We start from the raw sequence: 113,625 nt of genomic DNA on the forward strand, positions 1-113,625 counted from the left end.
GCTCGCTTCGCATCGCGCTTGGGTGTTTCCCGCCCCTTCGGGCGGGAAACACGGCTACCACAGTTGGTTGATCTTGCCGCTGGTTGGCTCCCCTCTCCCACTTGTGGGAGAGGGGCCGGGGGAGAGGGCGGGCATACCTTGTGGCGCCGGCCCTCGATCTCCTACTTGTTCACCATCCGCGCCGGCACCGACAGTGTCAACGCCGCACCCACCACCAGACACGCCGCCAGCAGGTACATCCCGGAGTCCGTGCTCTGCGTCAGGTCCTTCAGCCAGCCTACGGCGTAGGGGCTGATGAACCCAGCAAGATTCCCCAGCGAATTGATCAGCGCGATCCCCGCGGCCGCGCCCGTGCCAGCCAGGAAGGCCGTCGGCAGGCTCCAGAAGAGCGGTAGGGTGGTCAGGATGCCGATGGTGGCCAGCGTGAGGCCGAGCAGCGCCAGCACGGTGTTGTTGTGCCATTGCACTGACAGCACCAGGCCGACTGCGCCCAGCAGCGCGGGAACGGCGATATGCCAGCGGCGTTCGCGGGTGCGGTCGGCGCTGTAGGCCACCAGCACCATGCCGACCACCGCGCAGCCGTAGGGGATGGCGGTGAGCAGACCGATGTCCAGCGGGCTCTTCACGCCGGTCTGCTTGATGATGGTGGGCAGCCAGAAGCTCACGCCGTACAGGCCCATCACGAAGCTAAAGTAGATCGCGCTCATCAGCCACACGCGCGGGCTGGACAGCACCTTGCCGATCGGCGCATCTTCCTTGTACATGTCCTCGGCGGCGATATTGCGCTGGAGCAGGGCCTTCTCTTCGTGGCTCAGCCACTTGGCGTGGACGATGCGGTCGTCCAGGTAGGCCAGCACCACCAGCCCTACCAGCACCGACGGGATGCCTTCGAGCAGGAACATCCATTGCCAGCCGGACCAGCCGTTGCGGCCGTCGAACGATTGCATCATCCAGCCTGACAGCGGCCCACCGATCACGCCGGAGAGCGCGATTGCGGTCATGAAGAAGGTGGTGGTGCGCCCGCGCCGGTGCGACGGGTACCAGTAGGTCAGGTAGAGGATGATGCCGGGGAAGAAGCCGGCCTCGGCGATCCCCAGCAGGAAGCGCAGCACGTAGAACATGGTCGGCGTGGTGACGAACATCATCGCCGCCGAGATCACGCCCCAGGTGATCATGATCCGCGCGATCCAGATGCGCGCGCCGACCTTGTGCAGGATCACGTTGCTGGGCACTTCGAACAGGAAGTAGCCGATGAAGAAGATGCCCGCGCCGAGGCCATAGATGGTCTCGCTGAACTTCAGGTCGCCGAGCATCTGCAGCTTGGCGAAGCCGACGTTGACGCGGTCCAGGTATGCCACCACGTAGCAAAGCAAAAGGAACGGCACCAGGCGCAAGGTCACCTTGCGGTAGGTGGCGTCCTCGAACGCGGGGTCGGCGGCGCCGGAGTGTACTGCGGTTGTTGTCATGCTGTCTCCTCTTGGATCTGTAGATCTACATGGATCTATTTTTCTGGTTGCACGATACCGCTGGGTCGGCGCCGCTTGCCGCATGCGGCGCCGGAAAAAACGTCTGCTATGTCTGCGCCAATGCTTTAGTGCGAGAACGGGCCGCGGCCGCGCAGCGCGTTGGCGACCATCATCAGCGCGAGCAGGAATGGCAGCGCCACGTAGAGGCACCAGTGCACGCGGTCCCCCACGGTGTCGCCCCATTTGCGCTTGAAGACCTGCAGGCGCGGCATGGCCGAGGGGTTGGTGGCGCGTTTGTTTCTGACGTGCCACGCCATCCAGAAGAAGAAAATGGCGAAGGCGACGGACAGGAAGTTGATATTACCCATGTTGAATGGCGATGGTTTTCAGTGTGGTGAATCCGTACAGGGCTTCGAAGCCCTTCTCGCGGCCGTAGCCTGACTGCCCGCTGCCGCCAAAAGGTAGCTCTACCCCGCCGCCGGCACCGTAGTTGTTGATAAAGACCTGGCCCGCGCGCAGCTTGTGCGCCAGGCGCAGCTGGCGCGCGCCATCGCGGGTCCAGATGCCGGCGACCAGGCCATAGGGCGTGCCGTTGGCGAGCGCGATGGCTTCTGCCTCGGTGTCGAACGGCGTGGCGGCCAGCAGCGGGCCAAACACTTCCTCCTGCGCCAGCCGGTGCGTGGGCGGCACGTCGCGGAACAGCATCGGCACCTGGTAATAGCCGGACTCCGGCGCTTGCGCCACGATCTGGCCTTGCGCCATGGCGGCAATGCCGGCGTGCTGCGCATCGGAGACGAAATCCCAGACGCGCTGCTGCTGCTTGCGGTTGATCAGCGGGCCGCATTCCAGGTCCAGCTCCGACGGCCCTACGCGCAAGGACTCGAACACCGTGGCCAGGCGGTCGAGCACGGCGTTGTAAAGCGGGCGCTCCACCAGCACGCGGCTGCCGGCCGAGCAGGTCTGGCCCGCGTTTTGCACGATGCCGTTGACGATGACCGGCACCAGCGCGTCGATGTCGGCATCGGCAAAGACGATCTGGGGCGACTTGCCGCCGAGCTCCAGCGTGACCGGCACGTGGTTTTCGGCCGCCATCTGCGCGATCAGCTTGCCGGTCTGCGGCGAGCCGGTGAAGGAGATGTGGTTGACGCCGGCGTGGCGCGCCAGCGCGGCGCCGGCTTCATGGCCGTAGCCGGTGACGATGTTCAGCGCGCCCTCGGGCAGGCCGGCCTCGGCCGCCAGCTCCGCCACGCGCAGCAGCGACAGGCAGGCGTCTTCGGCGGGCTTGACCACGCAGGCATTGCCCGTGGCCAGCGCCGCGCCCACGCTGCGCCCGAAGATCTGCAGCGGGTAGTTCCACGGGATGATGTGGCCGGTCACGCCATGCGGCTCGCGCACGGTCAGCACGGTAAAGCCGGGCTGGTAGGGGATGGTCTGGCCGTGCAGCTTGTCGACCGCGCCGGCGTAGAACTCGAAGTAGCGCGCCACGGCGCGCGCGTCGGCGGTGGCCTGGCGCAGGGGCTTGCCGGTATCGCGCGCTTCCAGCGCGGCGAGCTCGGCCTCGTGCTCGATCAGCGTCAGCGCCACGCGGTTGAGCAGGCGGGAGCGCTCGGCGGGCGCCATCGCGCCCCAGGCGCCGTCGGCGGCCTGGCGCGCGGCGTGCACGGCCACGTTGATGTCGACCGCGTTGCCGCGGGCGATTTCGGCGAAAGGCTCGCCGCTGGATGGGTCGAATACCTTGATGCGCAAGCCGGAGTCCGGCGCGATCAGGCGGTTGGCAACGAAGTGCTGGGCGTGCATTGGATGGCTCCGGCTGGATGCGACTGCCAGGTTGTGGCTGGCAGTGCGCCTGTCGATGCGGCTTGCGGACAATCCGCCATTATCACTCACGGCGCGAGACGCGCAAGGCACGCGCGCGTCAGGCCTGGGTCAGCTTCGAAACGCTATAATGCCCGCCATCCTCAAACACAGGCATCTGGAGAGCAAGCATGAGCTTCAACCTCGTTTCCCCCGGCAAGGACATCCCGAACGATTTCAACGTCATCATCGAAATCTCCGCCCAGAGCGATCCGGTGAAGTACGAAGCCGACAAGGAAACCGGCCTGCTCTTCGTCGACCGTTTCATCGGCACGGGCATGCGCTACCCGGCCAACTACGGCTTCATTCCCCAGACCCTGTCGGGCGACGGCGACCCCGTCGACGTGCTGGTGCTCTCGCCGTTCCCGATCCTGGCCGGCGCAGTGGTGCGCTGCCGCGCGCTGGGCATGCTCAAGATGACCGATGAGTCCGGCGTGGATGCCAAGCTGGTCGCCGTGCCGCTGGACAAGCTGTCGCCCGCCACCGCCTTCATGAAGGGCCTGTCGGACGTGCCGCAGAACCTGCTGGACCAGATCAAGCACTTCTTTGAGAACTACAAGGCACTCGAGGCAGGCAAGTGGGTCAAGGTGGAAGGCTGGGCCGGCATTGAAGAAGCCCACAAGGAAATCACCGACGGCGTGGCGAACTACACCAAGTAAGCACCGGCATCCATGGTCAGTCATGCCTGAATCCGGCGCGTGGCTGAACCGATGCTGAATAAACCCCGCTGCGGCGGGGTTTTTTGTTGCGCCAGGCTTGATGGAAACCAAAGACGCCATGAAGCCAGTGGGTTAAGCTTCAATCACAGAACAACTCGGCAGGCAAACTGCCAATTCCCCATGTCCGCTACCTTTTCGACGCCGTCCACCATGGCACGGTATTCCGGCCCGGCGGTGTTCTTCCACTGGGCAGTGTTCCTGCTGATTGCCACCGCGTACGCCGCGATCGAGCTCAAAGGCTTTCTGCCCAAGGGCAGCGCATCCCGGGCATTGTCGATGTCGGTGCACACTTGGGCTGGCGCGCTGGTGCTCATCCTGGCGGTGCCGCGCCTGCTGTGGCGCCTGGTGCGCGGCGCGCCGGCGCCCGAGCCCGGTCCGCGCTGGATGCAGCTGCTCGGCAGTGCCATGCACCTTGTGCTCTATCTGTTCATTTTCGTGCAGCCCGTGCTGGGCCTGTTGGCCCTCAACGCCGGCGGCCACCTGCTGACGGTGCCAGGCCTTGGCATCGAGCTGCCCTCGCTGGTGGCGCAAAGCAAGGACCTGAAAGAGACCCTCGAGGACGTCCACGGCACGCTGGGCACCGCCTTCTACACGGTGATCGGGCTGCACGCCATCGCGGCGCTGTTCCACCACTACATGCTGGGCGATAACACGCTGCGGCGCATGTGGCGCTAAACGCGCGCCGGGCAAGCCGGCCCTAGCTGCGCGCAAACGGCGTGCGGTCGTTCAGCTCGTCCAGGTAGGCGTCGATGCCCTGGCGCTCGCGCACCAGGAAACGCTCCACGGCATCGGCAAAGGACGGGTGCGCCAGCCAGTGGGCAGAGCGGGTCGCCACGGGCAGAAAGCCTCGCGCCATCTTGTGCTCGCCCTGGGCGCCACCTTCGAAGGTGCGGATGCCCTGGGCTATGCAAAACTCCAGCGGCTGGTAGTAAGCCGTCTCGAAATGCAGGCAGGGGTGGTGCTCAAGCGCGCCCCAGTAGCGCCCGAACAGGGTGCTGCGCGCCGGGTCGTCGTCATAGACCACCAGGGACGCGGCAATCGGCTGGCCGGCACGCTCGGCGACCACCAGCAGCAGGTTCTCCGGCATGGCGGCGCCGATGCGCTGGAAGAAATCCAGGTTCAGGTAGGGCGTGGAATGATGCTCGCGGTACGTTTGCCGGTAGCAGCGGTTGAAAAAGCGCCATTGCGCCTCGTCGATCTCGGGCCCGCGCAACTGGCGGAAGGTGATGCCGGCGTCGGCCACGCGGCGCCGTTCGGCGCGGATGTTCTTGCGTTTCTTTTGCGAGAGCGTGGCCAGGAACGCTTCGAAGCTCTCATAGCCCGGGTTGGTCCAGTGGAACTGCACGCCGTGGCGCATCAGCATGCCGGCGTCTTCCATCAGCGCGGCCTCGTGCTCGTCGGGAAACAGCACGTGCAGGGAGGACAACTGGCTTTGTTCCGCCACCGCCAGCGCACATTGCAGCAGGCAGCGGCGCGCGTCTTCGTCCTCGGCCAGCAGCCGCGCACCCTGCACGGGCGTGAAGGGAACCGCGGACAGCAGCTTGGGGTAGTAGGGCAGGCGATGCTGCGCGTAGGCGTCGGCCCAGGCCCAGTCGAACACGTATTCCCCATAAGAGTGCGACTTCGCGTACAGCGGCATGGCCGCCGCCAGGCGCTCGCCACCCTCGGCGCGCCGCGCCCATAGCGTCAGGTAGCGCGGACTCCAGCCGGTCTCGTCGCAGGCGCTGCCACTGGCATGCATGGCGTGCAGGAAGGCGTGGCGCAGGAACGGCGTGGCCCCGGGCTGGGCCGCCACCAGGGCGTCCCACTCGGCCTCGGGCAGCTCGGACAGATCGAAAACGATCTGCGTGCGATAATTCTCCACCCGCTCGTGTTCCTGCCGGCCTTGTGCCGCAGCCGCCCCCGGGGTGGCCGCGTCAGGCTGGTCGGAGCCGGGCTTGAAAGATTCAGACTGCATTGCGCTAGATTTGCTCATCATCGGCGCTGCCCTCGGGCGGCGCCCTTGTTCCGGCATGGCTGCTTTGGCTGCTATGGCTGATCACGCCGCGCCCGCGCAGATGCGGGCGCGGCGACGGTTGAGTCTACCGGAAATGGCGCGGTGCGGCAGGCCACATCCCGCGGCTGGCAGGCAGGCTAAAATCTCTCACTAACCAACGACTATATAAGGGGCCAATATGAAGCAGATTACCGCCATCATCAAACCGTTCAAGCTGGACGAAGTGCGCGAGGCGCTGGCTGACGTCGGCGTGACCGGCCTGACGGTAACCGAGGTGAAGGGCTTTGGCCGCCAGAAGGGGCATACCGAGCTGTATCGCGGCGCTGAGTACGTGGTCGACTTCCTGCCCAAGATCAAGATCGAGGTCGTGGTTGCCGAGAACCAGCTCGACACCGTGCTGGACGCCATCGTCAAGGCAGCGCACACCGGCAAGATCGGCGACGGCAAGATCTTCGTGACCGAGATCGAGCGCGTGATCCGCATCCGCACCGGCGAGCAGGACGAAGCCGCCGTTTAAGCATTCGGGCGCTCAGGCTTTTTTAGCGTTCAAGCGCCGGCGGGCAATCCTGGCGATCCCACGGGAGGGGGCGCCTGGATTGCCGCTGTTGTTGTCGCCTAGCTCGGCAACTTCCAGCCGAAACGCACGCACAGCAGGCGCGCCGCCGTGATGGTGATGGCGCCCGCCAGCAGGGCCAGTTCCTGCTCGGCCTGCAGCCAGGTCAGGCCAACATAGACACAGCAGCCGACGAAGGCACAGGTGGCATAGGGCGAGCGGTCACGCAGGATCATCGGCACCTCGTTGCACAACACGTCGCGTACCACGCCACCGAACACCGAAGAGATGATGCCCATCATGACCGCCACGGTCGGGGTCATCTGCGCCACCAGCGCGAGCGATGTACCGGTGACCGAAAACAGCCCCAGGCCGATCGCATCGGCCGTGATCATGGTGCGCTCGGATGCCACCCGGCTGACCACCCGCAGCACGAACGACGCGCCGAGCGACATCACGAAGATCAAGATCACATAGCCTTCGTGGTCGACCCAGTAGAAGGGGCGGCGGTCCAGCAATACGTCGCGCACCGTGCCGCCGCCGAAGGCGGTGGCGAACGCTACCACGAAGGTGCCCACGGCATCGAAGCGCTGCTTGCGCGCATCGACCACGCCGGACACGGCAAAGGCGAGCACGCCCACCACTTCCATGACATGCAGGATCAGGGGCAACCGCCCCATCAGGAGATCGAGCGGCAAATGCATCGTGCGCGCCGTCTCAGGCGTGCGGCTGGCGCAGCAGCACCATCAGCGCGCCGGCACCGCCCTCGGCGCCGCGTGCCTGCACGAAGGCCAGCACTTCTTCCTTCTGTACCAGCCAGCTGCGCACCTTGCCCTTGAGCACGGGCGTCTTGTCCGGCGAGCCGTTGCCCTTGCCGTGGATCACGCGCACGCAACGCACGCCACGCTTGACCGAGCGCCGCACGAACTCGGCCAATGCCTCGCGCGCTTCTTCGCTGCGCAGGCCGTGCAGGTCGATCTTGTCCTGGGGCACCCATTCGCCGCGGCGCAGCTTCTTGACCACGTCCATGCCGATGCCGGGGCGGCGGAACGACAGGGTTTCGTCGGTATCGAGCAGGTTCTCGACGTCGAACTCGTCGGAAAGCGACGCGGCCAGCACGGCTTTGTCGTCCAGCTGGGTTTGCACCGGCACGGGCGCCGGATGGCGAGGCGCGGGAGTGACGCGGTTGCGGTCGCGCAGGGTGTTGACGTTGCCAACGCTGCTGCGGAATACGTCGGCTTCTTCGCGGGCGCGCTGCGCGGCTTCGTCCGCCGCGCGGCGCTCGGCTTCGCGCCGCTCCGTGTTGGCCTTGAGGGAGTCGCGCAAGCCGGACAGGTCGGTCAGGCCGAAACGCTTGGGCGGGTTGGCGGCGGGGGTGGCAGGTTTGGTGGGCTTTCTGGCGCCGTGCGTCATGGCGAGTCTCCGGGGTGCTCGGCGTGATTATAGGGTGGCAGGGCGGGGCGCGGCTGGTGCGGGCGGCGGCATCACCGGCTTGAAAAAGACAAAGGCCGGGCAAGCCCGGCCTGAGCCTTCAGTCTTTATCTCTTTACTGCAGGGCTTCCACGTAGCGCTGTGCATCCAGGGCTGCCATGCAGCCCGTGCCGGCGCTGGTGATCGCCTGGCGATAGATGTGGTCCTGCACATCGCCGGCTGCGAACACGCCCGGGATGCTGGTGGCCGTGGCATCGCCGGCCAGGCCGCTCTTGGTGACGATATAGCCGTTGTGCATCTCGAGCTGGCCTTCGAACAGTTCGGTGTTCGGCTTGTGCCCGATGGCCACGAACACGCCCGCCAGCTTGAGGTCTTCGACCGTGCCGGTGTTCACGTTGCGCACCTTCAGGCCCGTCACGCCGGAGTCGTCGCCGGTCACTTCTTCCAGCACGGAGTTCCAGCGGATTTCCACGCGGCCTTCCTTCTCGCGCTGCAGCAGGCGGTCGACCAGGATCGGCTCGGCGCGGAACTTGTCGCGGCGATGCAGCACGGTCACCTTGCTGGCGATCTGGGACAGGTAGAGGGCTTCTTCCACCGCGGTGTTGCCGCCGCCGACCACGGCCACTTCCTGGTTCTTGTAGAAGAAACCGTCGCAGGTGGCGCAGGCCGACACGCCGCGGCCCATGAACAGCTCTTCCGACGGCAGGCCAAGGTACTGGGCCGAGGCGCCGGTGGCGATGATCAGCGAATCGCAGGTGTATTCACCGGCATCGCCCACCAGGCGGATCGGGCGTTCGGTCAGCTTGGCGGTATGGATGTGATCGAAGATGATTTCGGTGTTGAAGCGTTCGGCATGCTCCAGGAAGCGCTGCATCAGTTCCGGGCCTTGCACGCCGTTGGCGTCGGCGGGCCAGTTTTCCACGTCGGTGGTGGTCATCAGCTGGCCACCCTGGGCCAGGCCGGTGATCAGCACCGGCTGCAGGTTGGCGCGGGCCGCATAGACGGCGGCGGTATAGCCGGCGGGGCCGGAACCGAGAATCAGCACTTTTGCGTGTTTGGCCATGATGCTTTCCTATGGCTGGTGCGCCTTGATGCGCACTAGCATGAATCGAAACCAGCATTATAAGTGGACCGGCGTTTGCTCACTGTTGCAAATTCCAATGGGAACGATAGCCCTGGCCAAGGTTAAAATGGCCGGCACACCCTCTTCAGTTGGCAACCCAGATCCAGGCATGGCCCGAGCTACTACCACAACACGTACTGATCCTTCCGCGCTGCCCTCGCGCATCGGCAAGCTGCTGGGCGAAGTGCGCTGGTTCCTGTTGCTGGCGGTCACACTGGCCTTCGTCTGCATCCTGGCCAGCTACAGCAAGGCGGATCCGGGCTGGTCGCACGCCAACCAGGTGGCCGACATCCACAACCTCGGCGGCCGCGTGGGCGCCTGGATGGCCGATGTGCTGTTCTTTATCTTCGGCTTCTCCGCCTACTGGTGGGCGGTGTTGCTGGTGCGCCGCTGCTGGCGCGGCTGGCGTGCGCTGACCGCCGAGCTGCCCGAGCGCAACGGCGAGGCACGGCAGGGTCTGGTGGTGAGCTGGATCGGCTTTGGCCTGTCGCTGACCGCCAGCATGGGCCTGGAGGCCATCCGCATGTATCCGCTGCGCGCCGCGCTGCCACGCGCCCCGGGTGGCGTGCTGGGCGACCTGCTCGGTAGCTGGATGCAGATGGCGCTGGGCTTCACCGGCGCCACGCTGCTGCTCTTGCTGACGCTGGCCATCGGCCTGTCGCTGTTCTTCCATTTCTCGTGGCTGTCGGTGGCCGAGCACGTGGGCGGCTTCGTCGAGACGCTCTTCCTCGGCTTCAAGGCGCGCCGCGAAAGCAAGCAGGATCGCATCATCGGCGAGGCGGCCAAGGTCGTGCGCACCGAAACCGTGGAAGTGCAGCGGGTCAAGATCGAGGAGGCCACGCCGGTGCAGATCGTGCGGCCCCAGGCGGTGCCCAAGCACGAACGCGTGGAGCGCGAGAAGCAGCAGCCGCTGTTCGCCGATATCCAGGACTCCGACCTGCCGCCGCTGGCGCTGCTGGACCCCATCCCCACGCACCAGGAAACCGTCAGCGCCGAAACGCTGGAATTCACCTCGCGCCTGATCGAGAAGAAGCTCAAGGATTTCGGTGTCGAGGTCAAGGTGGTGGCGGCCTACCCGGGCCCGGTCATCACCCGCTACGAAATCGAGCCGGCCACCGGCGTCAAGGGCAGCCAGGTGGTCAACCTGGCGCGTGACCTGGCGCGTTCGCTGTCGCTGGTTTCCATTCGCGTGGTGGAAACTATCCCCGGCAAGATCTACATGGGGCTGGAACTGCCCAACCCCAAGCGCCAGACGGTGCGGCTGTCCGAGATCCTCGGCTCGCAGGTCTACAACGAGAGCGCGTCCAACCTCACGATGGCGCTGGGCAAGGACATCGCCGGCAAGCCCATGGTGGCGGATCTGGCCAAGATGCCGCACTGCATGGTGGCGGGTACCACCGGCTCCGGCAAGTCGGTTGGCATCAACGCCATGATCCTGTCGCTGCTCTACAAGGCCAAGGCCGAGCAGGTGCGGCTGATCCTGATCGACCCCAAGATGCTGGAGATGAGTGTCTACGAAGGCATCCCGCATCTGCTGTGCCCAGTGGTGACCGACATGCGCCAGGCCGGCAACGCCCTGAACTGGGCGGTCGGCGAGATGGAGCGGCGCTACAAGCTGATGAGCAAGCTGGGCGTGCGCAACCTGGCCGGCTACAACAAGAAGATCGACGAAGCCGCCTCGCGCGAGGAGAAGCTTCCCAACCCGTTCAGCCTGACCCCGGACGCGCCCGAGCCGCTCGAGAAGCTGCCGATGATCGTGATTGTGATCGACGAGCTGGCCGACCTGATGATGGTGGTGGGCAAGAAGGTGGAAGAGCTGATCGCGCGCATCGCGCAGAAGGCCCGCGCCGCCGGCATCCACCTGGTGCTGGCCACGCAGCGTCCGTCGGTCGACGTGATCACTGGCCTGATCAAGGCCAACGTGCCGACCCGCATCGCCTTCCAGGTCAGCAGCAAGATCGATTCGCGCACCATCCTCGACCAGCAGGGCGCGGAGGCGTTGCTCGGCATGGGCGATATGCTCTACCTGGCGCCGGGCACCGGCGTGCCGATCCGCGTCCACGGCGCCTTTGTCTCCGACGATGAAGTGCACCGCGTGGTCGAAAAGCTCAAGGAAGGCGGCGAGACCAACTACATCGAGGGCATCCTCGAAGGCGGCGTGGCCGAGGGCGACCTGGGCAGCGATGGCATGGGCGGTGGCGCTGGCATTGGCGGCGGCGGCGAGGCCGATCCGCTCTACGACCAGGCTGTCGACGTGGTGCTGAAGAACCGCCGCGCCTCGATCTCCCTGGTGCAGCGCCACCTGCGCATCGGCTATAACCGTGCCGCGCGGCTGCTGGAGGACATGGAAAAGGCTGGTCTGGTTTCCGCCATGTCGGGCAACGGCAATCGCGACATCCTGGCCCCGGCAGGCACCGCCCGCGAGGAAGAATAAGCTGCCGCGCGTAACATGCCGTTACGTGCGAAGCACATCGTTGCGGAATCCGGCGCCCGCGCGCCGCTCTAACCGGACAGGCAGTGCAGCCGCCCCGGCGGTGCGCACCCTCCAACCCAGCAAGGACAACACCATGCGAATCCGCATTCTCGCGTCGGCATGCGCCGCGGCGGCCATGCTGTCGCTGACAGCGACGGCGGCCATGGCGGCCGGCACCGACCAGCTCCAGGCCTTTGTGGCGGGCGTGAAGAGCGCCAAGGGCGAATTTACCCAGCGCCAGGTCAAGGGGCAGGGCGATAGCCTCAAGGTGGCCGGCACCTCCAGCGGCACCTTCGCTTTTTCGCGCCCTGGCAAGTTCACCTGGCGCTACGTCAAGCCGTACGACCAGTTGCTGCAGGCCGACGGCCAGACGCTCTACATCTACGACAAGGACCTCAACCAGGTCACCGAGCGCAAGCTCGATGGCGCCCTGGGGTCCAGCCCCGCCGCGATCCTGTTCGGCAGCAATGACTTGGAAAAGAACTTTGTCGTGAAGAACGGCCCCACGCGCGACGGCGTGGAGTGGCTTGAGCTCACGCCGAGAGCCAAGGACACGCAGTTCGAGCGCATCGGCATCGGCTTCAAGAGCGGCAACCTGGAAGCGATGGAGTTGCGCGATGCCTTCGGCAACACGACGCTCCTGACCTTCAGCGCGATGCAGAAGAATCCCGTGCTGCCGGCCGACACCTTCCGGTTTGCGGTGCCCAAGGGCGCCGACGTGCTCAAGCAATGAGGCGCGCCATGATTCCCGCATTCCTGACCCGGCCGGCCTGGCGCCGTTGCGGTGCCATTGCCGGCATTGCCGCCGCTGCGTTGCTGGCCGCCTGCGCCAGCCCCGGCGCTAGCAAGCAGTTCGACGTGGATGCCTTCCTGCGCGCCTCCGATACGGCGCTGCCGGAAGTGCTTGCCAATCCGGATTTTCTCTCCGCCACGCAGGCCAGTGCCAACGATTGCGCTGTGCTGCTGCAGTCGGTCAACAGCGGCGTGCTGGAAGGGCTGCCGCCCACCGGCAGTGGACATGGGCCAGCCTGGCTGCTGCATCCGGCCGGCGCCCCGGCCAAGGTGTGGCTGGTGGTCAGCAAGACCGGCGGCGAGCGGACCTGCCATGGGCCGCTGCCTGCCGATGCCATGAAGGCATTGGTGGAACGCGCCAGTACCTGAATGTGATGCACGGATAACGCCGGGCGCAATCGAAGACCCGGCGGTATCTGTTATCCCGGTCGGCGTTTCAGCGTCTCAATCCGCACTTTACCTCTCCAGGCTTACCACGAGAAAAATGACAGCGTTGTAACTTGACTGCTGAAACGGGAATGATTATTGTTTCCAGATTGTCTTGTCGAGGATGCATGCGTCGCATCGTCTGGACGGCATACAACAATCATCGAAGAGGAGAGTCATGACCGTATTCCGCCGCTTGCTGCCGCGCACCTCAGCGCTCGCCGCGCTCGCTGTTCTGGCACTGCCGCTCGCCGCGTCCGCCCAGGAAAAGGTGCTGAACCTCTACACCGCACGCCACTACCAGACCGACGAAGCGCTCTACGCCAACTTCACCAAGCAGACCGGCATCAAGATCAACCGCATCGAGGGCCAGGAAGACCCGCTGCTGGAGCGCATCAGGAGCGAGGGCGCCAATAGCCCGGCAGATGTATTTATCACCGTCGACATCGGCCGGCTGTGGCGGGCCCAGCAGGCGGGCGTGTTCGCGCCGCTCAAGTCGAGCGTGCTGGAGTCGCGCATTCCCGCCAACTACCGCGACCCGAACGGCGACTGGTTCGGCTTCTCGGCGCGGGCTCGCGTAATTGCCTACAACAAGGCCGCGGTCAAGCCCGGCGACATCAAGACCTACGAAGATCTCGCCGATCCCAAATGGAAGGGCAAGCTGTGCATCCGCTCCAGCGGCCACGTGTACAACCTGTCGCTGATGTCCAGCCTGATCGCCCATGACGGCGAGGCCAAGACCGAGCAATGGACGCGCGGCGTGGTGGCCAACCTGGCGCGCGCGCCCAAGGGCGGCGATACCGACCAGCTCAAGGCCGTGGCGGCAGGCGAGTGCGATATCGCGGTGGCCAACACCTACTACATCGCGCGCATCCTCAAGTCGACCAAGCCCGAGGACAAGGCCGTGGCGGAGAAGCTCGGCGTGCTGTGGCCCAACCAGGCCAGCCAGGGCGTGCACATGAACATCTCCGGCGGCGGCATGCTCAAGCATGCGCCCAACAAGGCGTCCGCGCGCGCGTTCCTGGAGTACCTGGCCAGCGATGACGCGCAGCGCTATTTTGCCGATGGCAACAATGAGTGGCCGGTGGTGGAGAGCGTGAAGATCAGCAATCCGGCGCTGGAAGCGCTGGGCAGCTTCAAGGCGGACAAGATCAACGTGGCCGAACTAGGCAAGCACCAGCCGCAAGCGCAGAAGCTGGCGGACAAGGCTGGCTACAAGTAAGAAAGCAAGTAAGAAAGCAAGAAGGCGCCAGCGCGGCCTGGCTGGCGGGACGGGGATGGCGGCGCGAGCCGCCATTTCCTATTTCTATGGCTTGGGCACGGGCCTGGCTTTGGGCCCTGGCCCCTTGGCGGCGTTGCTCTCGCTGCCTTCGCCAGGTTCAAGGCGCCGGAACTTCAGCTTTGCGCCGCGCTCCCTGTGCTTCTCGAAGGTCACCTTCAACTGCTCGCGCCGCTTTTTGTGCGAGTGGCCCAGCGTGCCAGCCGCGTATGGCAGCTTGGCCACCACCTTGCCCGCGGTCTGGCGCGCCAGCAGTACGTCCAGCGCTTGCCGCGCGCGTACCTGGGCGTGTAGCAGCGCGTCCGAAGGATTGGCCTTGGCGCGGTTCAAGTCGTAAGGCAACATGACCGGCCCGGCAAGCTGGCGCAGCGCCGCGCGGATGTGCGGGCTGTCCAGCCCGGCCTCATGGAGCACCCATGCTGCGTCATGGCGCAGCCATGGCTCCGGGTCGCCGAGCTTGCGCAGCAGGGCAAGCGAGATATCGGCCTGCCGGTAGCCGTGCGCGCGCCTTACCGCGTTGAGCGCAATGCGCCTCACATGGAAATTCTCGTGATCGAACAGGTCCGCCACCAGGCGCTCGACCATGCCAGGCTTTTCCAGCTGCTCAGCCAGTTGGCCCGCCAGGGCGATTTCCTCGACGGCGCTGATCCGGTCTTGCAGGGTCAGCCGGTTCAGCTTGAACACGAGCATGCGGTAACGAAGCTGCATAACACTCTCTGAAGACGCTGCGAACAAGTGCCGGGCAAGGATTGCCACCGGCACAGTCATGATCGGCGCGAAGCACGCCAGCGGCGGGGGCAGGCCGCCTGGCACGCGCGAGAACGGGGCGGCGAGCCGGGGAACAGCTTCGGATTAGTGAGATATCGGCAATACGTTGAAGAACTTTAGTTGAAGAACTTTAGGAAACCTCGCGGCCTGTTTCCGCGGGCGACCCGAGTGTGCTATTCCCGCGCATCCCGCCGTATCGAACGTGACAGCAGGATCACCGGCAGCAGGCCCACCGCCACGATCACCAGCGATGCCGTGGCGGCTTCGGCCAGGCGCTCGTCCGAGGCCAGGTTGTAGGCCTGCACGGCCAGTGTGTCGAAGTTGAACGGCCGCATCACAAAGGTGGCGGGCAGCTCTTTCATGACGTCGACGAAGACGATCAACGCTGCGGTCAGCAGGCTGCCGCGCAACATTGGCAGGTGCACGCGCCGCAACGTGGCGCCGGGGCCGTGGCCCAGGCTGCGCGCCGCCGCGTCCATGCCCGGCGTGATCTTGACCAGGCCGGCGTTGACGGTTTGCAGCGCCACGCCCAGAAAGCGCACCAGGTAGGCATAGACCAGTGCGGCAATGCCGCCGGTCAGCAGGAGTCCGGTCGACCATCCCAGATGCTGCTGCAGCCATGCCGACATGGCATTGTCCAGCCGCGCCACCGGCACCAGCACGCCGACCGCCACCACCGAGCCGGGCAGGGCATAGCCCATGCCGCACACCCGCGTCAGCGCGCGCAGCAGCCAGCCCCGGCCCGCGGCCATGCTGCGCCCGGCATAGCCGATCACCAGCGCGGCCAGCACCGCGATCAGCGCGGTCACGCTGGCCAGCAGGAAGCTGTTGCGCACCAGGCCGATAAAGCGCGGGCCGAACTGCGCGTCGCCTTCGGCCAGCGCCATCTTGCACAGCATCAGCGCCGGGATGGCAAAGCCCAGCAGCACCGGCACCACGCATACCAGCAGCGCCAGCGCGGCGCGCCAGCCATGCAGCCGGTAAGCCGGCGCGCGGCGCTGGCCACCATGCACGCGGGCACGGCCCCGGCTGGCGCGCTCGACCAGCAGGATGCCGATCACGAATACCAGCATGCAGGCCGACAACTGCGCGGCCGCGTTCTTGTCGCCCAGCGAGAACCACGCGCGGTAGATGCCCGTGGAAAACGTCGGGATGCCGAAGTAGGCCATCGTGCCGAAATCGGCCAGCGTCTCCATCAGCGCCAGCGCCGTGCCAGCCACGATGCCGGGGCGCGCCAGCGGTAGCATCACGCGCCAGACGCTGCCCCAGGTGCCATAGCCAAGCAGCCTTGCCGCTTCCAGCGTGTTCAGGGTTTGCTGCAGGAAGGCCGCGCGCGCGGTCAGGTAGACGTAGGGATAGAGCACCAGCGTGAACAACACGATGGCGCCGCCCAGCGAGCGGATATCCGGGAACCAGTACTCCCGCGCGCGCCAGCCGGTCAGCTCGCGCAGCCAGCTTTGCACCGGGCCGGCGAACTGCAGGGCATCGGTATAGGCGTAGGCGATGACATAGGCCGGCATCGCCAGCGGCAGCACCAGCGCCCATTCCAGCCAGGCCCGCCCGGCGAACCGGTAGGTGCTGACAAGCCACGCGGCGGGCACGCCCACCAGCAGCACGCCGGCGCAGACGCCGGCCAGCAGCCACAGCGTATTGCCAACGTACTCGGCCAGGACTGTGTCGGCCAGATGCCGCCAGGTGTCGCCGCTGGGCTCGAGCAGGCTGCCAGCCACCTGCGCGATCGGCAGCGCGATCAGCAGCGCGGCCAGGGCGGCAACCAAGGCTAACGGGTGCAGGCGGCGGGTACGGCTAGGGCGAAGCAGGCTCATGCGGCAGCGGCGTGGGTGTCGGTATTGGTGCGGGACAGGGTGAGGCCCGGCGGCGGGGCGCGGTCGGCAGGCCTTGGGGCAAGCCCTGCATTCTAGCAATGCGGATACGCCGGGCGACGCATACGCATGTGACAGACATACAGGGCCTGCGTCCATATAATGCTCGGCATGCCAGGCCACCCGCATTCCAATTCATCCATGCCAGCACGATCCGATGTTGTGATCGAGGTCGATCGCATCCACCATGGCTTCGGCAGCCAGCGCGTTGTCAACGACCTGTCCTTCACCCTCGCGCGCGGCAGCATCGCCTGCCTGCTCGGCCCCAGCGGCTGCGGCAAGACCACGGTGCTGCGCGCCATCGCCGGATTCGAGCCGCTGCGCGAAGGCCGCATCCTGCTGCAAGGGCAGGTGATGTCGTCGCCGGGGTTTGCCGTGGCGCCCGAGCACCGGCGCATCGGCATGGTGTTCCAGGATTACGCCTTGTTCCCGCACCTGAGCGTGGCGGACAACGTCGCCTTCGGGCTGCATGCCGTGCGCCGCGGCGAACGCGCGGCGCGGGTCGAGGAAATGCTCACGCTGGTGGGCCTGGCCGGTTCCGGCGGCAAGTTCCCGCACGAGCTCTCGGGCGGCCAGCAGCAGCGCGTGGCGCTGGCGCGCGCACTGGCGCCGAAGCCGGAGCTGCTGCTGCTCGACGAGCCGTTCTCCAATCTCGACATCGACCTGCGCGAGCGCCTGAGCCTGGAGGTGCGTGACATCCTTAAAGCTCAGGGCGCCACCGCCATTCTGGTCACCCACGACCAGTACGAAGCCTTTGCCATGGCAGATGAGATCGGCGTGATGCACGCCGGCGCCATCGAGCAGTGGGACAGCGCGCACAACCTCTATCACCGGCCGGCCACACGCGTGGTCGCGGACTTCATCGGGCAGGGCGTGCTGATGCCGGGGCAGCTTGCCAGCCCGCACTCGGTCGTGCTGGAACTCGGCACGCTGCATAGCAGCGAGCCGTTGGGCGTACCACCCGCAACGGCAGAGGTCGATGTGCTGATCCGCCCCGACGATATCGTGCACGACGATGACAGCCCGCTGCGCGCGAAGATCCTGCACAAGGCCTTTCGCGGTGCCGAGATCCTGTACACGCTACGCTTGGCCGGCGGCGGCCAGGTGTTGTCGCTGGTGCCTTCGCATCACGACCATGCGCTCGGCGAGCACATCGGCATTCGCGTGGAGGTGGACGACGTGGTGGCGTTCCGGCGCGGCTGAGCGCACCGCCAGGGCCCTGGCGGCTTACTTGCTTACTTGTTCGACGCCACCGCCTTACAGCTTCATAGCTTCACGGCTTCATTACCTCAAGATTCCAGGACTCTCATCATGTTTGCTTCCCCGAAGTGCGCATCCCAACTGCTGCGCCGCCAATGCCTGCGCCGCGGCCTGCTGCTAGCCTTGCTGGCCTGTGGCGCAAACCTGGCCTGGGCGCAGCCGGCTGCTGCGGCCACCTGGCGGATGGCCACCGAATACCCGGCCAGCGCCATGCCTGGTGAAGGGCTGGCTACCTTCGCCGACGAGGTCAAGGCGCGCACCGCAGGCGCGATCGACGTCAAGCCCAGCTTTGACGCCAGCGCGGGCGTCAAGTCCGCGCAGATGCCGGCGGCGGTGAAAGAAGGGCGGCTGGAGGGCGGCGATGCCTTCGGCGGCGCGCTGGGTGCGGTCGATCCGCTGTTCCTGCTGTCGTCGCTGCCGTTCGTCGCCACCTCGGTGGATTCGGCCAGGCGCCTGGCCGAACTGGCCCGCGCCGACTACGCGCGCGCCTTCGAGGCACAGGGGCAACACTTGCTCTACGTTACGCCCTGGCCGCCCACCGGCTTGTGGTCGCGCAACGCGGTTGCCACGCTGACGGACCTGCGCGCACTTTCGGTGCGCACCTATGACGAGACGTCCACCGAAGTCATGCGTGCTGCCGGCGCGCAGCCGACCAACCTGTCGTTTGCCGACGCGATGCCGCGCCTGAAGGACGGCTCGGTCAACGCGGTGCTGTCTTCCGGCGACGGCGGCGCGGGCCGCAAGCTGTGGGACTACCTGCCCAACTTCACGGCCATCGGCTATGCGATGCCGTTGTCGTTCACCACGGTCAATGCGGCCGCGTACGCGGCCTTGCCGCCCGCTTTGCGCGCCTCGGTAGACGCAGCCGCGCAGGCGACCGAGCAAAAGCAGTGGGCGCGCCTGGGCACACGGCTGGAAGAAAATACCACGCGCATGCGGGCCAACGGCGTGACCATCCAGGACAATCCCGCCCCGGCGGTGCAGCAGGCGCTACGCGATGCCGGCGCGGGCGCGGTGGCGGCCTGGCGCACGCGCGTGGGCAGCGAGCGCGCTGGCGTGCTCGATGTCTTCACGCGCAGTGAGCGCGCCGCGCGCTGATTCGCTAGCCGTAGCGGGCTGCGCGGCCGGCCGCGCGCGATGGTCTACACTGTCAGGTTCCTAGGCGCAGCGGGCACGCACCGTGCGCGCCTGACCTGACTTAAAGGCCTGAATACCGTGGCGGACACGCTGTTTTCCGAAGCTCCCGATCGTTCCCAACAACCCCTGGCCGAGCGCCTGCGCCCGCGCAATATTGATGAGGTGATCGGCCAGCAACACCTGCTTGGCGCTGGCAAGCCGCTGCGGGTGGCGTTCGCGTCCGGCGAGCCGCACTCCATGATCCTGTGGGGCCCGCCCGGCGTGGGCAAGACCACGCTGGCGAGGCTGATGGCCACAGCCTTCGACGCCGAGTTCATCGCGCTGTCGGCGGTGCTGTCCGGCGTCAAGGACATCCGCGAGGCGGTCGAGCGCGCCGAGCAATACCGTGCCCACGGACGGCGCACGCTGGTGTTCGTGGACGAGGTGCACCGCTTCAACAAGAGTCAGCAGGATGCCTTCCTGCCGCACGTGGAAAGCGGGCTGTTCACCTTTATCGGCGCCACCACCGAGAACCCGTCATTCGAGGTCAACGGCGCCTTGCTGTCGCGCGCCGCGGTCTACGTGCTCAAGAGCCTGGACGACGCCGAGCTGACGCAGCTGGCGCGGCGCGCCAGCGAAGAGCTGGGCGGCCTGCAGTGGGAGGACGAGGCGCTGCAGCTGATCGTGGCCTCGGCCGATGGCGATGGCCGCAAGCTGCTCAACAATATCGAGATCGTGGCGCGCGCCGCGCGCAGTGCCGGCGCGCCGGTCATCGACAACGCGCTGCTCGGCAGCGCCTTGTCGGAGAACCTGCGCCGCTTCGACAAGGGCGGCGACGCGTTCTACGATCAGATCAGCGCGCTGCATAAATCCGTGCGCGGCTCCGATCCCGATGCCACGTTGTACTGGTTCTGCCGCATGATCGACGGCGGTGCCGATCCGCGCTACCTGGCGCGCCGCATCGTGCGCATGGCGTGGGAGGACATCGGCCTGGCCGATCCGCGTGCCGCCCGCATCACGCTGGATGCCGCCGAGACCTACGAGCGCCTAGGCTCGCCGGAGGGCGAGCTCGCGCTGGCGCAAGCCCTGATCTACCTGGCCGTGGCCCCCAAGTCCAATGCCGGCTACAACGCCTACAACACCGCGCGCGCCTTCGTGGCCAAGGACAAGTCGCGCGGCGTGCCGGTGCACCTGCGCAACGCGCCGACCAAGCTGATGAAGGAGCTGGGCTACGGCCACGCCTACCGCTACGCGCACGATGAGCCCGAAGCCTATGCCGCCGGTGAGCATTACTTCCCCGACGACCTCAAGCGCCCCGGCTGGTACAAGCCCACGCCGCGCGGGCTGGAAGGCAAGATCGGCGACAAGCTGCGCCACCTGCGCGATCTTGACGCGCAGTGGCTGCGGCAGCAGGGCAAAGGCAAGGGCCGGGACGAAGGCGGCGGCGAGGGCGGCGGAGCGCAATAACGCGCATAGCCCCTGGCCGGCGGCGCGTCCCCGCGAACAACGGGCGATCCGCCAGCTTGTTCTCCAGCCAGCGGATCGGCGTGGGCCCGGGCCAGTACAGTAAAATGCCAGATCCGCCAGCATGTCGCTGGCCAATGCACCTGCCCTCACACGCAACATGCTAGACATCCAGCTGTTCCGCAAAGACATCGACGCCGTGGCGCAACGCCTTGCCACGCGCGGATTCCAACTCGACGTAGCGGCCTTCCAGGCACTCGAAGCCGAGCGCAAGCAACTGCAGACCCAGACCGAGGAGTTGCAGGCGCGCCGCAACAGCCTCTCCAAGCAGATCGGCATGCTCAAGGGCAAGGGCGAAGACGCCTCGGCGGTGATGGCTGAAGTCGGCGGCATCGGCGACGCCCTCAAGGCCTCGGCCGCGCGCCTGGAAGAAATCCAGGCCCAGCTCGCCGAGATCATGGAAGCCATCCCCAACCTGCCGCACGAAAGCGTGCCGGTGGGCCGGGATGAGACCGGCAACGTGGAAGTGCGCCGCGTCGGCACGCCGCGCAGCTTTGACTTCGAGGTCAAGGACCACGTCGACGTGGGCGAGCGCCTCGGGCTGGATTTCGATACCGCGAGCAAGGTCACGGGCTCGCGCTTCGCCATGCTGCGCGGTGGCATCGCACGCATGCATCGCGCGCTGGTGCAGTTGATGCTGGACACCCACACGCTCGAGCACGGCTACACCGAGATGTACGTGCCTTACATCGTCAATGCCGCCTCGATGCGCGGCACCGGCCAATTGCCCAAGTTCGAGGAAGACCTGTTCAAGGTGCCGCGCAAGGTCGGTGGCGAGAACAGCGAGGGTGGCGAGCGCACCGAGAACTTCTACCTGATCCCCACGGCCGAAGTGCCGCTGACCAACATCGTGCGCGACGCCATCGTGGCCGGCGACAAGCTGCCGCTGCGCTTCGTTGCCCACACGCCTTGCTTCCGCTCGGAAGCCGGCTCCTACGGCCGCGACACGCGCGGCATGATCCGCCAGCATCAGTTCGACAAGGTCGAACTCGTCCAGGTGGTGCAGCCCGAGCATTCGTTCGACGCGCTCGAGCAGCTCACCGGCCACGCCGAAGCCATCCTGAAGAAGCTGGACCTGCCGTTCCGCACCATGGTGCTATGCACCGGCGACATGGGCTTTGGCAGCACCAAGACCTATGACCTCGAAGTGTGGATCCCCGCGCAGGGCACCTACCGCGAGATCAGCTCCTGCTCGAACATGGGCGACTTCCAGGCCCGCCGCATGCAGGCCCGCTTCCGCGCAGGCCAGGGCAAGCCGGAACTGCTGCACACGCTCAACGGCTCCGGCCTGGCGGTTGGCCGCACGCTGGTGGCGATCCTGGAGAACTACCAGAACGCCGACGGCTCGCTGACGGTGCCGGCCGCATTGCAGCCGTATCTGGGCGGCCTGACGCGCCTGGAGCCCGAGGCGTAAATTTTCACGCGAGGGGCTTGCGGTGGAAATGTAGTTTCCTCTATAATCTTGTTCTTCGCGACAAGCGACCCAGTTACCGGAGAGGTGGCAGAGTGGTCGAATGTACCTGACTCGAAATCAGGCGTAGGTGCGAGCCTACCGTGGGTTCGAATCCCACCCTCTCCGCCAGCAGTACGCAAAGCCCCACGATTCCTCACAGAGTCGTGGGGCTTTTGCTTTGGGGGTACGGTTTCGCGCGTTGTCGGCACGATGGCAGCAGGCATCGTTGCACAGGTCAACGAGCCTGCCAGCTCACGCGATATACTCTGCGCATCGCTGCAACCACAGCGATCGGGATTGGCGTCCCGAACGAAAAGGCGGACAGTCGCCGCCAGGCGATTTTTTAGGTCCGTTATGCCTCTGCGCGCCTTCATTGGGCGGGCCTGGGCAGGGGAGCCTTCGGGCTCGCCGGATCCTTTTCGCCGGTACGCCAACCTTGCCTTGCGCCCGCCCACCCCGATTGGCGTCGGGGTGCGGGATCGAAACCGCACGAAAAGGAGGCAGCACCATGCCCCGGAATTACCTCGCCCATCAAGGGCAATCGACACTCCCGACGTTCTCCTCTGTCTCCCGCCGCGCGCAGGTCAGTCTCAAGGAGGCGTGCCATGGGTAAGCACTGCCGCTACGGCATCACAGCCGAACACGCCGACTCAGCAATGCTTGTCACTACGCGCACCTCGCTCGAGGATCCATTGAGTCTTGCCGCCGAGCGTGCCGCGCAGCTCTATGGCTTGCTGTTCATGATCAGCGAATATGCAGCCTCTGGCGATAGCTTCAGCGCACTAAAACAGGAAATCCAGAACGGCGTCCTTTCCTTGGCGGCGGGGTTGGCTCGCGAGACGCTGGTATTGAGTGAGCTGGCCGCCCAGCGTGGCGAGGGGGACGTGACGTAATCGATCGCCGTAGCGGGCCAGCGAAGCCAGCCGGGCATGGCAACCCTGCCGCCAGACCTCTATATTGGTTAAGTGGCAACCGCCACGTCGACCAGAATGGAGGTAAGGCATGAGCCGGAACGCTCACTCCAATTCGAAGCGGCCATCCCCGAACATCCGGTTTGAGAAACGGCACAGCAAGGAGAGCGAGGTGCAGGAGATGTCTCTCAAGGACCCGAAGATGGCTGAACCTGGCGCAATGCGTCAGCGCACGCATCGCAAGTAATGTAGCCAACGCGTAGCCAACCACGCAGTCAACCCTGCGCACCCGCGCGGAGCCCGCAAGCGGCCCCGCGTGGCCAATGCACTATCATGACGCTGCTCCGATTTGAACAGCCGCTCATGACACAGTCTTCTTGCCCGCCTTCCCCGCACGCCTTGCCCGGCGCAGATGGGTCCTCCGACTATCTCCACGGCATGCCCTACCGCCACTACAAGGGCGGCGCCTATGCCATGGTTGGCCTCGGCGTGATTGAGTCTGACCTGTCGCAGGTGGTGGTGTACGAGTCGATGCGGGACCGCTCCCGCTTGTGGGTGCGGCCGCTGGATGTGTTCGGTGAAAACGTGGACACGCCGCAGGGCACGCAAGCGCGTTTCGCGCCGGACTGGCCGGCTGCGCTGGCTTGCCTGGACTTCTTGCCGCGCGCGACGGTGTTGCAGGTGCTGGCCTGCTACGACGCGCCTTACCGCCACTACCACGATCGCCGCCATGTGCTGGAGATGTTCGCGCTGGCGCAGGCGCGCGGCATTGCGCTCGCGCCCGCGCAGGCGCTTGCCGTGCTGTTCCACGACGCGGTCTACGTGCCGGGCTGCGAGCACAACGAAGCGGCGTCGGCCGCGTTGATCGAGACCATGGTGAGCGGGGTCGATGCGGCGGTGACAGCGCTGGCCGCGCGCATCGTGATGGATACCTGCGGGCATCGTGCATCGGTGCCGGAGTCCGAGGCGGTGCTGGATCTGGACCTGTCCCGGCTGGCTGCGCCCGACGCGGAATTCGATGCGTGGACTGTCGCTGTGTTCGAGGAAAACAAGGCGCTGCTGGCCAATCGCACTGGCCTGTCTGGCGATGCCCTGTACGCGGCATTCATGCAGCGGCGGATCGCGTTCCTGCAGGCGATGGCGCAGCGGCCACACTTGTTCCTCACGCCAGCCTTTGCCGATTGCGAAGCGCCGGCACGCGCCAATATCGCGCGTATGGCGGCAGGGGGCTGAGCCGATGGTGGCTGCTCCCGTTCAAGCGCTCGCGGCCGTCCAGCCGGCTGGCGCGTCCTGGCTCACGCCGGCAACCGCGCTGGGCGTGGTGGGCCTTCTCGCTTTGTTCGCGTTGTTGCTGCTCTGTGTGGTGCGCGGCTTGCTGCTGGTGATCCGCCCGCTGGTGCGCAGGCTCGATGCCGCGCGCTTGCGTGCCCGCGATGCGCTGCGGACGCGGGACACGCAGCCGTGGCCGCGCGTGGCCGGCATGCTGGAGCGCGATATCGTCGAGCTGCTCCTGCTGGCGGCAGGCGGTGTGTTGTTGCTGGCTTGCGCAGCCGCGTTGCTGTGGCTGGGCGAATCCATCGCCGAAGGCGCGCCGCTGGTGCAGGTGGACCAGGCGGTGTTCGCGCAGCTTCGCGCGTGGCAGCAGGGCTGGCTGGATACGGCCATGGTGGCGCTGACCGAGCTGGGTGGCGCGCGGGTGTCCGTGGCGGTGGGCGTGGCGGTCTTTGGCTGGCTGGCATGGCGCCGTGCCTGGGTGGCGGCAGCTTACTGGGTGGGGGCGCTGGTTGGCGCGCGCGCCTGCGTGATGGTGCTCAAGCTTGCCCTTGAGCGCAGCCGGCCGGCCAGCATCTACGGCGGCCTGGAGTCGTTCTCGTTTCCTAGCGGCCACGCCACCAGCAGCATGGTGACCTATGGCTTCCTGGCCTTCCTGCTGTGCCTGCGCCAGCCGTGGCGGGTACGGATGCCGGTGGTGGCGCTGACCGCGGTGGTGGTGACGCTGATCTGCCTGTCGCGGCTCTACCTTGGCATGCACTGGCTGTCCGACGTGCTGGCGGGCTGCGCGCTCGGCTTTGCCTGGATCGTGCTGCTGGGCACCGCCTATGCCACCCTGCATGCACCGGAACGCCTGGCGCCGCTGCGCCTGGGCGCGGTCGCCGCCGCGGCGGTGGTGGTGGTTGGCACGTGGATCGTGGTGTTCCAGCTGCCCGGCACGGTCGAGCGGTATCGCCGCGCGCTTACGGCTGGAACGGCGCCGCCAGCGGCAGCCGCGAAACCAGCAACTGATCGATCTTGTGATGGTCGATGTCCAGCACTTCAAAGCGGAATCCCGCAGCCTCGATCGCTTCCGACTTCTTCGGGATCCGCTTGAGCGTGTAGATGACGAGCCCGGCGGCCGTGTCGACGTAATCCTCGCCGGGCAGCTCGTCGAGCTCCAGCGCCTTCTTCAGGTCCACCAGCGGCGTGACGCCGTCGACCAGCCATGAGCTTTCGTCGCGCCGCACGATCTGTTCATCCTCGGTGGAGTAGATGATGTTGCCCATCAGCGCGCCGACGATATCGTCCAGCGTGACGATGCCCACCACCAGCCCGTATTCGTTCATGACCACCGCAAAGTTCTGGTGCATCTCGCGAAAGCGCGTGAGCGATTCGGTGAGCGTCAGCGTGTCCGGGATCACCAGCACGTTCTTGTCGTGGTGTTTGCCGATATTGCCGATGTTGCCGATCACGCCGGTGGAATCGTCGGCAAGGAACAGCTGCAGGATGTCCTTCGAATCGATGTAGCCCAGCACGTCGTCGAGGTTGTGCCCGCACACCGGATATTGCGCGTGCGGATAGTTGACCAGCTTGCGCCGCAGGCTGTCGGGGGATTCGTCCAGGCCGATGTAGACCACATCGTCGCGCGGGGTCATCACCGCGGTGACGCTTTTCGCGTCCAGCTCGAACACGTTCTCGATCAGGTGGATCTCGTGCTTGTGGAGCACGCCGGCCTCCGCCCCGGCATCGACCATGGCGGCGATGTCCTCCGAGGTGATCTGGTCGATGTGCTTGGTGGGCACGCCGAACAGATGCAGCGTGGCATTGGCGGCACCGTTGAAGACGTAGACCAGTGGCTTGAAGATCTTGATGAGCGTGAGCATCGGCCCGATCACCGCCAGCGCGCAGGCTTCGGGAAACGTCATGGCGATGCGCTTGGGGATCAGGTCGGCGAACTGGATAAAGAGCAGGGTGACGATCAGGAAGGAGCCGACATTGGCGATGCGCTGGGTGGTGACCACGTCCAGGTAGGGCAGCAGCGCCGTCTGCAACAGGTCGGAGACATGCTTCTCGCCGACGATACCGGCCAGGATGGCCACGCTGTTGACGCCGATCTGCACGATGGTGAAGAAGTTGCCCGGCTCCTCCTTGAGCAGCATGATCTTGGTGGCGCGGCGGTCGCCACGCTCGGACAGCGTCTGCAGCTTGGTGCGGCGCGATGCGGTCAGCGCGATCTCGGAAATCGAGAAGAAGGCGCTGATCAGGATGAGGAGAAGCAGGGTCAGGGCGAACATAGGTTTGGGAAAGCACCGTTCAGGCACTTTGATGATGGTGCACGGCGCACGGTACTGTCAAATTCCGCAAGGGCGGCGGGACGTTTCATCTAGGCGCATGCTCAAAACTGACCGCCGGCGCTTCCAGTCGCTGCGGCAGCGCAGCAGCCAGTTCCCGTGCGGCGGCGGCAAACTGTTCGCGCATCGCGTCGGCCAGGCTGGAACTGCCGCGGTGGCTGGCGCGCAGCAACTGGATCTCGAAAGGCAACGCGGGCTTGACCTCGTGCAGCGAAACTCGCTGCGGGTTTGCGCCCAGCGCAGTGTACTGGTCGAGCAAGGTAAGGCCCAGGCCGGCATCGACCAGTGCCAGCGCCAGCGAATAGGTCTGGACTTCCAGCGTGGAGCGCGGCTCAAGCGCATTGCGCGCCAGCGTCTGGCGCACCAGCAGCCCAAGCGAGCTGTTGTCGTCGTAGGCAATGAAGGGACGCTCAACCAGCTTGTGCATCGGCACGTCGGCCCGCCGGCCACGGGCCGCCAGCGGCTCGCCGCGCGGCACCGCCAGCAGCATCTGGCCACCAGCTACCGGTTCGCTGGTGATGGCTTCGTGGCGCGGTGGCGAGAAGGCGAAACCCAGGTCGATCTGGTTAGCCAGCAGCCCTTGCACGATCTCGTCGGTGTGGTGGGTCAGTACCTGCACCTGGGTGTCGGGATGGCGCGCGCAAAAGCGGCGTACGGCTGGCACCAGCAGCGGATTGGCCAGGCTGGGCGTGGCCGCCACGCGCAGGCGGCCGGCGCCTTTGTGGCGCAGGCTTTCGGAGATGCGGCGCACCCGCTCGATCTCGCCATATAGCCGCTCGACATCGCCATACAGCGCGCCGGCCTCCGGCGTGGCCTGCAGCCTGCCTTTCACCCGGTCGAACAAACGGAAGCCGAGCGTGGCCTCGGCATGCTGCAGCACGCGCGTGACCACCGGCTGGGAGACGTGCAGCAGGCGCGCGGCCTCACTGACGGTGCCGGTCAGCATGACCGCGCGAAAGACTTCGATCTGACGCAATCGCATGTGGCAGGGGAGGGCGCTGCAGCAAAGCGGCACCCATAGCCTAAAGACATATTCTTGCACGTATTCGCATTGGGCAAGGCGGGCCGCGTGGTCTACCCTGTGTCGGGTCGAGAAGGACCGGATCAAAGAGGCGGGTAATGAAGGTTGTGATCGTAGGGGCGGGCGTGATTGGGATGAGCGCGGCGTGGCGGCTGGCGGGCGACGGGCACGAGGTGACCGTGCTGGAGCGGCACGACGGCCCGGGCGAGGAAACCAGCTTCGCCAACGGCGGGCAGCTCAGCTATAGCTATGTGGCGCCGCTCGCCGGGCCGGGCGTGCTGGCCAAGGTACCCGGGTGGCTGCTGCGCCCTGATTCGCCGATGCGCTTCCGGCCATCGGGCGACCCGGCGCAGTGGCGCTGGCTGGCGGCGTTTGCACGCGCTTGCAATGCCTCGGCCAGCGAGGCCACCACGCGCAAGCTGCTGCGGTTGGCCTTCTACTCCCGCGACCTGATGCAGGCCTTTGTCGACAGCCAGCCGGTGGACTTCGGCTTTGCCCGGCGCGGCAAGCTGATTGTGCACCGCGACGCGGCCGGCTTCGATGCCGCCTGCCGCCTGCTCGATTACCAGGCCAGCCTGGGCTGCGAGCAGCAGGCGCTGGACGGCGACGCGTGCGTGGCGCTGGAACCGGCGTTGGCCGGCATCCGCGGCGAGATTGCCGGGGCGATTCACACGCCGAGCGAGGAAGTGGCCGATTGCCATCGTTTCTGCCTGGCGTTGGCACAGTTGCTGCGTGACCGTCCTGGCGTGTCGCTGCGCTTTGGCACCGGCGTGCTGGGCATCGAGCGCGAAGGCGATCGCGTGACCGGCGTGCGTACCGATGCCGGCATCGAGCGGGCGGATGCCGTGGTGGTGGCAGGCGGCATCGGCAGCGTGGCGTTGCTCAAGCCCCTGGGCGTGCGGGCACCGCTGTGGCCGCTCAAGGGCTACAGCATCACGGTGCCGATTCGCGATGGCGAGCGCGCGCCGCACATCAGCATCACCGATGCTGCGCGCAAGATTGTCTATGCCCGAATCGGCAACACCTTGCGCGTGGCGGGCATGGCCGACCTGGTGCGCGCGGATACCGTCATCGACCGTGCCCGCATCGCCACGCTGGCCTTTGAGACCCGCGCGCTGTTTGGCGACATGGCGCCGGGCATGGAGCCGGAGCAGTTGCAGCCCTGGGCGGGCCTGCGCCCGGCCACGCCGACCGGCCTGCCGATGGTGGGCCGGTCGGGCGTGCGCGGCCTGTGGCTCAACATCGGCCACGGCGCGCTTGGCTTCACGCTGGCCATGGGCAGCGCGGGTTTGCTGGCTGATGGCCTGGCCGGGCGCAAGCCGGCCATCGATGACACGGATTTCGCCGCGATGCTGGCTTGATGGGCAGCGTTCCGGGGCAGTTTTTACGTTTGCATTACCGCTGAGAAACACCGCTTCACGACCAGGCAGTACCTCGAGCCATTCCCACCCAAGGAGAAAACGATATGAAATCGCAGGTCCACTCCAACCGATTCTCCCGCTGCCTGCTGGCGGTTGCCATGCTGGCTGGCACCGCAGGCGCTGTCAGCAATGCGCACGCCGCCGACGGCGATACGCTGCGCAAGATCAAGGAAACCGGCGTGATCTCGCTGGGCTATCGCGAGTCCTCCATCCCGTTCTCCTATACCAACGGACGCGATGTGATGGGCTACTCGCACGAGATCCTGCTGCAGATCGTCGACAAGGTGAAGGCGCAACTGCAAAGCCCCAAGCTCGAGATCAAGCTGGTGCCGATCACGTCGCAGAATCGCATTTCGCTGATGCAGAACGGCACCATCGACATCGAGTGCGGCACCACCACCAACAACCTGGAGCGGCAGAAGCAGGTAGCGTTTTCCAACAGCCTGTTTGTCTACGGGCTGCGCATGCTGACCAAGAAGGATTCGGGTGTGAAAGACTTCCCGGATCTCAAGGACCGCAACGTGGTGACCACCGCTGGCACCACGGATGAGCGCCTGCTGGTCAAGATGAATGGCGAGAAGGCCATGAACATGAGCCTGATCAGCGCCAAGGACCACGGGCAGTCCTTCCTGATCCTGGAGACGGGGCGCGCGGTGGCCTTCGTGATGGACGAGCCGCTGCTCTACGGCGAGCTGACCAAGGCCAAGAGCGCCAATGACTGGACCGTGGTGGGCACGCCGCTGCAGACCGAGAACTACGCCTGCATGTTCCGCAAGGACGATCCGTCGTTCAAGGCGCTGGCCGACGGCGTGATCGCCGACCTGATGACCAGCGGCCGTGCCGAGCAGTTGTACAAGAAGTGGTTCCAGTCGCCGATTCCGCCGCGCAACATCAACCTGAACTATCCGCTGTCAGCCGATATGAAGGATCTCTACGCCCATCCTAACGACAAGGCGTTCCAGTAAGCAGGGCGGGGCAGGGCGAATCGTTATTGCTGTTCGACGCGAAATTGCGCTAGGCTAAAAGCCGGCTTGCGCGCTTGGCGGACCAACGCCGGGTTGGCGCTTGCCGGACCGTTGCGGACGCCGTCCGCGTCGGCTGTGCTGACTGGAGAACATATGCGATCGCTTCGTACCGGCTGTCTCAACGCCCTGTTCGCCGTTTCGCTGCTGGCGGCCGGCGCCGCCGCGCAGGCCGCCGACCTGCTCGATACCGTAAAGCAGGCCGGCGTGCTAAAGATTGGGCTGGAAGGCACCTATCCGCCATTCAACTACCGCGGCAGCAACAACCAGCTGGAAGGCTTCGACGTGGATGTGGCGAAGGGCGTGGCGGCCAAGCTGGGCGTCAAGCCGGAGTTTGTCACCACCGAGTGGAGCGGCATCATTGCCGGGCTGCAGGCCGGCAAGTTCGACGTGATCGTCAACCAGGTCGCGGTTACGCCGCAACGCAAGCAGGTGCTGGAATTCTCCACACCTTACGTGTATTCGGCGGCGCAACTGATCCAGCGCAAGGATGACAACCGGCAGTTCAAGTCCCTCGAGGACCTGAAAGGCAAGAAGCTCGGCGTGAGCCTGGGCAGCAACTACAACGAACTGGCCAAGTCGGTCGCCGGCATCGACGTCAAGACCTATCCGGGCGCGCCCGAGTACCTGCGCGACCTGGCCGCGCAGCGCGTGGATGCCGCGCTGAACGACCGCCTGATGATCGGTTACCTGATCAAGACGTCAAACCTGCCGCTGCGGCCCGGCGCGATTGTGGAAGGTGGCAATTCCGAGGTGGCGATCCCCTTTCGCAAGGACAATCCGAAGTTTGCGCAGGCCATCGACCGCGCGCTCGACGAGATGCGCAAGGACGGCAGCCTCGGCAAGCTCTCGGCGAAGTGGTTCGGCAGTGACGTGACCAAGCCGGCCAGATAAGCGCGGGCAGGCCTCCCGCCAGGGCTTTCCATGTCCGCTCTCCAGCTCGTTGCCGCATCGCTGCCCGTGTTGCTGCAGGGCATGCTGCTGACCATCAAGTTCGCGCTGCTGTCGATGATCTTCGGGCTGGTGATCGGCACCGTGGTGGCGTTGATGGGCATCAGCCACCAGCCCGTGCCGAAGGCCGTCGCGCGGGCCTACGTCAGCATCATGCGCGGCACGCCGCTGCTGGTGCAGATCTTCGTGGTGTATTACGGCTTGCCGGGCATCGGCATCGCGCTGGAACCCACCCCGGCGGGCGTGTTGACGCTGAGCCTGAACGTGGGGGCGTATCTCTCGGAGAGCATGCGCGGCGCCATCCTCGGCATCCCGCGCGGGCAGTGGCTGGCGGCTTACAGCCTGGGCCTGACGCAAGGCCAGACCTTGCGCTACGTGGTCGGCCCTCAGGCGCTGCGGCTGGCGGTGCCGAGCCTGTCGAACAGCCTGATCAGCCTGATCAAGGACACCTCGCTGGTGTCTGTGATCACGGTGACGGAGCTGCTGCGCACGGCGCAGGAGGTGATTGCCGCGACCTACCAGCCGTTGCCGCTTTATCTTGCCGTGGCTGCTATTTATTGGATGCTTAGTACGGCGCTGGCGCATGTGCAGCGGTTGTTGGAGAGGCGGCTGTCGTTGCCGGGGAGGCATTAGGGGTGAGGGGGGGATAGGGGGGATAGGGGGGGATTTGGGCGGCGTTGGTTTTTGGACCCAAGGGCCATACGACATCCCCCTGCGGGGGCTGCCGGTCACTCTTCTTTGCGTCGGCAAAGAAGACTAACGAGAAGAAAGCCGACCCTGCCGGGAGCAGAGCAATCAGGCTTATGTGGGGCTGTGGTTGCGTCGTACGGCCCGGAGTGCCGGCGGGCATCTGCCGGTCCGGATTGAAGGGCCACGACCCTGCCAGCTTCCGGGATTCGTGGCGGGGCCCCCGGTAGCAGACACCACCTGCTTCAAGCCGTCTGTCGCTCGCGCAGTGGCCGGCCACGAAGTTGCAAGCGCACCGGTTCCGTCGTGGGCGCGGTGGCACCGGGTTGATATGCTCGGGGCCTTCACCACCGCGCCCGCCCCACCACGAAACCACTGACGGGCGATGTGTCGTGATGGCGCGCGCTGGTAACGGCAGATTGGCGAATGGGCAAGGATTCCGCTACCGGGGGCCGTACTGCGAATCCCGGAAATCGGCAGCGTCGTGGCCCTTCAAACCGGTACCGGCAGATGCCCGCAGAACTGTGGCCGTACGACGCAACCAGCGCCCCTAGCACCCGCGATTGCTCTGCTCCCGGCAGGGTCGGCTTTCTTCTCGTTAGTCTTCTTTGCCGACGCAAAGAAGAGTGACCGGCAGCCCCCGCAGGGGGATGTCGTATGGCTGTTGGGCCCAAAAGCCATCGCCGCCAACAAAAAAACCAAAGCCCCCGCAGATCAACGTCATACGGCTGTTGGGTACAAGACACCAACCAACGCCAATCAAAATCAGAATGCAAGAAAGCCAGCCGATGAGGCTGGCTTTCTTGTTTACCGCGAGGCTATCCAACTCACCCCTGAGCAATCCTCCGCTCAATATGCGCCAGCGCCTCCTCCACCTGATCCACCAAAATCAAGCAAAGATCCCCCGACTGCAAATGCGACAACGCCGTATCGATAGCAAGGAACTCCCCACGGATCTCCTCGACTGTGCTGGCGCGCTTCGCGCCCTCCAGGCCGTCGCGCAGCAAGGCCAGCACTTCGCCGTCCTCGCGTCCGCGCTGGCACTGGTCCTGGTACAGGATCACTTCGTCGAACACATCGCCAAGGATCTCCGTCTGGCGGCGGATATCGACGTCGCGGCGGTCGCCGGCGCCGCTGATCACCACCGAGCGGCGCTCGGCGGGCATGCCTTCGATGGCGTTGCACAGCGCCTGGATCGCATCCGGGTTGTGGCCGTAGTCGGCGATCAGCGTCGCGCCCTTGTAGTCGAACACGTTGAAGCGGCCAGGGGCGGTGGCTGCATCGTTGACGAAGGTCGCCAGGCTGCGGCGGATCACTTCCCAGTCGATGCCCAGCGCCCACGCCGCCGCGGTGGCGGACATGGCGTTCTCGACCTGGAAGCCGATCGAGCCGCCGCGCGTCAGCGGAATGCTCGACAGCGCGATGCGCACCTGGTTCTCGCCTTCGGCGGCCACGATATGGCCATCCTCGACGTACACCACGCGCTTGCCCTGCGCGCAGTGCGTAGCCATCACGGGGTTGTTGAGGTCGGCCGCGAAGAACGTCACGGCGCCCGGGCAGGCGTCGGCCATGCGCACCACCATGGGGTCCGCGGCATTGAGCACGGCCATGCCGTGCGGTGCCACGTTTTGCACGATGACGCTTTTCAGCACGGCGAGGTCTTCCACGGTGCTGATAAAGGACAGCCCGAGGTGATCGCCTTCGCCCACATTGGTGACCACCGCCACGTCGCAGCGGTCGAAGGCCAGGCCTTCGCGCAGCAGGCCGCCGCGCGCGGTCTCGAACACGGCGGCGTCCACGTCGGGGTGCATCAGCACATTGCGGGCGCTGCGCGGGCCGCTGCAGTCGCCGGTGTCGATGCGCTCGCCCTTGACGTAGACACCGTCGGTGCCGGTCATGCCGATGCGCAGGCCGCTGCCGGCCAGCAGGTGGGCAATCAGGCGGACCGTAGTGGTCTTGCCGTTGGTGCCGGAGACCGCCACCACGGGGATGCGGCCATCGTCGCCGTCGCCGAACATCGTGGAGATGATGGCTTCGCCCACCGCACGGCCCTTGCCGTAGGAGGGCTGCAGGTGCATGCGCAGGCCCGGCGCCGCATTGACTTCGACGATGCCGCCGGCTTGTTCCTCGAACGGCTTGAGCACGGTCTCGCAGACCGCGTCGACGCCGCAGATGTCCAGGCCAACCATGCGCGCGGCCGCCACGGCGCGGGCTGCCATGTCCGGGTGCACATCGTCGGTGACGTCCGTCGCGCTGCCGCCGGTGGACAGGTTGGCGTTATTGCGCAGCACCACGCGGGTGCCCTTGGGCGGCACCGCATCCGCGGTGAGATGCTGCTTGGCCAGCGTGGCCAGCGCGATATCGTCAAAGCGGATCTTGGTCAGCGAGGTGGCGTGTCCCTCGCCGCGGCGCGGGTCGCGATTCACTTCCTCGACCAGTTGGCGCACGGTGTGCTTGCCATCGCCGGTGACCTGCGGCGGATCGCGGCGGGCCGCGGCGACCAGGTGGTTGCCCACCACCAGCAGGCGGAAATCGTGGCCGGGAATATAGCGCTCGACGATCACGTCGGAGCTGATCTCGGCGGCGACTTCATAGGCGGCGATGACTTCCTCGCGGGTGCGGATGCGCACCGCCACGCCCTTGCCCTGGTTGCCGTCGCGCGGCTTGACCACCACCGGCGCATCGATTTCCTGCGCGGCGGCCCAGGCTTCGTCGGGGTCCGAGACGGAGCGGCCCATCGGCACCGGCACGCCGGCGGCGTGCAGCAGCTTCTTGGTGAGTTCTTTGTCTTGCGCGATCGATTCCGAGACCGCGCTGGTCATGTCGGTTTCGGCGGCCTGGATGCGGCGTTGCTTGCTGCCCCAGCCAAACTGGACCATGCTGCCTTGCGTCAGGCGGCGATAAGGAATGCCGCGTGCCACGCCCGCATAGACGATGGAGCCGGTGCTCGGCCCCAGGCGCACGTCTTCGTCGAGCTCGCGCAGGCGATGCAGCGCATCGGCCAGGTCGAACGGCATGTCATCGCGCGCGGCGCGGCACAGCGTGGCGGCGAGTTCCAGCGCCAGCCGGCCGACTTCTTCCTCGCTGTACTGCACCACCACCTGATAGGTGCCGGGTTCGACAGTGGGCGCGGTGCGGCTGAAGCTGACCGGGCAGCCGGCCTCTGCTTGCAGGCGCATGGCCGCGCATTCGAGCGCGTGCGCCAGCGACACCACGCCTTCGTTGTCATCGGGCCGCAGCGGGCCTACCTCGGGAAAGCGCGCGCGCAAGCGCTCTTCAAAACCGGGCAGCTGTGCCAGCGTGTGGGCCTCGTCAGAGCAAGAAACGATGGCTTCGATGGCGGTGTGGCGGCACCACAGGTTAGGGCCGCGCAGGGCCCGGATACGTGAGACTTCCATGAAATCAGTTTCCTTGCGGATCAGGCGCGGCGGCCCGGTTGGCCCATCCACTGGTGCACCAGGTCGATCGTCGGCAGGGTCGTCGCCTCATCGCATTGCAGGACCAGCAGGTCGCCGGCCACTACTTGCGCGAGCGCGGCCTCGATCGCCTGGCGGCGCGAGCCCTCGTCGATGATCTTGGTCACGCGCCGTCCTTCATACAGGCCCTGCTTGAGCAGCGCGCGTGCCTCGGCGTCCGGCAGCGCGCGCTTGACCGAAGTGTCTTCGCACAGGAAGACGCGGTCGAACGCGGCGCCCAGCACCTTGCCTTGCTTGACCATGTCTTCGTCGCGGCGCGGCGCGCCGGCGCCGTACACCACCACGCGGCGCTCGCTCGGGAAGCGTTCCAGCGATGCCACCAGCGCTTCCAGCGCGGGTGCATTGTGGGCGTCGTCGATCACCACGATGGCACCGTTGCGCTCGAACAGCGTGAAGCGTCCGGGCACATCCACCTGGCCCACATCGAATGTCACCACGCCAGCACGAATCAGGTCGTTGGAGATGCCCAGCGCCCAGCCGGTGGCCACAGCCGCCAGCACGTTCTCGACCTGGAAGGCCACGCGGCCCGCATAGGTGAGGGGGATCGCGGCCACATCGGCCAGCGGCACCTCGCGGCTGCCGGTGGCGAGCACCACTTTGCCGTCGCGCACGTAGACCGCACGGCGGCCCGCCGCGCGATGCGCGGCAATGGCGGGCAGGTCAGCCGTCATGCCGAAGAAGATCACGTCGCCATCGCACAGCTCGGCCATCTCCACGACCAGCGGGTCGCGCGCGTTGAGCACCGCCACGCCGCCGTCCAGTACCACGTCGACTTGGGTGCGCAGCACGTTGTACATCTTCTCGACTTCCTCGACGTAATACTGGCCAAGGTGGTCGGGCACATCGATATTGGTCACCACGCCGACCTGGCAACGGTCGTAGGCGAGGCCTTCGGACAGGATGGCGCCGCTGTCGTTCTCGAGCACGGCGGCATCCACCGCGCGGTTCATCAAGATGCGGCGGGCCGCGTCCCAGTTGGCGCGGTCGCCGCCTTGCACCTGGCGGCGGTCCAGGTAGAGGCCGTCGCTGCAAGCCAGGCCGGTGTGCTTGCCCGAGAGCTGCAGCAGGCGTGCGACCAGCTTGGCCACCACGGTCTTGCCGTTGGTGCCGGTGATGCCGACCACGGGAATGCGGCCGTTATCGTCGCCTTCGCCAGCCGGGAACAGGTGATCCACCACGGCACGGCCCACCGGGCGGGCTTCGCCGTTGGAGGGCTTCAGGTGCATCAACAGGCCGGGGCCGGCATTGACCTCGACAATGGCGCCGCGCTGCTCGGCGAGCGGCCGCGAAATGTCCTGCGCCACCAGGTCGACGCCGGCGATGTCCAGGCCCACGATGCGGGCGGCCAGCGAGGCATGCGCGGCCACGCTCGGGTGCACGCGGTCGGTCACATCGAAGGCCACGTTGCCGTTGCGCTGGATCAGCACATGCTTGCCCTCGGGCGGTACGGACGTGGCGTCAAAGCCCTGGCGCTTGAGTTCCAGGCGCGCGGCCGAATCCAGCCGTACCTTGTTGAGCGGGTGGTCTTCGGTGCTGCCGCGGCGCGGGTCGGAATTGATCTGCGACTCGATCAGCTCGTCGATGGTCGACTTGCCGTCGCCGGTCACGCTGGCGGTCTCGCCCATGGCGGCGGCCACCAGGCGGCCGCCCACCACCAGCAGGCGGTGTTCGTTGCCCAGCACAAAGCGCTCGACGATGACGCCACTGCCCTCATCGATGGCGACGCCGTAGGCGGTCTCGACTTCTTCGCGCGTGGTCAGGTTGGTGAACACACCGCGGCCGTGGTTGCCGTCATAGGGCTTGACCACCACCGGCAGGCCGATGTCCTCGGCGGCGTCCCAGGCGTCGGCGGCACTTTCCACCAGCCGGCCTTCGGGCACGGGCACGCCGCAGGATTCCAGCAGGCTCTTGGTCAGGTCCTTGTCACGCGAGATGCTCTCGGCAATGGCGGCGGTGCGGTCGGTCTCGGCGGTCCAGATGCGGCGCTGGCGGCTGCCATAGCCGAGTTGCACCAGGTTGCCCTCGGACAGGCGCAGCGCCGGGATGTCGCGGTCGTCGGCTGCGTCGACGATGCAGGCAGTGCTCGGACCCAGGCAGTGCTTGTCCACCAGGCGTCGCAGGTGATCCACCGTCTCCTGAACGTCATAGGGACGGTCCTCGATGGCGGCCATCACCAGGTCGCGGGCGGCGAACAGGGCGGCACGGGTGACATCCTCGTGCCAGGCCCGCACGATCACCTTGTAGACACCCCGGATCGGGGTCTCGCGCGCCTTGCCGAAGCCGCCGGGCATGCCGGCGAGGTTCTGCAGCTCAAGCGTGACGTGTTCCAGGATGTGGCCAGGCCACGTGCCGTCCTTGAGCCGCTGCAGGAAGCCGCCGCGCTCGCCGATACTGCAGCGATGCTCGACCAGCGAGGGCAGCCATGCCGACAGGCGCTCGTAGAACCCCGGAATCTTGTTGGAGGGAAAATCCTCCAGTTCCCCGATATCGACCCACGCCTCCAGCACAGGCCGATATGTCCACATATTCGGGCCGCGCAGCGACATGACATCGAAAATCTCAATGTCCTTCTTTTTCATTGATTTAGCTTGAGGCAGTGGGCGAGTGCCCGAGAAATAGAAGCCTAACCTTTCAGTAACGTTACAACGGTCAGCCGGTTGACTTTCTTGATTAAAAAGCGATTGTGCAGTGCATCAGGGGCGCCCGTGTGTTTGGCCTTATGTATACTGCGGGCAAATCGGCGGGCCGCCAGGGCGCGCCCGCGCTAAATTGTTTCAAGTTATGTCCATAGCCCAAGGACGCAGCATGCCGTACCAACGATGACCCAACCTTCCTTGCCCGTGATTGACAGCGACGCCCACAACGAGCCGTGGCGTAACGAACTCGGCACCCGCCTGCAAGCTGGCGAAGCCGTGCTTGCCTGGCTCGAAGTCGACCTTGACGCAAAGCTGCATTTTACCCAAGGCTGGGTACTTGTGACGGATCGTCGCTTGCTGGCGCGCATGCCGGGGCAAAAAGACTGGCAGGAATGGGCGATCCAGCCCGGATTATCGCTGCATCACGCCGATCATGCGGGGGTTGGCACGCTGGAGTTGCAAGACAACGGGCGATTGCTGGCCAGTTGGCGCTACACGCTGGGCCACAACCCGGCTGCGTTGCGCCTGATCGACCAGTTCCACGCGCAGCGCGACCTGTCGGCCTCAGGCCGGGCAGGGCGGCTGGATCTGGATGCCGAAGCGGTCTGCCCGACCTGCAAGGCTCCGCTGCCACCGGACGACGACCAATGCCCGCAATGCAGCCGTGACCTGGAAATGCCGCCGTCGACCTGGGCCCTATTGCGCCTGTGGCGGTTTGCCCGGCCGTACCGCTTCCAGTTGCTGGCCGGCTTCCTGCTGACGCTGCTGTCCACCGCCGCGACGCTGGTGCCGCCGTACCTGACCATGCCGTTGATGGACAACGTGCTGATTCCCTACCAAAACGGGCTGCCCATCGACTACGACCGGGTCAAGCTGTACCTGGCCGGCCTGCTGGGTGCGGCGCTGGTTGCATGGAGCCTTGGCTGGGCTCGCACCTATCTGCTGGCGCGGGTGTCCGAGCGCATCGGCGCGGACCTGCGCACCACCACCTACGAGCACCTGCTGCGTCTGTCGCTGGAGTACTTCGGCGGCAAGCGCACGGGCGACCTGATGGCCCGCATCGGCTCGGAAAGTGATCGCATCTGCGTATTTCTGTCGCTACATCTGCTGGATTTCGCCACCGACGTGCTGATGATCGTCATGACGGCGGCCATCCTGATTTCGATCAACCCGTGGCTGGCGCTGGTGACCCTGGTGCCGCTGCCGTTCATCGCGTGGATGATCCACCTGGTGCGCGACCGGCTGCGCCACGGCTTCGAGAAGATCGACCGGATCTGGTCGGAGATCACCAACGTGCTGGCCGATACCATCCCGGGCATCCGCGTGGTCAAGGCCTTTGCGCAGGAAAAGCGCGAAGTGGAGCGCTTCCGCGAAGCCAACCGGCACAACCTGGCCATCAATGACCGGGTCAACGCGGTGTGGTCGCTGTTCACCCCGACCGTCACGCTGCTGACCGAGATCGGCTTGCTGGTGGTGTGGATCTTCGGCATCTGGCAGGTCTCGCACAACGCGATCACGGTCGGCGTGCTGGTGGCCTTCCTCACCTATATCAGCCGCTTCTACACACGCCTGGATTCGATGAGCCGCATCGTCTCGGTCACGCAGAAGGCCGCCGCCGGCGCCAAGCGCATCTTCGATATCCTCGATCACGTCTCCAGCGTGCCGGAACCCACGCGGCCGGTGCACCTGGAGCGTGTGGAGGGCGCCATCGAGCTGCGCGAGCTGGGCTTCCGCTACGGCAACCGTGCCGTAATCCGCGGGCTCAACCTGTCGATCGCACCGGGCGAGATGATTGGCCTGGTGGGACACAGCGGGTCGGGCAAGAGCACGCTGGTCAACCTGATCTGCCGCTTCTACGATGTCTCCGAGGGCGCGATCCGGCTGGACGGCGTCGATATCCGCTCGCTGCCGGTCTCGGAGTTCCGCAGCCATATCGGGCTGGTGCTGCAGGAGCCGTTCCTGTTCTTTGGCACGATTGCCGAGAACATTGCCTACGGCAAGCCGGGCGCTTCGCGCGAAGAGATCATCGCCGCGGCGCGCGCCGCTCATGCGCACGAGTTCATCCTGCGCCTGCCGCACGGCTATGACTCTCTCGTGGGCGAGCGCGGGCAGGCGCTGTCCGGCGGCGAACGCCAGCGTATCTCCATCGCTCGCGCGCTGCTGATCAATCCGCGCATCCTGATCATGGACGAGGCCACCTCGTCGGTGGATACGACGACGGAGAAGGAAATCCAGAAGGCGCTGGACAACCTGGTGCAAGGCCGCACCACCATCGCCATCGCCCACCGCCTGTCCACGCTGCGCAAGGCGGACCGACTGGTGGTAATGGATCGCGGACAGATCGTGGAAGTTGGCAACCACGATGAATTGCTGGCGCGCGAAGGCGCCTACTACAAGCTCTACCAGGCGCAGGCCCGCAATGTCGATGCCGACGCGGATCTCACCTCCGCCGATGCGGTCAACGTGCAATAAGGATGGGAGCTCACATGCAGCAAGTCGATTTCAAGCTCTCCCGCAATGCCCTTGGCCGCCTGGTGATGACCACGGCAGATGGCGTTGTGCATGATGGTGTCGTTCCCGTGCGCGCCTTCCCCATCGCCGCGCCCGACGACGGCGTCGGCCTCGTCAGTGCCGATGGCCGCGAGCTGGCCTGGCTGCCTCGCCTGGATACCTTGCCTGCCCCGGTGCGCGAGATGATCGAGGCCGAGCTGGCCAGCCGTGAATTCATGCCGGAGATCCGCCGCATCCGCTCGGTGTCGACCTACGCTACCCCCAGCACCTGGGAGGTAGAGACGGATCGCGGCCTCACGTCGCTGGTGCTGCGTGGCGAGGAAGACATCCGCCGCCTCGCCGGCTCCACGCTGCTGATCTCCGACAGCCATGGCATCCATTACCTGGTGCGCAACCTGGCCAGCCTGGACAAGGGCAGCCGCAAGATCCTCGACCGCTTTCTCTAGGCTGCGCTTCAGAGCTTGCCAGTGAAGATCACCCCGACCTGGCGGTCGGGGCGCATCGCAAACAGGTAGATCTGGCCGGGCGTGGGCAAGCTATGCGTGGTGGTGGGGTCGTAGTAAGCGATGCCGCTCATGGGTGTGTTCGCGTAAGGGCAACTCGGCCCAGTCAGCTGCAGGGCAACGTTGTAGACCTTGCCCTGGCGCCGCGGCGTGGCGGTCCCGGTAAAGCTGCAGCCCGAGCCGCTGCCGTCTAGCGTGAGGTTGCCGCTGGCGTCGATGGAAAGCCTTACCGCACCCGCCTCGATTCCGGTCGTGTCGATGATGTTCGACGTGCCGTAGTAAGTCCCCTTCAGGCCGTCGGTGGTCGCGATGAAGTTGTAGTCGGTGCTGTAGGTGGCATTGACGACCGCGCTCTTGCCGTTGCGGTAGGTGACCTGCGCCTGGATCGACTTGCCCGGCACGTAGGCCGCCATCAGGTTCGCTGCGGTCAGGCTGTAGCCAGCCGCCTCCTGATTGAAGTCCAGCCCGTTGTTATTGGTGGTGAGCGCACCGCTGCCCGAGCTGTAGTTGCCGGTCAGGACCCCGGTCGATACGTCCGGTATGCCCGCCATCGCGTAGAAGGCGTAGTAGACGTTCTCGTCCAACACCAGGATGTTGAACCGCTCGCTGGCGGCAGAGGTACCGATGTAGAAGCCTGAGCCAAGCGCGATGGTGTCGGGTGCCGCCGGGGTCACTGGGGTCGTCGGGGCCGTGGGTGTCGTAGGTGTGGTGGGTGTGGTGGGTGTGGTGGCGGGAGGAGTGCGCACGATCGCCAGTCCGTCACTGTTGTCGCCCGATCCGCCACAGCCTGCGAGGGTCAGCGCAATGCTTGCAGCCCCAATCAGTTTCTTCATTTGTACTTGCCTGTTCCGATGCGCATGGGCGCCTCTGGCGCCGCTTTTCGGTTGCCGAAAAAATCTCGACTGTAACAGATGATTACAATTTGCTAATGACCTTGCGCCTGGCGACCGCGCTGAGCTTGTTCGAGCGCCCAAAAAAAGACGCCCACACAGGATTGGGCGGGCGCTGGAGGGCAACTCCGGACGTGAAGCTACGAAGGCCCGCGTCGGGAAGTCTGCCTCTGCAGAGGCAGCTTGGGTAGATGATGCAGGCTTGGGGGCGTTATGTGAATCGGACAAATCTTAATTCGGCGGAAATTGCCCGCCTTTGCAGCAATTTTTTTGGGGTAGTGGGGGCTTTGCGCCACCCTCATTATCAAAGCCGGAAAAAAGAAAACCCCGAGGATGCCTATCCTCGGGGTTTCGGTAGTCCTGGAAATAACCGGGACTGAATATTGGTGGAGCCGGCGGGAATCGAACCCGCGTCCGCAAGCCCTCCACAGAGAGTTCTACATACTTAGTCCTGCCATTTGATTTAACCGGTGCATCGCGGACGGACACGCTCTACAACGGCGAGTCACTAAATTTTCGTCCCTAGGTCCGTGACAAACTCAGGGCTTATCTGGCGTTAATGACCTCGCGTAGTCTTGCGACTCTAGCCCGCCAGCGAGCCAGTGCGAGGACGGCCGCAATTAAGCGGCCAGTGCGTAACGTTCGTCGTTAGCAGTTATTGCATTCCCATTGATTAACGAGGTGACGGGTCCTCGGTATGCCCTCCACTGCTTTGTAACCCACGTCGAAACCAGGTCGGCCCCTGCGTGAACTGTGTGAACAGTGTCAAGAAGACAGATTGTACCCCGTCGGCGGCTTCAGGTGTAAATGCCTGCCGTGCCGCCTCGCGCGTCAGCGCTGTGCGCCAGGGGCCAGCAGCGCGATCAGCTCGCTGGGATGGCGCACCAGGTAGTCGGCGCCCCATGCCTCGGGCGGTTCGCCATCGCCGCAGTAGCCGTAGGCCGCGGTGATGGTGATCATGCCGGCGGCCTTGCCTGCCTGGATGTCGCGCACGTCATCGCCAACGTACACGCAGCGCCCGGGCGCCACGCCGCTGACTTCGGCGGCATGCAGCAGCGGTGCGGGGTGGGGCTTGGCATGCGCCGTGGTGTCGCCGCTGACCACGGCTGAGGCGCGCGGCGCCAGTCCGATGGCGGCGACCAGCGGCGCTGTGAAGCGCGTGATCTTGTTGGTGACGATACCCCACCGGATGCCGGCGGTTTCGAGCGCGTCCAGCACCTCGGCCATGCCATCGAACAGGCGCGTATGCACCGCGATGTCGGCCTCGTAGTAATCGAGGAAGGTGTCGCGCAGGGCGGGGAACTCTGGGTCGGCCGGGCTCTTGCCGAAGGCGGCGCCAATCAGGCCGCGTGCGCCGTGCGAGGCCACGGGGCGGAGTTTCTCGTAGTCCACGGGCGGGCGGCCATGCTCGGTGACGAGCCGGTTCGCGGCCGCGGCCAGGTCGGGGGCGGTGTCGGCGAGCGTGCCGTCGAGATCAAAGAAGACTGCGTCGTAGGTGCGCATGTTCAGGCGGGCCGGCGAAATGCCATCATATAGTTCACATCGGTGTCCCGGCCCAGCGAGTAGACCTGGGTCAGCGGGTTGTAGGTCATGCCGCGCATCTCGACCAGTTCGAGCCCGGTGTTGCGGGCGTAGCGGGCGAGTTCGGACGGCGTGATGAACTTGTCGTAGTCATGCGTGCCGCGCGGCAGCATCTTGAGCACGTATTCGGCGCCGACCACGGCCAGCAGATAGGCCTTGAGGTTGCGGTTGATCGTGGAGCAGAACACGTAGCCGCCCGGGCGTACCAGCGTGGCGCAGGCGCGCAGGATCGATTGCGGGTCGGGCACGTGCTCCAGCATTTCCATGCAGGTCACCACATCGACGCTGGCGGGCATGCGCGCCGCCAGCGCTTCGGCAGCGATCTCTTCGTAGGTCACTGTCACGCCGGACTCCAGGCTGTGCAGGTCGGCGACCTTCAGTGCCTTGGTGGACAGGTCGATGCCGCGCACCGTGGCGCCGGTGCGCGCCATGCTCTCCGCCAGGATGCCACCACCGCAGCCGATGTCGACCACGTCCTTGCCCTTGAGGCTGGCGATGCCGTCGATCCAGCCGAGCCGCAGGGGGTTGAGTTCGTGCAGCGGCTTGAACTCGCTTTCCGGATCCCACCAGCGATGGGCCAGCTCGCTGAATTTGTCGATTTCGCGTGCGTCGGCGTTCTTACCGATCAAGGTAGTTTCAACGGTCGGATGGAGCGGGGAGGATATCTGCGTCATGGAGTTTGGCGCGCCACCAGGGCGGCAGCGTGAAAGCGGAGGGTATGCTGCGACTGTATCAAAAAAAAAGCCCAGCTTGCGCTGGGCTTTCTTTCATCGGAAAGGTTCCGATTAACGTGCGCTGCGGGTGCCGACCACTTCGACTTCCACGCGACGATTCGGCTGCTGGCAGGCGATTTGTGCCTTGCGATTGCCCTTGCACGACTTCGGGTCAACCTTCAGCTGACGCTTGCCCTTGCCTTCCGTGTAGACACGGTTGGCTTCCACGCCCTTGCTGACCAGATAGGCCTTGACGGCTTCAGCACGACGGATCGACAGGCGATCGTTGTACTTGTCCGAGCCGAACGAGTCGGTGTGGCCAACTGCGATAATCACTTCCAGGGTGATGCCCGACAGCTTGGAGGTCAGGTCGTCCAGCTTAGCCTTGCCTTCCGGCTTCAGCACAGCCTTGTCGAAATCGAACAGGGTGTCAGCAGCGAAAGTGACCTTTTCGCTGGAAACAACCGGAGGAGCAACCGGTGCCACCGAGGGGGCAGCCGGAGCGACCGCCGGAGCCAGGGCGCCATCGCACAGGGCGTTGGCGGTGGCCGGGGTCCACGAGCTGTCGCGCCAGCAGAGCTCGTTCGTGCCGTTCTTCCACACGTACTCGCTCGTACCGTTGCCCCAGTTATCGTTCACAGCCTTCTTTTCGTAGGGGACGGACTGGGCTTGAGCGGATGCAGCCATTACTGCGGTAGCTGCAACGAGCGCGAGCTTGGCAAATTTTTTCATATTTCTCCTCTCAGGATGAGATCACCGCAGGGTTACTGCGAGCAAATGGACGGAAACAAGTCATACATTCTTCGGAGTATAACATTCTCGATGCGGTGTATGCTCCACTTCGAACAATGTCTGGCTCTTCGCTGGGGAATTGTGCCACAAGGGTCGTTTCCTAAGAAGTAAATATATTCGATTCCATCAATGGGTTTTAGGCCTGTGGTGTTTGTGCAACATGGCCCTTGCGATGCCCGCAAACCCTTGTCAGGCCGTGCTTGCAGGATTTTCGACTCGGCCTTGCGCGTGCTTTCCGGGCGCTGCCGAAGCCCCTGCCAAGGGGGGCGCCGCGGCTGCGGGAGAGGGCAGCCGCGCATGTTAGAATGTCACGTTGCCCACCTGTCAGACGCCGCTTTGGCGAATGGCGATTCACCTGGGTGCCTTCTGTTTAAATTCGCCGGATAACCCACGCCGCAATGGATCAATTCGCCAAAGAAACCCTTCCGGTCTCCCTCGAAGAGGAAATGCGCCGTTCCTATCTCGATTACGCCATGAGCGTGATCGTCGGGCGCGCGCTTCCCGATGTGCGGGATGGCTTGAAGCCGGTACACCGGCGTGTGCTCTATGCGATGCATGAGCTTAACAACGACTGGAACCGGCCGTACAAGAAATCGGCCCGTATCGTCGGGGACGTGATTGGTAAGTATCACCCCCACGGCGACACTGCTGTATACGATACGATCGTGCGGATGGCGCAGAATTTCTCGCTGCGCTACATGCTGGTCGATGGCCAGGGTAACTTCGGTTCGGTGGACGGGGATAACGCGGCAGCCATGCGTTATACCGAAATCCGCCTGTCCAAGATTGCCCACGAGATGCTGCTCGATATCGATAAGGAAACTGTCGATTTCGGGCCGAATTATGACGGCTCCGAACATGAGCCGCTGATTCTGCCGGCACGCATCCCGAATCTGCTGATTAATGGTTCGTCGGGTATCGCGGTGGGTATGGCCACCAATATCCCGCCGCATAACCTTAACGAAGTGGTCGATGGCTGCCTGCATCTGCTGCGTAATCCGCAAGCTACGATTGACGAACTGATCGAGCTGATTCCGGCGCCGGACTTCCCGACCGCCGGCATTATCTATGGCATCCAGGGCGTGCGCGAAGGCTACCGCACCGGCCGCGGCCGCGTCGTCATGCGCGCCAAGACGCACTTCGAGGATATCGACCGTGGCCAGCGCCAGGCGATTATCGTCGACGAGCTGCCTTACCAGGTCAACAAGCGCACCCTGCTCGAGCGCATCGCCGAGCTGGTGACGGACAAGAAGGTCGAGGGCATCTCCGATATCCGCGACGAGTCCGACAAATCCGGCATGCGCGTGGTGATCGAGCTCAAGCGCAACGAAGTGCCGGAAGTGGTGCTGAACAATCTATATAAGCACACCCAGCTGCAGGACACCTTCGGCATGAACATGGTGGCGCTGGTCGATGGCCAGCCGCGCCTGCTGAACCTGCGCCAGATGCTGGATTGCTTCCTGTCGCACCGGCGCGAGGTCGTCACCCGCCGCACCGTGTTCGAGCTGCGCAAGGCGCGCGAGCGCGGCCATGTGCTGGAGGGCCTGGCGGTGGCTCTCGCCAACATCGATGAGTTCATCGCGATCATCAAGGCGGCGCCCACGCCCCCCATCGCCAAGCAAGGGCTGATGGCCAAGGCCTGGGATTCCAGCCTGGTGCGCGAAATGCTGGCACGCGCTGAAGGCGACACCGCCGGCGGCCGGGCGTCCTACCGCCCGGACGGTCTGCCGGCCATCTTCGGCATGCAAGCCGACGGGCTGTACCGCCTGTCCGACTCGCAAGCCCAGGAAATCCTGCAGATGCGCCTGCAGCGCCTCACGGGCCTGGAGCAGGACAAGATCGTCCAGGAATACCGCGATGTCATGGCGGTCATCTCCGACCTGCTCGACATCCTGTCGCGCCCGGAGCGCATCAGCACCATCATCACCGACGAGCTGACCGCCATCCGTGCCGAGTTCGGCGACCTGCGCCGTTCGCACATCGAGCTCAACGCCACCGAGCTCGATACCGAGGACCTGATCACCCCGCAGGACATGGTGGTGACCTTGTCGCACAGTGGCTATATGAAGAGCCAGCCGATTTCCGAGTACCGCGCGCAAAAGCGCGGCGGCCGCGGCAAGCTGGCGACCACCACCAAGGAAGACGACTGGATCGACACGCTGTTCGTCGCCAACACGCATGACTACATCCTGTGCTTCTCGAACCGCGGCCGGCTGTACTGGCTGAAGGTATACGAGGTGCCACAGGGGTCGCGCAACTCGCGCGGCAGGCCGATCGTCAATATGTTCCCGCTGTCCGATGGCGAGAAGATCAACGTCATCCTGCCGGTGCGCCAGTTCGATGCCGAGCACTTCATCTTCATGAGCACCGCGCGCGGCACTGTCAAGAAGACGGCGCTGACCGAGTTCTCGAACCCGCGCAAGGCCGGCATCATCGCAGTCGACCTCGATGAGGGCGACTACCTGATCGGCGCTGCCGTCACCGACGGCCAGCACGACGTGATGCTGTTCTCGGATTCCGGCAAGGCCGTGCGCTTCGACGAAAACGACGTGCGTCCGATGGGCCGCCAGGCCCGCGGCGTGCGCGGCATGAACCTGGAAGAAAGCCAGACCGTGATCGCCATGCTGGTGGCCCCGGCCGAGACCAGCGAGCAGGCCGTCGCAGTGGGCAGTGTGCTGACCGCCACCGAAAACGGTTACGGCAAGCGCACCCCGATCGCCGAGTACACTCGACATGGCCGTGGCACCAAGGGCATGATTGCGATCCAGACGAGCGAGCGCAACGGCCGGGTAGTGGCTGCCGCGCTGGTGTCGCCGGAGGACGAGATCATGCTGATCACGACCGGCGGCGTGCTGATCCGCACACGTGTGTCTGAAATCCGCGAGATGGGACGTGCCACGCAAGGCGTGACCCTGATCAATGTGGACGAGGGCACCAAGCTGTCCGGCCTGCAGCGAATCGTCGAAAGCGATGCCGACAACGGTGTGGCGGGCGACGAACTCGAAGAAGGGACTGACGCGGTGGATGCGGCGGCTCCGGCTGCCGACGGTGAGCAGGCAGGTGCGCAGGACGGCACCGACGCCGGCACACCTGACACAGGATCAAATTCGTAAGTTGTTGCAACATTGACCCGTTATCCGGAACTCGATTGCCGGCTGCGGGACTAAAACGGACATATTTACAAGGGAGTCACAATGCTCAAAACCTATCGACGTATCGCTGTTCTGGCTGCCTTCGTACCGGCCATGATGCTGGCCAACGCGGCGCATGCCCAGGACGCCGACAAGACCGCTGCCATCAAGGAACTGCTGACCGTGATGCAAGCCGACCAGGCCGTCAAGGGCCAGGCCGAGAACTGGCAGCAAGGCGCCAAGCAGGAAGCGCCCATGGTCCTGGAGCAGGTACTGGTCGAGAACAAGACGCTCAACGACAAGCAAAAGCAGGCTGCCGTCGAGAAGCTCAAGAAGAACGGCGCGGTGCAGCGCATGGTCGATGGTGCCGGCACGGCGTTCACCACCGATGGCTTCAAGACCGATGCCATGAAGGCCCACTACGACGCCTTCGGCAAGTACTACAGCGCCCAGGAAATCAAGGACCTGACCACGTTCCTGAAGTCGCCGACCGGCCAGAAGTTCATGGCTAACCAGGGCAAGGCGACCCAGGAAATCTGGGGCTCGATGATGCAAAAGTACGGCCCGCAAGTCGGCAAGTCGATGCGCGACGCCGCCGAGAAGGAAATCGCCGCCGCGGCGAAGTAATTCGCCGGCGGGCAGGCTGGGCGGGCGGGGCGCTGTCCTCGCCTCCCCAATCTGGCGCGGGTTTGATGGATAATGGCTGCTTGGGTAATACCGGCAGCCATTTTTCATTTCCATCTCGATCCATGAACGAACCCCAGAATCCAGCACTTGCCGCCATGATGCAGCGCGCCGTGGCCGAGCGTGTCTATAACTTCTCGCCCGGTCCGGCGGCCCTGCCGACCGAAGTGCTGCTGCAGGCAGCCGACGAGATGCTGTCGTGGCACGGATCCGGCGTGTCGGTGATGGAAATGAGCCACCGCAGCCGCGAGTTCGAGAGCATCCAGGCCGAGGCGCTGGCCAACCTGCGCGAACTGCTGCAGGTGCCGAAGAACTTCCGTATCCTGTTCCTGCAGGGCGGTGCCATCGGCGAAAACGGCATCGTGCCGCTGAACCTGATGCGCCGCGTGAACGCGGATCGTCCCAAGGCGGATTTCGTCGTCACCGGCACCTGGTCGGTCAAGTCCGAACAGGAAGCGCGCCGCTACGGCGAGGTGAATATCGCAGCCACCAGCATCGCGCAAAAGTTCGCCCGCATCCCGGATGTGGCTGACTGGAAGCTGTCGGACGATGCTGCCTACGTGCACCTGTGCACCAACGAAACCATCGTTGGCGTGGAGTTCCAGGACGTGCCCGACATCGGCCAGCACCGCGACGGCGGACCGGTCGTGGTCGCCGACGTTTCCAGCCACATCCTGTCGCGCCCGGTCGACTGGTCGCGCGTGCAGGTAGCCTACGGCGGCGCGCAAAAGAACATCGGGCCGGCCGGCCTGACTATCGTGATCGTGCGCGAAGACCTGCTGGGCCATGCGCATCCCCTGTGCCCGTCCGCCTTCAACTGGCGCCTGGTGGCCGAGCATGACTCGATGTACAACACGCCGCCGACCTATTCCATCTATATCGCCGGGCTGGTTTTCAAGTGGCTCAAGGCGCAAGGCGGCGTAGGCGCCATCGAGCAACGCAATATCGCCAAATCGCACGCGCTGTATGAGTTCCTCGACCAGAGCGCGTTCTACCGCAACGAGATCGATCCTGGCAGCCGCTCGCGCATGAACGTGCCGTTCTTCCTGGCCGACGAATCCCGCAACGACGCCTTCCTGGCAGGCGCGCGCGCCAACGGCTTGGTGCAGTTGAAGGGCCATAAGTCGGTCGGCGGCATGCGCGCCAGCCTCTACAACGCCATGCCGATCGAGGGCGTTGCCGCCCTGATCGAGTACATGCGCGAGTTCGAGCGGACCGCGGCCTGATCCTTTGTTCGCTGCGGCATCGCTTGGCGATGCCGCAGCGGTGCCGATTCGGTTTTTCCCAAGGCCATTTCACTGCCATTGGCACTGCGCAATGGCGTGGCGTAGCGGATTCATACAATGACAAATCAAGACAAGCAAGGCGTGCAGGGGGAGGCGCAGCAGGACAATGGCGCGGCCGAAAAGGCGCTGGGCGTCGAGCTGACGCCGCTGCGTGAGCAGATCGACACGCTCGACCGCGAACTGCTGGCGATGCTGAACCGCCGCGCGCAACTCGCCCTCGATGTGGGCGAGGTCAAGAAGAAATACGGCGCGCCGGTGTTCCGTCCCGAGCGCGAGCTGCAGGTGATCCGCAAGGTGCAGGGGGCCAACCCCGGCCCCCTGCTAGACGACAGCGTGGCGGCAATCTGGCGTGAAGTGATGTCGGCTTGCCGCGGGCTGGAGAAGCCGCTCGAGGTGGCCTTCCTCGGCCCGGCAGGCACGTTCTCGGAGCAGGCGCTGTACGCGCACTTTGGCCACGAGGTCAGCGGCGTACCCTGCCCCAGCATTGACGAGGTGTTCCGCGCGGTGGAAGCCGGCACCGTTGAGTACGGCGTGGTGCCGGTGGAGAATTCCACCGAGGGCGCGGTCTCGCGCACGCTGGACCTGTTCCTGCAGACCTCGCTGAAGATCAGTGGCGAGATCGCGCTGAAGGTGCACCACAACCTGATGGCGTCGTCGCCCGATATGAAGGGCGTGACCGTGGTGCGCGCGCATGCGCAGGCGCTGGCGCAGTGCCAGCACTGGCTCACGGCCAACTACCCGCACCTGGAGCGCCAGGCGGTGTCGAGCAATGCGGAAGCGGCACGCATGGCCAGCGAGGATCCCACCGTGGCGGCCATCGCCGGCGAGTCGGCGGCCAATCGCTACCACCTGCATCTGGTGCGCACGCACATCCAGGATGATCCGCATAACCGCACGCGCTTCGCCGTGATCGGCCGCTACGAGACCGAGCCCTCCGGCAGCGACCAGACCTCGATGATCCTCTCGGTGCCCAACAAGGCCGGTGCGGTCTACCAGCTGCTTGCGCCGCTGGCCGACAACGGCGTGTCGATGTGCCGGTTCGAGTCGCGGCCCGCGCGCAGCGGCGCGTGGGAGTACTACTTCTACGTCGACGTCGAAGGCCACCAGCACGATGCTTCAGTGGCGCGCGCGCTGGAAGAGCTGCGCCGCAACGCGGCTTACTTCAAGGTGCTGGGCTCGTATCCGTCCAGCCGGTAACAGGATCGGCGATCCGCGAACAACGTTTCAGAGAAGGAATGAACATGGCAGAGCAGGGCAAGCAGTTCGGTCCCGAGTATGTGCGGGCGATTTCCCCGTACGTGGCGGGCAAGCCGATTTCCGAAGTGGCGCGCGAGTTTGGCCTGGTCGAGTCCACCATCGTCAAGCTGGCCTCGAACGAGAATCCGCTCGGCATGCCCGAATCGGCCCGGACCGCTATCGCTGCCGCCGTGGCCGACCTGGGCCGTTACCCGGACGCGAACGGCTTCGCCTTGAAGGGCGCGCTGTCGGCCCGCTTCGACGTGCCGGCCGACTGGCTCACGCTAGGCAACGGCAGCAACGATATCCTGGAAATCGCGGCGCATGCGCTGGTCAAGCCGGGCGAGTCGATCGTCTATGCCGAGCATTCTTTCGCGGTGTACGCGCTGGCCACGCAGGAAGTCGGCGCGCGCGCCATTGAGGTCAAGGCGCGCGACTACGGCCACGATCTCGACGCCATGGCCGAGGCCATCGCCCCGGACACGCGCCTGGTCTTTATCGCCAATCCTAACAACCCGACCGGCACCTTCCTGCCGGCCGCCGAGATCGAGGCCTTCCTGGCCAAGGTGCCGGCCGATGTGGTGGTGGTGCTGGACGAGGCCTACAACGAATACCTGGACGACGCGCAGCAGTACGATTCGATCGCGTGGGTCCGCAAGTATCCCAACCTGCTGGTATCGCGCACCTTCTCCAAGGCCTATGGCCTGGCCGGGCTGCGCATTGGCTACGCCGTGGCGCAGCCCGCGCTGACCGATCTGCTCAACCGCATCCGCCAACCCTTCAATGTCAACAGCCTGGCCCAGGCAGCGGCGGTGGCGGCGCTGGGCGATGCGGCCTTCCTGCAGCGCAGCGCCGAGCTGAACCGTGCCGGCAAGGCGCAACTGGTGGCGGCGTTCGACCGGCTTGGCCTGCAATACGTGCCGTCCTCGGGCAATTTCGTGCTGGTGCGCGTGGGGCGGGACGATGGCGCCGGCGCGCGCGTCAACCTGGCGCTGCTCAAGCAGGGCGTGATCGTACGGCCGGTGGGCAACTACAACCTGCCGCAATGGCTGCGTATCACCATCGGCCTGCCCGAGGAAAACGCGGCGTTTATCGCGGCGCTGGAAAAGGCCCTCAAGTAAGCACTGTTGCAAGCAATGCCCCGGCCCTCTGCGGGCCGGTGGCATGCAAGCTCGCGCAAAGGCGCAATGGCGGCGCCGCCCTCCGGCGGAGAAGTTACAATATCGGATTCCCGAACTTCCTTGCCTGGCAGCGTATCCCCGTGACCGTTCCTGCGTCCGCTCCATTTTTTTCCCGTGTCGTCATTGTCGGCGTCGGCCTGATCGGCGGCTCGCTGGCACTCGCGCTCAAGCGCGCAGGTGCGGTCGGCACGGTGGTCGGCGTCGGCCGCTCGCAAGCTTCGCTCGAGCGAGCGCTCAAGCTGGGCGTGATTGACGAGGCGGCCACGCTGGAAGACGCCGCCAAGGGCGCCAGCATGATCGTGCTGTGCGCGCCGGTGGCGCAGACCTTTGCGCTGCTCCATGCACTTGAGCCGCATCTGGAGCCAGCTACGATCATCACGGATGCCGGCAGCACCAAGTCCGACGTCATCATGGCGGCCAAGACCGCGTTGGGCGACAAGGCGGCCCAGTTCGTGCCGGCGCATCCGATTGCCGGGCGCGAGCTGCATGGCGTGGAAGCGGCGCTGGACGATCTCTATGTTGGCAAGAAAGTCGTGCTGTGCCCGCTGCAGGAAAATAGCCGCATTGACGTTGCGGCCGTGCGCGCCATGTGGGAGACCGCGGGCGCCCAGTGCAGCGTGATGTCGGCCGTGCAGCACGATGCCGTGTTTGCCGCCGTCAGCCATTTGCCGCACCTGCTGTCCTATGCGCTGGTGGCCCAGGTGGCCAATGCCGAAGACGCGGCGCTCAAGCTCGATTTCGCGGGCGGCGGCTTCCGGGATTTCACTCGGATCGCGGCGTCGTCGCCGGAGATGTGGCGCGATATCTGCGTTGGCAACCGCGAGGCGATGTTGAGCGAGCTCAGCACCTACCAGGCCATGCTGGCGCATCTGAAGACCCTGATCGAAAACAGCAACGGCGAGGGCCTGGAGCGTATTTTCCAGCGCGCCAGCCAAGTGCGGCAGCAATGGGGCGCGCAGCGCGCGCCGGCTGTCAACGCCGAGCCCTGATCGCCACGCAATCCGGCGCTACACGAACGCCACGTCACCAACGAAAGCGGCGCGCCTTTCATCGAAAGCCGCCCGCCAACTAGCATGGAAACCATGGAACATCTCACGCTCGGTCCCTTCACTCGCGCTTCGGGCACGGTTCGCCTGCCGGGTTCCAAGAGCATCTCGAACCGGGTCCTGTTGCTGGCGGCGCTGGCCGAGGGCGAGACCCGCGTGTGCGACCTGCTCGACTCGGATGACACGCGCGTGATGCTGCAGGCGCTGCGCACGCTGGGCGTGGAATGGCGCCAGGAGGAAGGTGCTTGCGTGGTGCGCGGCGTGGGCGGCAAATTTCCCAACAAGGCAGCCGAGCTGTTCATGGGCAATGCGGGGACGGCCATTCGCCCGCTGACCGCGGCGCTGGCGCTGCAGGGCGGGAGCTACAAGCTGTCCGGCGTGCCGCGCATGCATGAGCGGCCGATCGGCGATCTGGTCGATGGTCTGCGCCAGATTGGCGCGAGCGTCGCCTACCTTGGCACCGAGGGCTATCCGCCCTTGCAGATTTCTCCCGCACGAATTCGCATCGATGCGCCGATCCGCGTGCGTGGCGACGTGTCCAGCCAGTTCCTGACGGCGTTGCTGATGGCCTTGCCGCTGGCCGATGCGCCTGGCGACACCATCGAGATCGAAGTGGTGGGCGAGCTGATTTCCAAGCCCTATGTGGAGATCACGCTCAACCTGCTGGCGCGCTTTGGCATCGAGATCCGGCGCGAGGGCTGGTCACGCTTCATCCTGCCGGCTCGCGCGGCATACCGCTCGCCGGGCGAGATTTTTGTCGAGGGCGACGCGTCCTCGGCCTCATACTTCCTGGCGGCGGGCGCCATCGGCGGCGGCCCGCTGCGGGTGGAGGGCGTGGGCATGGCCAGCATCCAGGGCGACGTCAAGTTTGCCGAGGCGCTTAACCGCATGGGCGCCAACGTGATGGCCGGCGCCAACTGGATCGAGGTCCGCGGCACCGAGCGCGACGATGGCCGCTTGAACGGCATCGAGCTGGACTGCAACCATATTCCGGACGCTGCCATGACCCTGGCGGTGGCGGCGCTGTTCGCCGAGGGGCCTACTACGCTAACCAATATCGCCAGCTGGCGAGTCAAGGAAACCGACCGCATCAGCGCCATGGCCACCGAGTTGCGCAAGCTAGGCGTCGAAGTGGAGGAGGGTGCGGATTACCTGAAGGTGACGCCACCGGCCCAATCCGCCTGGCAGACCCCGGCCGCCGGCATCGATACTTATGATGACCACCGCATGGCGATGTGCTTTTCGCTGGCCGCGTTCGGTCCGCTGCCGGTGCGCATCAACGAGCCTGGCTGCGTTGCAAAGACGTTCCCGGATTACTTCGAGGTGTTTGGCGCGGTGGCGCGCTGATCACGCGGCCAGTGGCAGGTCATCGCCGCCGCGTCCGGTTTGGGGCGGGGTCTTGTGCTTCGCCCCGGGTTCGCGCCGTTCCCAGTAGCGGTCGAAGAAGTAATGCGCCACAGTGTTGACTGCCGGTTCGATGAAGGTCACGGCGCCGCTGACAGCCAGATTGCCGGTCAGGGCATAAGTGACGCCAAAGGCAATGACAACGTGCATGATGCCGAACGACAGGGTCTTAGCCATGGTAGATTGCCTCGCGAAGATGTCGGTTGTTTGCTGCTTGGGCCCGCGATTTTGTCCGGTGCCTGTCATGAACTACATGCTAATGATTCTCAATTGATTTAAGAAATCAATATTTTGTTCTGTCTTAATAAACAATGACTATCGTCGACGTCATCACCATCGACGGGCCCACCGCATCGGGAAAGGGCACCGTAGCGCACAAGGTGGCCGACGCGCTCAGCTTCCATTTGCTGGACAGCGGTGCGTTGTACCGCCTGGTGGCGCTCGCCAGCGAGCGTGCGGGCATCGACATGCAGGATGTGGAGGGGCTGGCCAGCCTGGCTACCCGCCTCGATGTGAAGTTCGGGCCTGACCGTGTCTGGCTGCGCGGCGAAGAGGTCAGCCTGGCCATCCGCGCGGAAGCCACCGGCAACCGGGCCTCTGCGATCGCCGTGCACCAGCCGGTGCGCGACGCCCTGACGGCGCTGCAGCGCGGTTTTCGCAAGCTGCCCGGCCTGGTTGCCGACGGCCGCGACATGGGCACCGTGATTTTCCCGGATGCCCGGCTTAAGGTGTTCCTGACGGCAAGTGTCGAGGCGCGCGCTCGCAGGCGCTATAAACAATTGATTGATAAGGGAATTTCTGCTAATATCGAAGACCTTTTGCGAGACCTTGAGTCGCGCGACCAGCGGGATCGCTCCCGCACGGCCGCGCCGCTGCGTCCCGCAGAGGATGCGCACTTGCTCGATACCTCCGACATGACGGTGGATCAGGCGGTGGCGCAGGTGCTGCAATGGTATGGCGCGCCGGGTTCCTGACCCGCGCTAGTCCAGCCGCTGCAACACCGAAGTGCCGGCAGAGCCTGCAAGCGCAGATCCGCCGGTGTTGTTCAACCTGACCCCGCTGCCCGGTGCAGACTGAGCGCGATCCACGCGCCGGCCCGAGTACTGCGGATTGATACTCAAGTTTATGTCCGACCTGCAAACTAACGAATCCTTTGCCGCACTGTTCGAGGAATCCGTCGCCCGCTCCAATATGAAGGCTGGCGAAGTGATTTCCGCTGAAGTCGTGCGCATCGACCACAATTTCGTGGTCGTCAACGCCGGCCTCAAATCGGAAGCCTTTGTGCCGGTGGAGGAGTTCCTGAACGACCAGGGCGAACTCGAAGTGCAGGCCGGCGACTACGTCTCCGTGGCCATCGACGCGCTCGAGAACGGCTATGGCGACACGATTCTCTCCCGCGACAAGGCCAAGCGCCTGGCATCGTGGCTGAACCTCGAGAAGGCGCTGGAAGACGGCGAAATCATCTCGGGCACGGTCACTGGCAAGGTCAAGGGCGGCCTGACCGTCATGGTCAACGGCATCCGCGCGTTCCTGCCGGGCTCGCTGGTCGACGTGCGTCCGATCAAGGACACCACGCCGTACGAAGGCAAGACCCTGGAATTCAAGGTCATCAAGCTGGACCGCAAGCGCAACAACGTGGTGCTGTCGCGCCGCGCCGTTGTGGAAGCGACCCTGGGCGAAGAGCGCCAGAAGCTGATGGAAACCCTGAAGGAAGGCGCTATCGTCAACGGTATCGTCAAGAACATCACGGACTACGGCGCATTCGTGGACCTGGGTGGCATCGACGGCCTGCTGCACATCACCGACCTGGCATGGCGTCGTGTGCGTCACCCGAGCGAAGTGCTGTCGGTTGGCCAGGAAATCACCGCCAAGATCCTCAAGTTCGACCAAGAGAAGAACCGCGTCTCGCTGGGCGTGAAGCAACTGGGCGAAGATCCGTGGGTCGGCATCTCGCGTCGTTACCCGCAAAGCACCCGCCTGTTCGGCAAGGTGACCAACCTGACCGACTACGGCGCATTCGTTGAAATCGAAGCCGGCATCGAAGGCCTGGTCCACGTTTCCGAAATGGACTGGACCAACAAGAACGTCGCTCCGTCGAAGGTTGTCCAGCTGGGCGACGAAGTCGAAGTCATGGTTCTGGATATCGACGAAGACAAGCGTCGTATCAGCCTGGGCATGAAGCAATGCAAGGCCAATCCGTGGGACGATTTCAGCCGTAACCACAAGAAGGGCGACAAGCTGGGCGGCCAGATCAAGTCGATCACCGACTTTGGCGTGTTCATTGGCCTGCCCGGTGGCATCGACGGCCTGGTGCACCTGTCCGACCTGTCCTGGCAAGAAACCGGCGAAGAAGCCGTGCGCAAGTACAAGAAGGGCGACGAAGTGGAAGCCGTGGTTCTGGGCATCGACGTCGACAAGGAGCGCATCTCGCTGGGTATCAAGCAGCTGTCGGGCGACCCGTTCAACAACTTCATCTCGGCTAACGACAAGGGTTCCCTGGTCAACGGCACGATCAAGACTGTTGATGCCAAGGGCGCTGTCGTGCAACTGGCTGATGACGTCGAAGGCTACCTGCGCGCATCCGAAATCTCGGCTGACCGCGTGGAAGATGCTCGCAACGTGCTGAAGGAAGGCGAACAAATCACCGCCCTGGTGGTGAACGTCGACCGCAAGTCGCGCAACATCAACCTGTCGATCAAGGCCAAGGACAACGTCGAGCAGCAAGAAGCCATGCAAAAGTTCGCTGCCGACACCGGCACGGCTGGCACGACCAACCTGGGCGCGCTGCTGAAGGCCAAGCTCGGCCAGGACAACCAGTAAGCATTGGTTCTTACGCCTGCTAGCGGATGCCCATGACCAAGTCCGAGCTTGTCGAAAAACTGGCTGCCCGGTTCCCGCAGCTGTTGCTGCGGGATGCGGACATCTCGGTGAAGACGATCCTCGACGCGATGTCCGAAGCGCTGGCTGATGGCCACCGCATCGAGATTCGCGGATTCGGCAGTTTTGGTCTGAACCGGCGTCCGCCGCGCGTGGGACGCAACCCCAAGTCCGGCGAACGTGTGCTGGTGCCCGAGAAACGGGTGCCGCACTTCAAGGCGGGCAAGGAGTTGCGTGAACGAGTCGATCGCAGCCCGGCGCTGCCGCAGGCAGGTAGCGGCGGCACTGGCGCCAATGCCAACGGAAGTCTCGTTGGCAACGGCAATGCGAATGGCGGCACCCATGGCGGCAGCAATGGCCATGGCGCTACGGCTGGTGCGGGTCATGTGACCGCGCCTGGCCAGGCGAAGCCGGCAGCCGCTGCCGGCAACGCCTTGCATGATGATGGCGGGCTGAAGCTGGCCCAGTCCTGAATCCGCTGCGTTTGGCTTGTGATGTGCCTGGATAGTCAAAAAAGCGCCCCTTATCGGGGCGCTTTTTCATTGTGCGAGCATACAAGACGTTACCGTTGGCGCGAGGCGATTCCGCTACAATGCCGGGAATCCACCGAGGGGGCACCGCCCGCCGACGTCCGCATCACCGGAGTCCGATTCATCCCATCTGCCGCATGAAGCCCGCATGAAACTTGTCGCCTGGATCATCCGCATCGTCCTGTTCGCGCTGCTGTTCGTGCTGGCGCTGCGCAATACCGCCGACGTCTCGCTGCAACTCTTTTTTGATGCCGTCTGGCGCGCGCCGCTGATCCTGATCTTGCTGGCCGCGTTCGGGCTGGGCATCCTCGCCGCGCTCGCTGCGCTGGCGCCCGTGCTGATGCGCCAGCGTATGGAGGCGGGCCGGCTGCGGCGTGCGCTGGGCGAGGCGCGCAGCCAGTCGGCGGAAGGTGCGCGCGACCCACAGGCCGCGGCAGGTTCCGGTATTCCTTACAACGTAGTTGGCCCGAAAGTCTGACCCATGATTTTTGAAACCTGGTGGCTGCTGGCGCTGCCGCTCATTTTCGGCCTCGGCTGGATGGCTGCCCGCTTCGATGCGCGCCAGCTGATGAGCGAGCAGGGCGCGCTGCCGCGCTCCTATTTCAAGGGGCTGAATTTCCTGCTCAACGAGCAGCCCGACCAAGCCATCGACGCGTTCATCGAGGTGGTGCGCCTGGACCCCGAGACCACCGAGCTGCACTTTGCGCTTGGCGCGTTGTTCCGCCGGCGTGGTGAAACCGAACGCGCCATCCGCGTGCACCAGAACCTGGCTAGCCGCCAGGATCTTCCCGATGCCGAGCGCGAGCACGCACTCTATGAGCTGGGCCAGGATTTCCTGCGCGCCGGCCTGCTTGACCGCGCGGAGGAATCGCTGCGCCGGCTGATGTCAGGGCCGTACGCGGCCCCGGCCAAGCATGTGCTTCTGGAGCTCTACGAAGTCGAGAAAGAGTGGAAGAAAGCCATCGACGCGGCACGCGAGCTGCAGCCGCTGGAGCAGAAGGACTACAGTGTGCAGATCGCGCAGTTCTGCTGCGAACTGGCACAGGACGCGCTGCAGCGCAAGCAGCCCGATGACGCCATCGGCTGGCTGCAGCAGGCTGCCAAGGAAAACCCCGCCAATGTGCGTGCGCCGATGCTGCTGGGCGATGTGGCCATGGCCGCGGGCGACGCGCAAGGCGCGCTTGGCCACTGGCTGGGCATCGAGAAGCAGGACGCGTCTTACCTGCCGCTGGTGGCGGATCGGGTGGTCAAAGCGTACCGCCAGCTCGGCGACGATGGCCAGGCGCTGGAGTGGCTGCGCGGACTGCTGAAGACGAACCTGGCTGCCGAGCTGCTCGATAGTGCCTATCGCGCCGAGCTGGAGCAGCACGGCGCGCATGCCGCGGCCGTCCTGATGCGAGAGCAATTGCGCCGGCAGCCGTCGTTGCAGGCGCTGACCAAGTATTTTGAGGCGCAGGCCGCCGAGGTAGCGCAAGCCAGCGTGGCTGTCACGGCCGATGCGGCTGATGCGGCTGATGGCGAGCCGGCGGGCTCCGCGCACGATGTCGAACATGAGCAGGAGGTGTCGGCGATTCGCGACCTGCTGCAGCACCGCACGCGTAACCTGGCGCGCTATACCTGCCGCGAGTGCGGTTTCCGCGCCCGGTTGTTCTATTGGCAGTGCCCTGGCTGCAACCGCTGGGAAACCTACGCACCGCGCCGTTCCGAGGCGCTCGGCTGATGCTGGCGCCGATGTCGATGTTGCTGCTTTAGCGTCGCACGCCAATCCCTATCTGGAGTACAAGTTATGAAAGTCACCATTATCGGCAGCGGCTACGTCGGTCTAGTGACCGGGGCCTGCCTGGCCGAGCTGGGCAACGACGTGTTTTGCCTGGACGTCGATGAACGCAAGATCGCGATGCTCAATGCCGGCGGCGTGCCAATCTACGAACCGGGCTTGAAAGAGCTGATCCAGCGTAATCGCGAGGCTGGCCGGCTGACGTTTTCCACCGATGTGGCGGCCAGCGTGGAGCATGCCGACGTGCAGTTCATTGCCGTTGGCACGCCGCCTGACGAGGATGGCTCCGCCGATCTGCAATATGTGCTGGCGGCTGCCCGCAATATCGGCAAGTACATGACCGGCTTCAAGGTGGTGGTGGACAAGTCTACCGTGCCGGTCGGCACCGGCGATCGTGTCGCCGAAGCCATTCGTGAAGAGCTGGCCGCGCGCGGCCTAGAGGACCTGCAGTTCTCGGTGGTCTCCAATCCGGAATTCCTGAAGGAAGGCGCCGCGGTGGAGGACTTCATGCGTCCCGACCGTATCGTGCTGGGCTGCAATGCCGACGTGGCTGGCCGGCATGCCAAGGCGATCATGCGCCAGCTCTACGCGCCCTTCAACCGCAATCACGAGCGTACGTTCTATATGGACGTGCGCTCGGCCGAGTTCACCAAGTACGCCGCCAACTCGATGCTGGCCACGCGCATCTCGTTCATGAACGAGCTGGCGAACCTGGCCGATGAAGTCGGTGCTGATATCGAGCTGGTCCGCATGGGCATCGGTTCCGATCCGCGCATTGGCTATAGTTTCCTGTACGCCGGTGCCGGCTATGGCGGCTCGTGCTTCCCCAAGGATGTGCAGGCGCTGATGCGCACCGCCAGCGCGCATGGCAAGCCCATGCGCGTGCTGGAAGCGGTGGAAGCGGTCAACGACGCGCAAAAGCAGGTGCTGGCCGACAAGGTCGTGCGCCGCTTTGGCGAGGATCTCGCCGGGCACACCTTTGCGATCTGGGGCCTGGCCTTCAAGCCCAATACCGACGACATGCGCGAAGCGCCGTCGCGGGTGCTGGCGCAAGCGCTGGTGTCGCGCGGCGCCTCGCTGCGCGTGCATGATCCGATCTCGATGGCCGAGGCCAAGCATGCGCTGGCCCTCGATCTCGCACACATCGACGGTGGCTTTGCACGCGTGCATTTCAGCGACGCGCAGATGGACACGCTCGACGGTGCCGATGCCCTGGTCATCGTCACAGAATGGAAGGTGTTCCGCAGCCCGGATTTCAACCAGATCAAGCGCCGCCTGAAGGCCCCCGTCATCTTCGACGGACGCAATCTGTACGAGCCCGAAGCCATGCAGGAAGCGGGCATCGAATATCATGCGATCGGGCGGCCGACCACGACGCGCTGAAACGCAACCCAACGGGAACGACAAGCCAACGCCCCGGCTGACGGACCGGGCTGTGTTGCCAAGGATGTCCATGAGCAAGAACCATATTCCGCAGCAACAGATCAATCAATCGCGCATCCTGGTGGCGGGCGACATGATGCTCGACCGCTATTGGTTCGGCGATGTCGAGCGTATCTCCCCGGAAGCCCCGGTGCCGGTGGTGCAGATCAAGCGCAGCGACGAACGCCTTGGCGGCGCTGCCAACGTGGCGCGCAATGCCGCCGCGCTGGGCGCCCAGGTGGGCATGCTGGGCGTGGTCGGCGATGACGAGCCCGGCCGCACGCTGGAGGCGCTGCTCAGCGCCAGCCACGTGCAGCCCTACCTGCATCGCGACCCCAGCGTCAACACCACCATCAAGTTGCGCGTGGTGGCGCACCAGCAGCAGTTGCTGCGCGTGGACTTCGAGAATGCACCGGGACATGAAGTGCTGGCCGCGGTGCAGGATCGTTTCCTTGCCTTGGTCAAAGAGTACAAGGTCCTGGTGCTCTCCGACTACGGCAAGGGCGGCCTGGCCCACGTGGGCCGCATGGTCGAGGCTGGCCGCGCCGCGGGCTGCCTGGTGCTGGTCGACCCCAAGGGCGACGATTACTCACGCTATCGCGGCGCGACGCTGATCACCCCCAACCGTGCCGAAATGCGGCACGTGGTGGGCGCCTGGAAGACCGAGTCCGATCTCACCATCCGGGCCCAGAACCTGCGGCGCGAGCTGCATCTCGAAGCGCTGCTGCTGACGCGCTCGGAAGAGGGCATGACGCTCTACACCGAAGCCGAGGTGCTGCACGTGTCGGCGCAGGCGCGCGAAGTCTACGACGTGTCCGGCGCCGGCGACACCGTGATTGCCACGCTGGCGACCATGCTGGGCGCTGGCGTGCCGCTTAAGGAGGCCGTGCAGCACGCCAATCGCGCAGGCAGCATCGTGGTGGGCAAGCTGGGCACCGCGGTCGTCACCTATCCTGAATTGTTCGGCACGCCGGCGTAATGGCCGCGCTGCCTCCTGGCTCGTTTGAGCCCACACGACCATGACCATCATCGTAACCGGCGCTGCCGGCTTTATCGGCAGCAACCTCGTCAAGGGCCTGAACGAGCGCGGCGAAGACAATGTCGTCGCCGTCGACAACCTGACGCGCGCCGACAAGTTCCACAATCTCGTCGACTGCGAGATCCGCGACTACCTCGACAAGAGCGAGTTTCTCGAGCGCTTCAAGCGCGGTGAGTTCGGCAAGGTGCGCGCGGTGTTCCATGAGGGAGCCTGCTCCGACACCATGGAGACCGACGGCCGCTACATGATGGAGAACAATTTCCGCTACACCCAGGCGTTGATGGATGCCTGCCTGGAGCAGGGCACGCAGTTCCTCTACGCCTCTTCGGCAGCCACATATGGCGCCTCGCAGGTGTTCAAGGAAGAGCGCCAATACGAGAAGCCGCTGAACGTCTACGGCTACTCGAAGTTCCTGTTCGACCAGGTGGTGCGGCGCACGCTGCCGTCCGCGTTGTCGCAGATCGTGGGCTTTCGCTACTTCAACGTGTATGGCCCGCGCGAAGCGCACAAGGGCCGCATGGCCTCGGTGGCGTTCCACAATTTCAACCAGTTCCGCGCCGACGGCACGGTGAAGCTGTTTGGCGAGTATGGCGGCTATGCGCCGGGTGGCCACACCCGCGACTTCATCTCGGTGGAGGACGTGGTGAAGGTCAACCTGTTCTTCCTGGAGCATCCGGACAAGTCGGGCATCTTCAACCTCGGCACCGGCCGCGCGCAGCCGTTCAACGACATTGCCGCGACGGTGGTCAACACGCTGCGCGAGGCCGATGGCCGCCCCCAGCTGACGCTCGACGAGATGGTGCAGGAGGGACTGGTGGAGTACATCAAGTTCCCCGACGCGCTGCGCGGCAAGTACCAGTGCTACACCCAGTCCGATGTCTCGCGCCTGCGTGGCGCTGGGTACAAGGATGCCTTCTACACTGTGGAAGAAGGCGTGTCGCGCTACTGCCGCTGGCTGCTGCAGAACAAGGGCTGAAGTCGCAAAGACGCGCGCGTAAGGGCGCCTTTTGTGCGCCTTGCGCGCGCTGTGGAGACACCTCGGTCGCGTTGAGGTGAACTTTTGTTGCGAGGTGCGCCAAGCCAGTTGCGCGCTCCTATCCTGCGTGTTGCTTCGTCCTGCCAGGGCGAAGCGACCTTCATCAATGGATAGGAGAAACTCCCATGTTCAAGCCAACTTTGACGCGCGCGTCCAGGCAGGTCCTGCTGGCCGCCGCCGTCTGGTTCTCGCTATCGGGTGCCGCGTTTGCGGCTGTCGATGTGAATACCGCCGATGAGGCCGCGCTGGTGTCGCTCAAGGGCATCGGGCCGGCCACGGCCAGCACCATTGTCAGCGAGCGCAGCCGGGGTGGTCCCTTCAAGGATGCCGCGGATCTCGCCGATCGGGTCAAGGGCCTGGGGCAGAAATCTGTCGTGCGCTTGCAGGAGGCCGGCATGACCATCGGTGCCGGCGGCGCTGCGGCGCCGAAGGCCACGGTGGCGGCGGCCCCGGCCAAAAAAGACGCCAAGACGGAGAAGCCGCCCGCCAAGGCCGTTCGCTAAGGTTGCCGCGGGCGTGCAGCGGGGCGCCCGCATCCAAGCTATCCGATCGTCGAAGCCCCGGCCGAGCCCGGGGCTTTTTGCTGCGCGTGCACCAGCACGAGGATCCGGCGCTGGTATGGCTCGTGCTAGTGCCGTGTGGCTTATCACGAATGCGGCCGCGCGGTATCATGCGGACGCTGTTGCGGCCCGAGCCGGCTGCGTGGCCAACAAAATCCAAGATCGCGCCGGACCTGCCCGCATTCGGGGCGGCCAGGCCAATAAAAAGGGAGCTGGACAATGGGAAATAACGAGGACGCGGGATTCCTGCCCAAGTGGCGGCTGAAGACGCACGGCGTGATTGCGCCTGATGAGCGACTGCCCGCCGGCCAGACCCTGCTGGCAGGTATCCAGCACGTGGTAGCGATGTTCGGCTCGACCGCGATCGCGCCGATCCTGATGGGCTTCAATCCCAATATCGCCATCCTGTTTTCCGGCATCGGCACGCTGATTTTCTTTCTGTGCGTGCGCGGCAGGGTGCCGAGCTACCTGGGCTCCAGCTTTGCCTTCATCGCGGTGGTGATCGCGGCGACCGGCTACGCCGGCAGCGGCCCCAACCCGAATATCCCGGTGGCGCTCGGCGGCATCATCGCCGCGGGCGTGTTGTACTTGCTGATCGGGCTGGTGGTGCAGGCGGTGGGGTATCGCTGGGTGGAGCGGCTGATGCCGCCGGTGGTGACGGGTGCCATCGTCGCGGCCATCGGCCTGAACCTCGCGCCGGTGGCGGTCAAGGCCGTGAGCGGCGCGCCGTTGGATACCTGGGTGGGCCTGGCGACCGTGCTGGCGGTGGGCGTGGTGGCGGTGCATGCGCCGGGCATGCTGCGCCGGCTGCCGGTACTGGTGGGCGGGCTGTTCGGCTACGTGCTGTACTACCTTTGCACCAACGGGCTGGGCATGGGCAAAGGCATCGACTTCTCCGGCGTGGCCGCCGCAGCCTGGTTCGGGCTGCCGGTCTTCTCCACGCCAGTGTTCCAGGCCAGCGCCATGCTGCTGATCGCGCCGGTGGCGATCGTGCTGGTGGCGGAAAACCTCGGGCACATCAAGGCCATCAGCGTGATGACCGGCCGCAATCTCGATCCATATATCGGCCGCGCCTTCATCGGCGACGGCATTGCCACCATCATTTCCGCCGGCGGCGGCGGCACGGGCGTGACCACTTACGCCGAAAACATGGGCGTGATGGCGGTGACCAAGATCTACTCCACGCTGATCTTCGTGGTGGCGGCGGTGGTGGCGCTGGTGCTGGGCTTTTCGCCCAAGTTCGGTGCGCTGATCCTGACCATCCCGGGCCCCGTGATCGGTGGCCTGACCATCGTGGTGTTCGGCCTGATCGCCGCCACTGCCGGGCGTATCTGGGTGCAGAACAAGGTCGATTTCTCCAGTTCGCGCAACCTGATCACGGTCGGCGCCACGTTGACCGTGGCGGCTGGCGACCTGACGCTGAAGCTGGGCGGCATGACGCTGGGCGGCATCGGTACCGCCACTTTCGGCGCGATTCTGCTGTACCACCTGCTGGGCAGCCGCAAAGCCGAAGCCGAAGCCGAAGCCTGACACGCCATGTCGGCAACGCAGGCTTTGCGACTGGATTACAATGTCCGCCGACATTGGAATCCCGCTCACCATGGCCTACAAGACGATTGAAGACACCATCGGCAATACGCCGCTGGTGCAACTGCAGCGCATCCCCGGCGCCGCCGGTACCCCGCGCGGCAACGTAATCCTCGGCAAGCTCGAGGGCAACAACCCGGCGGGCTCGGTCAAGGACCGGCCGGCGGTCTCGATGATTGCCCGCGCCGAGTCGCGCGGGCGCATCAAGCCGGGCGATACGCTGATCGAGGCTACCTCGGGCAATACCGGCATCGCGCTGGCCATGGCAGCCGCCATCCGCGGCTACAAGATGGTGCTGATCATGCCGGAAGACCTGAGCATGGAGCGCCGCCAGAGCATGGCTGCCTACGGCGCGGAGATCATCCTGACGCCGGTCAAGGGCGGCATGGAATACGCGCGTGACCTCGCTGACTCCATGGAGCGCGACGGCCGCGGCGTGATCCTGGACCAGTTCGCCAATCCGGACAATCCGCTGGCGCATTACGAGACCACCGGCCCGGAGATCTGGCGCGACACCGAAGGGCGCATTACTCACTTCGTCTCTGCCATGGGCACCACGGGCACCATTACCGGTGTCTCGCGCTACCTGAAGGAACAGAACGCAGGGATCCGGATCGTGGGTGCGCAGCCGGCTGAAGGCTCGCGTATTCCCGGCATCCGCAAGTGGCCCGAGGCGTACATGCCGAAGATCTACGATCCGAAATTCATCGACCGTACCGAGCCTGTCAGCCAGGGCGATGCCGAGCACATGGCACGTCGCATGGCGCGCGAGGAAGGGATCTTCTGCGGCATCTCGGCTGCGGGCGCGCTGTGCGTCGCGCTGCGTATCGCCGAGGAAGTGGAGAATGCCACCATCGTGTTCGTGGTGTGCGATCGCGGTGATCGCTACCTTTCGACCGGGGTGTTCCCGGCCTGATGCCGCCTTGCCGCGCGCATTGAAAAAGCCCCCGCGAGTTCAGTCTTGCGGGGGCTTTTTGTTTGTCGCGCAGCGGATGCCGGCTTAGCCCATCGCCGCCTTGACCGCCTCGCCCAGCTGGTACACAGCCAGCGCGTAGAAGAAGCTGCGGTTGTAGCGCGTCAGCACATAGAAGTTGCGCAGGCCGAGCATGTAGTCGGTGGTTTCGCCGGGCGTGGGCAGGTCCACCACCAGCACGCCGGTTTCGCCTTCGCGTGTCGGGTCGATCGGCTCGTCCACGCGCAGGCCGGCCTTGAGCAACTGGTTGAGCGTGCGGGTGGGCCATGGCTCGCCATCCGCGGCTGCGGCGGCGATGCCGCGGCTGCCCTCGTCGGCGGCGATGCGCCAGACCACCGGGCGGCCCGGTTCCCAGCCGTGCAGCTGCAGGAAACGCGCCACGCTGCCGATCGCGTCGGTGGCGCTGCTGCGCAGGTCGATGCGGCCGTCGCCGTCATAGTCGATGGCGTATTCGCGCAGGCTTGTGGGCATGAACTGCGGAATGCCCACGGCACCCGCGAAGGAGCCCAGCACCGAGAACACATCGGTGTTGGTGTCGCGGCACCAGAGCAGGTAGTCGGTCAGCTGGTTGCGGAACAGCGTGGTGCGCGCTTCGCGGTTGGGCACGTCCGGATAATCGAAGGCCAGCGTGGAAAGCGAGTCGATCACGCGGAAGGTACCCATGTCGCGGCCATAGATGGTCTCGACACCGATGATGCCGACGATCACCGAGGCCGGCACGCCGAACTCGGCTTCCGCGCGGCGCAGTGTTTCGCGATTTTGCTGCCAGAAGCGCACGCCCGCGTTGATGCGGATCGGCTCGATAAAGCGCGAGCGGTAGGTGCGCCAGCTTTTGCGTCCCGGCGTGGCGGGCGGCATGATCAGGCGCACCACCGTGGATGAATACACGGCCTGGCCGAACCAGCCTTCCAGCGTCTGGCGGGCAAAGCCGTGGCGTGCCACCATCTCGTCGATGAAGGCGCGGCTCTTGGGATTGTCACGGTAGCGGCCCGGCTCGATTTCTTCTTCGCGCATGCTCACGCGGCGCTTGCCGGCTGCAAGCAGGGCGGGGGAGACGCCGCACAAGCTCAATGCGGCAGCGGAAAGTGCGGCGCCCAGAAGCGGGCGGCGCAGGGAGCGCTGGGAGTCGGTCATGGTGTCCTTTGCAAGTCGCTGCGAGTATAGCGGATGGTGTCCGCGCGGCAGGTCGCTGGGTGGCTGGCGCGGCATGTGCTAACGTAACGAATGGAGACCACGATGAAAGCAATAAGACATGCCCACAGGCTATTACACGCATCCCGAGTTCCTGCTGCATGAGATGGGGCCATTCCATCCGGAGTGCCCTGAGCGCCTGCAGGCCATTGAGGATCACCTGATCTCGCACGGCATGGATGGCCTGCTTGACCGGCGCGAGGCGAGCGCCGCCACCGCCGAGCAGATCGGGCGCGTGCATCTTCCGCAGTACATCGCCTCGCTGGCCGCGGCCAGCCCGGCCAGCGGCTACCACCCGATCGATCCCGATACCCTGATGAATCCGCACACGCTCGCCGCCGCCACCCATGCGGCAGGCGCCGCGGTGGCTGCTACCGACGCGGTGATGGCGGGCGAGATCGAGAATGCGTTCTGCTGCGTGCGCCCGCCGGGCCACCATGCCGAGCCGGACCGGGCCATGGGTTTCTGCTTCTACAACAATGTGGCGATCGCCGCGCGTCATGCGCTCACCGCGCACGGGCTGGAGCGCGTGGCCATCGTCGATTTCGACGTGCATCACGGCAATGGCACCGAAGCCGCATTCCGTGGCGACGCCCAGGTGCTGATGTGCAGCTTCTTCCAGCATCCGTTTTATCCCTACAGCGGCACCGAGCACATTGCCACCAATATGTCGAACATCCCGCTGCCGGCCTATACCAACGGCCTGGCGGTGCGCGAAGTGGTGGAGACGATCTGGCTGCCGCGCCTGAACGAGTTCAAGCCGCAGATGTTGTTTATCTCGGCTGGCTTCGACGCCCATCGAGAGGATGACCTCGGGCAGATGGGGCTGGTCGAGCAGGACTATGCCTGGATCACCGCCCAACTGGTCGACGTCGCCCGCGCCCATGCAAAGGGGCGCATCGTCAGTTGCCTTGAAGGCGGCTATAACCTGAGCGCGCTGAGCCGTAGCGTGTGTGCACACCTCAAGGTGCTGCTCGAACGATAGGAGGCCCTCGCATGGCTGAAACCGATAACCGCGCCGTGACCCCGCTGGTGAGCGAAAGCCTCGACGCCCCGGGCGTGCTGCGCCTGACGATGAACCGCCCGGAGGCGTTCAACGCGCTGTCAGAGGACCTGCTGGATGCGCTGTGCGCGGCGTTTGCCCGCGCCGGCGCCAATGCCTCGGTCCGCGTCGTGGTGCTGGCCGCCGCCGGCCGTGCATTCTGCGCGGGACATGATCTGCGCGAGATGCGCGCAAGCCCGTCGCACGACTACTACCGCCGCCTGTTCGACCGCTGCACCCGCATGATGATGGCGATGCAGAAGATGCCGCAGCCGGTGATCGCGCGCGTGCAAGGCATTGCCACAGCGGCCGGCTGCCAACTGGTGGCGATGTGCGACCTGGCGGTGGCCGCCGATGTGGCTCGCTTTGCGGTATCGGGCGTCAACCTTGGCTTGTTCTGCGCCACGCCAGGCGTGGCGCTGTCGCGCAACCTGTCGCGCAAGCACGCCATGGAAATGCTGCTGACCGGTGACATGATCGACGCGCTGCAAGCCCGCGACCGCGGGCTGGTCAACCGCGTGGTGCCCGCCGATGCCCTCGATGCCGAGGTTGCACGCCTGGCGGCCAGCATCTGCGCCAAGCCGGCCGCCGCCGTGGCCGCCGGCAAGGGCCTGTTCTACCGCCAGCTGGAGATGGGCATCGAAGCGGCCTACCAGCTCGCCGGGCAGACCATGGCCTGCAACATGATGGATCCGACGGCGCTGGAAGGCGTGCAGGCCTTCCTCGACAAGCGCCCGCCCTTGTGGGATGTCTTGTAAATCTCTTTTTTTTGGTTTTTGTTGGGCTATATGCCCACAGCGCATAAAGACATCGGCAAAAAGTCGTTTCTGGTATGAAGCGGATCGCTTAAAATGCGCGCTTCGCCCAAAAAAATAAAATGCGGCAACAGTGCTAGAGACAAACTCGCCTGTTGCCGTTTTCTTTTCACATGATCGAACTGCAAGGTCTTTCGCAGCGCTTCCCCGGCGGGTCGGGTGAGGTGCATGCGCTGCGGGACGTCAACCTGTCGATTGCGGCAGGTGAGGTCTTCGGCATCATCGGCCGCAGCGGCGCTGGCAAGAGCACGCTGGTGCGCGCCATCAACCTGCTTAACCGCCCCAGCGCCGGCCGCGTCTTCGTCGCCGGCCAGGAACTGACCGCGCTCGACAGCGGCGCGTTGCGCCGGGCACGCCGCGACATCGGCATGATCTTCCAGCATTTCAACCTGCTGTCGTCGCGCACCGTTTATGACAACGTGGCGCTGCCGCTGGAGCTGGCTGGCAAATCCCGCAGCGAGATCTCCGACACGGTGCTGCCGCTGCTGGAGCTGGTTGGCCTGACGGCGCTCAAGGATCGCTATCCCGCCCAGATCAGCGGCGGGCAGAAGCAGCGCGTGGGGATTGCACGTGCATTGGCCAGCAAGCCCAAGGTGCTGCTTTCGGACGAGGCCACTTCCGCTCTCGATCCGGAGACCACGCGCTCCATCCTGGAACTGCTCAAGCAGATCAATCGCGAGCTGGGCCTGACCATCGTCATGATCACGCACCAGATGGAAGTGATCAAGCAGGTCTGCGACCGCGTGGCCGTGCTTGAGGCTGGCCAGGTGGTGGAAACCGGCCGGGTGATCGACGTCTTCCTGCGTCCGCAGCACGCGGTCACGCGCGCCATGATCGGCGACGTGATCGCGCAGGAACTGCCGCAAAGCGTGCTCAAGCGCGTGGAGAGCCGCCTCGGCAACGGGCGCGACCACGTCTATCGCCTGGCCTTCACCGGCGCGGGCGTGGACCAGCCAGTGCTGGCCCAGGCGATTCGCCGCTACGGGCTGGACTTCAACATCCTGCACGGGCATATCGACGAAATCCAGGGCCAGGCCTTCGGCTCGCTGGCCATCATGGCCACCGGCGACCTGGCCGACGTGAAGGCGGCAATGGAGTATCTGCAACAAGAAGGCGTGGTGGTGGAGGAGATCGAGCATGTGGTCTGAAATGTTTGACCTGTTCCTGACCTCGTTCAACGAGACGCTGCTGATGGTGAGCATCTCGGGCGTGGTCGGCGCGCTGTTTGGCGTGCCGCTGGGCGTGCTGCTGCACCTGACCAACCGCGGCGGCGTGCTGTCGCACCCGCTGTTCAACCGCACCATTGGCGTGGTGGTCAACGCCGTGCGCTCGATCCCCTTCATCATCCTGCTGGTGGTGGTGATTCCGTTCACGCGCTTTATCGTGGGCTCGTCGATCGGCACGACCGCGGCCGTGGTGCCGCTGACCATCGCCGCGATCCCGTTTATCGCACGCCTGGTGGAAAGCGCGCTGCGCGAAGTCGACAAAGGCCTGGTCGAGGCCGCCCAGTCGATGGGCGCGAGCACCGGCCAGATCGTGATGAAGGTGCTGCTGCCCGAGGCCATGCCCGGCATCGTGGCCGGCCTGACCATCACCTTTGTCAGCCTGGTGGGCTACTCGGCCATGGCCGGCGCCATCGGTGGCGGCGGCCTGGGCGACCTCGGCATCCGCTACGGCTACCAGCGCTACATCACCGAGGTGATGGTGGCGGTGGTGCTGATCCTGATCGTCTTCGTACAAGCGGTGCAAAGCTTCGGCGACTGGCTGGTGCGGCGCATCAGCCACAAGTAACAAGTCGGCCCGGCGATCCGCCTGGCTATCTGCAAAGACATAGAGCCATCGAGATAAAGGAAGTCAACATGCAACGTCGTAACTTGCTGCAATGGATTGTCGGCGCCGCCCTGGGCGCCACCCTGGCCACTGGCGCCATGGCGCAGGAAAAGCCGATCAAGATCGGCGTCACCGGAGGCCCGCACGCCCAGATCATGGAGCAGGTGAAGAAGGTCGCGGCCAAGGACGGCCTGAATATCCAGCTGGTGGAGTTCAGTGACTATGTCCAGCCGAACGCCGCGCTGGCCGCTGGCGACCTGGACGCCAACAGCTACCAGCACCTGCCGTACCTGGAAGCGCAGATCAAGGACCGTGGCTACAAGTTCACCCACATCGCCTTCACCGTGACCTTCCCGATGGGCGTGTACTCCAAGAAGATCAAGTCGCTCGACCAGCTCAAGGACGGCGCGCGCGTTGGCGTGCCGAACGACCCCACCAATGGCGGTCGTGGCTTGCTGTTGCTGCAAAGCAAGGGCCTGATCAAGCTGCGCCCGGATGCCGGCCTGAAGGCCACGCCGCTGGACATCGTTTCCAACCCGAAGAAGATCCGAATCGTCGAACTGGACGCCGCGCAGCTGCCGCGTTCGCTGGATGACCTCGACGCCGCCGCCATTAACGGTAACTACGCTGAATCGGCTGGCCTGTCGCCCACCAAGGACGCGATTGCCATGGAAGGCCCCAAGGGTCCCTATGCCAACCTGATCGCCATCCGCGAAGCCGACAAGAACAAGCCCTGGGTAGCCAAGCTGGTCAAGGCCTATCATTCGCCGGAGATCAAGCAGTACGTCCAGAGCACTTTCAAGGATTCGGTGATTACCGCCTGGTAAGTTTGAAAAAACCCTCAAAAACCGTGTGCCGCAGGGCATCCTGCGGCACAATACGGCGAGGTTTTCACATTGCCGGGCTATGCCCGGCAATTCTTTACCGATAAAATAGTACGACCGTTCGAAAAATAAGAGTGCCACCCACCCGGTGGTTATAATGGCGGGCGAACCAAATTTCTGACTATCGACTATCAGTGGAGTGAGCGCATGAAAGTACTCGTCGCAGTCAAGCGCGTGGTGGATTACAACGTCAAGGTCCGGGTGAAGTCGGACGGCACGGGTGTGGATCTGGCTAACGTCAAGATGAGCATGAACCCGTTTGACGAAATCGCCGTGGAAGAAGCGGTGCGCCTGCGGGAAGCCGGGGTGGTCACCGAGGTGATCGCCGTGTCCTGCGGCGTGACCCAGTGCCAGGAAACCCTGCGTACGGCGATGGCCATCGGTGCCGACCGCGGCATCCTGGTGGAATCGAACGAAGACCTGCAGCCGCTGGCCGTGGCCAAGCTGCTCAAGGCCCTGGTCGACAAGGAACAGCCGCAGCTGGTGATCCTAGGCAAGCAGGCCATCGACGACGACTCCAACCAGACCGGCCAGATGCTGGCTGCGCTGGCGGGCCTGCCGCAAGCCACTTTCGCTTCGAAGGTGGTGGTGGCCGATGGCCGCGCATCGGTGACGCGTGAAGTGGACGGCGGTCTGGAGACCCTGTCGCTCAAGCTGCCGGCGGTGGTGACCACCGACCTGCGCCTGAACGAGCCGCGTTATGTCACGCTGCCGAACATCATGAAGGCCAAGAAGAAGCCGCTCGACATCGTCAAGCCGGAAGATCTCGGCGTGGACGTGGCGCCGCGTCTGAAGACCGTCAAGGTCGTTGAGCCGCCCAAGCGTAGCGCGGGTGTGATGGTGCCGGACGTTGCGACGCTGGTGCAAAAGCTGAAGAACGAAGCCAAGGTCATCTGAGCGCGCCAGGAGATAAAACATGACTGCACTCGTCATTGCTGAACACGACAACCAATCCATCAAGGCCGCCACGCTGAATACCGTGACGGCAGCCGCCCAGTGCGGCGGCGATGTCCACGTGCTGGTGGCCGGCGCCAATGCCGCCGCCGCCGCTGCCGCTGCCGCGAAGATCGCCGGCGTGTCCAAGGTGCTGCTGGCCGACGCGCCGCAGTTCGCCGACGGCCTGGCCGAAAACGTGGCCGAGCAAGTGCTGGCCATCGCCAGCGACTACAGCCACATCCTGGCGCCCGCATCGGCCTACGGCAAGAACATCCTGCCGCGCGTCGCGGCCAAGCTGGACGTAGCCCAGTTGTCGGACATCACCAAGGTCGACAGCCCGGACACGTTCGAGCGCCCGATCTACGCCGGCAACGCGATCTCGATCGTTCAATCGTCGGACAAGGTCAAGGTCATCACCGTGCGCGGTACCGGCTTTGACGCTGCCGCAGCCGAAGGTGGCTCGGCCGCCGTGGAAAGCCTGCCCGCCGTGGCCGACGCTGGCATCTCGCAATTCGTTTCGCGCGAAGTCACCAAGAGCGACCGCCCCGAGCTGACCGCGGCCAAGATCATCGTGTCCGGTGGCCGTGGCGTGGGTTCCGGCGAGAACTACACCAAGGTGCTGACGCCGCTGGCCGACAAGCTGAACGCCGCGATGGGCGCGTCCCGCGCTGCTGTCGATGCCGGCTTCGTGCCCAACGATTACCAGGTCGGCCAGACCGGCAAGATCGTTGCGCCGCAGCTGTACATCGCCGTCGGCATTTCCGGCGCGATCCAGCATCTGGCCGGCATGAAGGACTCCAAGGTGATCGTGGCGATCAACAAGGATGCCGAAGCCCCGATCTTCTCGGTGGCCGACTACGGCCTGGTTGGCGATCTGAACACCGTCGTGCCCGAACTGGTGGCGGCGCTGGGCTGATCCCCACCGCCCGGCACGGCGTTTGACGCGCCGGGCTCGATCAGGAAGTACTAGCCGTTCCGGGCCCGCCCGAGAACGGCTTTTTTATACATACCGGAGACATCGATGACCTACCGTGCCCCGCTCAAGGACATGCTGTTCGTGATGAACGAACTGGCTGATCTTGACGCAGTCAGCAAGCTGCCCGGCTTCGAGGACGCCACGCCGGAGACGGCGCAGGCGGTGCTCGACGAGGCAGCCAAATTCAACGAACAAGTGGTGGCGCCGCTCAACCGCATTGGCGACACCGATCCGAGCAGCTGGAAGGACGGTGTGGTTACCACCACGCCCGGTTTCAAGGACGCGTTCCGCCAGTTTGGCGAAGGTGGCTGGCAGGGCGTGCTGCATCCGCAGGAATTTGGCGGCCAGGGCTTGCCCAAGCTGATCGCCACCGCCTGCAACGAGATGCTGAACACGGCGAACCTGTCGTTCGCCCTGTGCCCGTTGCTGACAGACGGCGCCATCGAAGCCCTGCTGACCGCGGGCAGCGACGCGCAGAAGGCCACCTTCCTGCCCAAGCTGATCTCCGGCGAATGGACCGGCACCATGAACCTGACCGAGCCACAGGCCGGCTCGGACCTGGCGGCCGTGCGCACACGCGCCGAGCCGCAGGGTGACGGTACCTACAAGGTGTTCGGCACCAAGATCTTCATCACCTACGGTGAGCACGACATGGCGCAGAACATCGTCCATCTCGTTCTTGCGCGCACGCCCACGGCACCCGAGGGCGTCAAGGGCATCTCGCTGTTCATCGTGCCCAAGTTCCTGGTGAATGAGGATGGTTCGCTGGGCGCGCGCAATGATGCGCACTGCGTGTCGATCGAGCACAAGCTGGGCATCAAGGCCAGCCCCACAGCCGTGCTGCAGTTCGGCGACCACGGTGGCGCCATCGGCACGCTGGTCGGCGAGGAAAACCGCGGCCTGGAATACATGTTCATCATGATGAACTCGGCGCGCTTCTCGGTCGGCATGCAAGGCATCGCCGTGTCGGAGCGGGCCTACCAGCAGGCTGTGAATTTTGCCCGCGAGCGCGTGCAAAGCCGTCCGGTCGATGGTTCCGCACGCGAAGCTGTGACCATCATTCATCACCCGGACGTCAAGCGCATGCTGATGACCATGCGCTCGCTGATCGAAGGCGCGCGCGCGGTAGCGTATGTGGCCGCCGCCGCGTGCGACACGGCGCACCAGCATGCCGACGACGCGGTGCGCAAGCAAAGCCAGGCGTTCTACGAGTTCATGGTGCCCATCGTCAAGGGCTGGAGCACCGAATTATCGATCGATGTGACCAGCCTGGGCGTGCAGGTGCACGGCGGCATGGGCTTCATCGAGGAGACCGGCGCGGCCCAGCATTATCGCGATGCCCGCATCCTGCCGATCTACGAAGGCACGACCGCGATCCAGGCGAACGACCTCGTCGGCCGCAAGACGCTGCGCGACGGTGGCGCGGTGGCCCGTGCGATCTGCGCGCAGATTGCCGAGACCGAGGCAGCGCTTGGCAAGCATGGTGGCGCGGCATTTACCGCGGTACAGGCGCAACTGGCAAAGGGGCGCGCCGCGCTGGAGACCGTCGTGGCGTTCGTCGTGGCCAATGCCAAGTCGGACCCGAATGCCGTGTTTGCCGGCAGCGTGCCTTACCTGAAGCTCTGCGGCATCGTGTTTTCGGGCTGGCAGCTTGGCCGCGCGATGCTCGCGGCGGATGCGAAGCGTGGCGAGGATCCGTCCTTCCACGACGCCAAGATCTCGACGGCGCATTTCTTCGCGGAGCACATCCTGTCACAGGCATCGGGTTTGCGCGATGCCATTGTGGCGGGCGCGGTGCCGGTCAATGCGTTGAGCGAAGCGCAGTTCTGAGGTCTTCCTGGTCCAGGCAAGAAAAAAGGCGACCCGCGGGTCGCCTTTTTTTACTTCCTCGAAACCGATGCGCGGATCAGGCCGCTGCGTGGCGCGGGGCGGCGTGCGTTCTCGCTGGCTTGAGATAGCGAGCCACCGAGAGGTCGTCCGCGCGGATCGCCGGCGAGGTGCCGGACACCAGGTCCGACAGCAGCTTGCCCGAGCCGCAGGCCATGGTCCAGCCCAGTGTGCCATGGCCGGTATTGAGCCACAGGCCCTTGACCTGCGTGGGGCCGACGATGGGCGTGCCATCCGGTGTCATCGGGCGCAGGCCGGTCCAGAAGCTGGCACGGCTGACATCGCCCGCGCCCGGGAACAGGTCCGTGACCACATGCTCCAGGGTGCGGCGCTTGGCCGGGTCGAGCGTGCGGTCGTAGCCCACGATCTGCGCCATGCCGCCCACGCGGATGCGATCGTCGAAGCGGGTGATTGCCACCTTGAAGGTTTCGTCGAGCACCGTGGAAACGGGGCTGCGATCGGCATTGGTCATCGGCACCGTGAGCGAGAAGCCCTTGAGTGGATACACCGGCAGGTTCGACAGGCCCGGCAGGAAATTCTTCACGAACGGTGTCGACCAGCTGCCCAATGCCACCACGACCAGGTCGGCCATGACAGGCTCGCCGCCCACCATGGCGCCGGTAACGGCATCACCCTTGGTCAGCAGCCCGTCGATGGAGCGGTTGTATTGGAACTGCACGCCCAGGCCTTCGGCCATGGCGGCGAGTTGCCGGGTGAACAGCTGGCAGTCGCCGGTTTCATCGTTGGGTAGCCGCAGGCCGCCGGTCAGCTTGTGGCTGACGGCGGCCAGGGCCGGTTCGCTGGCGGCGAGTTCCTCGCGCGATAGCAACTGGTAGGGCACGCCGGCTTGCTCCAGCACGGCAATGTCCTTGGCGGCGCCGTCGAGCTGCTCGGCGGTGCGGAAGACTTGCAGCGTGCCTTGCTGGCGGCCTTCGTAGGCGATGCCGGTATCGGCGCGCAGGGCGACGATGCAGTCGCGGCTGTACTCGGCCAGGCGCACCATGCGTTCCTTGTTGACCGCATAGCGCTCAGCGCTGCAGTTCATCAGCATCTGCCACATCCATTGCAGCTGGAACAGCGTGCCGTCCGGTTTGATGGACAGCGGTGCGTGCTCCTGGAACATCCACTTGATGGCTTTGAGCGGCACGCCGGGTGCGGCCCAGGGCGACGCATAGCCCGGGGAGATCTGGCCGGCGTTGGCGAAACTGGTCCCCAGCGCGGGTGCGGCCTCTCGGTCGATCACGGTGACTTCATGGCCGGCACGGGCCAGGTACCAGGCGCTGGTAACGCCAATTACGCCACTGCCAAGAACGAGAACGCGCATAGTCGGGGGCTCGCAACCAAGAAATAGAGTGGATAAAGTATTTACATCTATACTATTTAAATATGAGCAGTCATAGTTATTGTAATTTTCAGAGAAACAGGAATAACTAATGAGAACGAGTCGTCAGCCCGTGCGTAGCCTGGACCGGCTGGATCGGAAGATCCTGGCCTTGCTCCAGGCGGACGGGCGTATGTCGATGAAGGAACTGGCGGAAGCGGTTGGCCTGACCATCACGCCATGCATCGAGCGGGTCAAGCGCATGGAGCGTGACGGCGTCATCATGGGCTACTACGCGCGCCTGAATCCCGCGCTGCTCGGCAGCGGCTTGCTGGTGTTTGTCGAGATCTCGCTGGGCAACAAGTCCGGCAATATGTTCGAGCAGTTCCGCCGCGAGGTGTCGCGCATTCCGGAAGTACTGGAGTGCCATCTGGTCTCGGGCGATTTCGACTACCTGATCAAGGCGCGCATCCGCGAGATCGGCGAGTACCGCCGCCTGCTGGGCGACATCCTGTTGCAGTTGCCGGGCGCCGCCCAGTCCAAGAGTTACGTGGTGATGGAAGAGATCAAGGAAACGCTGGCGATCGCGGTCGACGAGAAGGCGCCGCACGCCTGAAGCCTCGCTGTCCTGCGCATCCGGCCTAGAACAGCGACATCTGCGGCGCGGCGCTCGCCTGGGAGAAATGTTCGATGGTGAGAGGGTGGCGCTCAGCATTGAGCCCGAAGCGCTGGCAGGCCAGCTTGAAGCGCTTGCGCAGCAGTTCGGCAAAGATGCCGGTGCCGGTCATGCGCGTGCCGAACCGTGAGTCGTAGGCCCGGCCTCCGCGCATTTGCGCGACCAGGCTTTCGACGTGCCGGGCGCGCAGCGGATGGTAGGTGGCCAGCCACTCTGAGAACAACTGCTCCACCTCGCGCGGCAGGCGCAGCAGGATATACGCCGCGGTTTTCGCGCCGGCCCTGGCGCCGGCGTCAAGGATGGACTCCATTTCCGGATCGGTCAGGCTCGGAATGACTGGCGCCACCATCACCCCCACCGGGATGCCGGCCTCGCTCAGGGAAGCGATGGCGGCCAGGCGGCGCGCCGGCGCGCTTGCGCGGGGCTCCAGCGTGCGGGCGATCTCGTTCTTGAGCGATGTGACCGACATATGGACCCGGACCAGGTTCTTGGCCGCCATGCGCTGCAGGATGTCGATGTCGCGCGTGACCACGCCCGACTTGGTCGTGATGGCCACCGGATGGTTGAATCGCTCCAGCACTTCCAGGATGCCGCGCGTGATCTTGAGATCCCGCTCGATGGGTTGGTAAGGATCTGTATTGGCCCCCAGCGCGATTACCGTCGGTACGTAGTTGCGGTGAGCCAGTTCGGCCTCGAGCAAGGCGGCGGCGTTGTCTTTTGCGTACAGGCGGGTTTCGAAGTCGAGGCCCGGCGAAAGCCCCAGATAGGCGTGGCTGGGCCGGGCATAGCAATAGATACAGCCATGCTCGCACCCGCGGTACGGGTTGATGGACGCGTCGAACGGCAGGTCTGGCGATTGGTTGCGCGAGACGATGCGTTTGGCCTTCTCCGTGAAGACAATGGTCTGGATTTGGGGTGTCTCTGGCTCATCGAAGGCTTGGGACTCGTCGGCGACCCGTTCGCGGGTCCAGGCGTCGAACCGGCTGACGTCGTTCGAGCGCGCCGCCCGGCCTTTCAGCGGGCTGGAGGAGGGTGGTCGGGTCGGCACGTCGGCGGTCCTGTGGCTACAGTTGATACTGTATATTTATACAGTACTTCGCGTAGGGAGCCAAGCTGTGTTTTTTACGGGGCGGGAGCCGTGGCCTCTGGGCTATCCCAGTAGGGTGGGGAGCCGAAGCGCGCAGCAAAGAAATCGATAAATGCGTGCGTCTTCGCGGGCACCTGGCGGCGGCTGGGATAGACCGCCCAGATCGACACGGCCGGCAGCACCGGGTAATCGGGGAGCACGCGAACCAGCGCGCCGCTGCGCAGGTAAGGGCCAACGTCCCAGGTCGACTTGAGCGCCAGCCCCATGCCAGCCAGGATCGCATCCCGGATGACTTCGCCGTTGTCCGTGCGCAGGTTGCCGGCGACCGCTACTGCTGTCTTGCCTAGCGCCGTGTCGAACTGCCAGGAGGACTGGTCGCCCAGCACAATGCAATTGTGGTGGCGCAACTCTTCGGGATGCCGGGGCGTGCCGTGCGCAGCAAGATAGCCAGGCGAAGCGCAAACGGCGCGATGGCTAGGGGCCAGGGGGCGTGCCACCAGGGATGAGTCCGGCAACGCACCCATGCGTAATGCCACGTCGACGCCGGCCTCGACCAGGCCGATCACCTGGTCGGTCAGGCGCAGGTCCAGCGTCAGTCCCGGGTAGGCGGCGAGAAAGGCAGGGATGGCCGGCGAGACGTGCTGGCGGCCAAAAGAGGCGGGCACCGTGACCCGCAACTGCCCCTGGGGCGCCTGCGCGCCGCGGCCCACTGATTGCGCGGCCTGGCCGGCTGTGTCGAGCAAATGCGCGGCATGTTCGAGGAAGCGCTCACCCTCGCCGGTCAGGGAGATGCGGCGCGTGGTCCGGTGCAGCAGCCGCGTGCCGAGCCGCTGCTCGAGCTGGGCCAGGCGGCTGCTGGCCGAGGAGGTGGATAACCCGAGATCGCGCGCCGCTGCCGAGAGGTTGCCCAGCGACGCTGCGCGCACGAACACGGCGATGTCCAGCAGGTCGAAGTGCATCGGCGCCGGGGGGGGGGCTGGGCCTGGGACCTGAGGCTTATTGCGACAAGGCGCGCGCGGCTTCGACCTGGGATTCGAAGAAAGTCTGGAAACTGATGGCCAAGCCCGCCATCAGCAGGCCGGTGCCGATCAGCAGGGACAGGATGACGAGGATCACGACGGGCCAGCCCGAACGGGTTGGCGTGCCATGCGGGTTGAAGCGGGCATCCCATTTGTCGTCGGGGCGCAGGCCATACACGATGGCCGCCAGGAAGGCGCTGATCACCGACGTGCCGCCGGCAATGGCGAAGGTCCAGTTCAGGGCCGGCGAGCCGGCGCCAGTTTGCATCGACATGACGCCGATGACCCCGGCGAGTGCCGCCAGCAGGTGCGCCCAGGCAAACTTATCGCGCAAGCCACCCAGGTAGAAGCGATGCAGGCCCACGGTGCCGAACAGGAAGGCCAGTGCGACCGTGATCAGTTTGGATTTGCCCTGAAGCGGCTTGGGGGCAGCGGTGGCTGAAACTTGGGTAGCGGCGGGCATGGGGCGACAGCTAGGTTAATGACCGGCAGGGGCGGCCGGCAAGCGCAATTCAGGTGAATGCCAGCCAGGCTGGCGCCGGCGCTCATTGTACGCCGGCCTCAACCGAGGGCGGACTCCGGCGGAGCAGGGCAGGAAGCTTTGCGGGTCGGACGCGGATGCCCGCGAGAGTTTCTTTCGCGGCATATCGTCGAGGAGGGGGCAAGTAGAGAGTAGAGCGTGATTGCCGTGGGCACGGCAATCAGCCATGGAAGACAGTGAGGAGGGGGGGCGTGCCTAGCGGCCGCCGTCTCGTCCGCGCGCTTGCCAGCCCGGGCCCATGCCGGAGCCGCGCTGCTCGCCACGCCCGTTGTCGCCTTGCATATTGCGATCCGACTGCCGGTTGCGTTCATCGTCGCGTTCCTGAGGTGGCAGGGGGCGGCCATTCAGGCGGTCATCGGCGCGCGCGCGGGCTTCCATTCGTTCGATCTGGGCACGCACATGGTCTTGCCGTTCCGCGCGTACACTCGCCATTTCCCATGCGCCGTGGCCTGGCTGGCCATGCGCATTGCTCACAATCCGGCCTTCGGGCCGGCCATGTTGCCAAAACGCGACCTGTGCATGGCTGACAGCATTGAGGCCGAGCAAGGAAACGGCCAACAGGATGCCAGCCACCGAGTCGCGCAGGAGGGTGCGGGGGAGCATGCGGAATCCCAGTATCCTGTCGCGTGGTGAGGTTGTTCGAGATATGGGTTCATGGTACGCACGCGTCTTCGGTGCGCCTATGCTAAAGCCGTTACCGGTGTAACGGATTGTTTCTCCACTGTCCTGGGGGCCGGGCTGTATCCGGCGCGCGGCAAGGGCTCAGGGTGCGTAGCGGATGCGATAGACCGCGCCCGCCATGTCGTCGCTGACCAGCAGCGAACCGTCCGGGGCAACCTGGACATCGGCAGGCCGGCCCCAGGGTTTGTCGCCCTGCAGCCAGCCTCGCGCGAACACCTCCTGGCGCACCGCCTGGCCGCGCTCATTCAGCACCACCCGGACGACGCGGTAGCCGACCGGCTTGGTCCGGTTCCAGCTGCCGTGTTCGGCAATGAAAATGCTGTTGCGGTACTCGGCGGGGAATTGCGTGCCGGTATAAAAGCGCATGCCGAGCGCGGCGACATGCGCGCCCAGCTTTGCGGCCGGCGGCTCGAACTCGGAGCAGGCGCGCTGCTTGCCGAACTCGGGGTCGGGGACGCTGCCGGCGTGGCAGTACGGGTAGCCGAAATGCTGGCCCGCCCGGGTAAGGTGGTTGAGCTCGTCGTCGGGCACATCGTCCCCCAACATGTCGCGCCCGTTGTCGGTGAACCAGAGTTGCCGGGTGGCCGGGTGCCAGTCAAAGCCTACCGAGTTGCGCACCCCCCTGGCCACGACCTGCAAGTCGGTGCCGTCCGGCTTCATCTTCATGATGTTGGCGTAACGGTTCTCGTCGGGCGCGCAGATATTGCACGGCGCGCCGACCGGCACGTACAGATATCCATCCGGGCCAAAGGCGATAAACTTCCACCCGTGGTGCGTTTCGGAGGGAAAGCGATCACTTACCACGATGGGTTTGGGCGGGTTGTCCAGGCGGGCATCGATATCATCCAGCCGGACGATCTGCGAGGTCGAGGAGGCGTACAGCGCGCCGTTGCGGAAGGCCACGCCCACCGGCATGGTCAGGCCGGTGGCGATAGTCTTCACCTTCGGGGCGGGCGCCAGCGGGTTGCGGATCGCATACACCTTGCCTTCGCTGCGGGTGCCGATGAAGAGCGTGCCTGCCGGCGACAGGGTCATGCCACGGGCTTCCGGCACCTCCGCGCTCAGCAATTCGATGTGAAAGCCTGGGGGCAGCTGGATCTGATCCAGCGGCAGGGCGGCGTTGGCATTGGGGCTGAACCAGATCGCGGCTGCTAACGCCGAGAAAGTGCTCGCGAGCAGGGTTCGGAAGCTGCGAATGTGAAGATGAAATCGCATGGCGCGCGCTCCTGTCGGGGTTTTCACCACGATGCCTGCGGCCGGGTGTCGCGTCAATCGCTCTAAGTGTTTGTTTGGCCTCGGAATTTGGTCTATACTCTTGCGTTTCGTGTTCGAACATCAAGTTTTCTGAGGAATCAAACCCATGGTCGTAATCCGTCTGGCTCGCGGTGGCAGCAAGAAGCGCCCCTTCTTCAATATCGTCGCTGCTGACTCGCGTAATCGTCGCGATGGCCGTTTCATCGAGCGTATTGGTTTCTACAACCCCCTGGCTTCGGCAAGCGAAGAAGGCCTGCGTCTGGTGCAAGACCGCCTGACGTACTGGACCGGCGTTGGCGCCCAGCTGTCGCCGACGGTTGCCCGTCTGGTCAAGCAAAACGCCGCCAAGGCTGCAGCCTGATTGTTGTGACGCGCGTTTCGCGACGCGTGGCAAACGACACGTGACAGAACGCAAGCAAGGCGCCCCGGCGCGGCGGCCACTCAATGTGCCGCTCGAGCCCTCGGCCCGGCGCGAGGCCGGTGAGCAGGAAAAGCCCAGTCTCAAGCGCGGTGCAACCGGGTTGCCGGCTGCGCTGGCGTATACCGATAAGCTGCCGGACGACCTGATCGAGGTCGGTTATATCGGTGCGGCTTATGGGATACGGGGCTGGATCAAGGTCCAGCCGCATGCCGACGATGCAAGCGCGCTGTTGCACGCGCGCCGCTGGTGGCTGCTCAAACCGCCGCCAACCGGCCTGGTTGGCGCGGCAGATGCCGTGGCCTCCGAGGCCTTGTGCGTGAAGATCGTGCAGTCCCGCGAGCACAGCGGTACCGTAGTGGCCCAGGCGAGCGGCGTGTCCGAGCGCAACCACTCGGAGGCGCTCAAGGGGCGCCGTGTCTGGATTCGTCGCGAGGACTTCCCCGCGCCGGATGAGAACGAATTCTACTGGGTCGATCTGATTGGCTGTGCCGTGTTCAATGAGCAGGGCGAGTCGCTGGGCGAAGTGTCCGGGCTGATCGACAACGGTGCGCACCAGATCCTGCAGGTGGCGCATGCCTTGCCCGATGGCAAGGCGGGTGAGCGCCTGATTCCCTTTGTCGACGCATTCCTGCGCTCGGTCGATATCTCGGCCCGGCGCGTGGTGGTGGACTGGGGCCTGGATTACTGAGCGGCCCGGGCTGCTGAAGGCAAGGGCGCTTGGCCGGCGATAGCCGGTGGGCGAGTGGTGGGCAAGTAAAGGGAGAGGCGGATGCAGTTCGACGTGATCACGCTGTTTCCCGAGATGTTTCGCGCGCTGACCGACTGGGGCATTACCAGCCGGGCGGCAAAGCAGCAGCGCTACACGTTGCGCACCTGGAATCCACGCGACTTCACCAGCGACAACTACCGTACCATCGACGATCGCCCCTACGGCGGCGGCCCTGGCATGGTGATGCTGGCCAAGCCGCTGGAAGATGCCATCGACGCGGCGTGTTCCGCCCAGCAGGCGGCGCAGGCCAAGCCGGAGGGCCAGGAGGCGCCGGTGCGGCCGCACGTGGTGCTGATGTCGCCGCAAGGCGCGCCGCTGACGCACCAAAAGGTGATGTCACTGGCACAGCGTCCAGGCCTGGTGATGCTGTGCGGACGCTACGAAGCGATTGACCAGCGGTTGATCGAGCGTCGGGTCGATGAGGAAATCAGCCTCGGCGATTTCGTGCTATCCGGTGGCGAGCTGCCGGCCATGGCCGTGATCGACGCAGTGGTCAGGCATTTGCCGGGTGTGTTGGGCGATGCCCAGTCGGCGGTTCAGGACAGCTTCGTCAACGGGCTGCTGGATTGTCCGCACTACACGCGGCCAGAAGAATACGAAGGTGTGCGGGTGCCCGATATCTTGCTCGGGGGCCATCATGCCGAGATCGAGAAGTGGCGGCGCCAGCAGGCGCTGGCCAATACTGCGAAGAAGCGCCCCGATCTGATCGAGGCAGCGCGCAGTCAAGGGTTGCTGAGCCGGGTCGACGAGAAATTCCTGTCGACATGGCTGGCGAAAGAAGGGCGGGAGCTCGCTCCCGCCAAGTGAAACCCCATCCTCTGCCGGGGCCCAGGCCATGCCTGGGGCATACAACGTCGGCATGATGGACAAGGAGAAGAAACGATGAACATCATCGAGCTGATCGAGAAAGACGAAATCGCGCGTCTGACCGCGAACAAGACCATCCCCGCATTCGCACCCGGCGACACCGTGATCGTCAGCGTGAACGTGGTGGAAGGTAACCGCAAGCGCGTCCAGGCTTATGAAGGCGTCGTGATTGCCAAGCGCAATCGTGGCCTGAATTCGTCCTTCATCGTGCGCAAGATTTCGTCGGGTGAAGGCGTGGAACGTACGTTCCAGCTGTACTCGCCGCTGATCGCAGCGATCGAAGTGAAGCGCCGTGGCGACGTCCGCCGCGCCAAGCTGTACTACCTGCGTCAGCGTTCGGGCAAGTCCGCGCGGATCAAGGAAAAGCTGGCATACAAGTCGGCACCGGCCAAGGCTGCTGCCAAGGCTGCTGCTGCTCAGTAAGCCGCCAGTCGCCTCGATCGGCTTGCCGGTCGAGGCTGCGCAAAAAGGGCACCTTCGGGTGCCCTTTTTGCATCTCCGCGTGCCACGTTTGCCGCGTCGCAGCACAAACGGTCTGGCCGGCTTCTGTCATACTCGCAACGATTATGCGTCCTGCCTTTGATCCCGAATCCCTCCCCATCGTCGCCACCGACACGCGGCACCCGCCGCTGGCCGACGTGCGCCTGCGCCCGGAATTCATCCGCCATCGGCTCCAGTCGCCCCCTGCCTGGGACCCCGAGCTGACCGATGAGTCGCGCGCCTATGACCGCAGCCTGAAGCTGCGCGATGCAGCCGTGCTGGTACCGTTGGTGGAGCGTGAGGATGGGCTGACCGTGCTGCTGACCGAGCGCAACGCCAACCTGAGCGCGCACGCCGGGCAAATCAGTTTCCCCGGCGGCCGCCACGAAGCGTTCGATATCGACCGGACGGCGACGGCACTGCGCGAAACGGAGGAAGAGGTGGGGCTGGCGCGCGATTATGTGGAGGTGCTGGGCAGCTTGCCCGACTACATCACCGGCACCGGCTTCCATGTGAGCCCGGTGGTGGGCCTGGTCCGCGACGGCTTCACGCTGCGGCCCGATGCGCGCGAGGTTGCCGATGTGTTTGAAGTGCCGCTAGGTTTCCTGATGGACCCGTCGCATCACGAGCAGCGCCTGTTTCGCTGGGTGGACGGCGAGCGGCTGTTCTACGCCATGCCGTTCCCGCGCGAGGATGGCGGCCACCGGTTTATCTGGGGCGCCACCGCCGGCATGCTGCGCAACCTCTACCACTTGCTGGCCGCCTGAGGGACGCCAGTGCGCTCAGGCGGCCGCCGCTGCCGTCCCGGTGCCTTCCCCGATGCAGTGCGGGCAGCTCTGGCCCACCACGTAGTGCGGGCTTTGCTGCTCTTCGGCGGTGACCACGGCGCGGCAGGCAAAACACTGCTTGGGGCCAGCCGGCTCCAGGTTGGGGTTCAGCGCGGTGCGGTAGTCGAAGACAAAGCAGTCGCCCTGATAGTGGCTGCCACCCACTTCCTCGAAATACTTCAGGATGCCCCCCTCTAGCTGGTAGACATGCTCGATGCCGGCTTCCTGCATGTGGATGGCGGCCTTCTCGCAGCGAATGCCGCCGGTGCAGAACGACACGATGGTCTTGCCCGCGAACTCCGCCTTGTGCGCGGCAATGGCTGGCGGAAAATCGCTGAACTTGGCGATGTCGTAATCGACCGCCTGCTCGAACGTGCCGACGGCGACCTCAAAGGCGTTGCGTGTATCCAGCATCACCACAGGGCGGCCGGCATCGTCGTGGCCCTGGTCCAGCCAGCGCTTGAGCTCGACTGGCGTCACCGCCGGCGCCCGACCGGCTTCGGGGCGGATCAGCGGCATCTTCATGGTGATGATTTCCTTCTTCTCACGCACCAGCATGCGCTTGAAGGGCTGGTTTTCCGACAGGCTCTCCTTGGGCTCGATATCGGCAAAGCGCGGGTCGGCATGCAGCCAGGCGAGGAAGCCGTCGATGGCCTCGCGCACGCCGGCGAGGAACAGGTTGATGCCTTCCGGCGCGAGCAGGATCGTGCCCTTGAGCCCGTGTGCTTCACAGCGCGCGCGCATTTCCGGGCGCAAGACCGGGATATCGTCCAGTGAGACGAACTTGTAAGCGGAGATGTTTACGATCTGCATAGGTGGCGCGCGACGGGACCGCGCCTTGCGAGCGCGCGGTAACTGCCTGATTGGAAAGGCGAAATTATAGCGCCTCGCAGGCCTCCTGCCGGGCTTTTCCGAGCGCCTGGCTCAGTCTTGCCGTCGGGCTCGTAGCGCAAAGAAGGCAGGCGCGGACATGCCGAGCCGGTACAATTACGGCCATGTCTGCACCTCGCTTCGTTCATCTCCGTCTTCATTCCGAATACTCCGTCGTCGACGGCATCGTGCGCCTGGACGATGCCGTCAAGGCTGCGGCCGCCGATGGCATGGGCGCGCTCGCCCTGACCGACCTGGCCAATGCCTTCGGCCTGATCCGCTTCTACAAGGAAGCGCGCGGCGGCGGCGTCAAGCCCGTGGTTGGCGCCGACGTCTGGCTGACCAACGCCGACGATCGCGACAAGCCGACGCGCTTGCTGCTGTTGGTCCGGGACCGGATTGGCTACCTCAATCTCTGCGTGCTGCTGTCGCGCGCGTGGCTTTCCAACCAGTACCGCGGCCGCGCCGAGATCGACCCCGCCTGGTTCGACGAAGCCGGCGAAGAGGGCCAGCCGCTGGCCACCGGCCTGATTGCGCTGTCTGGCGCGATGGGCGGTGACATCGGCATGGCGCTGGCCAATGGCAACGATGCGGCCGCGGCGCAGGCCGCCGCGCATTGGGCAAAGGTGTTCCCGCAGCGCTTCTATATCGAGCTGCAGCGTGCAGGCCTGCCCGGCACTGATGCCTATGTGCAGCAGGCGGTGCAGTTGGCGGCCAGGCTGGGCTTGCCGGTGGTGGCGACGCACCCGGTGCAGTTCATGACGCCTGACGATTTCACGGCGCACGAGGCTCGCACCTGCATCGCCGAAGGGGAGCTGCTGGCTAACCCCCGCCGCGTGCGGCGCTTCACCACCGACCAGTATTTCAAGACCCAGGACGAGATGTGCGCGCTGTTCGCCGACATCCCGTCCGCGCTGGAAAACGCGGTGCAGATCGCGCGCCGCTGCAACCTCACGCTGGAACTGGGCAAGCCGCGCCTGCCGCTGTTTCCGACGCCCGACGGCATGTCGCTCGACGATTACCTTGTGCACCTGGCCAAGGAAGGCCTGGAAAAGCGCATGGTGGTGCTGTTCCCCGACGAAGCCGTGCGCGAGGCCAAGCGCCCCGAGTACTACGCGAGGCTGGAGTTCGAGACCGGTACCATCATCAAGATGGGCTTCCCCGGCTACTTCCTGATCGTGGCGGACTTTATCAACTGGGCTAAGAACAACGGCGTGCCGGTCGGGCCGGGACGGGGCTCCGGCGCTGGTTCGCTGGTGGCCTATGCGCTCGGTATTACCGATCTGGATCCGCTCAAGTACGCGCTGCTGTTCGAGCGGTTCCTGAACCCGGAACGGGTTTCAATGCCCGACTTCGACATCGACTTCTGCCAGCAGGGGCGCGATCGCGTTATCACGTACGTGAAGGAGAAGTACGGCCACGCCGCGGTATCGCAGATCGCCACCTTCGGCACCATGGCCGCCAAGGCCGCGGTGCGCGACGTGGGCCGCGTGCTCGACCTGGGCTATGGCTTTGTCGACGGCATCGCCAAGCTGATTCCTTTCAAGCCGGGCAAGCTCGTCACCATCGAGGAAGCCAAGAAGGAAGAGCCGCTCCTGACCGAGCGCGAGAAGAACGAAGAAGAAGTGCGCCAGCTGCTGGAGCTGGCGCAGCGCGTGGAAGGCATGACGCGTAACGTCGGCATGCACGCCGGCGGCGTGCTGATCGCCCCGGGCAAGCTGACGGATTTCTGCCCGCTCTATACCCAGGGCGCGCAGAACGACGGCATGAGCGGTGTGGTCAGCCAGTACGACAAGGACGACGTGGAAGCCGCCGGCCTGGTCAAGTTCGACTTCTTGGGCCTGACCACGCTGACCATCCTGGACTGGGCCGAGCGCTATATCCGCAGGCTCGATCCGTCCATGGCGGACTGGAACTGCAGCCACATCCCGCTCGACGACAGCAAGGCATTCGACATCCTCAAGACGGCCAACACGGTCGCCGTGTTCCAGCTGGAAAGCCGCGGCATGCAGGGCATGCTGAAGGACGCCAAGCCTGACCGCTTTGAGGACATCATCGCGCTGGTGGCACTCTACCGCCCAGGCCCGATGGACCTGATCCCCAGCTTCTGCGCCCGTAAGCACGGCCGCGAGAAGGTGGAGTACCCGGACCCGCGCGTCGAGCCGGTGCTCAAGGAGACCTATGGCATCATGGTCTACCAGGAGCAGGTGATGCAGATGGCGCAGATCATCGGCGGCTACTCGCTGGGCGGCGCCGACTTGCTGCGCCGCGCCATGGGCAAGAAGAAGGCCGAGGAAATGGCCCAGCACCGCGAGCTGTTCCGCGAGGGTGCGGCCAAGAACGGCCTGACCGCCGAGAAGGCGGACGACACCTTCGACCTGATGGAAAAGTTCGCGGGCTACGGCTTCAACAAATCGCACGCGGCCGCTTACGCGTTGCTGGCCTACTACACGGCCTGGCTCAAGGCGCACCATCCAGCCGCGTTCATGGCTGCGAATATGTCGCTCGCCATGGACGACACCGACAAGGTCAAGATCCTCTTTGACGATTGCAAGCTCAACAAGCTCCAGGTGCTGCCGCCTGACGTCAACGCCAGCGAATACCGCTTCGCGCCGACCGATGCCAAGACCATCCGCTACGGCCTTGGCGGCATCAAGGGCTCGGGGCAGGGTGCCATCGAGGACATCCTGCGCGCCCGCGAGGAAAAGCCCTTTGCCGACCTGTTCGATTTCTGCGAGCGCGTCGACCGCCGCCAGGTCAACCGCCGCACCATCGAGGCGCTGATTCGCGCCGGCGCCTTCGACAGCCTCAACGCCAATCGCGGCCAGTTGCTGGCCTCGGTGTCGCGTGCCATGGAAGCCGCCGAGCAGAAGGCCGAGTCAGCCAACCAGGTGTCGCTGTTCGACCTGATGGCTGACGCCGGCGAATCGCACCGCCCCTCGCTGGTCGACGAACCGGCCTGGGCGCCCAAGCGCATGCTGCAGGAAGAAAAGCAGGCGCTGGGCTATTACTTCTCCGGCCACCTGTTCGACGCCTATCGGGACGAAGTCGGCCGCTTCCTCAAGGGCACGCTGGCCGGCCTGGAAAAGGAAGTGCAAGGCAATGGCGGCGGCTACGGCCGCGACGTGCGTGGCAAAGTCATCGCTGGTGTCATCACCGGCATGCGCACCCAGATGACGCAGCGCGGCAAGATGCTGATTGTCTTGCTTGACGACGGTACCGGACAGGTCGAGATGACGGTGTTCAACGAATTGTTCGATGCCAACCGCCATATGTTCCGCGAGGACGAGATGGTGATCGTGCAAGGCAACGCCCGTCACGACACCTTTACCGGTGGCGTGCGCTTCACCGCTGAATCGGTAATGGACCTGGTGGCGGCGCGCGCCAAGTACGCCGAGGCGGTCGGCCTAGCGTTCAACGGCAATGCCTCCACGGAACTGCTGCGCGAGTTGCTCACGCCCTACCTGGCGAGTGTGGCCAATGCGCCAGGCGTGCCGGTGCGCGTGAGCTACGCCACCACCGGCGCGCGCTGCGAGGCGGAACTGGGGCGGCAGTGGCTGGTCACGCCATCCGACGATGCCCTGGCAAGCTTCCGCGCGGCCCTGTCGGGCGAGAACGTCCGCATGCTCTACGGCTGACCCGGGGCTTGCCGGCGGGGCGGTACCGGCATAGCGCCGCCCTGACCGGCATTGCTGCCGTCCATCCCGTCTTTTCATGGATCACACAAGCCCCGCATGGCCAAGCAACGCATCCTCTTCCACCTGACCCACTTCCTGCGCGGCGGCATCGAGACCTCGCTGGTGTCGCTGCTGGCCTCGCTGGATCGAGAGCGCTTCGAGATCGGCCTGACGCTGACCTATCCGACCGAAGCGCTGGAGACGCATTTCCGCGCCATGTTGCCGCCGGACGTCAAGATCCATATCCTCGCGCCGGAGGCCTGGCTCTCGCGCTGCCGGCAATTGAAAAAAGCCGGCAAGCTGGGCCCGTTGGGCAAGATCTATGAAGAAGTGTTGTTGCCGCCGCTGCGCAAGCCGCTGGTCAACCGGCGCTTTCGCGGTATCGCGCGGGACTATGACCTGGTGATCGACTACGACATGTCGCTGTCGCGGCTGACCGGTCGCCTGCCGGTGCCGATGATCGGCTACCAGCATTTCAGCGTGGCACACCTGGAGCGCGAGAACCGCCGCAAGCTGCGCAAGCTGCGACGCCAGTGCCGTGAGCACTATGACCGCATCGTGGTGCTCAACGACAGCATGCTGGCCGATGCGCGGGCGCTGATTCCCGAGGCCGCCGACAAATTCATCCGCCTGTACAACGCCACTGACCTCGATCGCATCCGTGCGCTCGGCAAGGCGCCGTTCAAGCCGCCGGCGCATCCCTACATTGTTTCGGTGGGGCGGCTGGAAGAAAGCCAGAAGGATTTCACCACGCTGCTGCGGGCCTACGCGGCGCTGGTCAGGGGCACGGGCTTGTGCGAGCGGCTTGTGCTGGTGGGCGACGGCGCTTCGCGCGGCCGGCTCGAAGCGCTCGCGCGCGAGCTCGGCATCAGCGAGCGCGTCAGCTTTGCCGGTTTCCAGGCCAATCCCTATGCATGGATCCACCATGCGCGGCTGATGGCGTTCAGCTCCAAGATGGAGGGGCTGCCCAATGTGCTTCTTGAAGGCATGGCGCTGGGCCAGTTGGTGGTGAGTACCGATTGCCCGGTGGGCCCGCGCGAGATCCTGGCCGAGGGCAAGGCTGGCCTGCTGACGCCGGTTGGCGATGTGCCCGCGCTGGCGGAGGCGATCCGCCGCGGGCTCGAGGACGCGCCGCTGCGCGCCCGGCTGCTGGCCTATGCGGCTGTGCACATCGAGCAGATGGGCTTTGGCCCCACCTCGGCGGCCTTCAGCGCTTGCGTTGAGGACTTGCTGGGCGTGCCTCAGGCAGGCGCGGCAGCCCCTACCGTGGGGGCGCCTGCTGCTCGCTCTTCTGCTGCAGGTACCATAGCTTGATGTACTTGTAGTAGCTGGCCTGGCCATTCATCAGCGCCACACCGAGCCCCTGCGCGCCGTCCAGGAAACCGCGGCGCAGCAGGTAGGTGCGCAGGAACGCCCAGGCGCCATGCAGCACGGCGCTGGCGGGCGACGCCGTCTTGCCGCGCGCGAAGCCCTGCTGGGCGCCGAGGCTGGAGTATTTGTCGATCTTTTGCAGCACCTGCGAGAAATCGTCATAGGTGTAATGCAGCAATGGCGAATTGAGCCTGCCGACTGGTGCATCGGCTATCACGCGCTCATGCACGAGATCGTCGGTGAAGCGGGCGTGGCCACGGCGGAACAGCCGTGTGACGTAGTCGGGGTACCAGCCGCCGTGGCGGATGAAGCGGCCGCAAAAGCGCGACAGCCTAGGTACCTCGTACGCATCGGACTGGCCGGACGCCACTGCGGCGAGAATTTCGTCGCGCAGCTCGGGGGTGACCCGTTCGTCCGCGTCGATGGAGAAGATCCAGTCGCCGTCGGCCTTGGATACCGCCAGGTTTTTCTGGACGCCGAAGCCAGGCCAGTGCTCGGTTTCGAAGACCTCCGCGCCCAGGCTCCGGGCCAGCTCGACCGTGCCGTCCCGGCTACCTGAATCCACTATAATCGCGCGGTCGCACCAGGACACGCTTTCCAGGCACTCCCGGATGTTGTGTGCCTCGTTTTTTGTAATCAGTACGACTGAGATTTTCATAGAGCTTGTTTATGATGTTTCGTGCCGGAAAAGTGACCGCTTTTACCAATGCGCTAGTTCTGGCATTTCCAATCCTGCTGCTCTGCGTGCCGAAAGGCGCCGGTATTTTCCTGGGCGCCATCTTGCTGCTGGCGCTGGTTGTCCATCGCGGCTTGAGGCCCATGTTTGCGCAGTATCGCGCCACGCTGTACCCCATCGGGCTCGCTATTCTAGCTTTGGTGCTTGTCTTTCTGGGTTCCAAGCTCTATTTCCACGTTCCCTGGAACGTGATGGATAACCCTTCTCGCATTCTCCTGTTGTTGGTGACATGCCTGGTTATCCTCAAGATCGCGCCAGACCCGCGGCGGCTCTGGAGTGGCATCACAATCGCTTTGGCGATGAGCCTGGTGATTGTCCTGTTCCAGCGCTGGGTTCTCGACGATCCACGGCCGTCGGCCTGGACCCAGGCCATCGCGTTTGGGAACATGGTTGCCGCATTGGGGTTGATTGGTTTCGTGCGGCCAGGGATCAGCCGCAAGGCGCATCTGCTTGCCTGGCTGGATCTGGCGCTCGCCGGTTCGGTGCTGATTGTGAATGGCACGCGCGGAGCGTGGCTGGCATTGTGTATCACGATGATCCTGCTGCTCTTTGTTCGTTACCCGAGCATGAGGCCGGCGAAGTTCTTTGGCGCCGTGGCGCTTATCGCGGCCTTGGCTGCGGGACTCTATCTGGCGCCTGGCAGCCCCGTCGCGCAGCGGGTTGACCTTGTGCGGGGACAGTGGGAGCAGTTCCAGCAGGGGAATACCGAGACTTCGGTAGGGGCACGGCTGAAGCTTTGGCAAATGGCGGTGGAATCGATCCACTTACATCCCTGGCTCGGCGTCGGGGTCGGACAGTTCGCGCGGATTCCCCAAGCTTCCATCTTCTGCAAGGAGCATGGGGCGTCTGACGTTTGCACTCTTGAGCATGCGCACAACGATGTGCTCGAGGCGGCAGCGACAATGGGCATGCCGGGCATGCTGGCATTGCTGGGCTTGTTCCTGGTTCCTGGTGTCCTGTTCTGGCGGCTGCTGCGCGTATGCTGCCGCAATGCCAATTCACTTGGCGTCAGCGTGTGCGCTTCCGGCATCGGCGTCGTCATGGCCAGCCTGATCAGCGGCCTGACACAGGTGACGATGGCGCACCAGGCAAATATTGTTTTTTATGCCGGCATCATCGGGCTGTTGCTCGGGCTGGCCGCGGTACAAGCAAAGTATCCCCGCGCCGACGGGGTGGAGAAAACGTGAAAGTCCAAGAACAAAATGCGCCCCCGGCACAGGAAGCCGACACCCTGAAGCGAGTCTGGTCCTACCTGCGTCCGGAAATGCGCGTCTTCATCGTTGCCATTATCGCGATGGCGGCTGTGGCTGGCGCCGAAGGGATCATGCCCAAGGTCGTCAATGACCTGCTCGACAACGGTTTCGGCGGCGCATATGCCGGCAAGCTCTGGCACGTGCCGGCCCTGCTGATTGGCGTGGCGCTGGTACGCGGGGTGGCGCAGTTCGCCTCCGGCTACCTGCTCGCCCTGATCTCCAACCGGGTGCTGCTGAAAATGCGTATGCAGATGTTCGAGCGCATGCTGCATGCGCCCGCGCTGTTCTACCACCGCAATACCGCGGCCTCGCTGATCAATGCGGTGATCTTCGAGGTCAACCAGGTCATGCAGATCCTGACCGGCGTGCTGATCACCCTGGTGCGCGATTCGCTCACCGTGTTGGCGCTGCTGGTCTACCTGTTCTATACCAACTGGAGCCTGACGCTGGTGGTGGCGGTGATCCTGCCGGTGATCGGTTTCGTCATGGCCAAGGTCAATCGCCGCCTGCGGCGCCTTAATCGCGATCACCAGGCGCTGACCAACACCGCGGCCTACGTGGTCGAGGAAGCCGCTGGTGGCTACAAGGTGGTCAAGCTGCATGGCGGCGAGGCTTATGAGACGTCGCGTTTTGCGGCCATGGCCGAGCGCCTGCGTGGCTATTCCATGCGCATGGCAGTGGCAGGTGGGCTGAACCAGCCCGTCACGGCATTCCTGGCGGCGCTGGCGCTGTCTGTCATCCTCACCATAGCGATGATCCAGTCGCAGACCAACCACACCACGGTGGGCAGCTTCACCGGCTTTGTGATGGCGATGCTGCTGCTGGTCTCGCCGCTCAAGCACCTGACCGACCTGAACCAGCCGCTGCAGCGCGGCCTGACCGCGGCCGAGATGATCTTCGGCCTGATCGATGAGCCGATCGAGCCGCAAGATGGCGGCCTGCCGCTCGAGCGCGCGCGTGGCGAACTGGTGTTCGAGAAGGTGGGCTTCCGCTACGGCGAGGCCGCCCGCCCGGCATTGGACAACATCAACTTCAACGTCAGCGCCGGTGAAGTCGTGGCGCTGGTGGGGCCGTCGGGCAGCGGCAAGACCACGCTGGTCAACCTGGTGCCGCGCTTCTTCGACCCGACCGAGGGCCGCATCTTGCTGGACGGCAAGACCATCGACGCGTTCTCGCTGCATGACCTGCGCCGCCAGATTGCCTTTGTCAGCCAGGACGTGGTGCTGTTCAACGACACGGTTGCCGCCAATGTGGCCTATGGCGTGCATCCGGCGGCGCAGATCGACATGGCGCGTGTCGAGCGCGCGCTGGCCGCCGCTTACCTGACCGATGTGATCAAGGGCCTGCCGCAAGGGCTCGAGACCAATATCGGCGACAACGGCATGAAGCTGTCCGGCGGCCAGCGCCAGCGCATGGCGATCGCGCGCGCGCTGTACAAGGACGCGCCGATCCTGATTCTCGATGAAGCCACCTCGGCGCTCGACTCCGAATCGGAGCGCCAGGTGCAGGCCGCGCTGGAAGCCCTGATGGTTGGCCGCACCACGCTGGTCATCGCGCACCGCCTGTCCACCATCGAGAACGCCGATCGCATCGTGGTGCTCGACCACGGGCGGGTGGCGGAGCATGGCACCCACGACGAACTGCTCTCGGCCGAGGGACTCTACGCCGGGCTGCACAGGATCCAGTTCGCCACCCAGTAAGCCGGCGCAGCCGGCCAGATTCCCGCTGCCCGCGGCAGCTAGCGCGGGCGGTTCATGCGCAGTGCAAAGAGGGGAACACCCCGAAGGAGACCACCATGACCGCATCGCCGCCACTGAGCCGTTACCCGGTTCCCGCCATCGCCGACCTGCCCGAGGACATACGGGCTCGCATCCTGGAAGTCCAGGACAAGGCCGGCTTCGTGCCGAACGTGTTCCTGACGCTGGCCCACCGGCCGGATGAGTTCCGCGCCTTCTTTGCCTACCACGATGCGCTGATGCTCAAGGAGGGCGGCCTCTCCAAGGGCGAGCGCGAGATGATCGTGGTGGCCACTTCGGGCGCCAACCAGTGCCTGTACTGCGTGGTGGCGCACGGCGCCATCCTGCGCATCTACGAGAAAAAGCCGACGCTGGCCGACCAGGTGGCCGTCAATTACCGCAAGGCCGACATCACGCCGCGCCAGCGCGCCATGCTCGACTTCGCCCACAAGGTCTGCGAGGCCTCGGCCGAGGTTGGCGATGCCGATTTCGCAGCATTGGCCAAGCATGGGTTCAGCCACGAGGACGCCTGGGATATCGCTGCCATCACCGCCTTCTTCGGCCTGTCCAACCGCATGGCGAATACCATCAGCATGCGGCCGAACGAAGAGTTCTACCTGATGGGGCGCGTGCCGAAGGCTAAGTAGCGCCTCTGGATGCACGCTCGGTGGGCGCCTGGCGCGCCCGCCTCCTTGTTCCACTTCTCTCGATCCGCCCGTCGCCTTGAATCCCGTCTCGCTCTTCTTTGCCCAGGCCTGCCTGGTGGTCGGTACACCGTTCATCCTGTGGCGCGGGCTGCGCATCGGCAGCATTGTGCCGCTGGTGGCCATGCAGATCGTGGGCGGTATCCTGCTCGGGCCATCCCTGCTTGGCGCGCTGTGGCCGCAAGGCTGGCAGGCCCTGTTCGGGCCGGCGCAGCTATCCGCGCTCTCCGGGCTGCAATGGCTGGCGGTGGTGCTGTTTGCCTTTCTCTCTGGCTTGCACATCGGTGGCGCGCAGCAGCCAGGGATACGGCGCATAGCGATGGCGGCCGCGCTGGGCAGCGTGCTGGTGCCGTTCGCGCTCGGCACGGCAGCCGGCGCCTGGCTGGCCTACGCCACGCCGGGTGCCGTGGGGCATGCGGCATCCGCCTGGCAATTCGCTTTCGCCGTGGGGGTTTCCATGGCGGTGACGGCGCTGCCGGTGCTGGGGGCCATCCTGCGGGAAATGAAGCTGTCCGACTCCGTGCCCGGCCAGCTGGCGGTCGGCTGCGCCGCCTTCAGCGATGCGGCCATCTGGCTGGTGCTGTCGGGCATCCTTGCCAGCGCGGGCCGTTCCTCTACCTATGACTTCCTGCGGCTGGCTTGCCTGGGCCTTGCCTACGTTGGTGCGATGCTGTGGCTGGTACGCCCGCTGCTGGCGCGCATGCTGCCGCGGATGGCCACCAACGACGCGCGCCTGGCGCTGGTCGCGGTGCTGATCTTCGGCTCGGCGCTGATTTCCGAATCGATCGGCCTGCACTACATCCTCGGTGGCTTTCTCGCTGGCGTCGTGCTGCCGCGCGATGCGGCCGGCGAGCTCCGGCGCCAGCTCGAGCCCGCCACCGTGGTGGTCCTGATGCCGTTCTTTTTCCTGATGACCGGGCTGCGTACCGACATCGCCATCGGCGGTCAGGCGACGCTTTTGGTGTTCGGCCTGAGTACCATGGTCGCGGTGGCCGGCAAGGTGGTCGGAACCGCATTGCCGGCGCGCCTGGCCGGCCTGCCGCGGCGCGAGGCCTGGATGCTGGGCGCGCTGGTCCAGACCAAGGGGCTGATGGAAGTGGTCGTGCTGGGAATCTTGTTCGAAGCCGGGCTGATCGGCATGACGGCCTTCTCCGGCCTGCTGCTGATGGCGCTGGCCACCACCGTGCTGGCCAAGCCGCTGACGCGCACGGCGGCGCGCTTGCGCGAGCGCTGAGCCGCGCTTGCCGTCAACAGCCCGGCAGCGCTAGCGGATCTGCGCGCATGTGCCGCTGCGCGGATCGAACAGCACCGGCCACGCCTGTTCGTAGATACCCGGGGTGCAATGCTGCTCGCAATGCGCATGCGCCAGCGTGACGCGCCGCGGGTCCTGCCAGACCATTAGCGTGCAACCGCTGCCATCGATCGCCTGCAGTTCGATATGCGGGGTCTTGCGCACCTGGCGGAACTCGGTGAGATCGAAGTGGCAGGAACCATGCCGGCCCACCCACAGCTTCCAGCTCAGGCTGCGCACATCGTTGCTGGCCACCCGCATATGGGCATCCTCGCGAAAGCCGTCTTCCTCCGTGCGCTGGCAATCGGCGGCGATATCGATGTCGTGCGGGGGAATGGGCGTGGCGCGTTCCCGCGCCACGGGGGCGGGGGCCTTTTTTGTCTCGGGTACGCGCGCAGCCGGCGGGGAGGGGGGAGGCAATGTCACCGTGCATGCCGCCAATGCGGCAGCTAACGGCCACAACAGCAAGCGCTTCTTCTTCATGGTGACTCCTTGCGCCCGGTGCCCGCGAGGAAATCTGAATGCGGCCACCTGTCTCCATATTTATAGAGGATGGGGCAAGGAAGGCGAGAGGAAAGCGTGCGCACGCGCACCGCTCTCGCTACTTCGGCGAGGCGCCGCTGCCCTTCGAGGCAAGCGGGCGGACAAGCGTGAGCTGACGGCGAAGCGCTTCGGTGGTGTGGCCCTGTCCGTCGGGGCGCCAGCCGGGCGGCAGGAAGAGAAAGCCGAGCATCGCCCCCAGGCTGCGTGCTTGCGCGAGGTCCCGTCCAAGGTCGAGCCACTGCTGGAACTCGACACGCAGCGGATTGCGCGAGCGCATCGGGGTGACCAGCCCATAGCGGCACGGCACCTCGTCGCGCTCGGCCACGTAGGTGCCGAAGAGCCTGTCGAAGACGATCAGCACGCCGCCGAAGTTGGCATCCAGGTATTCGATATTGGCGGCGTGATGAACCCGATGCGCGGACGGCGTATTCAGGACATATTCCAACCAGCCGAGCCGCGGGATCCAGGTCGCGTGAATCCAGAATTGATAGAGCAGGTTCAGCGACAAGGTCGCGATCACCACCTCGGGCGGAAAGCCCAGCCACACCAGGGGCGTGAAAAACAGCGTGGTGCCTGTCAGCTTGCCGGTCCAGCCAAGGCGGTAAGCCGTCGACAAGGTGAGCTGGTTAGGCGAGTGATGGACGGCGTGCGTAGCCCAGAAGAAGCGCACGCGGTGCGCCGCGCGGTGGTACCAGTAGTAGCAGAACTCCTGGCCGATGAACAAGACCAAACCCAGCAGCCAGCTGTTGAGCACGATGGTTTGCAGGCGGTGCTCCCAGGCTAGCGCGAATATGGGCGCCGCCAGCGACAAGGGCAGGAAGACCAGGATCTTGCGCCCGGCCAGGTCTACCAGCGACAGCCACGCCTCATGCCAGTCGAACGTGCCGGGCTTGCGCCAGTGCAGCACCAGCGCTTCCATCAGGGACGCGCCGACCACCACCGGCAAGGCATAGAGCTGAAGGATTTCCAGACGGGTCATGACCGCTCCCGGAGCATGAAGGGGATAGTATGCGGATGATTATATGAGCTAGTATCATGTTTGCTTACTCGCGTTCCGGAGTCCACGCCATGACCCTGCAAACCCCTGTAGACAACGGCCCGAAGCGGCGCCGGCCGATGCAAGCGCGGTCCCTGGAGAAGCTGGAACTCATATTTGAGTCGACCATCCGCCTCCTGGACAAGGAGGGGCTGGAGGGGGTGAGCACCAACCGGATTGCCGACGTGGCCGGCATCAGCATCGGTACGCTTTACCAGTATTTCTCGAACAAGCAGGAAGTGATGGAAGCACTGGGGCGTCGGGAGATCGAGAGCGTGATGGGGCGCCTGGGCCTCTTGCTCAGCACGCCCGGCACGCCCGATCCGACGGCGCGCGCCAGGCTGTTGGTGCGTGCATTGCTAAGTGCGTTTGGCGGCCGTCACCGCGTGCGCAAGCTCTTGCTGGAGGTAGCGCTGGCCTCGGGCAGCAGGCAGGCGCTGGAAGGCTCCGCGGCGCAGGTCGCGCAGTGGCTCAGTTCGGGCCACGCCGTGGACGCCGAGAACCGCGCGCTTGTCATGCGGCCGATGGCCGCCTTCGTCCTGACGCAGGCCGTCATGGGCGTGATGCGCAGCGCGCTGGCGGCGGACGAAACCCTGCTGGCCGATCCTGAACTGGAGGACAACCTGGTGCGCTTGATCCGGGGATTCCTGAATGAGGGTGCCGCGCAGCATCAGGCAGCCGCGAGGGGTGCCTGATGCCGTTCCTGATCACATCAAAATGATGTCGTACTGTTCCTGGTGGAACGTCGATTCCACCTGCAGCGAGATTGGCTTGCCGATGAAGTCGCCGAGCATGGCCAGATGCTGGCTTTCTTCCTCCAGGAACAAATCGATCACGTGCTGCGAGCCAAGGATGCGGAACTCGCGCGGGTTGAACTGGCGTGATTCGCGCATGATCTCGCGCAGGATGTCGTAGCAGACCGTGCGCGGCGTCTTGACCTGGCCCTTGCCCGTGCACACGGGGCACTGCTCGCACAGCACGTGCGCGAGAGACTCGCGCGTGCGCTTGCGGGTCATCTCCACCAGCCCGAGCTGCGAGAAGCTGTTGACTGTGATGCGGGTGCGGTCGCGCGACAGCGCGCGCTTGAGTTCCGAGAGCACCTGGTCGCGGTGCTCGGTGTTTTCCATATCGATGAAATCGATGATGATGATGCCGCCCAGGTTGCGCAGCCGCAGCTGGCGCGCAATCGTATGCGCCGCTTCCAGGTTGGTCTTGAAGATCGTGTCGTCGAAGTTGCGCGCGCCGACGTAGCCACCGGTGTTGACGTCGATGGTGGTCATGGCTTCCGTCTGGTCGATCATCAGGTAGCCGCCGGACTTCAGGTCGACCCGGCGCGACAGCGCCTTCTCGATCTCGGCGTCGATATTGAAGAGGTCGAAGACGGGGCGCTCGCCGGTGTAGTGCGACAGGCGTGGCAGCACCGCGGGGGTGTACTCCTGGGCGAACTCGACCAGCTTCTGGAAGTTCTCGCGCGAGTCCACCTGGATCACGTTGGTGGCATCGTTGACGAAGTCGCGCAACACGCGCTGGGCCAGGTTGAGGTCCTGGTAAAGCAGGTTGGGCGCGGGCAGCGTGGTGGCGTTCTGGCGGATCGAAGCCCAGATCTTGCGCAGGTAGGCAATGTCGTTGCCGAGTTCTTCGTTGCTGGATTCCTCGGCGATGGTGCGCACGATGAAGCCGCCGCGCTCATCCGCCGGTACCAGCCCTTGCACGCGGGCGCGCAGGGCTTCGCGGTCGACCTCGCCCTCGATGCGCTGGGAGATGCCGATGTGCGGGTCCTGCGGCAGGTAGACCAGGGTGCGCCCGGCAATGCTGACCTGTGTGGACAGCCGCGCGCCCTTGGTGCCGATCGGGTCCTTGATGACCTGGACCATCAGGGCCTGGCCTTCGTAGAGTGTCTTCTCGATGGCAAGTGGCGCGGCGTTGGCGTTCTTGTCCGGATCGCGCGGGTGCCAGATGTCGGCGACGTGGAGGAAGGCGGCGCGCTCCAGCCCGATATCGATGAAGGCGGATTGCATGCCGGGCAGCACGCGCACGACCTTGCCAAGGTAGATATTGCCGACGAGCCCGCGCGACAGCGTGCGCTCGACGTGGAGTTCCTGCACGGCGGCCTGCTGCACGATGGCCACGCGTGTTTCCTGCGGTGTGATGTTGACGAGGATGTCTTCAGTCATAGTGGATGAAACTCGTCGCCGGCTGACCGGCCAGGTGGTTGTCCGCAGTGTGCTGCCATGCTTCCCGCGGGCGCTGCCGTGGCCAGGGTGGCAGCAGCTTGAAGCGCGAACGGATGGGCGGCGGCGGGGTTCTCAGAACCGCAGATGGGCCTGTCTGAGCAGCGAAGCCGTCTCGAACAGGGGCAAACCCATGATACCCGAATAGCTGCCGTCGATTCGCTCGACGAACTCGGCGGCGCGGCCCTGGATGCCATAGGCGCCGGCCTTGCCGGCCGGTTCACCACTGGCGACGTAGGCGGCAATCTCGTCGGCGGTCATGGTGCGAAAGCTCACCTCGGAAACCGACAGCGCGTGGCGCTGGCCGAGCGCGGAAACCACGGTTACCGCGGTCAGCACGCGGTGGGTGCGCCCGGACAGGGCGCCCAGCATGCGGGCGGCATCGGCATTGTCGGCGGGCTTGCCGAGGATTTCGCCGTCCAGGCAGACGGTGGTGTCCGAGGTCAGGATGGGGGCATCGGCCAGGGCGCGCCGCTCGCGCCGGCGCAGCGCGGCTTCGGCCTTGAGCGCGCATACGCGCTGCACGTAGTCGTCCGGGCTCTCACCCGGCAAAACAACTTCCAGCGCCTCGGCGTCTTCGTCGCCGTCGGCCAGCAGCAGTTCGTAGGCAACGCCAAGCTGGGTCAGCAGCTCGCGCCGGCGCGGGCTCTGGGAGGCGAGATAGAGGAAGGTATGGGTCACGGCAGGGCAGTGGGGGGTAGGGCACGCCAAATGCGGCTGCAGCGCATGCGCCGCTTCGGTCGCATTGTACCCTCGGCCTCGCCCGGTGCGCGACACGGGCGCGCGCCTGGTTTCAGGCGCGGTGGTAGGGGTGGTTCTGCGTGACCGACCAGGCGCGATAGAGCTGCTCAGCCAGCAGCACGCGCACCATGCCGTGCGGCATGGTCAGGCTGGACAGTCGCAGCAGGGTCTGAGCGCGAGCCTTCAGGGCGGGATCGAGGCCGTCGGCGCCGCCGATCAGGAAGGCGACATCGCCGCCTTCACGCTGCCAGTCGCCCAGCTGGGCGGCGAGCTGCACCGTGGTGAGGTCGCGCCCGCGCTCGTCCAGCGCCACAATGCGGCATTGCTTGGGCAGTGCTGCCTCGATGCGGGCCGCCTCGCGTTGCATCACGGTGGTGGCGTTATTGCTCGACGAGCGTGTCTCGGGCTTGATCTCGCGCAGCTCGATGCGCAGCTCGGGCGGCATGCGCTTCGCGTACTCCGCGAATCCGGTTTCGATCCAGCCGGGCATCTTGTGGCCAACGGCCACGATCAGCAACTGCATGGCGGGAAGCGGACCGGTCCGGCTCAGGCCGAGCGGGTGGTGCGCTTGCGCGCGACCGGAGCCTTGGCGGCCGCCGTCTTGGCCGGCGCCTTGGCGGCAGTCTTGGTCGCAGCCGTCTTGGTGGCGGTCTTGCGTGCCACGCCGGTGCCGGCTGCGGTCTTGCGCGGCGCGGCCGTCTTGGCCGGCGCCTTGCGTGCCGGTGCCGAGCCCAGCGCGCTGGTCAGGCGTTTTTGCACGGTCGGGGCGCGGTTGGTGGCGATGGCGTCCGGGTCCGTATCTTCGTGGCCAAGCGGCGGCGAAGGCTCTTTCATGCCTTCGGGCAGACGGGCCAATGCCGGGCGCAGGCCGGTGGCGCGGCGCGCGGTGCGCACGACCGGGGCGTCGTCTTCATCTTCGCCGTCGATCGGCTCGCTGGCCTTGGCCAGGCCCTTCTTGGCCGTGGACAGCTTCAGGCGTACCGGCTTGTCACCCCAGAGTTCTTCCAGGTTGTAGTACATGCGCAGCTGCGGCTGCATGATGTGGACGACGGCGTCGCCGCAGTCGACCAGCACCCATTCGCCCGTTTCCAGCCCTTCCACCGCAACGATATGGCCGCCGGCTTCCTTGACGGTATCGCGGACCGAGGCGGCCAGCGCCTTGGTCTGGCGGTTCGAGCTCCCGCTGGCGATCACCACCCGGTCGAACAGTTCGGTCAGGTGGGTGGTGTCGTACACCTTGATGTCCTGCGCTTTGACATCTTCGAGGCCGTCGACGATGGCGCGTTGCAGTTTGCGAATATCCATGGTGCTTTTTTTCAGTTCAGCTGAGATCGGTTTGGGGGCGGGCCGGGATGGGCAGATCCGACTGCGTCGGCCGATACAGGCCGCGGCTCGCGATGTAGTGTGCCACGCCGGACGGCAGCTGGTCATCTGCCGGTTGTCCGGCAGCCAGGCGTTGGCGTAGGGCGGTGGAGGAGAGGTCGACGGCGAGCGTCTGGTCGATCCACATGCGGCCGGAGGGCATGGATTGTATCAGGTCGGTGGACGCACGCCGTTGCGCGAGCTCCTGGCGCACCGGACCGTCCAGTTCCGCGAGGTCGAAACCGGGCCGCGTCGCCACGCAAAGATGGACGTGCGCGAACAGTTCTTGCCAGCCATGCCAGGTGTGCAGGCGCAGCAACTGGTCGGCGCCCATGAGCCACGCCAGCGAGGCATCGGGGCCATAGTGCTCGCGCAGTTCATGCACGGTATCCACGGTGTAGCTGGGGCCGGCGCGGTCGACTTCCATGCGGCTGGCATGGACCAGCGCGCGGGTGTCGGACAATGCCAGTGCGGCCAGTTCGGTCATGGCGAGGCGGTCGGCCGCAGGGGTGACGTCGTCGCCTTTTTGCCACGATTGGCCGGTCGGGATCCAGACCAGCTCGTCGAGTTCGAGATGTTCGATGCACAGGCGGGCGAGCGCCACGTGGCCGATGTGGGGCGGATCGAAGGTGCCGCCGAGAATGCCGAGGCGGTAGGGGCGGTGGCTCTTGGTCGAGCCTGCTGCGTCTGCCGCGTTGGCGGTGAGCGATCGTGCGATGTCGTGTGCCATGGGGTTGCCGTCAGGCCCACTCGCGCACGGGCAGGAAGTCCGTGTACAGCGCTGCCTCCGCGCTGCCCGGTTCCGGTTGCCAGTCATAGCGCCAGCTGGCCAGCGGCGGCATCGACATCAGGATCGACTCGCTGCGGCCGCCCGATTGCAGCCCGAAGTGCGTGCCGCGGTCGAACACCAGGTTGAACTCGACATAGCGGCCGCGCCGGTAGGCCTGGAACTCGCGCTCGCGCTCGCCGTAGGCCGTGTCCTTGCGCGCCCGCAGGATCGGCAGGTAGGCGTCCAGGAAGGCGTCGCCAACCGATTGCATCATGGCAAAGCTGCGCTCGAAGCCGAGCGCGGAGAAGTCATCGAAGAAGATGCCGCCAATGCCGCGCGCTTCGCCGCGGTGCTTGAGGAAGAAATACTCGTCGCACCATTGCTTGAAACGCGGGTAGAGGTCATCGCCATAGGGGGCGAGGGCGTCGCGGCAGGTGGCGTGGAAGTGTGCGCAGTCACCAGCGTTGCCGTAGTACGGCGTCAGGTCCATGCCGCCGCCGAACCACCACACCGGCTCGGCGCCTTCCTTCACCGCCATCAGGCAGCGCACGTTCATATGCACGGTGGGGACAAAGGGGTTGCGCGGGTGGAACACCAGCGACACGCCCATTGCCTCGAAGCCCCGCCCGGCGAGCTCCGGCCGGTTGGCGGTAGCCGATGGCGGCAGCGCATCGCCCCGCACATGCGAGAAGCCCACGCCGGCCCGCTCCATCACGGCGCCGCCTTCCAGGATCCGGGTGCGGCCGCTGCCGCGCAGGCGCTCGGTGGGCGGCTTCTCCCAGGCATCGGTCGAAAACGCCTTGCCGTCGATGGCGGCAACAGCGTCGGTGATACGGTCTTGCAGACCGAGCAGATAGGCACGGACTGCCTGGGAATCGATCATGGTATGCGGGCGGGTGAGCCGGAGCGGTGACGGCCGGGCAGGTCAGTCAACCTGCCCGGCCGTCATAGCGATGTCATGATTGTACTGGCTGAGGCAACGCCTGGCCGGATTCGGCAAATTCAGCACGAACCATCGTAAAGGGCGAAGAAATCGTAGTGGGCGGCCCATGGCGGGCACCGCAGGGCTCGCCATGGGTCGTGCAGTAGATTTATCGTCCGTTACCGCTTGATGGCTCGGTAGCCGATGTCGGTACGGTACTGCATGCCGTCGAAGTGGATCTTCTCGGCCGCGCCATAAGCCGCGCGCTGTGCCGCCTTGACGGTATCGGCCAGCCCGACCACGCACAATACGCGCCCGCCCGTGGTCAGCAGCGTGCCATCCGTGAGTGTGGTGCCGGCGTGGAAGGTCACGCTGTCGTCGGTCTCGGCCGGGATGCCTGTAATGGCATCGCCCTTGCGCGGCGCATCGGGATAGCCAAAGGCGGCCATCACCACGCCCAGCGCGGTGCGGCGGTCCCAGTCCAGTTCGATCTCGTCGAGCTTGCCGTTGACGGCGTGCTCCATCACGTCGACCAGGTCGGTCTTCAGGCGCGCCAGGATCGGCTGGGTTTCCGGGTCGCCCATGCGGCAGTTGAACTCCAGCGTCTTCAGGTTGCTTTCGCTGTCGATCATCAGGCCGGCATAGAGGAAACCGGTGTAGGTGATGCCGTCTTTTTCCATGCCGCGCACGGTCGGCATGATGATCTCGCGCAGCGCGCGGGCATGCAGCGCGGGCGTGACCACCGGGGCCGGCGAGTACGCGCCCATGCCGCCGGTATTGGGGCCGGCGTCGTGATCGAGCAGGCGCTTGTGGTCCTGGCTGGTGGCGAGTGCCAGGACGTTCTTGCCGTCTACCAGCACGATGAAGCTGGCTTCCTCGCCCTCAAGGAATTCCTCGATCACCACGCGTGCGCCGGCGTCGCCGAGGCGGTTGTCGGCCAGCATCATGTCGACCGCGGCGTGCGCTTCTTCCAGCGTGGCGGCAACCACCACGCCCTTGCCGGCGGCCAGGCCGTCGGCCTTGATCACGATCGGCGCGCCTTGCGCATCGATATACGCGTGCGCGGCGGCGGCGTCGTTGAAGGTCTGGTAGGCGGCGGTCGGGATGCCGTGGCGCTGCATGAAGGCCTTGGCGAAATCCTTGGAGGATTCCAGCTGGGCTGCCGCCTGCGTCGGGCCGAAGATGCGCAGGCCCTTGGCACGGAAGATATCGACGATGCCGGCCGCCAGCGGCGCCTCGGGGCCGACCACCGTGAAGCTCACGCCTTCGCGCTCGGCGAAGGCGGCGAGCACTTCCGGATCGGTCAGGGGAACGTTCTGCAGCCGCTTGTCGAGCGCGGTGCCGCCATTGCCCGGCGCCACGTACACCACCTGCACCTTGGGCGACTGGGCCAATTTCCAGGCCATCGCGTGTTCACGACCACCCGAGCCGACAACCAATACTTTCATGATCTACTGCCAGAAAAAATGACGCATGCGAAATGCGAAAAGCGGCAGCCATGGCTCATCGAACCGCGCTGCCGCCGTGAGGCGAGGTCTTACCCGATCCGCGCCTTACTCCTCGATCACCGCGTTGGTGAAGACTTCCTGCACGTCGTCCAGGTTTTCCAGGGCGTCGAGCAGTTTTTGCATCTTGATGGCGTCGTCGCCGACGAAGCTGACTTCGTTCTGCGGCTTCATCGTGACGTCGGCCATCTCGGCCTTGAAGCCCGCGGCTTCCAGCGCGGCCTTGACCGTGCCGAAATCATTGGGCGGGCACAGCACTTCGATCGAGCCGTCGTCGTTGGTGACCACGTCGTCGGCGCCGGCTTCCAGCGCGGCTTCCATCAGCTTGTCCTCGGGCGTGCCGGGGGCGAACAGGAACTGGCCGCAATGGGTGAACATGAACGCCACGGAGCCTTCCGCACCCATGTTGCCGCCGTTCTTGGAGAAGGCATGGCGCACTTCGGCGACGGTACGGGTACGGTTGTCGGTCAGGCAGTCGACGATGATCGCCGCGCCGGCAAGGCCGTAGCCCTCGTAGCGGATCTCTTCGTAGTTGACGCCTTCCAGGCCACCCACGCCGCGCTGGATGGCGCGCTGGATGTTGTCCTTGGGCATGTTCGCATCCATTGCCTTGTCCATGGACAGGCGCAGGCGCGGGTTGGAGTCGGGGTCAGCGCCGCCGAGCTTCGCGGCGACGGTGATTTCCTTGATCAGGCGGGTCCAGACCTTGCCGCGCTTGGAGTCAGCCGCGGCCTTCTTGTGTTTGATATTGGCCCATTTTGAGTGACCGGCCATGATTCTCTCCGAAGCGGAAAATGTTTGACGCGCGCGCCTTGGCTTTGCGCGCCGGCTGTGCCGGGCGGGCAACGGGTGCTCGCTGGCGGCGCGCCGGGTGGTTTATGTGTCTGTGAGCCGGCCTTGGGGGCTGGCATAATCAGCCCAGCATTTTATCACGCGGCCCCGCCGCCGCTGGCCTCCCGATCACGGGAGCCGCCGGGAAGGGCGGGGACGGTCGCGGCGAAAGCGCCGCGCGGCTTGCCAACCAGAGAGACCATGGCCGAACCCATCATCATCGCCAAGAACGCCGAGCTGGAACTTGCCCTGCTGCCCGAGATGGGCAACCGGCACGGCCTGATCACCGGCGCCACCGGCACCGGCAAAACCGTGACCCTGCAAAGCCTGGCCCAGGGTTTCTCCCGGCTGGGCGTGCCGGTCTTCATGGCCGACGTCAAAGGTGATCTGACCGGCATTTCCCAGCCGGGCAAGCTCTCCGACAAGCTCAAGGCCCGGCTGGCCGAGCTCGGCCTGCCCGAGCCGGTGTGGGGCGCCTGCCCCACCACCCTGTGGGATGTGTTCGGGCAAAAGGGCCATCCCGTGCGCGCCACGGTCTCCCATATGGGGCCGCTGCTGCTGTCGCGCATGCTGGAACTCAACGACACCCAGCAGGGCGTGCTCAACCTGGTTTTCCGCATCGCCGACGCCAACGGGCTGCTGCTGCTCGACGCCAAGGACCTGCGCGCCATGCTGCAGTACGTGGGCGACAACGCGGGCCAGTTCACCACCGAATACGGCAATATCTCCGCGGCCTCGATCGGGGCCATCCAGCGCGGGCTGATGGCGCTGGAGTCACAAGGCGCAGACGTGTTCTTCGGCGAACCCATGCTCAACCTGGACGACTTCATCCAGACCGAGAACGGGCAGGGCGTGGTGAATATCCTGGCCGCCGACAAGCTGCTGAATTCGCCCAAGCTCTACGCCACTTTCCTGCTTTGGCTGTTGTCGGAGCTGTTCGAGAAACTGCCCGAGGCGGGCGATCTTGACAAGCCCAAGCTGGTGTTCTTTTTCGACGAGGCGCACCTGCTGTTCAACGACGCGCCCAAGGCCCTGCTCGACAAGATCGAGCAGGTGGTGCGGCTGATCCGCTCCAAGGGCGTTGGCGTGTATTTCGTTACGCAGAATCCTGTCGACATCCCCGATACCGTGCTGGGCCAGCTCGGCAACCGCGTGCAGCACGCGCTGCGCGCCTTCACGCCGCGTGACCAGAAGGCCGTCAAGGTGGCGGCCACCACCATGCGGGCCAAGCCGGGGCTGGACCTGGAAAAGGCCATCGGGGAGCTCGGTGTGGGCGAAGCGCTGGTGTCGTTGTTGGACGCCAAGGGCATCCCCGGCATCACGGAACGCGCCTGGGTGCTGGCGCCCGGCAGCCGGATCGGCCCGATCACCGACGACGAGCGCAAGCAATTGCTGGCGAACTCGCTGGTGGCCGGCACCTATGAGCAGACCATCGATCGCGAGTCGGCCTACGAGAAGCTCAAGGGCCGCGCCGCCGCGCCTGGGTCTGCCCCCGCCGCTGGCGGCGGCGCACCCGCGCCCGCGCCTACGGCTGGCCAGCCCGAAGCGCCGCCCGCGCAGGGCGGCGGCTGGCTGGACCAGGCGGGCGAGATCTTCGGCGGGCTGACCAAGGGCACGGGCAAGACCGGGCGCGGCGATTCCATCCTGGAGTCGATGGCCAAGTCGGCCGCGCGCACGGTGGGCTCGCAGGTCGGGCGCGAGCTGATTCGCGGCGTGCTGGGCAGCTTGCTGGGCTCGGGCAAGAAGAAGTAGGAGGCGCCGGCCGTCGGCCGCTCCGGTGTGCCACGCCCGGCGAGATCGGCGGGCGCGGCGCATAGCCATGGCGTGGTATCGGCCAGCCGGTCCGTCGGCGATAACGCCAGCGGGCGGGACTTGCGTCTTAGCGGCGTTGCGCCGCTGCCTCGTCTTCCCGCATCTTGCGCAGGAACAGCCGGGTGAAGAACCAGCCCATGCCGATGATGAAGGCGATGACGGCCAGGCTCATCAGCCCGGTGGGGGTCGAAAACAGGATCTTCAAGGCTGCCATGTGGGTCTCCCAGGTCAGGCGAGGCACACCGGACGGTGTGCCGCTGCCGATAGTCTAGGGAGCGCCGCGGCCGGCGGGATTGAGGCCGGTCAAGCCGGGCGCAGACAGTGCCCGGCTTGCCAGGAAAACTCAGTTCTTGGTGCCGAACAGCCGGTCGCCCGCGTCGCCGAGACCGGGGATGATGTACGCGTGCTCGTCCAGGTGGCTGTCCAGCGAGGCGACGAACAGTTTCACGCCGGGATGTGCCTTCTGGAATACTTCGACGCCTTCCGGCGCTGCCACCAGCGCCACGAACGTAATCGCATCATCCTTGACGCCGCGGCGCTTGAGCACATCCACCGCATGCGCGGCGGAGTAGCCGGTGGCGACCATCGGGTCGCACAGGATAAAGCTGCGGTCTTCCACGTCGGGCAGGCGCACCAGGTATTCCACCGGGCGGTGCTGGTCGTCGCGGTAGACGCCGATATGGCCGATGCGGGCCGAGGGAATCAGCTCGACCAGGCCGTCGCTCATGCCCACGCCGGCGCGCAGCACCGGCACGATGGTGAGTTTCTTGCCGGCGATCACCGGCGCGTCCAGCTCCACCAAGGGCGTCTCGATGCGGCGCGTGGTCAGCGGCAGGTCGCGCGTGATTTCATAGCCCATCAGCAGCGTGATTTCCCGCAGCAGCTCGCGGAACGTGCGCGTGGAGGTGTCCTTGTCGCGCATATGGGAGAGCTTGTGCTGGATCAGCGGGTGATCGAGGATGTACAGCTTGGGGAAACGCGGATCTTGCTTCATGGCGGGTAGTCGGCAGGAGTGGGCGCGAGGGCCCGTTGCAGCCGGATTGTAATGGATGCGGGGCTGCGCGCCCCCGGCGATCCTCCCGCCGCAAGCGCGCAGCCCCGCCTGCGCTCAATCCACCGAGATGCTGGCGCTCTTGGCGACCTTGCCGAATTTCTCGTACTCGGACAGCGTCAGCGACTGCAGGTCAGCCGCGCTCGAGCCCTTGGGGTTGAAGCCTGCCTGCCCGAGTTTGTCCTTCACGTCCGCATTGCCCAGCGCCGCGATGAAGGCGGCATTGAGTGCCTGCACCACCGGCGCGGGTAGCCCGGCCGGGCCGTACACGCCGAACCACGGCTCGACGGCGTAGCCCGCCAGGCCGGCCTCGGCCAGCGTCGGCACGTTCGGCAGCGCTGGCGAGCGGCTCTTGCCGGCCACCGCCAGCGCGCGCAGCTTGCCGCCCTGGATGTGCGGCAGCGAGGCGGGCAGGTTGTCGAACATCACCTGCACGTGGCCGCCCAGCATGTCGTTGATGGCCGGGCTGCTGCCCTTGTATGGCACATGGGTCAGGCCCGTTTGCGTCATCTGCGCGAACATCGCGCCCGCCAGGTGCATGGACGTGCCGGTGCCCGCGGTGGCGTAGGTCAGGCCGGGATGGGCCTTGGCGTAGCTGACCAGCTCGGCCACATTCTTTACCGGCAGGCTGTTGCTGACTTCCAGCACAATGGTCGAGGTGCCAAGCAGGCTGACCGCGGTGAAATCCTTGCGCGGGTCGAACGGCACGTGCTTGTAGATATGCGGGTTCAACGCATTGGTCGAGATGGCGCCGAAGCCGATGGTGTAGCCGTCAGGCGCGGCCTTGGCGACCGCCTCCATGCCGATATTGCCGCCAGCGCCGGGGCGGTTCTCCACGACCACGGGCTGGCCGAGTTTCTCCGCCACCTTCTGGCCGACCGTGCGCGCCACGAGGTCAGTGGTGCCGCCAGCAGCGTAAGGCACGATGAAGCGGATTGGCTTGACGGGGTAATCGGCTGCGCTGGCGGCCGAGGGCAGCCAGCCGCTTGCGAGCATGGCAACCGCGGCGGCGATCAGCAGCGGGCGGGCGGCGGTCTGCTTTTTGACTGGAACGGGAATGCGCGAGGAAAGAATAGCGAGGGGTGCTGCCGTCATGAATGCTCCTGGTTTTTCTTATGCGGCGCGCGTTTGACGCGCCGACCGGCGAGCTTACGGCAGTTTCAGGCTGGCTGCCAGGGTTGCCAGCCAGGCAGGCTGGCTAGCCAGCCAGGCAACGGCATGGCGGCTAGATATTCTGCCCGCGCTGCGCCGCTGGCAGCGCCGGGTGCCCGAGCAGGCCGCGCACCCGCTGGGTATTGCGTTCGAACACCCAGTAGACGGCAAAGGCGTAGGCATAGCAGCCCAGCAGGATCAGCGCGGCCAGGCCCAGGCTGCCGGCGCTGACAGGCAGGCGGACCTTGACCAGGGTCGCGGCGATGAACAGGGTCAGCGGGAAATGCGTCAGGTAGAGCGAGTACGAAAACCCGGACGCCAACGTAGCCAGGCGCGACAAGCCGGCGTGGCCGATGCGGATGCGGGTCGACAGCACGGCCAGCAACAGCACGAAGAAGCCCAGCGCGACAGCGGCATCGGCGTACGGCTTGTGCTTGGTCAGCGCAATGGCGGCCAGGAACACCAGCAGCGCCGGCAGCACGAGCCACTTGCGCCGCGCGATCGCTGCGATCTGCGCCAGCCGCGCTTCCAGGGCTTGCGCCAGCACGCCCAGCAGCCAGAAGAGGAAGCCTTCGACCAGGCCGTGGAACAGGCCCATCGTGACCAGCACCGCCAATACGCACAGCAACGCCTGCGGCGTGCGGCGCAGGTGCCAGGCACCGTATAGCGCAGGGAACCAGAGGTAGTACCAGAATTCGTTGGCCAGGCTCCACAACGGCCCGTTGGAGCCATAGGTATCGCAGGCAAGGGTTTGCAGGAACGCCGCGTTGCAAACCAATCCCGCGACGCCGAGGTTATGCGAGATATCGATCTGCTGGGCCGCGTTGCCCTCGGTGCCCTGGTAGAACGGCCCCCACGCCAAGTGGATCCCGGCACTGTCCCAGAACAGACCGAGCAGCAGCGCGGGCAGCAGTACGATCCATAGCCGCGTCATGCGGTCGGCCAGATAACTGCGCCAGGACCAGTCGCCACGCGTCATCTTGCGGCGCACGGTGCCGCCTACCAGGTAGCCCGAGAGCAGGAAGAACACGATTACGCATTCGTGGCCGACGCTGCACAGCGCATAGAACAACTGCAGCGCCACGCCGGCCGCGCCGCCATGCGGCCCGCTCGCCGCATAGTCGACGATGACCAGCGCGCGGACATGGCCAAGGCAGACCAGGCCCGCGGCCAGCGCCCGGATCAGGTCCAGCACATCGTATTGCTTGCTTCGGTCCGTGCCATCCACGACCAGTCTCCCGGTTCCGGCTCGCCAGGGCTGCGGTTGGCACAAGGCGGCACGCAGCGCGGGACTCTCCTTGGCAGAGCTTAGCCGGGCGGCTACGGCGTGAAGGTGCGCCGTCCCACATAGCGAAAGCCGAGGCACGGGAAGCAGGCACCGCCGCCATTGGCACTGCATGGGTTTGGCCACGCGGGTTGGGGTACGCCGCCCAACACCTGTGCGCAGCACAATGTGCCTCGGATGCAGTTGCCTCTTTTCGAATACAATGGCTCGCGTCCCTGGCGGGCCGCCCGCGTCCAGCGGCGCGCGGCCCCACTATCTGGCTTCTCCCTTGTCTGCATCCCAACTTTCCCGCACCGTGCCTGCCGCCGAGCCGGCAGCGCAGCGCGCCGGCCTGGCCGTGGCTGCCGTCGGCGCCATCCTTTTTTCCGGCAAGGCGATCGTCGCCAAGCTGATGTACCGCTACCAGGTCGATGCGGTCATGGTCATCAGCCTGCGCATGCTGTTTGCCGTGCCGCTGTTCATGGCGATCGGCTGGTGGCAGTCGCGGCGCCTGCCGGCGCTGTCCTGGGCTGATCGCGGCCGCATCGTGTTCCTCGGCATCATCGGCTACTACCTGTCCAGCTTCCTCGACTTTCTCGGCCTGCAATACATCACGGCCGGGCTCGAGCGGCTGATCCTGTTCCTCACGCCGTCCTTCG

The 113,625-nt window shown here is 65.3% G+C and carries 102 protein-coding genes, 1 tRNA gene, 1 other RNA gene and 1 pseudogene (1 of these 105 only partly in view); 62 read left to right on the top strand and 43 right to left on the bottom strand.

The window, feature by feature from the left end; translation table 11 throughout:
* Window positions 1-161: 161 nt before the first annotated feature.
* The 3 genes from AC1RQC_RS18275 to AC1RQC_RS18285 form a co-directional block, all read right to left on the bottom strand.
* The gene (locus AC1RQC_RS18275) at window positions 162-1,466 is read right to left on the bottom strand and encodes an MFS transporter (protein WP_492884251.1); all 1,305 of its coding nucleotides are present in this window, start codon (window positions 1,464-1,466) and stop codon (window positions 162-164) included.
* 125 nt (window positions 1,467-1,591) lie between these two features.
* Window positions 1,592-1,834 (bottom strand): hypothetical protein, encoded by a 243-nt coding sequence (locus AC1RQC_RS18280; protein WP_006162792.1) that lies wholly within the window; start codon window positions 1,832-1,834, stop codon window positions 1,592-1,594.
* Window positions 1,827-3,263 carry an aldehyde dehydrogenase family protein gene (locus tag AC1RQC_RS18285; protein WP_492376737.1) on the bottom strand — a complete coding sequence of 479 codons (1,437 nt, stop codon included), beginning with the start codon at window positions 3,261-3,263 and terminating at the stop codon, window positions 1,827-1,829. The genes AC1RQC_RS18280 and AC1RQC_RS18285 overlap by 8 nt, the downstream gene beginning before the upstream one ends.
* Window positions 3,264-3,451: 188 nt before the next feature.
* On the opposite strand from AC1RQC_RS18285, the gene ppa reads away from it, so the two are divergent.
* Together ppa and AC1RQC_RS18295 are read left to right on the top strand one after the other, a co-directional pair.
* Complete coding sequence (gene ppa / locus AC1RQC_RS18290) at window positions 3,452-3,979, top strand: inorganic diphosphatase (RefSeq protein ID WP_043344428.1); 528 nt, start codon at window positions 3,452-3,454, stop codon at window positions 3,977-3,979.
* 180 nt (window positions 3,980-4,159) lie between these two features.
* Window positions 4,160-4,714: a cytochrome b gene (locus AC1RQC_RS18295; protein WP_492376738.1), complete on the top strand. Its 555-nt coding sequence runs from the start codon at window positions 4,160-4,162 to the stop codon at window positions 4,712-4,714.
* 22 nt (window positions 4,715-4,736) lie between these two features.
* On the opposite strand, the gene AC1RQC_RS18300 is transcribed toward AC1RQC_RS18295, so the two are convergent.
* The gene (locus AC1RQC_RS18300; RefSeq protein ID WP_492376739.1) at window positions 4,737-5,996 is read right to left on the bottom strand and encodes a GNAT family N-acetyltransferase; all 1,260 of its coding nucleotides are present in this window, start codon (window positions 5,994-5,996) and stop codon (window positions 4,737-4,739) included.
* Between the two features lie 217 nt (window positions 5,997-6,213).
* On the opposite strand from AC1RQC_RS18300, the gene glnK reads away from it, so the two are divergent.
* Window positions 6,214-6,552, top strand: coding sequence for a P-II family nitrogen regulator (glnK, locus tag AC1RQC_RS18305; RefSeq protein ID WP_006162803.1), 339 nt, complete (start codon window positions 6,214-6,216; stop codon window positions 6,550-6,552).
* 98 nt (window positions 6,553-6,650) lie between these two features.
* On the opposite strand, the gene AC1RQC_RS18310 is transcribed toward glnK, so the two are convergent.
* The 3 genes from AC1RQC_RS18310 to trxB all read right to left on the bottom strand — a co-directional run bounded on the left by AC1RQC_RS18310 (window position 6,651) and on the right by trxB (window position 9,082).
* Window positions 6,651-7,292 carry a trimeric intracellular cation channel family protein gene (locus AC1RQC_RS18310; RefSeq protein WP_150992623.1) on the bottom strand — a complete coding sequence of 214 codons (642 nt, stop codon included), beginning with the start codon at window positions 7,290-7,292 and terminating at the stop codon, window positions 6,651-6,653.
* A 13-nt stretch (window positions 7,293-7,305) separates the two neighbouring features.
* Entirely contained in the window at window positions 7,306-8,001 is a 696-nt protein-coding gene (locus AC1RQC_RS18315; protein WP_492884253.1) for a Smr/MutS family protein, read from the bottom strand.
* Between the two features lie 133 nt (window positions 8,002-8,134).
* Complete coding sequence (gene trxB, locus AC1RQC_RS18320) at window positions 8,135-9,082, bottom strand: thioredoxin-disulfide reductase (RefSeq protein WP_043344442.1); 948 nt, start codon at window positions 9,080-9,082, stop codon at window positions 8,135-8,137.
* A gap of 169 nt (window positions 9,083-9,251) precedes the next feature.
* Between trxB and AC1RQC_RS18325 the strand changes: the two genes are divergently transcribed.
* From AC1RQC_RS18325 to AC1RQC_RS18340, 4 genes are all read left to right on the top strand, one after another.
* Window positions 9,252-11,576, top strand: a complete 2,325-nt coding sequence (locus tag AC1RQC_RS18325; protein WP_492884255.1) for a DNA translocase FtsK — start codon at window positions 9,252-9,254, stop codon at window positions 11,574-11,576.
* 133 nt (window positions 11,577-11,709) lie between these two features.
* Window positions 11,710-12,348, top strand: coding sequence for an outer membrane lipoprotein chaperone LolA (gene lolA / locus AC1RQC_RS18330; RefSeq protein WP_043351351.1), 639 nt, complete (start codon window positions 11,710-11,712; stop codon window positions 12,346-12,348).
* A gap of 8 nt (window positions 12,349-12,356) precedes the next feature.
* Window positions 12,357-12,776 (top strand): hypothetical protein, encoded by a 420-nt coding sequence (locus AC1RQC_RS18335; RefSeq protein WP_492376502.1) that lies wholly within the window; start codon window positions 12,357-12,359, stop codon window positions 12,774-12,776.
* A gap of 235 nt (window positions 12,777-13,011) precedes the next feature.
* On the top strand, window positions 13,012-14,055 hold the full coding sequence (locus AC1RQC_RS18340; protein ID WP_492376501.1) for a Fe(3+) ABC transporter substrate-binding protein: 1,044 nt from the start codon (window positions 13,012-13,014) through the stop codon (window positions 14,053-14,055).
* Window positions 14,056-14,139: 84 nt separating this feature from the next.
* On the opposite strand, the gene AC1RQC_RS18345 is transcribed toward AC1RQC_RS18340, so the two are convergent.
* Entirely contained in the window at window positions 14,140-14,820 is a 681-nt protein-coding gene (locus AC1RQC_RS18345) for a hypothetical protein (protein WP_492376500.1), read from the bottom strand.
* Window positions 14,821-15,053: 233 nt separating this feature from the next.
* Window positions 15,054-16,706, bottom strand: coding sequence for an ABC transporter permease (locus AC1RQC_RS18350; RefSeq protein ID WP_492884257.1), 1,653 nt, complete (start codon window positions 16,704-16,706; stop codon window positions 15,054-15,056).
* A 198-nt stretch (window positions 16,707-16,904) separates the two neighbouring features.
* Between AC1RQC_RS18350 and AC1RQC_RS18355 the strand changes: the two genes are divergently transcribed.
* The 8 genes and pseudogenes from AC1RQC_RS18355 to AC1RQC_RS18390 all read left to right on the top strand — a co-directional run.
* On the top strand, window positions 16,905-17,966 hold the full coding sequence (locus tag AC1RQC_RS18355; protein ID WP_492809968.1) for an ABC transporter ATP-binding protein: 1,062 nt from the start codon (window positions 16,905-16,907) through the stop codon (window positions 17,964-17,966).
* A 108-nt stretch (window positions 17,967-18,074) separates the two neighbouring features.
* Window positions 18,075-19,121: a TRAP transporter substrate-binding protein gene (locus AC1RQC_RS18360; protein WP_492884259.1), complete on the top strand. Its 1,047-nt coding sequence runs from the start codon at window positions 18,075-18,077 to the stop codon at window positions 19,119-19,121.
* Between the two features lie 117 nt (window positions 19,122-19,238).
* Entirely contained in the window at window positions 19,239-20,606 is a 1,368-nt protein-coding gene (locus AC1RQC_RS18365; protein WP_174423246.1) for a replication-associated recombination protein A, read from the top strand.
* A 157-nt stretch (window positions 20,607-20,763) separates the two neighbouring features.
* Entirely contained in the window at window positions 20,764-22,077 is a 1,314-nt protein-coding gene (gene serS, locus AC1RQC_RS18370) for a serine--tRNA ligase (protein WP_492830452.1), read from the top strand.
* Between the two features lie 78 nt (window positions 22,078-22,155).
* Window positions 22,156-22,245 (top strand) — tRNA-Ser (locus AC1RQC_RS18375).
* A gap of 476 nt (window positions 22,246-22,721) precedes the next feature.
* Window positions 22,722-23,009, top strand: coding sequence for a hypothetical protein (locus AC1RQC_RS18380; protein ID WP_492884261.1), 288 nt, complete (start codon window positions 22,722-22,724; stop codon window positions 23,007-23,009).
* A 381-nt stretch (window positions 23,010-23,390) separates the two neighbouring features.
* Window positions 23,391-24,260, top strand: coding sequence for a DUF1653 domain-containing protein (locus AC1RQC_RS18385; protein WP_492376701.1), 870 nt, complete (start codon window positions 23,391-23,393; stop codon window positions 24,258-24,260).
* Window positions 24,261-24,690: 430 nt separating this feature from the next.
* Window positions 24,691-25,104 (top strand): annotated as a pseudogene (locus AC1RQC_RS18390) (phosphatase PAP2 family protein); the annotation flags it as partial.
* A 157-nt stretch (window positions 25,105-25,261) separates the two neighbouring features.
* On the opposite strand, the gene paeA reads toward AC1RQC_RS18390, so the two are convergent.
* A complete protein-coding gene (paeA, locus tag AC1RQC_RS18395; RefSeq protein WP_492376700.1) occupies window positions 25,262-26,575 on the bottom strand; it encodes a polyamine export protein PaeA in 1,314 nt (437 codons plus the stop codon).
* An 85-nt stretch (window positions 26,576-26,660) separates the two neighbouring features.
* Complete coding sequence (locus tag AC1RQC_RS18400) at window positions 26,661-27,614, bottom strand: LysR family transcriptional regulator (RefSeq protein WP_492884263.1); 954 nt, start codon at window positions 27,612-27,614, stop codon at window positions 26,661-26,663.
* Window positions 27,615-27,751: 137 nt separating this feature from the next.
* On the opposite strand from AC1RQC_RS18400, the gene AC1RQC_RS18405 reads away from it, so the two are divergent.
* From AC1RQC_RS18405 to AC1RQC_RS18420, 4 genes are all read left to right on the top strand, one after another.
* Complete coding sequence (locus tag AC1RQC_RS18405; RefSeq protein WP_492884265.1) at window positions 27,752-29,014, top strand: D-amino acid dehydrogenase; 1,263 nt, start codon at window positions 27,752-27,754, stop codon at window positions 29,012-29,014.
* 104 nt (window positions 29,015-29,118) lie between these two features.
* Window positions 29,119-30,039 carry a glutamate/aspartate ABC transporter substrate-binding protein gene (locus tag AC1RQC_RS18410; RefSeq protein WP_492376697.1) on the top strand — a complete coding sequence of 307 codons (921 nt, stop codon included), beginning with the start codon at window positions 29,119-29,121 and terminating at the stop codon, window positions 30,037-30,039.
* Between the two features lie 153 nt (window positions 30,040-30,192).
* The gene (locus tag AC1RQC_RS18415; RefSeq protein ID WP_492376696.1) at window positions 30,193-30,990 is read left to right on the top strand and encodes a transporter substrate-binding domain-containing protein; all 798 of its coding nucleotides are present in this window, start codon (window positions 30,193-30,195) and stop codon (window positions 30,988-30,990) included.
* A 30-nt stretch (window positions 30,991-31,020) separates the two neighbouring features.
* On the top strand, window positions 31,021-31,680 hold the full coding sequence (locus AC1RQC_RS18420; protein ID WP_174423239.1) for an amino acid ABC transporter permease: 660 nt from the start codon (window positions 31,021-31,023) through the stop codon (window positions 31,678-31,680).
* Between the two features lie 652 nt (window positions 31,681-32,332).
* Here the strand turns inward: AC1RQC_RS18420 and AC1RQC_RS18425 are convergent.
* The 3 genes from AC1RQC_RS18425 to cphA (AC1RQC_RS18435) are packed head-to-tail and all read right to left on the bottom strand — an operon-like array spanning window position 32,333 to window position 37,789.
* Window positions 32,333-32,560 (bottom strand): hypothetical protein, encoded by a 228-nt coding sequence (locus AC1RQC_RS18425; protein WP_492884267.1) that lies wholly within the window; start codon window positions 32,558-32,560, stop codon window positions 32,333-32,335.
* A gap of 1 nt (window position 32,561) precedes the next feature.
* Complete coding sequence (cphA, locus tag AC1RQC_RS18430; protein ID WP_492884269.1) at window positions 32,562-35,132, bottom strand: cyanophycin synthetase; 2,571 nt, start codon at window positions 35,130-35,132, stop codon at window positions 32,562-32,564.
* A 20-nt stretch (window positions 35,133-35,152) separates the two neighbouring features.
* Window positions 35,153-37,789: a cyanophycin synthetase gene (cphA, locus tag AC1RQC_RS18435; RefSeq protein ID WP_492373958.1), complete on the bottom strand. Its 2,637-nt coding sequence runs from the start codon at window positions 37,787-37,789 to the stop codon at window positions 35,153-35,155.
* A gap of 240 nt (window positions 37,790-38,029) precedes the next feature.
* Between cphA (AC1RQC_RS18435) and AC1RQC_RS18440 the strand changes: the two genes are divergently transcribed.
* Both AC1RQC_RS18440 and AC1RQC_RS18445 read left to right on the top strand, forming a co-directional pair.
* Entirely contained in the window at window positions 38,030-40,318 is a 2,289-nt protein-coding gene (locus AC1RQC_RS18440; RefSeq protein WP_492884271.1) for a cyanophycin metabolism-associated ABC transporter, read from the top strand.
* Window positions 40,319-40,332: 14 nt separating this feature from the next.
* A complete protein-coding gene (locus AC1RQC_RS18445; RefSeq protein ID WP_144409738.1) occupies window positions 40,333-40,803 on the top strand; it encodes a cyanophycin metabolism-associated DUF1854 family protein in 471 nt (156 codons plus the stop codon).
* 8 nt (window positions 40,804-40,811) lie between these two features.
* Here AC1RQC_RS18445 and AC1RQC_RS18450 read toward each other — a convergent pair whose 3' ends face one another.
* The 5 genes from AC1RQC_RS18450 to ompA all read right to left on the bottom strand — a co-directional run bounded on the left by AC1RQC_RS18450 (window position 40,812) and on the right by ompA (window position 44,776).
* Window positions 40,812-41,693, bottom strand: a complete 882-nt coding sequence (locus AC1RQC_RS18450) for a hypothetical protein (RefSeq protein ID WP_492884273.1) — start codon at window positions 41,691-41,693, stop codon at window positions 40,812-40,814.
* Window positions 41,694-42,134: 441 nt separating this feature from the next.
* Window positions 42,135-42,493: a transfer-messenger RNA gene (gene ssrA / locus AC1RQC_RS18455) on the bottom strand.
* A gap of 88 nt (window positions 42,494-42,581) precedes the next feature.
* Window positions 42,582-43,253: a phosphoglycolate phosphatase gene (gph, locus tag AC1RQC_RS18460; RefSeq protein ID WP_416047841.1), complete on the bottom strand. Its 672-nt coding sequence runs from the start codon at window positions 43,251-43,253 to the stop codon at window positions 42,582-42,584.
* Between the two features lie 2 nt (window positions 43,254-43,255).
* On the bottom strand, window positions 43,256-44,005 hold the full coding sequence (gene ubiG, locus AC1RQC_RS18465) for a bifunctional 2-polyprenyl-6-hydroxyphenol methylase/3-demethylubiquinol 3-O-methyltransferase UbiG (RefSeq protein ID WP_459373108.1): 750 nt from the start codon (window positions 44,003-44,005) through the stop codon (window positions 43,256-43,258).
* A 111-nt stretch (window positions 44,006-44,116) separates the two neighbouring features.
* Window positions 44,117-44,776 carry an outer membrane protein OmpA gene (gene ompA, locus AC1RQC_RS18470; RefSeq protein WP_492373962.1) on the bottom strand — a complete coding sequence of 220 codons (660 nt, stop codon included), beginning with the start codon at window positions 44,774-44,776 and terminating at the stop codon, window positions 44,117-44,119.
* Window positions 44,777-45,234: 458 nt separating this feature from the next.
* Here ompA and gyrA point away from each other — a divergent pair, with 458 nt between their 5' ends.
* The 7 genes from gyrA to aroA all read left to right on the top strand — a co-directional run bounded on the left by gyrA (window position 45,235) and on the right by aroA (window position 54,747).
* Entirely contained in the window at window positions 45,235-47,949 is a 2,715-nt protein-coding gene (gene gyrA / locus AC1RQC_RS18475; RefSeq protein WP_492884275.1) for a DNA gyrase subunit A, read from the top strand.
* An 81-nt stretch (window positions 47,950-48,030) separates the two neighbouring features.
* Entirely contained in the window at window positions 48,031-48,594 is a 564-nt protein-coding gene (locus AC1RQC_RS18480) for a DUF2059 domain-containing protein (protein WP_043344476.1), read from the top strand.
* Between the two features lie 122 nt (window positions 48,595-48,716).
* Window positions 48,717-49,877, top strand: coding sequence for a 3-phosphoserine/phosphohydroxythreonine transaminase (gene serC / locus AC1RQC_RS18485; RefSeq protein ID WP_492884277.1), 1,161 nt, complete (start codon window positions 48,717-48,719; stop codon window positions 49,875-49,877).
* A gap of 117 nt (window positions 49,878-49,994) precedes the next feature.
* On the top strand, window positions 49,995-51,134 hold the full coding sequence (gene pheA, locus AC1RQC_RS18490) for a prephenate dehydratase (protein WP_492373963.1): 1,140 nt from the start codon (window positions 49,995-49,997) through the stop codon (window positions 51,132-51,134).
* Window positions 51,135-51,178: 44 nt separating this feature from the next.
* Window positions 51,179-52,294 carry a histidinol-phosphate transaminase gene (gene hisC / locus AC1RQC_RS18495; RefSeq protein WP_492373990.1) on the top strand — a complete coding sequence of 372 codons (1,116 nt, stop codon included), beginning with the start codon at window positions 51,179-51,181 and terminating at the stop codon, window positions 52,292-52,294.
* A gap of 140 nt (window positions 52,295-52,434) precedes the next feature.
* Window positions 52,435-53,343, top strand: a complete 909-nt coding sequence (locus AC1RQC_RS18500; protein WP_492373964.1) for a prephenate dehydrogenase — start codon at window positions 52,435-52,437, stop codon at window positions 53,341-53,343.
* Between the two features lie 93 nt (window positions 53,344-53,436).
* Entirely contained in the window at window positions 53,437-54,747 is a 1,311-nt protein-coding gene (aroA, locus tag AC1RQC_RS18505) for a 3-phosphoshikimate 1-carboxyvinyltransferase (protein WP_150992216.1), read from the top strand.
* Here the strand turns inward: aroA and AC1RQC_RS18510 are convergent, their stop codons facing one another.
* Complete coding sequence (locus tag AC1RQC_RS18510) at window positions 54,748-54,981, bottom strand: DUF2061 domain-containing protein (protein ID WP_492884279.1); 234 nt, start codon at window positions 54,979-54,981, stop codon at window positions 54,748-54,750.
* A gap of 134 nt (window positions 54,982-55,115) precedes the next feature.
* On the opposite strand from AC1RQC_RS18510, the gene cmk reads away from it, so the two are divergent.
* The 11 genes from cmk to cysM all read left to right on the top strand — a co-directional run bounded on the left by cmk (window position 55,116) and on the right by cysM (window position 66,548).
* On the top strand, window positions 55,116-55,778 hold the full coding sequence (gene cmk, locus AC1RQC_RS18515; RefSeq protein ID WP_416047847.1) for a (d)CMP kinase: 663 nt from the start codon (window positions 55,116-55,118) through the stop codon (window positions 55,776-55,778).
* Between the two features lie 151 nt (window positions 55,779-55,929).
* A complete protein-coding gene (rpsA, locus tag AC1RQC_RS18520; protein ID WP_006158411.1) occupies window positions 55,930-57,624 on the top strand; it encodes a 30S ribosomal protein S1 in 1,695 nt (564 codons plus the stop codon).
* A 32-nt stretch (window positions 57,625-57,656) separates the two neighbouring features.
* Complete coding sequence (locus AC1RQC_RS18525) at window positions 57,657-58,154, top strand: integration host factor subunit beta (protein WP_492884281.1); 498 nt, start codon at window positions 57,657-57,659, stop codon at window positions 58,152-58,154.
* A gap of 205 nt (window positions 58,155-58,359) precedes the next feature.
* Window positions 58,360-58,689, top strand: a complete 330-nt coding sequence (locus tag AC1RQC_RS18530; RefSeq protein WP_492373969.1) for a lipopolysaccharide assembly protein LapA domain-containing protein — start codon at window positions 58,360-58,362, stop codon at window positions 58,687-58,689.
* 3 nt (window positions 58,690-58,692) lie between these two features.
* A complete protein-coding gene (gene lapB, locus AC1RQC_RS18535) occupies window positions 58,693-59,931 on the top strand; it encodes a lipopolysaccharide assembly protein LapB (RefSeq protein ID WP_492373970.1) in 1,239 nt (412 codons plus the stop codon).
* Window positions 59,932-59,997: 66 nt separating this feature from the next.
* On the top strand, window positions 59,998-61,371 hold the full coding sequence (locus AC1RQC_RS18540) for a UDP-glucose dehydrogenase family protein (RefSeq protein WP_492373971.1): 1,374 nt from the start codon (window positions 59,998-60,000) through the stop codon (window positions 61,369-61,371).
* Window positions 61,372-61,441: 70 nt separating this feature from the next.
* On the top strand, window positions 61,442-62,389 hold the full coding sequence (rfaE1, locus tag AC1RQC_RS18545; RefSeq protein WP_174423163.1) for a D-glycero-beta-D-manno-heptose-7-phosphate kinase: 948 nt from the start codon (window positions 61,442-61,444) through the stop codon (window positions 62,387-62,389).
* A gap of 40 nt (window positions 62,390-62,429) precedes the next feature.
* On the top strand, window positions 62,430-63,425 hold the full coding sequence (rfaD, locus tag AC1RQC_RS18550) for an ADP-glyceromanno-heptose 6-epimerase (protein WP_174423162.1): 996 nt from the start codon (window positions 62,430-62,432) through the stop codon (window positions 63,423-63,425).
* 185 nt (window positions 63,426-63,610) lie between these two features.
* On the top strand, window positions 63,611-63,988 hold the full coding sequence (locus AC1RQC_RS18555; RefSeq protein ID WP_174423161.1) for a ComEA family DNA-binding protein: 378 nt from the start codon (window positions 63,611-63,613) through the stop codon (window positions 63,986-63,988).
* A 276-nt stretch (window positions 63,989-64,264) separates the two neighbouring features.
* Entirely contained in the window at window positions 64,265-65,575 is a 1,311-nt protein-coding gene (locus tag AC1RQC_RS18560) for a solute carrier family 23 protein (protein ID WP_492373972.1), read from the top strand.
* A gap of 70 nt (window positions 65,576-65,645) precedes the next feature.
* Entirely contained in the window at window positions 65,646-66,548 is a 903-nt protein-coding gene (gene cysM, locus AC1RQC_RS18565; protein WP_492884378.1) for a cysteine synthase CysM, read from the top strand.
* 84 nt (window positions 66,549-66,632) lie between these two features.
* On the opposite strand, the gene mltB is transcribed toward cysM, so the two are convergent.
* On the bottom strand, window positions 66,633-67,739 hold the full coding sequence (mltB, locus tag AC1RQC_RS18570; RefSeq protein ID WP_416047854.1) for a lytic murein transglycosylase B: 1,107 nt from the start codon (window positions 67,737-67,739) through the stop codon (window positions 66,633-66,635).
* A 118-nt stretch (window positions 67,740-67,857) separates the two neighbouring features.
* Here mltB and AC1RQC_RS18575 point away from each other — a divergent pair, with 118 nt between their 5' ends.
* From AC1RQC_RS18575 to AC1RQC_RS18610, 8 genes are all read left to right on the top strand, one after another.
* Window positions 67,858-68,781 carry a histone deacetylase family protein gene (locus AC1RQC_RS18575; RefSeq protein ID WP_492884283.1) on the top strand — a complete coding sequence of 308 codons (924 nt, stop codon included), beginning with the start codon at window positions 67,858-67,860 and terminating at the stop codon, window positions 68,779-68,781.
* 11 nt (window positions 68,782-68,792) lie between these two features.
* A complete protein-coding gene (locus tag AC1RQC_RS18580) occupies window positions 68,793-69,596 on the top strand; it encodes an enoyl-CoA hydratase (RefSeq protein WP_492373973.1) in 804 nt (267 codons plus the stop codon).
* Between the two features lie 170 nt (window positions 69,597-69,766).
* Window positions 69,767-70,801, top strand: coding sequence for a methionine ABC transporter ATP-binding protein (locus AC1RQC_RS18585; protein ID WP_043344503.1), 1,035 nt, complete (start codon window positions 69,767-69,769; stop codon window positions 70,799-70,801).
* Complete coding sequence (locus AC1RQC_RS18590; RefSeq protein WP_043344505.1) at window positions 70,791-71,444, top strand: methionine ABC transporter permease; 654 nt, start codon at window positions 70,791-70,793, stop codon at window positions 71,442-71,444. Before AC1RQC_RS18585 ends, AC1RQC_RS18590 begins: the two co-directional genes overlap by 11 nt.
* Window positions 71,445-71,512: 68 nt before the next feature.
* A complete protein-coding gene (locus AC1RQC_RS18595) occupies window positions 71,513-72,310 on the top strand; it encodes a MetQ/NlpA family ABC transporter substrate-binding protein (protein ID WP_043344507.1) in 798 nt (265 codons plus the stop codon).
* Window positions 72,311-72,514: 204 nt separating this feature from the next.
* The gene (locus AC1RQC_RS18600; RefSeq protein WP_006158397.1) at window positions 72,515-73,264 is read left to right on the top strand and encodes an electron transfer flavoprotein subunit beta/FixA family protein; all 750 of its coding nucleotides are present in this window, start codon (window positions 72,515-72,517) and stop codon (window positions 73,262-73,264) included.
* Between the two features lie 19 nt (window positions 73,265-73,283).
* Window positions 73,284-74,219: an electron transfer flavoprotein subunit alpha/FixB family protein gene (locus AC1RQC_RS18605; RefSeq protein ID WP_477134969.1), complete on the top strand. Its 936-nt coding sequence runs from the start codon at window positions 73,284-73,286 to the stop codon at window positions 74,217-74,219.
* A gap of 105 nt (window positions 74,220-74,324) precedes the next feature.
* The gene (locus tag AC1RQC_RS18610) at window positions 74,325-76,109 is read left to right on the top strand and encodes an acyl-CoA dehydrogenase (protein ID WP_492373974.1); all 1,785 of its coding nucleotides are present in this window, start codon (window positions 74,325-74,327) and stop codon (window positions 76,107-76,109) included.
* A gap of 76 nt (window positions 76,110-76,185) precedes the next feature.
* Here the strand turns inward: AC1RQC_RS18610 and AC1RQC_RS18615 are convergent, their stop codons facing one another.
* Window positions 76,186-77,490, bottom strand: coding sequence for a D-amino acid dehydrogenase (locus AC1RQC_RS18615; RefSeq protein ID WP_492809936.1), 1,305 nt, complete (start codon window positions 77,488-77,490; stop codon window positions 76,186-76,188).
* A 109-nt stretch (window positions 77,491-77,599) separates the two neighbouring features.
* On the opposite strand from AC1RQC_RS18615, the gene AC1RQC_RS18620 reads away from it, so the two are divergent.
* Window positions 77,600-78,103: an Lrp/AsnC ligand binding domain-containing protein gene (locus AC1RQC_RS18620; RefSeq protein ID WP_006158394.1), complete on the top strand. Its 504-nt coding sequence runs from the start codon at window positions 77,600-77,602 to the stop codon at window positions 78,101-78,103.
* A gap of 25 nt (window positions 78,104-78,128) precedes the next feature.
* Here AC1RQC_RS18620 and AC1RQC_RS18625 read toward each other — a convergent pair whose 3' ends face one another.
* The 5 genes from AC1RQC_RS18625 to AC1RQC_RS18645 form a co-directional block, all read right to left on the bottom strand.
* Window positions 78,129-79,211, bottom strand: a complete 1,083-nt coding sequence (locus AC1RQC_RS18625; protein ID WP_492373976.1) for a PA0069 family radical SAM protein — start codon at window positions 79,209-79,211, stop codon at window positions 78,129-78,131.
* Between the two features lie 74 nt (window positions 79,212-79,285).
* Window positions 79,286-80,209, bottom strand: coding sequence for a LysR family transcriptional regulator (locus AC1RQC_RS18630; protein WP_492809933.1), 924 nt, complete (start codon window positions 80,207-80,209; stop codon window positions 79,286-79,288).
* A 37-nt stretch (window positions 80,210-80,246) separates the two neighbouring features.
* Window positions 80,247-80,732 carry an NINE protein gene (locus AC1RQC_RS18635; RefSeq protein ID WP_492830475.1) on the bottom strand — a complete coding sequence of 162 codons (486 nt, stop codon included), beginning with the start codon at window positions 80,730-80,732 and terminating at the stop codon, window positions 80,247-80,249.
* A gap of 273 nt (window positions 80,733-81,005) precedes the next feature.
* Window positions 81,006-81,413, bottom strand: a complete 408-nt coding sequence (locus AC1RQC_RS18640; protein WP_492373979.1) for a hypothetical protein — start codon at window positions 81,411-81,413, stop codon at window positions 81,006-81,008.
* A 159-nt stretch (window positions 81,414-81,572) separates the two neighbouring features.
* On the bottom strand, window positions 81,573-82,706 hold the full coding sequence (locus AC1RQC_RS18645; RefSeq protein WP_492884285.1) for a PQQ-dependent sugar dehydrogenase: 1,134 nt from the start codon (window positions 82,704-82,706) through the stop codon (window positions 81,573-81,575).
* Between the two features lie 145 nt (window positions 82,707-82,851).
* Between AC1RQC_RS18645 and rpsP the strand changes: the two genes are divergently transcribed.
* From rpsP to AC1RQC_RS18670, 5 genes are all read left to right on the top strand, one after another.
* A complete protein-coding gene (gene rpsP, locus AC1RQC_RS18650; RefSeq protein ID WP_043344523.1) occupies window positions 82,852-83,106 on the top strand; it encodes a 30S ribosomal protein S16 in 255 nt (84 codons plus the stop codon).
* Between the two features lie 160 nt (window positions 83,107-83,266).
* On the top strand, window positions 83,267-83,854 hold the full coding sequence (gene rimM / locus AC1RQC_RS18655; RefSeq protein ID WP_241754494.1) for a ribosome maturation factor RimM: 588 nt from the start codon (window positions 83,267-83,269) through the stop codon (window positions 83,852-83,854).
* Between the two features lie 81 nt (window positions 83,855-83,935).
* The gene (gene trmD, locus AC1RQC_RS18660) at window positions 83,936-84,742 is read left to right on the top strand and encodes a tRNA (guanosine(37)-N1)-methyltransferase TrmD (protein WP_043344527.1); all 807 of its coding nucleotides are present in this window, start codon (window positions 83,936-83,938) and stop codon (window positions 84,740-84,742) included.
* A 75-nt stretch (window positions 84,743-84,817) separates the two neighbouring features.
* Window positions 84,818-85,225, top strand: coding sequence for a 50S ribosomal protein L19 (gene rplS / locus AC1RQC_RS18665; RefSeq protein ID WP_150986317.1), 408 nt, complete (start codon window positions 84,818-84,820; stop codon window positions 85,223-85,225).
* Between the two features lie 143 nt (window positions 85,226-85,368).
* On the top strand, window positions 85,369-86,049 hold the full coding sequence (locus tag AC1RQC_RS18670) for an NUDIX hydrolase (RefSeq protein ID WP_416047866.1): 681 nt from the start codon (window positions 85,369-85,371) through the stop codon (window positions 86,047-86,049).
* Window positions 86,050-86,064: 15 nt separating this feature from the next.
* On the opposite strand, the gene AC1RQC_RS18675 is transcribed toward AC1RQC_RS18670, so the two are convergent.
* The gene (locus tag AC1RQC_RS18675) at window positions 86,065-86,922 is read right to left on the bottom strand and encodes a sulfurtransferase (protein WP_492809929.1); all 858 of its coding nucleotides are present in this window, start codon (window positions 86,920-86,922) and stop codon (window positions 86,065-86,067) included.
* Between the two features lie 182 nt (window positions 86,923-87,104).
* Between AC1RQC_RS18675 and dnaE the strand changes: the two genes are divergently transcribed.
* On the top strand, window positions 87,105-90,617 hold the full coding sequence (dnaE, locus tag AC1RQC_RS18680; RefSeq protein ID WP_492373982.1) for a DNA polymerase III subunit alpha: 3,513 nt from the start codon (window positions 87,105-87,107) through the stop codon (window positions 90,615-90,617).
* Window positions 90,618-90,713: 96 nt separating this feature from the next.
* Window positions 90,714-91,970 carry a glycosyltransferase gene (locus AC1RQC_RS18685; RefSeq protein ID WP_492373983.1) on the top strand — a complete coding sequence of 419 codons (1,257 nt, stop codon included), beginning with the start codon at window positions 90,714-90,716 and terminating at the stop codon, window positions 91,968-91,970.
* On the opposite strand, the gene AC1RQC_RS18690 is transcribed toward AC1RQC_RS18685, so the two are convergent.
* Window positions 91,918-92,685, bottom strand: a complete 768-nt coding sequence (locus tag AC1RQC_RS18690; RefSeq protein ID WP_492884287.1) for a glycosyltransferase family 2 protein — start codon at window positions 92,683-92,685, stop codon at window positions 91,918-91,920. The two genes, AC1RQC_RS18685 and AC1RQC_RS18690, sit on opposite strands and share 53 nt — an antisense overlap.
* Before the next feature lie 11 nt (window positions 92,686-92,696).
* Between AC1RQC_RS18690 and AC1RQC_RS18695 the strand changes: the two genes are divergently transcribed.
* From AC1RQC_RS18695 to AC1RQC_RS18710, 4 genes are all read left to right on the top strand, one after another.
* Window positions 92,697-93,950 carry an O-antigen ligase family protein gene (locus tag AC1RQC_RS18695; protein WP_492884289.1) on the top strand — a complete coding sequence of 418 codons (1,254 nt, stop codon included), beginning with the start codon at window positions 92,697-92,699 and terminating at the stop codon, window positions 93,948-93,950.
* Window positions 93,947-95,716, top strand: coding sequence for a lipid A export permease/ATP-binding protein MsbA (gene msbA, locus AC1RQC_RS18700; RefSeq protein ID WP_492373986.1), 1,770 nt, complete (start codon window positions 93,947-93,949; stop codon window positions 95,714-95,716). Before AC1RQC_RS18695 ends, msbA begins: the two co-directional genes overlap by 4 nt.
* 95 nt (window positions 95,717-95,811) lie before the next feature.
* Window positions 95,812-96,399: a peroxidase-related enzyme gene (locus AC1RQC_RS18705; RefSeq protein ID WP_492884291.1), complete on the top strand. Its 588-nt coding sequence runs from the start codon at window positions 95,812-95,814 to the stop codon at window positions 96,397-96,399.
* Between the two features lie 76 nt (window positions 96,400-96,475).
* Window positions 96,476-97,690, top strand: a complete 1,215-nt coding sequence (locus AC1RQC_RS18710; RefSeq protein ID WP_492809921.1) for a cation:proton antiporter — start codon at window positions 96,476-96,478, stop codon at window positions 97,688-97,690.
* A gap of 30 nt (window positions 97,691-97,720) precedes the next feature.
* On the opposite strand, the gene AC1RQC_RS18715 is transcribed toward AC1RQC_RS18710, so the two are convergent.
* Complete coding sequence (locus AC1RQC_RS18715; protein WP_492387116.1) at window positions 97,721-98,230, bottom strand: hypothetical protein; 510 nt, start codon at window positions 98,228-98,230, stop codon at window positions 97,721-97,723.
* A 118-nt stretch (window positions 98,231-98,348) separates the two neighbouring features.
* Window positions 98,349-99,269: a sterol desaturase family protein gene (locus AC1RQC_RS18720; protein ID WP_492376117.1), complete on the bottom strand. Its 921-nt coding sequence runs from the start codon at window positions 99,267-99,269 to the stop codon at window positions 98,349-98,351.
* Window positions 99,270-99,358: 89 nt separating this feature from the next.
* Between AC1RQC_RS18720 and AC1RQC_RS18725 the strand changes: the two genes are divergently transcribed.
* Entirely contained in the window at window positions 99,359-100,021 is a 663-nt protein-coding gene (locus AC1RQC_RS18725) for a TetR/AcrR family transcriptional regulator (protein WP_492884293.1), read from the top strand.
* 12 nt (window positions 100,022-100,033) lie between these two features.
* Here AC1RQC_RS18725 and rng read toward each other — a convergent pair whose 3' ends face one another.
* The 8 genes from rng to AC1RQC_RS18765 form a co-directional block, all read right to left on the bottom strand.
* Window positions 100,034-101,500: a ribonuclease G gene (gene rng, locus AC1RQC_RS18730; protein ID WP_043344550.1), complete on the bottom strand. Its 1,467-nt coding sequence runs from the start codon at window positions 101,498-101,500 to the stop codon at window positions 100,034-100,036.
* A gap of 132 nt (window positions 101,501-101,632) precedes the next feature.
* On the bottom strand, window positions 101,633-102,238 hold the full coding sequence (locus tag AC1RQC_RS18735) for a Maf family protein (protein WP_492884295.1): 606 nt from the start codon (window positions 102,236-102,238) through the stop codon (window positions 101,633-101,635).
* 112 nt (window positions 102,239-102,350) lie between these two features.
* Window positions 102,351-102,821: a 23S rRNA (pseudouridine(1915)-N(3))-methyltransferase RlmH gene (gene rlmH / locus AC1RQC_RS18740; protein WP_043344552.1), complete on the bottom strand. Its 471-nt coding sequence runs from the start codon at window positions 102,819-102,821 to the stop codon at window positions 102,351-102,353.
* Window positions 102,822-102,844: 23 nt separating this feature from the next.
* Window positions 102,845-103,603, bottom strand: a complete 759-nt coding sequence (rsfS, locus tag AC1RQC_RS18745; RefSeq protein ID WP_183036055.1) for a ribosome silencing factor — start codon at window positions 103,601-103,603, stop codon at window positions 102,845-102,847.
* A 16-nt stretch (window positions 103,604-103,619) separates the two neighbouring features.
* Window positions 103,620-104,390, bottom strand: coding sequence for a nicotinate-nucleotide adenylyltransferase (locus tag AC1RQC_RS18750; RefSeq protein WP_492884296.1), 771 nt, complete (start codon window positions 104,388-104,390; stop codon window positions 103,620-103,622).
* 10 nt (window positions 104,391-104,400) lie between these two features.
* A complete protein-coding gene (gene hemF, locus AC1RQC_RS18755) occupies window positions 104,401-105,312 on the bottom strand; it encodes an oxygen-dependent coproporphyrinogen oxidase (RefSeq protein ID WP_492884298.1) in 912 nt (303 codons plus the stop codon).
* Between the two features lie 218 nt (window positions 105,313-105,530).
* The gene (gene purD / locus AC1RQC_RS18760; RefSeq protein WP_477134028.1) at window positions 105,531-106,799 is read right to left on the bottom strand and encodes a phosphoribosylamine--glycine ligase; all 1,269 of its coding nucleotides are present in this window, start codon (window positions 106,797-106,799) and stop codon (window positions 105,531-105,533) included.
* 105 nt (window positions 106,800-106,904) lie between these two features.
* Window positions 106,905-107,630, bottom strand: coding sequence for a YebC/PmpR family DNA-binding transcriptional regulator (locus AC1RQC_RS18765; protein WP_416047880.1), 726 nt, complete (start codon window positions 107,628-107,630; stop codon window positions 106,905-106,907).
* A gap of 258 nt (window positions 107,631-107,888) precedes the next feature.
* Between AC1RQC_RS18765 and AC1RQC_RS18770 the strand changes: the two genes are divergently transcribed.
* On the top strand, window positions 107,889-109,439 hold the full coding sequence (locus tag AC1RQC_RS18770; RefSeq protein ID WP_492376122.1) for a helicase HerA-like C-terminal domain-containing protein: 1,551 nt from the start codon (window positions 107,889-107,891) through the stop codon (window positions 109,437-109,439).
* A gap of 127 nt (window positions 109,440-109,566) precedes the next feature.
* Here AC1RQC_RS18770 and AC1RQC_RS18775 read toward each other — a convergent pair whose 3' ends face one another.
* The 4 genes from AC1RQC_RS18775 to AC1RQC_RS18790 form a co-directional block, all read right to left on the bottom strand.
* Entirely contained in the window at window positions 109,567-109,713 is a 147-nt protein-coding gene (locus AC1RQC_RS18775) for a DUF3149 domain-containing protein (RefSeq protein WP_006158366.1), read from the bottom strand.
* A 129-nt stretch (window positions 109,714-109,842) separates the two neighbouring features.
* The gene (gene upp, locus AC1RQC_RS18780; RefSeq protein ID WP_043344561.1) at window positions 109,843-110,493 is read right to left on the bottom strand and encodes a uracil phosphoribosyltransferase; all 651 of its coding nucleotides are present in this window, start codon (window positions 110,491-110,493) and stop codon (window positions 109,843-109,845) included.
* A gap of 114 nt (window positions 110,494-110,607) precedes the next feature.
* Entirely contained in the window at window positions 110,608-111,546 is a 939-nt protein-coding gene (locus AC1RQC_RS18785; protein ID WP_492376128.1) for a Bug family tripartite tricarboxylate transporter substrate binding protein, read from the bottom strand.
* Between the two features lie 229 nt (window positions 111,547-111,775).
* Entirely contained in the window at window positions 111,776-112,930 is a 1,155-nt protein-coding gene (locus AC1RQC_RS18790; RefSeq protein ID WP_492376123.1) for an acyltransferase family protein, read from the bottom strand.
* Window positions 112,931-113,282: 352 nt separating this feature from the next.
* Between AC1RQC_RS18790 and AC1RQC_RS18795 the strand changes: the two genes are divergently transcribed.
* Window positions 113,283-113,625 carry the beginning of a DMT family transporter gene (locus AC1RQC_RS18795; RefSeq protein WP_492376129.1) on the top strand. It continues 668 nt past the right edge of the window, so 343 of the gene's 1,011 nt are visible here — the first part of the coding sequence; the start codon lies at window positions 113,283-113,285; its stop codon lies beyond the right edge, outside the window.

It is taken from the genome of Cupriavidus sp. GW822-FHT03E04, assembly GCF_058801495.1.

Coding starts and splice junctions, on each gene's coding strand:
- AC1RQC_RS18345 (WP_492376500.1), bottom strand. CDS start 14,820: ATGCAGCTTCGTTACCGCATGCTCGTGTTCAAGCTGAACCGGCTGACC.
- AC1RQC_RS18530 (WP_492373969.1), top strand. CDS start 58,360: ATGAAACTTGTCGCCTGGATCATCCGCATCGTCCTGTTCGCGCTGCTG.
- mltB (WP_416047854.1), bottom strand. CDS start 67,739: ATGACCGACTCCCAGCGCTCCCTGCGCCGCCCGCTTCTGGGCGCCGCA.
- AC1RQC_RS18630 (WP_492809933.1), bottom strand. CDS start 80,209: ATGCACTTCGACCTGCTGGACATCGCCGTGTTCGTGCGCGCAGCGTCG.
- AC1RQC_RS18690 (WP_492884287.1), bottom strand. CDS start 92,685: ATGAAAATCTCAGTCGTACTGATTACAAAAAACGAGGCACACAACATC.
- hemF (WP_492884298.1), bottom strand. CDS start 105,312: ATGATCGATTCCCAGGCAGTCCGTGCCTATCTGCTCGGTCTGCAAGAC.
- AC1RQC_RS18775 (WP_006158366.1), bottom strand. CDS start 109,713: ATGGCAGCCTTGAAGATCCTGTTTTCGACCCCCACCGGGCTGATGAGC.
- upp (WP_043344561.1), bottom strand. CDS start 110,493: ATGAAGCAAGATCCGCGTTTCCCCAAGCTGTACATCCTCGATCACCCG.
- AC1RQC_RS18350 (WP_492884257.1), bottom strand. CDS start 16,706: ATGAGCCTGCTTCGCCCTAGCCGTACCCGCCGCCTGCACCCGTTAGCC.
- AC1RQC_RS18300 (WP_492376739.1), bottom strand. CDS start 5,996: ATGCAGTCTGAATCTTTCAAGCCCGGCTCCGACCAGCCTGACGCGGCC.
- rfaE1 (WP_174423163.1), top strand. CDS start 61,442: ATGAGCAAGAACCATATTCCGCAGCAACAGATCAATCAATCGCGCATC.
- AC1RQC_RS18620 (WP_006158394.1), top strand. CDS start 77,600: ATGAGAACGAGTCGTCAGCCCGTGCGTAGCCTGGACCGGCTGGATCGG.
- AC1RQC_RS18785 (WP_492376128.1), bottom strand. CDS start 111,546: ATGCTCGCAAGCGGCTGGCTGCCCTCGGCCGCCAGCGCAGCCGATTAC.
- AC1RQC_RS18640 (WP_492373979.1), bottom strand. CDS start 81,413: ATGCTCCCCCGCACCCTCCTGCGCGACTCGGTGGCTGGCATCCTGTTG.
- AC1RQC_RS18360 (WP_492884259.1), top strand. CDS start 18,075: ATGTTTGCTTCCCCGAAGTGCGCATCCCAACTGCTGCGCCGCCAATGC.
- AC1RQC_RS18385 (WP_492376701.1), top strand. CDS start 23,391: ATGACACAGTCTTCTTGCCCGCCTTCCCCGCACGCCTTGCCCGGCGCA.
- lolA (WP_043351351.1), top strand. CDS start 11,710: ATGCGAATCCGCATTCTCGCGTCGGCATGCGCCGCGGCGGCCATGCTG.
- cysM (WP_492884378.1), top strand. CDS start 65,646: ATGGCCTACAAGACGATTGAAGACACCATCGGCAATACGCCGCTGGTG.
- AC1RQC_RS18480 (WP_043344476.1), top strand. CDS start 48,031: ATGCTCAAAACCTATCGACGTATCGCTGTTCTGGCTGCCTTCGTACCG.
- AC1RQC_RS18540 (WP_492373971.1), top strand. CDS start 59,998: ATGAAAGTCACCATTATCGGCAGCGGCTACGTCGGTCTAGTGACCGGG.
- AC1RQC_RS18555 (WP_174423161.1), top strand. CDS start 63,611: ATGTTCAAGCCAACTTTGACGCGCGCGTCCAGGCAGGTCCTGCTGGCC.
- cphA (WP_492884269.1), bottom strand. CDS start 35,132: ATGGAAGTCTCACGTATCCGGGCCCTGCGCGGCCCTAACCTGTGGTGC.
- ppa (WP_043344428.1), top strand. CDS start 3,452: ATGAGCTTCAACCTCGTTTCCCCCGGCAAGGACATCCCGAACGATTTC.
- rpsP (WP_043344523.1), top strand. CDS start 82,852: ATGGTCGTAATCCGTCTGGCTCGCGGTGGCAGCAAGAAGCGCCCCTTC.
- AC1RQC_RS18685 (WP_492373983.1), top strand. CDS start 90,714: ATGGCCAAGCAACGCATCCTCTTCCACCTGACCCACTTCCTGCGCGGC.
- AC1RQC_RS18670 (WP_416047866.1), top strand. CDS start 85,369: ATGCGTCCTGCCTTTGATCCCGAATCCCTCCCCATCGTCGCCACCGAC.
- AC1RQC_RS18605 (WP_477134969.1), top strand. CDS start 73,284: ATGACTGCACTCGTCATTGCTGAACACGACAACCAATCCATCAAGGCC.
- rpsA (WP_006158411.1), top strand. CDS start 55,930: ATGTCCGACCTGCAAACTAACGAATCCTTTGCCGCACTGTTCGAGGAA.
- gph (WP_416047841.1), bottom strand. CDS start 43,253: ATGCGCACCTACGACGCAGTCTTCTTTGATCTCGACGGCACGCTCGCC.
- AC1RQC_RS18405 (WP_492884265.1), top strand. CDS start 27,752: ATGAAGGTTGTGATCGTAGGGGCGGGCGTGATTGGGATGAGCGCGGCG.
- AC1RQC_RS18355 (WP_492809968.1), top strand. CDS start 16,905: ATGCCAGCACGATCCGATGTTGTGATCGAGGTCGATCGCATCCACCAT.
- AC1RQC_RS18765 (WP_416047880.1), bottom strand. CDS start 107,630: ATGGCCGGTCACTCAAAATGGGCCAATATCAAACACAAGAAGGCCGCG.
- AC1RQC_RS18275 (WP_492884251.1), bottom strand. CDS start 1,466: ATGACAACAACCGCAGTACACTCCGGCGCCGCCGACCCCGCGTTCGAG.
- AC1RQC_RS18595 (WP_043344507.1), top strand. CDS start 71,513: ATGCAACGTCGTAACTTGCTGCAATGGATTGTCGGCGCCGCCCTGGGC.
- ompA (WP_492373962.1), bottom strand. CDS start 44,776: ATGAAAAAATTTGCCAAGCTCGCGCTCGTTGCAGCTACCGCAGTAATG.
- rplS (WP_150986317.1), top strand. CDS start 84,818: ATGAACATCATCGAGCTGATCGAGAAAGACGAAATCGCGCGTCTGACC.
- AC1RQC_RS18410 (WP_492376697.1), top strand. CDS start 29,119: ATGAAATCGCAGGTCCACTCCAACCGATTCTCCCGCTGCCTGCTGGCG.
- cphA (WP_492373958.1), bottom strand. CDS start 37,789: ATGAAAAAGAAGGACATTGAGATTTTCGATGTCATGTCGCTGCGCGGC.
- AC1RQC_RS18295 (WP_492376738.1), top strand. CDS start 4,160: ATGTCCGCTACCTTTTCGACGCCGTCCACCATGGCACGGTATTCCGGC.
- paeA (WP_492376700.1), bottom strand. CDS start 26,575: ATGTTCGCCCTGACCCTGCTTCTCCTCATCCTGATCAGCGCCTTCTTC.
- AC1RQC_RS18560 (WP_492373972.1), top strand. CDS start 64,265: ATGGGAAATAACGAGGACGCGGGATTCCTGCCCAAGTGGCGGCTGAAG.
- AC1RQC_RS18335 (WP_492376502.1), top strand. CDS start 12,357: ATGATTCCCGCATTCCTGACCCGGCCGGCCTGGCGCCGTTGCGGTGCC.
- AC1RQC_RS18720 (WP_492376117.1), bottom strand. CDS start 99,269: ATGACCCGTCTGGAAATCCTTCAGCTCTATGCCTTGCCGGTGGTGGTC.
- rng (WP_043344550.1), bottom strand. CDS start 101,500: ATGACTGAAGACATCCTCGTCAACATCACACCGCAGGAAACACGCGTG.
- AC1RQC_RS18380 (WP_492884261.1), top strand. CDS start 22,722: ATGGGTAAGCACTGCCGCTACGGCATCACAGCCGAACACGCCGACTCA.
- AC1RQC_RS18705 (WP_492884291.1), top strand. CDS start 95,812: ATGACCGCATCGCCGCCACTGAGCCGTTACCCGGTTCCCGCCATCGCC.
- AC1RQC_RS18725 (WP_492884293.1), top strand. CDS start 99,359: ATGACCCTGCAAACCCCTGTAGACAACGGCCCGAAGCGGCGCCGGCCG.
- AC1RQC_RS18420 (WP_174423239.1), top strand. CDS start 31,021: ATGTCCGCTCTCCAGCTCGTTGCCGCATCGCTGCCCGTGTTGCTGCAG.
- AC1RQC_RS18590 (WP_043344505.1), top strand. CDS start 70,791: ATGTGGTCTGAAATGTTTGACCTGTTCCTGACCTCGTTCAACGAGACG.
- AC1RQC_RS18615 (WP_492809936.1), bottom strand. CDS start 77,490: ATGCGCGTTCTCGTTCTTGGCAGTGGCGTAATTGGCGTTACCAGCGCC.
- AC1RQC_RS18340 (WP_492376501.1), top strand. CDS start 13,012: ATGACCGTATTCCGCCGCTTGCTGCCGCGCACCTCAGCGCTCGCCGCG.
- AC1RQC_RS18415 (WP_492376696.1), top strand. CDS start 30,193: ATGCGATCGCTTCGTACCGGCTGTCTCAACGCCCTGTTCGCCGTTTCG.
- AC1RQC_RS18510 (WP_492884279.1), bottom strand. CDS start 54,981: ATGGCTAAGACCCTGTCGTTCGGCATCATGCACGTTGTCATTGCCTTT.
- serS (WP_492830452.1), top strand. CDS start 20,764: ATGCTAGACATCCAGCTGTTCCGCAAAGACATCGACGCCGTGGCGCAA.
- AC1RQC_RS18285 (WP_492376737.1), bottom strand. CDS start 3,263: ATGCACGCCCAGCACTTCGTTGCCAACCGCCTGATCGCGCCGGACTCC.
- rlmH (WP_043344552.1), bottom strand. CDS start 102,821: ATGCAGTTGCTGATCGTGGCCGTTGGCCACAAGATGCCCGGCTGGATC.
- AC1RQC_RS18440 (WP_492884271.1), top strand. CDS start 38,030: ATGACCCAACCTTCCTTGCCCGTGATTGACAGCGACGCCCACAACGAG.
- rsfS (WP_183036055.1), bottom strand. CDS start 103,603: ATGGATATTCGCAAACTGCAACGCGCCATCGTCGACGGCCTCGAAGAT.
- AC1RQC_RS18585 (WP_043344503.1), top strand. CDS start 69,767: ATGATCGAACTGCAAGGTCTTTCGCAGCGCTTCCCCGGCGGGTCGGGT.
- pheA (WP_492373963.1), top strand. CDS start 49,995: ATGACAAATCAAGACAAGCAAGGCGTGCAGGGGGAGGCGCAGCAGGAC.
- cmk (WP_416047847.1), top strand. CDS start 55,116: ATGACTATCGTCGACGTCATCACCATCGACGGGCCCACCGCATCGGGA.
- gyrA (WP_492884275.1), top strand. CDS start 45,235: ATGGATCAATTCGCCAAAGAAACCCTTCCGGTCTCCCTCGAAGAGGAA.
- glnK (WP_006162803.1), top strand. CDS start 6,214: ATGAAGCAGATTACCGCCATCATCAAACCGTTCAAGCTGGACGAAGTG.
- lapB (WP_492373970.1), top strand. CDS start 58,693: ATGATTTTTGAAACCTGGTGGCTGCTGGCGCTGCCGCTCATTTTCGGC.
- AC1RQC_RS18770 (WP_492376122.1), top strand. CDS start 107,889: ATGGCCGAACCCATCATCATCGCCAAGAACGCCGAGCTGGAACTTGCC.
- dnaE (WP_492373982.1), top strand. CDS start 87,105: ATGTCTGCACCTCGCTTCGTTCATCTCCGTCTTCATTCCGAATACTCC.
- aroA (WP_150992216.1), top strand. CDS start 53,437: ATGGAACATCTCACGCTCGGTCCCTTCACTCGCGCTTCGGGCACGGTT.
- AC1RQC_RS18525 (WP_492884281.1), top strand. CDS start 57,657: ATGACCAAGTCCGAGCTTGTCGAAAAACTGGCTGCCCGGTTCCCGCAG.
- hisC (WP_492373990.1), top strand. CDS start 51,179: ATGGCAGAGCAGGGCAAGCAGTTCGGTCCCGAGTATGTGCGGGCGATT.
- AC1RQC_RS18610 (WP_492373974.1), top strand. CDS start 74,325: ATGACCTACCGTGCCCCGCTCAAGGACATGCTGTTCGTGATGAACGAA.
- trxB (WP_043344442.1), bottom strand. CDS start 9,082: ATGGCCAAACACGCAAAAGTGCTGATTCTCGGTTCCGGCCCCGCCGGC.
- AC1RQC_RS18575 (WP_492884283.1), top strand. CDS start 67,858: ATGCCCACAGGCTATTACACGCATCCCGAGTTCCTGCTGCATGAGATG.
- AC1RQC_RS18400 (WP_492884263.1), bottom strand. CDS start 27,614: ATGCGATTGCGTCAGATCGAAGTCTTTCGCGCGGTCATGCTGACCGGC.
- rfaD (WP_174423162.1), top strand. CDS start 62,430: ATGACCATCATCGTAACCGGCGCTGCCGGCTTTATCGGCAGCAACCTC.
- AC1RQC_RS18280 (WP_006162792.1), bottom strand. CDS start 1,834: ATGGGTAATATCAACTTCCTGTCCGTCGCCTTCGCCATTTTCTTCTTC.
- AC1RQC_RS18310 (WP_150992623.1), bottom strand. CDS start 7,292: ATGCATTTGCCGCTCGATCTCCTGATGGGGCGGTTGCCCCTGATCCTG.
- purD (WP_477134028.1), bottom strand. CDS start 106,799: ATGAAAGTATTGGTTGTCGGCTCGGGTGGTCGTGAACACGCGATGGCC.
- AC1RQC_RS18645 (WP_492884285.1), bottom strand. CDS start 82,706: ATGCGATTTCATCTTCACATTCGCAGCTTCCGAACCCTGCTCGCGAGC.
- AC1RQC_RS18750 (WP_492884296.1), bottom strand. CDS start 104,390: ATGGCACACGACATCGCACGATCGCTCACCGCCAACGCGGCAGACGCA.
- AC1RQC_RS18325 (WP_492884255.1), top strand. CDS start 9,252: ATGGCCCGAGCTACTACCACAACACGTACTGATCCTTCCGCGCTGCCC.
- ubiG (WP_459373108.1), bottom strand. CDS start 44,005: ATGACGCAGATATCCTCCCCGCTCCATCCGACCGTTGAAACTACCTTG.
- AC1RQC_RS18450 (WP_492884273.1), bottom strand. CDS start 41,693: ATGAAGAAACTGATTGGGGCTGCAAGCATTGCGCTGACCCTCGCAGGC.
- AC1RQC_RS18715 (WP_492387116.1), bottom strand. CDS start 98,230: ATGAAGAAGAAGCGCTTGCTGTTGTGGCCGTTAGCTGCCGCATTGGCG.
- trmD (WP_043344527.1), top strand. CDS start 83,936: ATGCAGTTCGACGTGATCACGCTGTTTCCCGAGATGTTTCGCGCGCTG.
- serC (WP_492884277.1), top strand. CDS start 48,717: ATGAACGAACCCCAGAATCCAGCACTTGCCGCCATGATGCAGCGCGCC.
- AC1RQC_RS18445 (WP_144409738.1), top strand. CDS start 40,333: ATGCAGCAAGTCGATTTCAAGCTCTCCCGCAATGCCCTTGGCCGCCTG.
- AC1RQC_RS18600 (WP_006158397.1), top strand. CDS start 72,515: ATGAAAGTACTCGTCGCAGTCAAGCGCGTGGTGGATTACAACGTCAAG.
- AC1RQC_RS18580 (WP_492373973.1), top strand. CDS start 68,793: ATGGCTGAAACCGATAACCGCGCCGTGACCCCGCTGGTGAGCGAAAGC.
- AC1RQC_RS18675 (WP_492809929.1), bottom strand. CDS start 86,922: ATGCAGATCGTAAACATCTCCGCTTACAAGTTCGTCTCACTGGACGAT.
- AC1RQC_RS18635 (WP_492830475.1), bottom strand. CDS start 80,732: ATGCCCGCCGCTACCCAAGTTTCAGCCACCGCTGCCCCCAAGCCGCTT.
- AC1RQC_RS18315 (WP_492884253.1), bottom strand. CDS start 8,001: ATGACGCACGGCGCCAGAAAGCCCACCAAACCTGCCACCCCCGCCGCC.
- AC1RQC_RS18695 (WP_492884289.1), top strand. CDS start 92,697: ATGATGTTTCGTGCCGGAAAAGTGACCGCTTTTACCAATGCGCTAGTT.